Genomic DNA, 115,343 nt, shown 5'->3' with positions numbered 1-115,343 from the left:
CATATCCGGCGCCAGGATCTTTAAGAAGCTCTCCGCATCACTATTCTCATCCGCCAGAACACAGAACTTGTCAAAATCGACTTCTTCCGTGTTCCAGTCTGCGCTCGCAAGTCCCTGGTTTTTATATACAACGTTCTTCACATGTTCGATCTCTTCCATGTGGGAGACGCCGACCTGGACCGTACAAACCTTCGGTCCCTCAAGGATCCCGTCGAGTCTGCACGCGAGGATCGCTCTCTGGAGCTCCATCCGGCGCTTCGCGGAGATCTTTCTGTGAAGCAGGGCTTTTCCTTCCGCTTCTATGTAGGTTCCGCATCCGCAGAGGTAACCGTCGACCGGTACTTTCCCCTCAACGTCCTTCATCAGGCATCTCGTCCGCCCGGAATTGATGAATATCAGATGTCCGGCGCGGCGCGCCTCGGTGATCGCAGCCGCCGCGCTCTTCGGAAGCTCTTTCGACGCATCCACTAAGAGCGTTCCGTCAATGTCAAAAAATAATGCTTTTCTTTTCATATTGTTCTCTTATCGCATTTCTGCTGTCAGTATCTCTGCTCAGCACTTTGCAGAATAGCCGGACCATTTCCTGTCCATATTATTTTGCTTCCGTACTGCTTTCGCTTTCCTCTGCAACAGTCTCTGCTTCTTCTAAGATATTCTCTGCTTCCGTTGTCTCTGCAGTAGTCTCCGGCGCTTCAACGTAAGTAGAATTGCCGATCAGGTAGTAGTAGACAGCACCCATATCAAAGATCTGGTTTGCGGAGTCCTCACCGTATGTTGCCGTCATCTGCGCTGCATTCTTGAAGTAATTCATAACAGCGAGCTTATCTTTCTGATCTTCAGTCGCAGAGAGATTTTCCTGTGCCTGAATCGCGTCTAAAACGAGCTGCTGTTTTACAAGGTTTTCAGCAGTATCGCGAAGTCCATCCTCATCCGTTCCGAGGAACATGCTGAGGAACTGGTCAAACTCAAGACCATAGCTGCTCGCATAGCTGGAGTATGTGGTCTTTAACTGGTTGAACATGTCATCAACAGCGTCCGGATCTGCTGTGACTTCGGAGTTATTGATCACTTCATTTAAGAGCTCACTTCCGGCTGCGTTGAAGAACTGGCTGTCGGCCTCCGCCTGGAGATCCGCACACACTTCCTCTTTTAACTGATCAAGAGTCGCTGTATCATCGTTGTAGTAACGTTTTGCGAGGTCATCGTCCACCTTGCTCTCGGACTCAGATTTTAACTGGTTTAATTTCACATGGAATACGACTTCCTGTCCTGCAAGATCTGCGCTTCCGTAGTTATCCGGGAACTTTAAGTTTAAGTCTTTCTCATCTCCGACGTTCATGCCGATCACACCGTCCTCAAAGCCGTCAATGAAAGTTCCGCTTCCAAGCTTCAGATCGTAACCTTCTGCAGTTCCGCCGTCAAACGCAACGCCGTCCTTTGTTCCGGAATAATCGATATTCGCGGTATCGCCTTCCGCAGCCGGTCGTCCCTCGATCGTTACCGGATACTCTGCGCAGAGCTCCTTTAATCTTGTCTGGACCTGTTCATCCGTCACTTCCTCTACCTTTGCAGAATAAGTCAGGTTCTTATAATCTCCGAGAGTCACGCTCTCCTCGTCGTGAAGCTCTTCCTCGGATTTTGTCTCCGTCTCAACAGTTGCAGCTGCTGCCTGCTCCTCAGACGCAGAGCTGCTCTCTGTGTTCTGGCTCTTATTTCCGCATCCTGTTACGATCACAGCCGCTGCTGCAACACAGAGACCTGCTTTTATGATTTTTTTCATGTTTTCTTTTTCCTTCCATTCTGTCTCATATTCCCCGCGTGTCTCCCGTTTTCCGGAACATCCGCGCGTAATACTCATTCTAACATACCGTCACGCGAAAAAAAAGAGTGTTCACAGAAATTTAAGACATGTGTTAGAAAACAAGTGAAAAAACGCTTCACGAGTTTCCCCTTGTTATCGCGACAGTCGCCAAGGTCTCGCGCAAGCGCGGACTTTGACTCGTCGTTCGCGTAAATAAAAACACTCTGCAAAGATCTTCCATGTCTTACGTCCATCAGGATCTCTTCCAGAGTGTTTTTCAATAATGTTTCAATTTTTTCAAAACGGGGCGTTAGAAATGTCCTTCCGACTTCTGGACACAGCTCCTGCCGGTCCAGCCGTCATCCGCATTTATTTATAGAACGCACAGAACGCCTTATATGTATTGTATACATCAAGCTTCGAAGCCAGCTCAAACGGTGCGTGCATGGAAAGGATCGGAACGCCGAGGTCCACAACATCCACATCCATCATCGCCACATACTGGGCGATCGTTCCGCCACCGCCCGCATCGACTGCACCGAGCTCACCGGTCTGCCAGTACACACCGTTCTCTTCCATGATGCCGATGACCTTTGCCATCGTCTCCGCGCTTGCATCGCTGCTGCCGGACTTTCCTCTCGCGCCTGTATATTTTGTGAGCACGCAGCCTTTGTTTACATAACTCGAGTTTCTGCTCTCGTATACACTCGCGAACGTCGGATCATAAGCCGCGTTTACATCGGAAGAAAGGCAGATGGAATGGCGCAGCACAGTCTTTGTGTCCGCCCCGAAGCTCTCCGCGAGGTCCTCGACCGCATGATGGACATAGTCCGAGTGAAGTCCCGTATTCCCGACAGAACCGATCTCCTCTTTGTCCGTAAGGATCGTAAATGTCGTGTGTTCCGGATTCTTTGTCCCGATCTCCGCCATCAGAGCTGTGTACGCGCAGACGCGGTCATCCTGGCCGTAAGCTCCCACAAGTCCGCGGTCAAGTCCGATATCGACTGCCTTGTATGCCGGGACCATCTCGATCTCCGCACGGGTGAAATCTTTTTCCGTGATCCCGTAGCGCTCGTTCAGTAACTTCATCGCAAGAAGCTTTGCCGGATTTTTGATTTTCTCGTTCTCCTCGTCATGGTACGGGATCGAACCGATGATAATATTGAGTTCCTCGCCCTTTAAACCTTCCGCGAGCTTTCTCCCGTTCTGTTCGGAAGCGAGATGTGGGAGAAGATCTGTCACGCAGAATTGCGGATCGCCCTCATTTTCGCCGATGGAGATCTCAACGACCTCTCCGTCAGCTTTTACAACGACGCCATGCATGGATAACGGCACGGTCCCCCACTGGTATTTGCGGATCCCGCCGTAATAGTGCGGTTTTAAATATGCGATCTCATCCTTCTCAAACAGCGGATTCGGTTTTAAATCCAGGCGCGGGGAATCGATGTGGGCACCGTTCATCCTCAATCCCTCGTTCAGATCTTTTGTTCCGATTGTGGAAGCAATGATCGCCTTCTTCCGGTTGTTCCAGTAGATCTTATCCCCTGCTTTGTAGGAAGCTTTCGGATCAAATTTCTGATATCCTGCGTTTTCCAAGAGTGTAACTGCTTTTTTCACGCATTCTCTCTCTGTTTTTCCCTCATTTAAGAATGTCTTATATCCCTCACAGAAATCCTGTGCCTCCGGGATCTGCTCCGGCGCTTTTTCGCCGATATGCGGAGCTTCCCAGAGAAGTGCTTTTTCAAGATCTTTGCCGTTCATTCTAAAAATCCTCCGTATGTGTAATAGTATCCTATTTCGGGAACAGCTCTTTGCTGTCCAGCATCAGTGTAAACGGTCCGTCATTCAGCAGATCCACCTTCATATCCGCTCCAAACTCCCCGTGCGCCACTTTTTCCACATGCTTTTTGCACTGTTCCATAAAATATTCATAGAGACGGTTCGCATGGTCCGGCGCTCCTGCACCGGTAAAGCTCGGACGGTTGCCCTTCCGGCAGTCTGCATACAGTGTAAACTGGCTCACCACAAGGATCTCGCCGCCCACATCCTGAAGAGAGCGGTTCGTCTTTCCGTTCTCATCCTCAAAAATGCGGAGTCTGCAGATCTTGTCCGCCATTTTATCTGCGATCGTCTCATCATCCTCATCAGATACACCGAGAAGGATCAGGAATCCCTGTCCGATGGAACCGGTCTCCCGCCCGTCCACATGTACCGACGCATGTTTTACTCTCTGTAGTACGACTCTCATCTATCTTTCCTCCAGACTGGCCGCTCTGCATCCGCTTTTCCGGAGTGCAGATCTTTCGTCTTGGAACTTTCTGTCACCAAAACAGCCGAAAACGGTCTATGTCGGACCGTTTCCTGCAAGTTCCTCCTGTTTTCTTTCTGCTTTCTCACGCTCGCGGCGCTTTTCTTCCTCACGCCTGCGCTCTTCCTCCTCGACGGCCATGATCGCCTGGTTTAAGGAGAACATCTTCATATCCAGCATATCCACCATATCTGCACAGGACTTTAACTCCCGTTCCAGATAATCCGGTGCCTTTCCCTCAAACTTATAAGCGATCTTGTGTTCCAGGGACGCCCAGAAGTCCATCGCGATGGTGCGGATCTGGATCTCGACCTTCGTATCTCTCTTTCCCTCCGACAGATAGACCGGGATCGTCACCACCATATGGTAGCTCTTATATCCGTTCGCCTTCGGATATTTAATGTAGTCCTTGACATGCAGGACTGTAATATCCGCCTGTCTGGCGATCATATCCGCGATGGGATAAATATCGGACATAAAGGAACAGATGATCCGGATCCCCGCGATGTCGTTTAAATGCTCCACCATGTTATCGATCGTGACCTCACATCCATCGTGCTTCAGCTTTTTCACGATGCTCTCCGGCGTCTTTAACCGGGAAGTGATGTGTTCGATCGGGTTGTAATTGTATAACTGGATAAATTCATTATTTAAGATCTCGATCTTCGTGTTGATGGATTTTAACGCGGAGCTGTATAAAAACATCGTTGATTTCCACTGATCGATCTGATCAAACTCTCCAGACTCTTTCGTCATGCTGACGCCCCCTTTCTTTGCAGCCGGGAACGTTCCGTCCATGCGACCATGTCTTCACGCTTTCCTGCTACAGCTTCAGACCCTTTAAGAGATCCGCAAGACCTGTGCTTGCCTGACCTTCTTCCTTATATCCGTAGGTGTCCTCAGCTTCTCTCTCCGCTTCCTCCTCGATCAGCTCTTTCATGGACAGACTGATCTTGTTGTTCGCGGTGGAGATGATCTTTACTTTTACGTTCTGTCCCTCTTTCAGCACCGCACCCGGATGTTTGATCCGCTTTGTGCTGATCTGGGAGATGTGAAGGAGACCGGTAAGTCCGTTTTCCAGCTCAACAAATGCGCCGTAATCCTTTAAGGTCTCGACCGTGCCGTTCATGACAGCGCCGACTTCACATTTTGCGATCTTTTTATTTGTCTCTTCCTGTTTTTTCTCTCTCGCTGCCTCGCGTCCAGATAATACGAGACGGTGTGTCTCCTCATCTGCCGTGATCACAGTCACTTCGATCGTCTTTCCGTCGAATTCCTTTAAATCTTCCACATACTCGTCGCTGAGGCGGGAAGCCGGGATAAAGCCGCGGATCCCTTCCAGATATGCGACAGCACCTGCGTTTACGATCTCGGAGATCTTTACCGGAACGACCGTGCGCTCTTCCATCATAGTCTTCAGTTTATCCCACGCAAGGACCTGGTTTGCCTCCTTTTTGGAGAGGACCATGTTTCCTTCCCCGTCATTTGTCGCCATCACGGTCGCCGTGATCTCATCACCCGGATGGATCATCTCCGCCATGTTGAAATCAGGATCTTCGCTCAGATCTTCTTTGCGGATCACGCCGTCCGCGTAGGTCTTTAAGTCCACGATCACCGCGTCATCTGTCACATCAAGCACGGTACCAGTCACAACATCGCCAACTCTAATTTTTTTAAGGGAAGCTTCTAACTCCTCTTTGTAATCGTCCATGGATTCCATATTTCATCTCTCCTTTTCTCATCCTCCATTTTTATTCCGCTTATTTCTATAAAAAGGCCATAAGAATGGATGATAATTTCTTCCTCTATTTAACCATATTCTGTGAATATTTGCCATAGTTTTCATAAAAATTTTATGATAAAATGTGCATAGTGATTACTGTACACAGGTAGGAATTTTCTGATATTTTTGGAGGCATTTACCATGAAAGATTATGCTGATCTGCATACCCATACCATCGCGAGCGGACATGCCTACGGAACCATCACGGAGATGGTCCATGCCGCTGCATTAAAGAACCTGCCGATCCTCGGCATCACCGAGCACGCCCCGTCCATGCCGGGAAGCTGCGGGGAAATGCAATTCTGCAACTTCAATGTGATCCCGCCGGTCTTAGAGGGTGTCCGTCTTTTATTCGGATGTGAATTAAACATCGTGGACTACAGCGGAACCATCGACCTGTCAGAGCGGATGTTAAAGCGCTTATCCTACACAGTCGTCAGTCTCCATGACCTCTGCCTGAAACCGGGAACAATGGAAGACAACACCTTCGCGGTGCTCACAGCGTTAAAAAATCCGTATGTCACGATCCTCGGACATCCGGATGATGGAAAATTTCCACTGGACTATGAGGCGGTCGTAAAAGCCGCAAAGGACAACCACCGCATGATCGAGCTCAACAACACCTCCCTGACACCAGGCGGTTCCCGCATCCACGCATATGAAAATGACAGGATCATTCTCCCGCTCTGCGCCAGCTACAAGGTTCCGGTCATCATGAACAGCGATGCACACTTTACGACATCGGTCGGCGACCACGCGCGCGCGGAGGCCCTCTTAAAAGAGTTAAACTTCCCGGAAACACTCATCGCGAACTATCACCCGGAGATCCTGAAGGAATATATCCCGGACCTGGCGGATTTTCAGGGCTGAATATCTCGTATCGAAATGGCAGAAATTCTCCTGCCCCGCCAGCGAGATCCATAAACCGATGTTTTTTACAGAAAAATGAGCACAAAAACGGCTGTGAAGTGATTCTTTTCTTCACAGCCGTTTTTCTTTCGTAAGAAACCATGTTTCAGGTTATTTTTCTGGACCTGCTCACCGGAACCCGTCCCTGTCAGATCTTTGTTCCATCGGGCAGGCGGTTTTCAGAGCTGAACCTGCGCTCTACTTTAACAGTTTATCAACCTTCGCCCACAGCACCTGCAGTTCCTTCTGATCGCTCAGACGGTCCTTCTGGATCCGGATAATGTTCTCGAGCGCCGCATTCGCGCCGTCCGCGTTTAATTTCGCGTCACAGGATTTCTTCGCCTTTGTGTAAGGGTCCATACTCTCCTGATCTTCTTCCTGCTCCGCCTGGAGCTTCTGGATCTTATCCACAAGTTTTACCGCCTCATCCGACGGATTCTTCACATCCTGCCATTCCAGCAGATGCGTATTATTCTCCGCATTGATCGTATCCAGAGCGATACTGTTCTTTAACATCGTTTTCCAGTTGTCTGAGATTGCTGTTTCATACGTCTGCTTCGCAGTCTTATTATCCGCAAAGGCCGTAAGCGGCATTCCCGCAAGACATACCAGAAGACCGAATAAAAATAAAATCTTCTTCATCATTGTGTCCTCCTGTGATGTAAGCTGATAACAGATTTCCAAAAATCCGCAGATATTTTCCATGTTTTCGTGTACAGAGAATCCTTCCTCTGAACTGTTACCATCTTATCACACTTCCGTCCATTCTTCTACGGCAAAGCTGCGGCAATCCTGCGGCAGTATGATCGTAAACACGGCACCGTCCGGCGAGCTTTCTGCCGCGATATCGCCTCCCATATATTCCATGGAACGCTTCGCGATGGAAAGCCCCAGCCCGTGATTTCCGTTCTTTCCTTTATAAAAACGGTCGAACAGATGCGGCAGATCATTCTCTGCAATCCCCGGTCCATCGTCGCGGATCGTAAGTTTCAGCTGATCCCCCGACTCTTCCACAGAAATCTGAACCGTCTCCTTTGCATAGCGGATACAGTTTGATGTCACATTTGAGAACGCCCGCCCGAGCAGCATCACATCCGAGATAATCTTATGCTCGTCTCCCGGCAAAAATTCCAGTTTTATTTTTTTCTGGTAAGCAAGACCTTCCAGCCGCTCGATCTGATCCTCGATATATTCCCGGATCCCCAGCTCCACCGAAACAACCTGGTAGCGCATCTGGTCCATTCTCGTGAGCGTCAGGATCCCGTCGACCACCTCCGTCAGACGGCTGCTCTCATCCAGGATCACTCCTGCTGCCTGGGATGTATCTTCAAAGACACCTCGCTGGATCCCCTGGGCATAGCCGCTGATGGACATGAGCGGGGTACGGAGTTCATGGGACGCATTCTGGAAAAAGACGCGCTCCGCCTCGTCCGCCTTCAAAAGATTGTCCTGCATCTGGTTGATCTCATTCTCCAGTTCATAAAGCTCTTTTACGTTTGTCCCGGTCTCCACCTTTTTAAACTTCTTTTCACCGATCCCGCGCGCTGCCTCACAGAGGCGGCTCACCGGATTTGAGATACTTCCAGCTACAAACCAGAACAGCACGATGGAGACTCCCGCCATGACCCCCATGATCATGAGCACCAGTCTCGACACTTCATGTAAGATCACGCTTGTATCATGGATCGGACAGTACAGCAGGATATTCTGGACACGCCCCGACCGTTTCTGCCCCACATCAAGAAAATAGAGCATGTATCTCGTATCTCCGATCATCTCCTCGGAGATCTCCCCGCTTTCAAACGAAGGATCATTTCCTGTCATTCTTATCAGGAATTCCGAGTACATCTGGGTCATCTCCGGCTGATCATCGTAGTTTTTCGGATACAGTACGCGGTAATTCTTTCCGATCACCAGCATCTTCGTCTCACCGGACTCCGTCTGGGCCGAGTTTCTCAGGGCATTCAGGAGACTTCCGCGGTCATCCTGTGCGCTGTTCTCATCCGGCACATCCACGTTGCTGTACTCCTCCGTAAGTTCCTCCACGGTCTTCACCATCTGCCCCAGATCCCGCTTCGCATTGTAGATCATATGTCCGTCCAGCGCATAGCTGAACACGAACCATGCCGCCACCGGAAACGCGATCAAAAGCAGCATCACCGGGAGGAAGATCTTCATCCGGATACTTAATTTCATTCCTCTCCTCCACTCGTCAGGCGGAAGCCATATCCCCATACCGTCTCGATCTTCACAGTACTCTTCTGGTCCTTCAGCTTCTTTCTGAGACGTTTCACCATATCATCCACAGCTCTCGTGTCTACTTCCTTGCTGTCCACCTTCCACAGGGATTTTAAGAGGTCATCGCGGCTCGCCGCATGTTCCTTCCGCTCCAGCATGTGGCACAGAAAATCAAATTCCAGCGGAGTCAGGGCAAAATCCTCATCCTTTAACTTCGCAGCGCGGCGCTTCGGGTAAAGTCTGATATCCCCGATCTCATAGGAATCCTTCGACTCTTCCTCCTGTCCGGAGAACGCATCCACGCGGCGGAACAACGCTTTGACTCTCGTCACGAGTTCCAGCGGCAGGAACGGTTTCACCATATAGTCATCACTTCCGAGAGTGATCCCCGTGATGCGGTCCAGCGGGGAATCCTTTGCGGAAACGATGATGATCGGAACATGGCTCGTCTTCCGGATCTGCGTGCAGACCGTCAGTCCGTCCATTCCCGGCATCATAATGTCCAGGATACAGAGATCCGGAGCTTTTTTCTCAAACGCCTCCAGAAGAGACTCTCCATCCCCGAAACACTCCACCTCATATCCCTCTTTTTCCAGGAAATTCTCTATCAGAAAACAGATGTTTTTCTCATCATCCGCGACATAGATCAGTTTTGACATATATATTTCCTCCTGATTTTTATCTATCCAGATAGTTTTCTCGCATTACTGTCACGATTATATCACGTTCTTCCTCGCATGGTAAATATCTGCCGCAGAATTGCCGCAAGACACAGGAGTATTGCCCTCTGTGCTTTTTCCATTTTCCCAATAACTACCAGCGGTGAGCTTCCGAACAGGAGCACCTTGATCCGGGGATCTGGCTCCTCTTAGGTTCCGGGTGACTGCGTTGGAAAAAAGATGACACTTGTTTGAGCGCAGCGAGTTGTGTCATCGTTTTTCCGTCTTTAGCAGTCTCCTGGGAGCTTAGAGGAACCATCCCCGCATCCCTGAGTGCTACTGCTCGGAAGCTCACCGCGTACTTTCGCCAATACAATCATATCATATTTCCCATTGTACTTTTCCAGAAACTGTAGTAAACTATCCCTATAATGCGGTGCAGTGTAAAAGACTCCGGCATCGCCCACACCCTAAAAGAAAGGACGGACCCCACATGAACAAAGACCTGGAACTTCTCACCCGTGTGATCGACGAGAAATCTGCAAAAATCCTGGATGCCAACGATAAGATCTGGGAATACGCGGAACTCGCTTTCCACGAGACAAGATCAGCAGCCCTGTTAAAATCCATCTTAAAAGAAGAAGGCTTTACCCTGACCGAGGGCGACGCCGGAATCCCGACCTGCTTTACCGGAACCTTTTCCTACGGAACCGGAAAACCGGTCATGGGAATTCTCGGAGAGTACGATGCACTCTCATCCTTAAGCCAGAAAGCAGCAGATCCGCACAAAGAACCTCTGACGGAAGGCGCTCCCGGCCATGGATGCGGTCACTGCGCACTCGGAACCGGTGCGCTCGCAGCAGCGATCGCTGTGAAAGAATACCTGATCGCAAATAAGAAAGACGGAACGATCATCTACTTCGGCTGCCCTGCTGAGGAAGGTGCCGGTGCCAAACAGTTCATGGCCCGCGCCGGAATGTTCGACAACGTTGATTTCGTATACTCCTGGCATCCGGCAACAAAAAACGCCGTCGAATGCAACCACAGCAATGCGATCATGGGTGCAAACTTCTATTTTAAAGGCGTTGCCTCTCATGCCGGCGCGACCCCGTATCTCGGAAGAAGCGCTCTGGATGCCGTAGAACTCATGAACGTCGGCTGCAACTACTTAAGAGAACACATGATCCCGGAGGCAAGAATCCATTATGCCTACATTGATGCAGGCGGAACTGCCCCGAACGTTGTCCAGGATCACGCAACGATCCGCTACGAGGTCCGTTCCCCGTGGGTATACCAGGTAAAAGAGCTCTTCGAGCGCGTGAAAAACGTTGCCCGCGGCGCCTCCATCATGACCGATACCTCCGTGGAGTGTGAACTTTCCATGGCATTCACGGAATACCTTCCGAACAATGCCCTCGCAAAAGTTGCCGATGAGTGTTTACAGGAAGTCGGTGCTCCGAAATGGGATGATGCAGATTACGCGATGGCGAAAGAATTCTTAAATACCTATCCGGAAACCACAATGGAAAATATCCGCACACAGATCATCGAGACTTACGGGGAAGACCGTCTCGAAGAGATCCTCGAAAAACCGCTGGATTCCGAGATCCATCCGTTCAACCCGGATAAGATCAAACTGACCGCCGGTTCCACCGATGTCGGCGATGTCGGCTATGCAGCACCGACCTTAAACATCAACATTGCTACCGCGTGCGTCGGAAATGTAGGACATTCCTGGCAGATGGTTGCCCAGTCCTGCAGCCCGCTGGCCCACAAAGGTCTCTTGACTGCCGCAAAAGTCCTGGCTCTCTCCTGCATCCGAACGATGGACCGCCCGGACGTGATCGAAGCGGCAAAGAAGGAAGTCACAAAGCGAAACGGCGGACACTACACCTGCCCGCTGCCGGATTCCGTGCAGCCGCCGCTTGATACATACTAAAATTCATATAAAGAGGATCTGCCCTAGCATCTTTGCTTCAATTTCAGGAGGAATTAACCATGAATATACTGATCGCCGCGGATTCCTTTAAGGGAAGCTGCTCTGCCCGTGAAGTCACTGACACCATCGAATCTGCCGCAAAAGCCGTGATCCCCGATGTGGCTGTCACGAAAATTCCCGTCGCTGACGGCGGTGAGGGAACTGTAGATGCCCTCGTTGCAGCCATGAATGGAACAAAGGTCCGCGTTCCCGCGCATGATCCGTTGGGACGGGCTATCACAGCCGAATATGGACTTTTGCCGGATGGGAGCGCTGTGATCGAGACTGCGGCAGCCTCCGGACTTACCTTGTTAAAGCCTAAGGAGCGGGATGCTCTTTGCGCTTCCACGTTCGGAACCGGAGAGCTGATCCGACATGCGTTGGAACATGGCGTAAAAAAGATCATTTTAGGTCTCGGAGGAAGCGCCACGACCGATGGCGGTGCCGGACTGGCTCAGGCGCTTGGAATTTCCTTTCTCGACAAGACCGGAAAAGAACTCGCCCCTGGCGGTGTTCATCTAAGCGAACTTGCTCAGATCTCCACAGCTGGTCTGCTGACTGAGGCAAGCGAATGTGAATTTGTCATTGCATGCGATGTGAAAAACCGACTCTGTGGATCTTCCGGAGCCGCTGCCATTTTCGGTCCGCAAAAGGGAGCCACTCCTGATCAGGTCAGGATCCTGGATTCATCTCTGGATCACTATGCATCTGTATTAAAAGATCAACTGAAATGCAGCACAGCGGAAACCGATGGCAGCGGTGCTGCCGGCGGCCTTCTCTGCGGAATTATCCCGTATTTTCCGGTTACGATCTGTTCCGGGATTGATCTCGTCCTGGATCTCACAAATTTCGATGAGCACGTGAAACTCGCAGACCTTGTCATCACCGGAGAAGGCCGGATCGACTCCCAGTCCGCACTCGGAAAAGTCCCGGTTGGCGTTGCCTCCCGCGCAAAAAAGATCAGGAACGTCCCTGTCGTTGCGATCGCCGGTGCAAAAGGCGAGGGCTGTGAAGCTCTCTATAAATTTGGGATTGACGCGATCTTCGATACTGTCCCCGGCATCATAACACTTGAAGAGGCCATGGAGCATGCAAAGGAGAATCTGGAGCGGACTGCTGAAAATGTTCTTCGGATTTTCCTCGCGGGCAGTCAGGAGCAACTCCGGTAATTTTTGTTCTCACATTTACGGAATCTGTATGGACCTGCATGTGAAATCCAAAAACGCTGCCGCAACCGTAACCGTTCCCGGTATTGTCTCCACCAAACACCGGTCAGCGCAGACAATCCACTTTGATCCACACTGAACTGCATCGTTACTCCACATATTTTCCGGATCTATCCGGACAGTTGCCAAGGTCTCGCGCAAGCGCGGACATTGGCTCGTTGTTCGCGTAAATAAAGGCTCTATATCAATAATCAGGTGGGATTCCAGGAATCCACCACCGATCGATATAGAGCCTTTTGACTTCATTTTTCTACCCGTGTCTCACAAGTTCCGCACTTCTCACCGTATTGACCAGATACCGGATCACCTCCACCGGATAATCTCCGGCCGCAGTCTCCCCAGTCACCATAACGGACGAAGCACCGTCCAGCACCGCGTGGAAGATATCATTCACCTCCGCGCGGGTCGGAACAGGGTTCCGCTCCATGGACGCAAGCATCTGCGTCACCACCATAAACGGTTTTCCGGTCGCCTGGCATTTCTGCGAGATTTCTCTCTGCACACTGGGAAGGTCCCAAAGATGGACCGCATTTCCAAGATCTCCTCTGGCAATTACGATCTCATCGGCTCCCGGAAGCAGCTCTTCCAATTTCCGTACTCCGTCCAGATTCTCGATCTTTGCAAAAAGCTTCACATCCTCAGCTCCGGCTTCCTGCAGAGCATTTTTTACACATTCCAGATCTTCCCGTCCCCGCACAAACGGCTGCATGACTCCTGTTACGCCCATCTCTTTCGCGAGCCGGATATTTTCAAGATCAGCTTTTGTCAGTGTCGGAGAATTGATCTTCGCTCCCGGAAATGCTGCACTCTTTCTGCTCTTCAACAGTCCACCCCAGAGTACCTTTGCGAAATATCTCCGTTTTTCTCCACTTCCCGGCTTTATATTCTCCGAATTTTCCACAACCTTCAGGTGAATTTTCCCATCATCGAGGAGAATCTCCTGCCCTGGAATCAGGTATGGGATCGTAATATCCGGCAGCTCGATCCGGGCAGACACCCTCTGAGCAGATGTCCGGTTTTGCACCGGCGAACTTTCACTGTTTTTCTTTTTATCGGCCGTTTCCGTTAATTCTTCTCTGCTGTTTTTTTCTAAAAATTCAACAACCTTCTGATCTTTCTGATCCGTTGCTGAACGAATCAGATCCATATCCCCACATCTGTCATTTCTTTCATTTTCAGTCTTCCAATCAGCCGCCGCACAGATCTCCACGATTTCTTCATTCTTCAGCAGGATTGGCTCCGCAACCGCCCCTGTGCGAAGCTCCGGTCCCTGAAGATCGATCAGGAGCTGCGGCTTCACCCCGCATGATTCTGCCGCCCACTTCATCTTCCCGATCAGCTCCCCGGACTCTGCCAGTGTCACATGGGATAAATTCAACCTCATTCCGGTCATTCCAAGCGCAAACATTTCCGTCAGGATCTTTTCATCCTGACATGCAGGCCCCAGTGTTCCATAGATTTTTACCATTGTAATTCTTCCCCCACTCTCCTGATAACCATTCTGTTCCAAGAATAACATAAGGCATCGCACTTGTCACTCACATCTGGTAAACAGGTAACTCTGCGCAGTTGCATCAACGATCCTTCGCGATCCCGGATTTTCCGAGCAGGAACCATCTGTTATTCGAATTTCGTAAAAACAGTTTTCAAACGTGGCAAATCATCCGTTTCGAATTTTGTACATGATTGCTTCCGGCACCTTGGATCCACATAAATATGGTTTTCTTCTCATTCCGTTACACATAGAGAAACGGCAGCCGGATCTATCCGATCTCATGATCGAAATTCCAACCGCCGTTCTCACTCTTTTACTTTCTTTTACACCTGGATCCGGTCTGCAACCTCGCATCCGATTGCAAGTCTGCATCCATCATTTCCGATGATCATCCAGTCATTGTTCTGCTGGATCACGTCAACCGCATTCCCCTCGCAGAAATCGTGGCGGTGAAGAAAATCCATCACCTGCTGATTTCCAAGCATCCATTTAATCGTGTACCGTTCCCCGGATTTCGCTGTTGATAAAGCCTGCATGATTACGCCCCCTGATTCTATACTCTACAATAAGTTTCCTTTTATGTTCGCTATATATTATCTGACATCTTTCTCTGCATTATTCTTTTTGTATCTTCTTTTACAGGATACTCTTCAAACTATCGGTTAGTCAAGCATAAAACCAGTTAGTGGCAGATAATCTTTTCACGCTCTATGAAACAACACTTCTTCTTTATCTATGTGCATTTTGGACAGATACACTCTTATCTTCTATATCAGCTGTGACATAACATGCTCCATCGCATTATAAACTTCCAATGCCGTTTTTCGGTCCGATAATAGCATTCGAAAATCCGATCTTTGTAGGTTCTGGTTGGTTTTCCAAGGATGCGGATCAAGCGTTCTGTTGATGTTTTTTCAAAATACAGAAAAACCCGCAGAACTTTGTTCTGCGGGTCTCTTACGCTTGGACACAAATATCTCACGGAGATACTATATATTAAATTTCGAATTAATTACTCGATGATTGTAGCAACTCTACCGGAACCAACAGTTCTGCCGCCCTCACGGATAGCGAAACGAAGACCCTGCTCCATAGCTACCGGATGGATAAGCTCGATTGTCATCTCAACGTTGTCGCCCGGCATGCACATCTCTGTACCTTCCGGAAGCTCGCAAACACCTGTAACGTCTGTTGTTCTGAAGTAGAACTGCGGACGATAGTTGTTGAAGAACGGTGTATGACGGCCACCCTCGTCTTTAGTAAGAACGTAAACCTGAGCTGTGAATTTCTTGTGGCAGGTTACGGAACCCGGTTTAACAAGACACTGACCTCTCTGGATCTCTGTTCTCTGAACGCCACGAAGAAGAGCACCGATGTTATCACCAGCCTGAGCCTGGTCAAGGAGCTTACGGAACATCTCGATACCAGTTACAACTGTCTTACGAGTCTCCTCGTGAATACCAACGATCTCAACCTCATCGTTGAGTTTAAGAGTACCACGCTCTACACGGCCTGTAGCAACTGTACCACGACCTGTGATTGTGAATACATCCTCGATCGGCATAAGGAACGGCTTATCTGTGTCACGAACCGGATCCGGAATGTAGCTATCTACAGCGTCCATAAGTTCCATGATCTTGTCGCCCCACGGACCGTTCGGATCCTCAAGAGCCTTAAGAGCGGAACCCTGGATGATCGGAGTGTCATCGCCCGGGAACTCGTACTCGTTAAGAAGGTCTCTGATCTCCATCTCTACGAGCTCAAGAAGCTCCGGATCGTCAACCATATCGCACTTGTTCATGAATACTACGATGTACGGTACGCCTACCTGACGGGAAAGCAGGATGTGCTCTCTTGTCTGAGCCATAACACCATCAGTAGCAGCTACAACGAGGATAGCACCATCCATCTGAGCAGCACCAGTGATCATGTTCTTTACATAGTCAGCATGGCCTGGGCAGTCAACGTGTGCATAGTGTCTCTTCTCTGTCTGATACTCAACGTGAGCTGTGGAGATTGTGATTCCACGCTCTCTCTCTTCCGGAGCTTTATCGATATCTTCAAAGTTCTCAGCTGTGTTACCTGCAACTCTTGCTGCAAGAACTTTTGTGATTGCTGCTGTTAATGTTGTTTTACCATGGTCAACGTGTCCAATGGTACCAATGTTACAATGCGGTTTGGTTCTTTCAAACTTAGCTTTTGCCATTTTAAAACGTCCTCCTTAATTTGCGCCCATTGGGCTATTATATTTAACTTAGGCTGAATACTATTATATTCTATTCGAAAAAGTTTTTCAAGCCTATTCTTGCCTAATACAAAGGGAAACTGCGATTATTTCGCAGCGCCCTTTCTCTCAGCGATGATCTTCTCCTGAACGCTCTTCGGTACCTGCTCGTACTTCTCGAAGAACATGGAGTAGTTACCACGACCCTGTGTTCTGGAACGAAGGTCTGTGGAGTAGCCGAACATCTCAGCAAGCGGAACATATGCTTTAACCATCTTGCCGCCGCCGATATCTTCCATACCCTCGATACGTCCACGACGTGCGTTAACGTCACCGATAACGTCGCCCATGTACTCCTCAGGCATTGTAACCTCAACCTTCATGATCGGCTCAAGAAGTACCGGGTTGCCTTTCGCCATAGCATCCTTGAATGCCATGGATCCGGCAATGTGGAATGCCATCTCGGAAGAGTCGACCTCATGGTAAGATCCGTCGTATACATCTGCAGCTACGCCGAGTACCGGGAATCCGCCAAGGATACCAGCCTTTGTAGCCTCCTCGATACCTTCGCCGACAGCCGGGATGTATTCCTTCGGAATAGCACCGCCGACAACGGAAGAGGTGAACTTGAATGTCTCTTCGCCGTTCGGATCCATCGGTGTGAAGTGTACTTTACAGTGACCGTACTGACCACGACCACCGGACTGCTTCGCGTACTTGCTGTCTACATCAACAGCCTTAGTCATTGTCTCCTTGTAAGCTACCTGCGGAGCACCAACGTTTGCCTCTACCTTGAATTCACGAAGGAGACGGTCAACGATAATCTCGAGGTGAAGCTCACCCATACCGGAGATGATTGTCTGGCCTGTTTCTGTATCTGTATGAACACGGAATGTCGGATCCTCTTCAGCAAGCTTTGCAAGAGCCTCGCCCATCTTATCCTGTCCGGCTTTTGTCTTCGGCTCGATTGCGATATCGATAACCGGCTCTGGGAATACCATGGACTCAAGGATTACCGGATGCTGCTCGTCACAGATTGTATCACCAGTCGTTGTGGACTTGAAGCCAACAGCTGCTGCGATATCACCGGAGTAAACCTTGTCAAGCTCGTGTCTCTTGTTTGCATGCATCTGAAGAATACGGCCAACACGCTCTTTTTTGTCTTTTGTTGCATTTAATACGTAGGAACCAGAATTCATTGTACCGGAGTAAACACGGAAGAATGCAAGTTTACCTACGAACGGGTCTGTCATGATCTTGAATGCAAGTGCGGAGAACGGCTCATCATCGGAAGAATGACGAACAACCTCGTTGCCCTCAAGGTCAACACCTTTGATCGGCGGGATGTCAAGCGGAGACGGCATGTACTCGATGATCGCATCAAGGAGTTTCTGTACGCCCTTGTTTCTGTATGCTGTACCGCAGCATACCGGAACTGCATCACACTCACATGTAGCTTTACGAAGAACCTTCTTCATCTCGTCAACGGTCGGCTCTTCACCCTCAAGATACTGCATCATGAGGTCATCATCAAGCTCGCAGATCTTCTCAACGAGCTCGCTGTGGTAAAGCTCTGCATCATCCTTCATATCTTCCGGAATGTCTGTTACGGAGATATCATCACCCTTTTCATCGTTGTAGATGTAAGCCTGCATTTCGAAGAGGTCGATGATTCCCTTGAACTCGTCTTCCTTACCGATCGGGAGCTGAATGCAGATTGCATTCTTGCCAAGTCTGTTGCGGATCTGATCTACACAAGCGTAGAAGTTTGCACCAAGGATATCCATCTTGTTGACGAATGCCATTCTCGGTACATTGTAGGTATCAGCCTGACGCCATACATTCTCAGACTGCGGCTCTACACCACCCTTTGCACAGAAAACGCCGACAGCGCCATCAAGTACACGGAGGGAACGCTCAACCTCAACAGTGAAGTCTACGTGGCCTGGTGTATCGATGATGTTGATACGGTGCTCAAGTGCGCCAGCCTTCGGCTTTGTCTTTTCCTGGAGTGTCCAGTGACAAGTCGTAGCTGCGGATGTGATTGTGATACCTCTCTCCTGCTCCTGCTCCATCCAGTCCATGGTAGCTGTACCTTCGTGAGTATCACCGATCTTATAGTTAATACCAGTATAATAAAGGATACGCTCTGTCGTTGTTGTTTTACCAGCATCGATATGAGCCATGATTCCGATATTTCTGGTTCTCTCTAACGGATATTCTCTTCCAGCCAAGGATTTTTCCTCCTATTAGAATCTGTAGTGAGCAAATGCCTTGTTAGCCTCAGCCATCTTATGCATTTCCTCTTTCTTCTTTACAGATGCGCCAGTGTTGTTAGCTGCATCCATAATCTCGTTTGCAAGTCTCTCTACCTGGGTCTTCTCGCTTCTCTTACGGGAATAGAGAGTGATCCAGCGAAGGCCTAATGCCTGTCTTCTCTCCGGCTTAACCTCGATCGGTACCTGGTATGTTGCACCACCGATACGTTTTGCCTTAACTTCGAGAACCGGCATGATGTTGTTCATAGCCTCTTCGAATACTTCTACAGCGTCCTTACCGGTCTTCTCAGCGACCTCTTCGAAAGCGCCGTAAACAATCTTCTGAGCAACGCCCCTCTTACCATCAAGCATGATGTTGTTGATCAGCTTGGTTACAACTTTGTTGCTGTAAAGCGGGTCTGCTAATACGTCTCTTTTCTGAGTATGTCCTTTACGTGGCACGTTACTTCCCTCCTTAATTATAAAAATTATATCATCGGTACTCACATGTTTCCATAAAATGTGTTCGCGCGCGGTTTTCTATCTATTTCCTGCAACCACAGGTCAAATACCACCGGCACTAATATGCGTTATCTGCATTCACTTTATTCCTGTTAGTGATCCCTCTTGCGGTTGTTCAAGCTATTGACCGTTCTGCTTGAGACGGAATACCTGAACTCCGCTGCGCTACATTTGAGTAGCAGTTATTACTTTGTAATAACCTTATTTTTTATCTTTCGGTCTCTTTGCGCCGTACTTGGAGCGAGCCTGTCTTCTGTTGGCAACGCCTGCAGTATCAAGAGTACCTCTGATGATGTGGTATCTGGTACCCGGAAGGTCCTTAACACGACCACCACGGATCAGAACAACGGAGTGCTCCTGAAGGTTATGTCCCTCACCCGGGATATAGCTTGTTACTTCAATACCGTTGGAAAGACGTACTCTGGCAATCTTTCTAAGAGCGGAGTTCGGCTTCTTAGGAGTTGCAGTCTTAACAGCTGTGCATACACCTCTCTTCTGCGGAGCAGATGTATCTGTGGCTTTCTTATGAAGGGAATTGTATCCTTTCTGGAGTGCCGGAGCTGTAGATTTCTTTACAGCAGTCTCTCTACCTTTTCTTACTAACTGGTTAAATGTTGGCATTCTTTTCACCTCCTGTGATATTGACTGTTGGTTGCTGCTTTCAGCCTTTATGCGCACAAAAAAACGGGACGTACCCGATGCACGCCCCATTATTATATACAGAGATTTTCCGCATGTCAAGGTGAAACCTTAAATTTTCTTTGAAAATACGGCATTTTCCGACCATGACACGCCTGGATGAGTTGTCTCATTTTTAAACTTTGTGATTTTTGCTGTTTTTGTCTGTTTTCCAAGCGGATTTTCCATCATTTTTATCTCTCGGGATCATCCGTTTCCTGCCCCATTCCACAGCCGCACATCCCGGGCATGCGCCTGTGTTGTCAGGTACCGCATCCATGGTCCAGTACCATGCTGCCGTTCACAGTATTTTCTTACTATTATTTTTCTCCCAGGCAGAACATGTCCACCGTCACATCTGCAAGGAGATTTCCTTTCTCATCTGTCACCTCACTCCGCACGATCGTGATCGTACGGCCACGGCGGACCAGGATCCCCTTCGCATGGACAGTCCCCTCCGATACGTTCCGGATAAAATTCACATGTGCGCTCTGAGTCACATACTTCTTTCCATCTGCTCTCGCCGTCAGTCCCGTGACCACATCTGCGAGTGCGTAGAGCATTCCGCCATGTACCATTCCCATCAGGTTTGTGACGCCATGTGTGATCTTCATGCTGATCTCACTGCACTCCGGTGAGATCTTTTCGATCTTCATATTCGTATATTCCATAAAGGGATTATTTTTTACATATTCGTCCGGATCGATCCCGTACTGTATCTTTTCACTCATTTCTGCCTCCTGAAATTCTGTCATAACGTGCTGCGCAGTTTTCTGCTGTCATGAAACACGCATGTTCACCTGCTGTCTCCGACTACATTTTATCATATGTAGTTCTTCCATGCAAGAACCGGAGAGGAGATCCGGCTGTAGATCTCCTCTCCGGGCATTCTCAATCATCGACTGCCAGAAGACCTGCAGTCCGAAGGCTTGCCATCAGGGCATTCAGCTGAGCTACCACATCTTCCGTGCTCGTCGCGTCCGCGACCGGAGCTGCCGCTGTCACGGTTCCTGCCGGGCCTGTTGGACCAGTTGCTCCCGTTGGGCCTGTCGCCCCTGTTGGGCCTGCCGGGCCGGTTGCTCCAGTCGGTCCTGTCGGGCCTACCGCTCCGGTTGCTCCTGTCGGTCCCATCGCTCCCACCGGACCCTGCGCTCCTGTCGCTCCAGCCGGACCTGCCGGACCTGCTGCTCCGGTTGCTCCGGTTGGACCCTGCGCTCCTGCCTCTCCAGCCGGGCCTGCCGGACCTGCTGCTCCGGTTGCTCCGGTTGGACCCTGCGCTCCTGCCTCTCCAGCCGGGCCTGCTGCTCCGGTTGCCCCTGTCGGTCCCGTCGGACCCTGCGCTCCTGTCGCTCCTACCGGACCTTGCGCTCCTGTCGCTCCCACCGGGCCCTGCGCCCCTGTCGGACCAATCGGCCCCTGCGCACCGTCATATCCAGGAAATCCCTGCGGACCGGTCGGTCCCTGTGGCCCTATCGGCCCTGCTGGTCCCATTGGCCCCGGGCATCCCTGCGGACCTCTCGGCCCCATCGGACCTCTGCAGCAGCAGTTTCCACCCGGCCGTCCGCAGTTTCCGCCGCATCCCGCGCCCTGGCATCCATTTTCACAGCGATTTCGCTCCCCTATACAGCCGGCATCACGATAAGGATCATAATCCATATTTCTCATATCTGAATCTCCTTCTCCTTATTTTTCACGAATATTCCGTAACCGGATATCCGTTTACTATACTTTATGCTGCCCGTCCATATTCGTTCCTGCTCTCTTTATCGCTCCATCCGCGGCCTTGATCCTGCCGCAGCATTTTTATTTTCTCATTCCGATCCGTGCAAAATATTCCCGGTTCTTTCTGCACGCTTCCGTTCCCGGATGGCATCGTTCCGCCAGCTCGTTATACCAGCACGCTTTTTTTCTCTCTCCCATCCGGTCAAGGCATACGCAAAGCTGGAGATACGGAATATACCCGCGGTATTCCGGCATGATAAATCCTTCCTCCCCGGCCAATCTTCCCGTTTTCAGTGCCTGGCGGTACCAGAATTCCGCATCCGCATACTGCTTTCCGGAAAAGAACCACCATCCAAGATCACAGCAGAGTTCCGGTCCCGGAATTCCTTCCCGCAGACCCATGAGCAGAAAAGAAAGTGCCTCATCCCGCTTTCCCAGCTGATACATGCAAAATGCCCCGTGCCTGCACGCATCTATCCGGTCGATGTGCCAGCCGTCAGACCTTTCCAGATAAGTCAAAAACACACCGGCCGCCTCTTTATATCGTTTATGGTAATACAGTTCCTTTCCATAGTAATAGTGTTCACGCGCAGTCAGGCCCGCGATTTTTCCCTTCTCCCGTATCATCTTTTCAAAGATCCTGAGATTGCGGTCTGGATCTCCCGTCCCGATCTTCCGATGTTCGATCAGAATATCTTCCCGCACTGTCTTTCCAAACGGTTCGATCACCTCATGGATCCGCCCTTTCCATACCGCTCTTTCGCATCTTCTCAGAAGACGTTCCCGATAAAAGAAAAATGACGGACTTCCGCTTCCGTCATATCCAACCGCATATTTCATCATCACCACGTCCGGTTTCTCCTGATCCAGACGCATTTTTAGTTTCATCAGTTTCTTTTGCTCTTCTTCCGTGATCACATCATCCGCATCCAGCCAGAAAAGATAGTCTCCCGTTCCTTTCTGAAACGCAAAATTCCTCGCCGCCGCAAAATCATCGATCCAGGGAAAATCATAGATCTGATCCTTAAACAATGACGCGATTTCCTTTGTTTTGTCGTTTGAACCGGTATCGACAATGATGATCTCATCCGCAAAATCTTTCACACAGGAAAGGCATCTTCCAAGGACCTGTTCTTCATTGCGGACGATCATGCATAAACTGACAGAAGCCATACATTCCCTCTGTTGTCCCTTTTTATCAATATATGAGATCCTGTAAAATCTGTCCGAATATTTCATATTTTATACCGGCAGCTCTCTTAAAGTTCTCTCATGTTGTGTGAATCCATTGTGTGAATCCATCTGCCCCCGGCGCACCGTATATAAACAGGCGCTGCCTGGATCCATAAGGATTCAAAGGCAGCGCCCGTTTTCTCCGGCATTATTTCCGGCATTCACTCTTCATTTGTATTTATTGCAGGTTTGTCCCGTCTGCCATCTATCCGCAGAGCCCAGACTGATGTACCGTTTTTACTCCTGCTCCTCACCTGTCAGATCCAGAAGATTCAGCTCCTCAAATCCGTCTGTGGACGGGAGTTCAAAGAGAACTTCCTTACCCGGATTCTTGCAGTCCATGTTCATGTCGATCTTGTAGTTCATCACATCGACCTCAGATGTCTCCATATCTGTAATGTTCATTGTAACATCCATGAAGATCTTCATGTTCTCGTAGTAGCCATCTTTGTTGATCGTCATCTCGCCGTTTGCCTCGTTGACCTTCATGTCCATGCCAACACCGAGAGTCGCATATGTCTCTGCTGTCGCACCGGTGATCGCCTGGATCACTTCATTGATCTTATCTTCGTTGATGTTGTAGGCAAGTTTCTTTGTATCGCCGTTCTGATACATTCTTAGACCTTTGATCACATCTGTACCCAGGTTCATATCGAGCTGGGTCGCCTGCTTTGCAGCATCTTCCAAAGACATCGGCTGCTTATATTTAATTCCCATCATGTCCACATACATGTTGCCGCCCGTATAGAACATCTCGATCGGCACCTCTGTTCCCAGTGTATTGGATGTTCCGTCGCAGAGGAATTCGATGTTTCCGTCTTCCGTCTCCCTCATCTTGATGTTCATGTCCATAGTCATATCCAGAGTTTCATCAAGATAAGATGTTGTAATCCGGTAGTTCACATCGATATTTTCGCTCTTGAGCGTTTCATTTAACTGCTGCGCTTCCTCGTAAACTTCCATGGCCTCCGGATCATTCTCTTCCACATCAGTCGGAACCGACTTCACCTGGGTTACACTGTTTACGCTCCACGCGCCATTCTTGTCGATCTCATAACCGTCCGCACGACCGTAATCAGTCATCGCATATCCGGTATTTCCGAAATAATAGCACTGTGCCCAGCCGTCATGATCACCATCCAGCCAGTACCAGCCGTTTCTACAGTAGGAACCGTCATCATTCTGGTATTTCCAGCCGTTCATGTCTTCCTGCCACTCACCCGCAAATGCAGGGAACGAGAGTGCCATTGCAAGCGGCATCGCAGCTGTCAGGACCATTTTCCACTTTTTCATAAGAGAGACCTCCTTGTTTTTACCGTCCGGACGCCTTTCCGGCGCAGGACCTTTTTCGCCTGTATCTTCAGGCAGCATCTATTGACAATATAACAGGTTCCGCTCTCTTCCGCAATTCATTTGTATGTCGGATTTATATTTTTTCCGTAATTCTTCAGGATTCTGTTATCATTTCTTTCCTATTCCGTATACGACTGCTCCGCCTGGATCACCGCATAATAGTTGCTCCACTTCTCTGTGATCAGCTTCGCGATCCCTTTCTTTACTTCCTCATTTGTCTTTCCATATTGGAACGGAACGGCTGCGTCGAAGATCAGGTTCGTGTGGGTTGGTCCCTGCACCATCCGGAAATCGTGGATCGTGACACCCGGGAAATTTTCCCGGATCATCTCCACGACCTCTTTTTTCGTCTCGTTAATCTTCTCGTCATTGACAACGATCGGGTCCATATGGATCACAGCTTCACAGCCGAGTTTTCTCTTTAATTCTTTCTCGATCCTGTCGATCACATCGTGGATCTCAAAAATATCGCTGTCACCGGATACTTCCCCGTGCAGGGAGATCATGCGTCTTCCCGGGCCGTAGTCATGTACCACAAGATCGTGGATCCCAAGGATCTCCGGATGCGCGAGTACGATGGACTTGATCTCATCGACAAATTCTTTTGACGGTGCCTCTCCGAGGAGTGGATTTAAAGTATCCTTCGCAGCGCCATATCCCGCGTAGAGAACAAAGCATGCAACCAGACATCCGCACCATCCGTCCACGTTGACTCCCGTCGCATACGCGATCCCCATCGAGACCAGGACTGCCGTTGTCGCGATGGAGTCACTCATACTGTCCATCGCTGTCGCCTTCATCGTCTCCGACTGGATCTTCGTTCCCACGGAACGGTTATAGAAGAACATATATGCCTTCACGCAGATAGAGACAATGAGGATTCCGACCGCCAGAGTGCTTGTCTCGACCGGTTCCGGATGAAAGATCTTCCCGACCGATGTCTTTAAGAGCTCAAATCCCATCAGGATGATGATCATGGAAACGCCGAAGCCGGACACATACTCGATCCTACCGTGTCCGAACGGATGGTCCGCATCTGCCTTCATGCCGGAAAATTTGAACCCCACCAGGGAGATAAATGATGATCCTGCATCTGACAGGTTGTTAAACGCATCCGCCGTGATGGCGATCGATCCGCTGATCACTCCCGCCAGGTACTTGCCGGCAAACAGGCAGACGTTGAGTGCGATCCCGACGATGCTGCAGAGCATTCCGTAGGCGCGGCGCACATTGCCGTCTCCGACCTGATCTCTGTTTTTTATAAATAAGCTCGATAATATTGTAATCATATAAAACACTCCAATCAGTCTGCACTTTGCATACAGACTATAAAACATAAGCCTGAAATTCAGGTCGAACCATCATAAGATCCGCAAATGAAAGAAATCCTTCCAGATATCCCCTGGTAAAAGTTGCCTGTCTCTAACCTTCCGTATACTCAAACAGCGAGGAAAAACATGATCTCGCATGTTCTCCTCGCTGTTCTTATATGCATCAGCCTATGGGAAAGTTCCTGTTTCCAGGAGCTTCCCCACAATATAAACTTGTCTGTTCTGAAAACCTGCACGATCGCCTGTTTTCATAAAGCTTTACACATTATAATCGATTATTCATCAACTTCCTGTGTGTCATCCTCGTTGAGAATGATCTTCTCAGCCTCTTCAATCGGAGCTTCTGTCTCCTCCTGCGGCTCAGCAGCAGTCTGAACTTCCGGCTCCGGCTTCTTCTCCTCGATCTCGCCGGTGCTGAGCTTGATGTTGCGGTAACGCTTCATACCGGTACCAGCCGGGATGAGCTTACCGATGATAACATTCTCTTTCAGACCGATCAGGTGATCTACTTTGCCGTTGATCGCAGCCTCAGTAAGAACCTTTGTGGTCTCCTGGAAGGATGCAGCGGATAAGAAGGAATCGGTTGCAAGGGATGCCTTTGTGATACCGAGCATGACCTGTTTGCCCTCTGCCGGCTGTTTGCCTGCAGCGATGAGCTCCTCGTTCATCTCGTTGAAATCAAGAACATCCATGGATACGCCCGGAAGAACGTCGGAATCGCCGCTCTCCTCGATACGGATCTTCTTTAACATCTGACGCACGATCATCTCGATATGCTTATCGTTGATCTCTACACCCTGTAAACGGTAAACACGCTGTACCTCACGGATCATGTAATCCTGTACGGCACGAACGCCCTTAACCTTTAACAGGTCGTGCGGGTTGATGCTACCTTCTGTGAGAACGTCACCGGCCTCGAGAACCTGTCCGTCCGTAACTTTGATTCTGGAACCATACGGGATCAGATAAGTCTTGGAGTTTCCGGTCTCCGGATCAGTAACGATGATCTCACGTTTCTTCTTGGTATCTTTAATTGTGACAACACCACCAAATTCAGCAATGATCGCAAGTCCCTTCGGGCGTCTTGCCTCGAAAAGCTCCTCGACACGCGGAAGACCCTGTGTGATATCGCCGCCGGCAACACCGCCGGAGTGGAATGTACGCATGGTTAACTGTGTACCCGGCTCACCGATGGACTGTGCGGCAATGATACCAACAGCCTCGCCGACCTGTACCGGCTGACCTGTCGCCATGTTCGCGCCGTAGCACTTGGAGCAAACACCGATATGGCATTTACATGTCAGGACTGTACGGATCTTAACGGTATTTCTGCCGAGCTTCTCAAGAACCTTGATAACGGCTGCGGCACGTTTCGGTGTACACATATGGTTTGCCTTGACAACAACTTCTCCGGTATCCGGATCTGTGATCGTCTCAGCGATATATCTGCCTGTTAATCTCTCCTGGAGAGTCTCGATCGTCTCTTTACCGTCTGTAAAGCCTTCGATCTCCATGTACGGGATCGTTCCTTTTCCTTCGCAGCAGTCTGTCTCACGGATGATGAGATCCTGGGATACATCGACAAGACGTCTTGTCAGGTAACCAGAGTCGGCTGTACGAAGAGCGGTATCGGACATACCTTTTCTCGCACCATGTGCGGAGATGAAGTACTCAAGTACGTCAAGACCTTCACGGAAGTTGGACTTGATCGGGAGTTCGATCGTGTGACCGGTTGTATCCGCCATAAGTCCTCGCATACCAGCAAGCTGCTTGATCTGCTTATCAGAACCACGGGCTCCGGAGTCCGCCATCATGAAGATGTTGTTGTATTTATCAAGACCTGTCAGAAGGTCATGTGTTAACTGGTCATCGGTTGCTTTCCATACATCGATAACTTCTTTGTAACGTTCTTCCTCTGTGATAAGACCACGGCGGAAGTTCTTTGCGATACGGTCAACCGTTGCCTCAGCGTCCGCAAGGAGCTGTTTCTTGGTTGCCGGGACAGTCATATCGGAAATGGAGACGGTCATAGCGGCTCTTGTGGAGTACTTGTAACCGATCGCCTTGATATCGTCCAGAGTGATCGCTGTCTGAATCGCTCCGTGTGTATTGATGACTTTCTCGAGGATCTGCTTTAACTGTTTCTTCTTTACGAGGAAATCGATCTCCGGCTTTAACTCGTTGCCCGGGATCGTTCTGTCGACAAATCCAAGGTCCTGCGGGATGATCTCGTTGAAGAGGATACGTCCTACAGTTGTATCAACGATGCCTGTCATCGTTCTTCCGTCCGGAAGTGTCTTTGTCACACGGACTTTTATTCTCGCATGAAGAGTAACGGCTCCGTTCTCATATGCAAGAAGTGCTTCGTTCGGGCTCTTGAAGAACATGCCTTCGCCCTTTGCGCCCGGTCTCTCCTGTGTCAGATAGTAGATACCGAGGACCATATCCTGGGAAGGAACTGCTACCGGACCACCATCGGACGGTTTTAACAGGTTGTTCGGGGAGAGAAGAAGGAAGCGGCACTCTGCCTGTGCTTCCATCGTCAGCGGAAGGTGAACCGCCATCTGGTCTCCATCGAAGTCCGCGTTGAATGCGGTACAAACGAGCGGGTGAAGCTTGATTGCCTTACCTTCTACAAGGATCGGCTCGAACGCCTGAATACCAAGACGGTGAAGAGTAGGGGCACGGTTTAACATAACCGGATGCTCTTTGATTACATCCTCGAGAACATCCCAGACCTCTGTCTGAAGACGCTCGACCATCTTTTTCGCGTTCTTGATGTTGTGTGCAGTTCCGTTTGCAACGAGTTCCTTCATAACGAACGGTTTGAAGAGCTCGATCGCCATCTCTTTCGGAAGGCCGCACTGGTAGATCTTAAGTTCCGGTCCAACGACGATAACGGAACGTCCGGAATAGTCAACTCGTTTACCGAGAAGGTTCTGACGGAAACGTCCCTGCTTACCTTTTAACATGTCAGAAAGGGACTTTAACGCACGGTTGCCCGGTCCTGTAACCGGTCTTCCGCGTCTGCCGTTATCGATCAGGGCATCAACAGCCTCCTGGAGCATTCTCTTCTCGTTGCGGACGATGATGTCCGGAGCGCCGAGTTCGAGAAGTCTTGCGAGACGGTTGTTACGGTTGATGATTCTTCTGTATAAGTCGTTTAAGTCGGATGTCGCGAAACGTCCGCCGTCGAGCTGTACCATCGGGCGGATATCCGGCGGGATGACCGGGATCACGTTCATGATCATCCACTCCGGTCTGTTTCCGGAGCTGCGGAATGCATCAACAACCTCAAGGCGCTTGATGATTCTCGCTCTCTTCTGGCCGGAAGCCTCCTGAAGAGCTTTTCTCAGCTCTTCGGAGTCTTTATCCAGATCGATATTCTTTAAAAGTTCCTGGACTGCCTCAGCACCCATTCCTACGCGGAATGTGCCGTAGCCGTACTTTTCAACAGCATCGCGGTACTCTTTCTCGGAAAGGACCTGCTTTAACTGAAGTCCGGTATTTCCTGCATCCAGAACGATATAGGAAGCAAAGTACAGAACTTTCTCGAGGACTCTCGGGGAGATGTCCAGGATCAGACCCATACGGCTCGGGATACCTTTAAAATACCAGATATGGGATACCGGAGCGGCAAGCGCGATATGTCCGATACGCTCACGGCGCACGCTGGACTTCGTTACCTCAACGCCGCAGCGGTCACAGATAACACCTTTGTATCTGATTTTCTTGTATTTACCACAATGGCACTCCCAGTCCTTGGTCGGTCCAAAGATTCTTTCGCAGTACAGACCGTCCTTCTCCGGTTTTAAGGTTCTGTAGTTGATGGTCTCCGGTTTTTTAACCTCACCATGGGACCATTCCAGAATCTTTTCCGAAGAGGCAAGTCCGATACGGATCGCGTCGAATGTCATCGGCTGATAAGTTTCATTTGTCTCAGGCATGAACGGTACTCCCTTCTAATTATTTGTCGTCATCCTCGGTATAATCGTCATCGACATAGTCGTCTTTGGCACCGTCGTTTGTATAGTCATCGTCTTCCACATTGACAAGCTCGTCGCCCTTGAATTCCTGCTTCTGGAATCCGTAGTCGGATAAGTCTTCCTTATCGTTGTAGCGGCGGTCTCCCTCGATGATGGAACGAAGATCGTAGTTTGTATCAGAGTAGTCGATGTTCTCAGACATATCGACTTCCTCACCATTGTCACGCAGCACTCTTACATCCAGTCCGAGAGACTGTAACTCTTTTAAGAGTACCTTGAAGGACTCCGGAATACCCGGCTCCGGAATGTTCTCGCCCTTGATGATCGCCTCGTAGGTCTTTACACGTCCAACAACGTCATCGGACTTCACTGTCAGGATCTCCTGAAGTGTGTAAGCCGCGCCGTAAGCCTCAAGAGCCCAAACCTCCATCTCACCGAAACGCTGTCCGCCGAACTGTGCTTTACCACCGAGCGGCTGCTGTGTAACGAGTGCGTATGGGCCTGTGGAACGTGCATGGATCTTATCGTCAACCAGGTGATGCAGTTTCAGGTAGTGCATGTGTCCGATCGTAGTCGGGCCATCGAAGTATTCGCCTGTACGTCCGTCGCGGAGCTGTACCTTACCGGTACGGCTGATCGGAACGCCCTTCCAGAGAGCACGGTGATCAAGGTGCTCACCGAGATATTCCATAACCTCCGGACGAAGGATCTCTTTATACTTCTCCTGGAATGCATCCCATTCCATGTTTACATAATCGTTTGCAAGCTCCAGTGTATCCTGGATATCATTCTCGTCTGCGCCATCGAATACCGGTGTGGAAACATTGAATCCAAGTGCCTTTGCTGCAAGGCTTAAGTGGATCTCAAGGACCTGTCCGATGTTCATTCGGGACGGCACGCCTAACGGGTTTAATACGATATCGAGCGGACGTCCGTTCGGAAGGAACGGCATATCCTCTACCGGAAGTACACGGGAGACAACACCCTTGTTACCATGACGGCCGGCCATCTTATCACCAACAGAAATCTTACGTTTCTGAGCGATGTAGATGCGGACTGTCTCATTTACGCCAGGAGCAAGCTCGTCGCCGTTCTCTCTTGTGAAGAGTTTTGCGTCGATGATGGTTCCGTATGCGCCATGCGGTACTTTTAAGGATGTGTCGCGGACTTCTCTTGCCTTCTCACCGAAGATCGCACGAAGAAGTCTCTCTTCAGCTGTCAGCTCGGTCTCTCCCTTAGGAGTTACCTTTCCGACTAAGATATCACCGGCACGGACCTCAGCGCCGATGCGGATGATTCCGCGCTCATCCAGGTCTTTCAATGCGTCATCGCCGACACCCGGAACATCTCTTGTGATCTCTTCCGGTCCTAACTTGGTATCACGGGATTCGCATTCATATTCTTCAATATGAACAGATGTGTAGACATCGTTCATAACAAGTTTTTCACTTAACAGGACCGCATCCTCGTAGTTGTAACCTTCCCAGGTCATGAATCCGATCAGCGGGTTCTTACCAAGTGCGATCTCGCCATCCTTTGTGGACGGTCCGTCTGCGATAACCTCGCCTTTCTCTACATGGTCGCCCTTGTAAACGATCGGCTTCTGATTGTAGCTGTTGGACTGGTTGCTTCGTGAGAATTTGATCAGGCGGTAAACGTCGCGGTTTCCGTCGGAATCTCTCTTGATGATGATCTCGTTGGAAGCGGAGCGTTCAACAACGCCGGCATTCTTAGCGACTACGCAGACACCGGAGTCAACGGCAGCCTTGCCTTCGATACCGGTACCAACAACCGGAGCTTCTGTGGAAAGCAGCGGTACAGCCTGACGCTGCATGTTGGATCCCATCAGGGCACGGTTCGCGTCATCGTTCTGTAAGAACGGGATCATGGAAGTAGCAACGGAGAATACCATTCTCGGGGATACGTCCATGAGGTCGATCTGTTTCTTCTGGAAGGAGGAAGTCTCCTCACGGAAACGACCGGATACGTTGTTGTGGATGAAGTGGCCTTCCTCATCGAGCGGCTCGTTCGCCTGTGCTACGATGTAGTTATCCTCTTCGTCAGCTGTCATGTAGACAACATCGTCGGTAACTCGCGGGTTAGCCGGATCGCTCTTGTCTACGACACGGTACGGAGCCTCAACGAAGCCGTACTGGTTTACCTTCGCATAGCTTGCGAGGGAGTTGATAAGACCGATGTTCGGTCCCTCAGGAGTCTCGACCGGACACATACGACCGTAGTGGGTGTAGTGTACATCTCGAACCTCGAATCCTGCACGCTCTCTGGACAGACCGCCCGGTCCTAACGCTGAGAGACGTCTCTTATGCGTAAGCTCGGATAACGGGTTGTTCTGGTCCATGAACTGGGACAGCTGGGAGCTTCCGAAGAACTCCTTCACTGCTGCAGTGACCGGTTTGATATTGATCAGGGACTGCGGAGTGATTCCGTCGATGTCCTGTGTTGTCATTCTCTCACGTACAACGCGCTCCATTCTGGAGAGACCGATACGGTACTGGTTCTGAAGGAGCTCTCCGACTGCACGGATACGACGGTTTCCAAGGTGGTCGATATCATCCTTTACGCCGATGCCGTACTCAAGGTGCATGTTGTAGTTGATGGAAGCAAGGATATCTTCCTTTGTGATGCATTTTGGAACAAGCACGTGGACGTTGCGGCGGAGTTCAGCTTTTAACTCTTCCTCGTCATCCCCTGCTTTTTCCAGAATGTCTTTTAATACCGGGTAATATACTAACTCTGTGATACCTACTTCTTCCGGATCGAAGGACACATATGCGGAAAGGTCAACCATAAGGTTGGAAAGGACTTTCTCCACGCGCTCTTCTGTCTGGATCCATACATACGGAATCGCAGCGTTCTGGATCGCGATCGCCTGATCTTTTGTGATCGCTTTTCCTGCTTCCGCAAGGATCTCGCCTGTTTCTGTATCAACGATATCCTCGGACGGAATCTGTCCGACGATACGGTTCTTCATATGAAGCTTCTTGTTGAATTTATATCTGCCGACCTTTGCGAGATCATATCTTCTCGGGTCGAAGAACATGCCGTTTAACAGGCTCTCAGCACTGTCGACAGACAGCGGCTCGCCCGGACGGATCTTCTTATATAACTCAAGGAGACCATCCTGATAGTTGTCGGATGTATCCTTTGTGAAGCTTGCGAGAAGCTTCGGCTCCTCACCGAAGAGATCGATGATCTCAGCGTTTGTACCATATCCGAGCGCACGGATCAGGACAGTTACCGGGACCTTTCTGGTACGGTCTACACGTACATAGAACACGTCGTTGGAATCTGTCTCATACTCTAACCATGCTCCACGATTCGGGATTACGGTACAGGAATATAATTCTTTACCGATCTTATCGTGATCGATACCATAATAGATACCAGGGGAACGTACCAACTGGCTGACGATAACACGCTCTGCACCGTTAATAACGAAGGAGCCGGTATCTGTCATTAATGGCAGATCGCCCATGAAAATCTCGTGTTCATTGATCTCATCTTTATCTTTGTTGCAGAGTCTCACCTTGACTTTCAAAGGTGCGGCGTAAGTTGCATCACGCTCTTTGCACTCTTCGATCGTGTATTTGATGTCATCTTTGCAAAGCGTGAAGTCTACAAACTCCAGGCTAAGATGTCCAGCAAAGTCAGCGATCGGAGAGATATCGTCAAAGACCTCTTTCAGGCCCTCGTCGAGGAACCACTGATAAGAATCCTTCTGGATCTCGATCAGGTTCGGCATCTCAAGAACTTCTTTCTGTCTTGAGAAGCTCATTCTTACGCTCTTGCCGGACGGCACCGGACGCATTCTGCTTTTCTCCATTTGACGTTTCACCCCTGTTTTCTTTCTCTATAATCAATAACTAATTTTGGGCATACTGGTACCATATGCACATGATACCACAATAGTGCACATTTCATACTACCATGGGGTTGTCAATCTGTCAAGCACTTTTTTACAAAGTTTTCCTACTCTACGCTTGTGTAATACCCCGGCGCATACATCTGGATCGAGTAGAAATCATCCCCTGACGGGCTTTCTTTACTTGCAAAAATCTCCGGTCCATAAGCTGTGGTAAATCCGTTGACACTGTCATCTGTCTTACTAACGATCATATCCTCGGTATTGATCAGTTCCTGATATATCTCCTGTCCATTTAGATCCGTATCCAGATAGCCGAATTCCTGGAATGTGGCTTCCAGCACGTCCACGATCTGGTAGAAGGCCTCCTCGTCGCTGCTGTAGGCACCGATTCCATGGAGATCGTCCGTTGCCGTGTCGGCGTAGATGGTAATGCTTCCCACATACTCCCCATCACGGCTCAGATAATAGGCCTGATCTGTGTTGTACCAGCTCATATCGTCCGAAGCATAGTTGTAGCTGTATGTGTCCTCCATCGACCACTCAGAAAATCCGTACTGCGGCAGGAGTCGGTCCAGGGCGGCCGTCACATCCGCAAGCTGGGCGTCATAGTGACCGTAGTTTGTACAGTTTGTTCCGATGGCCCGCACCTCCTCGTCGGAGAGCTCGCCCTCTCCAAGGACCTCCACGGCGTTGGAATCGGCAGAGGACCAGAGATCGCCACTGGACGAGTCGAAGATGTTCTCGATCCCGTAGATCGATTCCCGGATCGCATGGGTGATAAGAAACAGCAGGTTTCCGCCGACGGAAAATACCAGCCAGATGATCACGACGATCAGAATGCCGGTAAACGGCTTCTTCCGTCCCCGCTCGGAGTTTACACGGTCCATGATGTTCTTCGCGGACTGGCTGCTGTAAGTTCCACTCTGGCAGGTATCTGCCTGGCTGCGGTACTGTTCAAGCTGGCTCTTCATATGTTCGAACGCATTCCGCTGTCCCGTCATCCGGTTTCCCATATTCTGGAATGGATCCGCTGTCTTCTTCTCCCGATTTGTCTTTTTCTTTCCGCCCTGTATTCTGGTTGATGTCCCATTCCCTTTAAATATGCCCGCGTACGAATCTGTACCGGACGTGCTGCTTCCAGGGTATTCGCTTCCGCCATCGTGGTACAAGCAGTCTGACTCATGCTGTGGATGTCTCTCATTTAAATAGTAATCCACATCCTGTACATATGGATGCCACACGATCCTTTTGCATCCGCTGCAGTATAGACCCGATGTCATTTTCTGGTCGCAGTATGGACAATATTTCTGTTTCATCCGTTGTTCCTCCTGTCGGTATTCCTCTTTTCAGGTCATTTTAATTTTGTATTTTAAGCCCAACATCTAAATTTCTACTCTCATTTTAACATAGGTTTCCAGTGCACACAATCGAGATTTCACATCGTCAGCCCAATGCCTGATTCTTGTTACAGTACACGGGCACTCCTTGCCCGCGCACTGTAACAGGATTTTGCCGATGCTTCGCATTCCGAATCGGCAAAATCCACTACCACCACTGTATTGTACGGAATTTTCAGTTCAGAAAATTCCTACCCATGAAAAGTAACTGATTCTTTTCCCAAAACGAAAAAAGACTCAGAGCAGCCACTTTGCATGGTCTCTGAGTCTTCTCACACTGATATACTGCTTTTACCGGTTCAGGATCTCCATAAATTCTTCTCCTGTGATCGTCTCCTTCTCGAGAAGATATCCGGCAAGTTCGTTTAATTTTGCTGCATGGTCTCTTAAGATTCCCATTGCCTTCTCGTACTGTGCCTTCACGGTAGCGATCACCTCGTCATCGATGGCTTTCGCTGTCTCCGGTGAGCATGCGAGGGAGGTGTCTCCGCCAAGGTACTGGTTCGTCACGGTCTCAAGGGCAACCATACCGAACTGGTCGCTCATACCGTAACGGGTCACCATAGCGCGGGCAAGCTTTGTGGCCTGCTCGATATCGTTGGATGCACCGGTCGTGATGGAGTGGAACATAAATTCCTCCGCCGCACGGCCGCCGGTCAGGGTTGCGATCTTGTTGAGTGCCTCCTCCTTACTCATAAGAAGGCGCTCGCCATCCTCCACCTGCATCGTATAGCCGAGAGCACCCGATGTTCTCGGAATAATTGTGATCTTGTGGACTGGAGCAGAGTTGCTCTGACACGCTGCAACGAGGGCGTGACCGATCTCGTGGTAAGCGACGATCCGGCGTTCATTTTCAGAAACGGACGCATTTTTCTTCTGATAACCGGCGATAACAGTCTCAACGCTCTCCTCCAGGTCAGCCTGGGATACAACGCGGCGTCCCATGCGGACGGCACGGAGCGCGCCCTCATTGATAATGTTCGCAAGCTCGGCACCGCTGGCTCCGACAGTCGCTCTCGCGATCGCGTTAAAGTCAACGGACTCATCCATCTTGACATCTTTTCCATGTACCCGCAAGATCGCCTCACGGCCTTTGAGATCCGGAAGTTCTACCGGAATTCTTCTGTCGAAACGGCCCGGTCTCAAGAGGGCCTTATCAAGGGTCTCCGGACGGTTTGTGGCCGCCAGGATCACAACGCCCTTTCGTCCGTCGAATCCGTCCATCTCTGTAAGAAGCTGGTTTAAGGTCTGCTCACGCTCATCGTTTCCACCCATGCCGCTTCCGTCACGCTTTTTACCGATTGTATCGATCTCGTCGATAAAGACGATACACGGAGCCTTCTCATTTGCCTGCTTGAAGAGGTCCCTGACCTTCGCGGCACCCATGCCGACGAACATCTCAACAAACTCGGAGCCGGAGATCGAGAAGAACGGAACGTGCGCCTCACCGGCAACGGCCTTTGCTAACAACGTTTTACCTGTTCCTGGAGGGCCTACGAGAAGCGCGCCCTTCGGAAGCGTGGCACCGATATCGGAATATTTCTTCGGGTCATGAAGGAAATCAACGATCTCCTTTAAGGCATCCTTCGCCTCCTCCTCACCTGCGACATCCGCAAATGTCACGCCGGTCTCACTCTCCGCGTAGATCTTTGCATTGGACTTTCCAAATGTCATCGCGTTTCCGCCCATGCGCTTCGCCATGCTGCGGCTTAAGATCTGCCCGAGCCCAATCATGATCACGAACGGAAGGATCCAGTTCACGAAAATATTCATGATCGCTGACTCTTTTCTCGGAATCACTTTATCGAATGTGACGCCCTTGCTGTACAGGCGATCTGTCAGATCCGGGTCATCCCAGAGTCCTGTCTTGTAGACCTGCTCTTTTCCATTGCTGTCTTTCGCGATAAACACGTACTCGCCGTTCGTGTCATCTTTCTCTACCTGTGTGACCTGGTTATTGTCTACCATAGCCAGAAATTCGTTGTAGCCGACTTCCTTTACCTGACTTTTCAGTGCGGACGGGAATACGAGTCCGTTTAACAGGACCGTCATGACCAGAATTATGATCATATAATAGAAAAATCCCTTAAATGAATTGAGATCATTCGGGTTCGGCTTTTTTCCGCCGTCTTTTGTACCCATACGTCTGCCTCCTTGATTTTCTTTTTTCTGTAACGCTTTTCATCGCATCTTAGCTTCTGCCGTTACTTTTTCTGCCTTTTACATGCTTTGTTTTCTGAGCATCTCCGCGAAGTGACACCCTGTCATTTCGTGTGATATTTATCCTATATCAGGAAACATTGAAAGTCAATGGAATTTATGGAAGTTTCTGAAATGTTATATTTTTTTTAGAAATTACCATTTTTCTTTCTGGCTGGCGGAGTTTGCAGGTTTCCAAACTTTTTTTATTGTTCTTCTTGACAAACAATCCTTTCCGTACTATGATACCCATAACCAAACAAGAAAAACCGTTGAGAAAGAGGAGTACATTTTCGATCGTGTTTTCACAGAGAGCTGCAGGCGGTGGGATTGCAGTATTGCACTGGAAATGGAATGGACTTTCGAGGGCAGTCCTGAATTTTAGTATGGACTGACGGCTACCGCAGTCGTTAAGAGAGCGGCGTATATGTTGGTATACGAAAAAAGCGGACCGAAAGGTCAAATTGAGTGGCACCGCGGATATGAAATTCGTCTCAAGGATCAGATTTAAATCGATATCTGATCCTTGGGATTTTTTTTATACCTAAAGGACCTGCCCACGGCAGCTCCCTACAGATGTATGGCAGCAAAAATACATGCTCTGTACAAGATATCCCACACCACGGCACCTTCGCTCCACACCTCCAACAACTACTGGACCGCATGACCGGATTGGAAAGACCCGGAATGCAGTTACGAATCATCTCAATTAAAAAGTAGAAGAGGAGAACAAAATTATGAAAAAATCGATCAAAGCAATCATCGCAGCAACATTCACCGCAGCACTTCTCGCAGGCTGCTCTTCAAACACAGCTTCCACAACGACTGCCGCTGAGACGACAGCTGCCGAGACAACAACTGCTGAAGCAACAACTGCAGGATCCGCAGACGCAGCGGATACCGCTCTCGCAGACGGTTCCTACACGATCGGCATCAACCAGTTCGCTGTTCACGGCTCTCTCGACAACTGCCGGGAAGGTTTCATCGAAGGTCTCGCCGAGAACGGATTCGTGGAAGGCAAAAATCTTACCGTATTAGAAGAAAACGCACAGGCTGACCCAGGGTTAGCAGCACAGATCAGTACAAACTTCGCCGGACAGAAGGTGGATCTCATCTGCGCGATCGCAACACCGAGCGCCCAGAGCGCATACAGCGTCGGCAGAAAGAACGACATCCCGGTCATCTATACAGCCGTTACGGATCCGGTTGCAGCTGAGCTCGCAAACGCTGACGGAACTCCGGTTGGCGAAGTGACAGGTACCAGTGACAAGCTTCCGGTCGAGCAGCAGCTCGAAATGATCCGCGCGATCCTTCCGGATGCGAAGAAGATCGGTATCATGTATACAACAAGCGAAGTAAACTCCGCTTCCACACTCGCAGAGTATAAGGAAAAAGCTGCTGATTACGGTTTCGAGATCGTTGAGTCCGGCGTTTCCTCCACAGCAGACATCCCACTGGCAGCTGACAGCCTCTTAGAACAGGTTGACTGCTTAAACAACTTAACGGACAACACCGTCGTTGCTTCTCTTCCGCTGATCCTTTCCAAAGCAAACGCAAAGAACATCCCGGTATTCGGAAGTGAGATCGAACAGGTCAAGATCGGCTGCCTCGCTGCAATGGGTCTCGATTATGTTGATCTTGGAAAGCAGACAGGACGCATGGCTGCCAAAGTCTTAAAGGGCGAGAAAAAAGCAAGCGAACTGAACTTTGAAGTCATCGAGGAAGCAGCTTTCTACGGAAACTCCAAAGTCGCTGAGGATCTCGGGATCACATTCCCGGAGGACCTCTCCAAGAATGCAAAAGAATTATTCACTGAGATCACCCAGTAATAATTCAAACAGACACAATGTCAGGAAGTCCGGCAAAGCATTTCATCCGCTTTGCCGGACTTTGCACCAGAATGTAACTGTAAAAGTAACTGTTCAGCAGAGCTGAACACCCACTGTAATAACCGCGATAAAATATAGGTTATTGATTTTCGGAGGATAACATGGCAATCTTATTAGGAATCTTTGAGGAAGGGCTGATCTACGCGATCATGGCCCTGGGCGTATACATCACCTACAAGATCCTGGACTTTCCGGATCTTTCGGTCGATGGAACATTCCCCCTGGGCGCAGCGCTGACCGCAGGGCTGATCGTGAAAGGCATTTCCCCGGTGTGGGCATTACCGCTCTCTTTCTTCGCAGGCGTGCTCGCCGGATGCGTGACCGGCTTTATTCATGTAAAATGCAAGGTCCGCGATCTGTTTTCCGGTATCATTGTCATGACCGCTCTCTACTCCGTAAATCTTCGGATCGCCGGAATGAAAGCCAATCTCCCGTTCCTGTCCCAGGATACGATCTTCGACAATGAATGGACGAGAAACAGCCTGCCGGCATCCGTGAGACCGTACATCGTTGTGATCATTCTTGCAGTGATCGCCCTGATCTGCAAATTCGTCCTCGACTGGTACTTAAACACGAGATCCGGATATCTGCTCCGGGCAGCCGGAGACAATGACGCTCTCGTAACCTCTCTCGCGGAGGACAAAGGCCGCGTGAAGATCATCGGTCTTGCGATCGCGAACGGCTTCGCAGCTCTCGCCGGAGGAGTTCTTGCTCAGAAGCAGGCCTTCTTCGATATCTCCATCGGAACCGGAACCATGGTCTTCGGTCTCGCAAGCGTCATCCTCGGAACCCAGCTGTTCCATCGCTTCGGAAAATTAAAAGCGACCACCGCGGTCATCGCAGGCGCGATCCTCTACAAGGCATGCGTCGCTTTCGTCATTTCCATGCGCATCGTAAAAGCAACTGACCTGAAACTGATCACTGCGGCGATCCTTCTTCTGATCCTGATCATCAGTGATTCCATGAAGAGAAAGGGGGCACATCATGCTTGAATTAAAGAACATCAATAAATATTACAATGCAGGCACCGTGAACGAAATGTGCCTCTTTAAGGATTTCAACCTGAGCATCGCCGACGGCGAGTTCGTCTCCGTAATCGGCAGCAATGGATCCGGAAAGACTTCCATGTTAAACCTGATCTGCGGCAGCATTCCGGTCGACTCCGGAACGATCACGATGGGCGGAGTCGATATCACAAAGATGCCGGAGTACAAGCGCCAGCGCCGCATCGGTCGCGTTTACCAGCACCCGGCAATGGGAACCTGCCCGAACATGACAATCCTGGAGAATATGGCACTCGCCGATAATAAAGGAAAACCGTTTAACCTGCTCCCCGGAACAAACAAGTCCCGCATCGATTTCTACCGCGACCAGTTAAAGATCTTAGGACTCGGTCTTGAGGATAAGATGGGCGTGAAGGTCGGCGTTCTCTCCGGCGGCCAGCGCCAGGCGATGGCACTTTTGATGTCCACGATGACTCCGATCGAATTTCTGATCCTCGATGAGCACACTGCAGCCCTCGACCCGAAGACCGCCGACATCATCATGGAACTCACAGGAAAGATCGTTGCGGAGAAACACCTGACAACGATCATGGTCACCCACAATCTCCGCTTTGCCGTCGAGTACGGCGACCGTCTCCTGATGATGCACCAGGGACATGCGGTCATGGACAAAAAGGGCGAGGAAAAGGCGAACACGAAAGTAGATGATATCCTCGACATGTTCAACGCGATCAGTATCGAGTGCGGAAACTGATCGGGAAATATCAAAAATCCATTCCAAATCGGCTTCACCGATGGGATTTTTGCCTTCAGGCCTGTGTTTTATTACGGTCAGCGCAGCAAGTGCGCAGACCTACTGACCAGTTACAAAGTATCAGTAAAATCCAGTTACAATACACACACTGAAAATCCCCACACACGGTAACGAAAAAGAGCGATGAACTCCGGGATCCGACATCAGATTCCAGAACTCATCGCTCTTTTTACTTTATAACTGTTCCTGTGCTTTCCTCAGCTTCTCGAGAATCCCAGCGTCTTCTCCAGCTCTTTCTTAAACGCCAGCACATCCACGGCAAGTTCCGCGATCCGGGCATCCGTCATCCGGCTCACCGGTGCGGAGATGCTCAGGGCGTAGACCGGTTCTTTATGGTAATCCGGAATGCTGACCGCGATGCAGCGGACGCCTTCCTCATTCTCCTCATCATCCATCGCATATCCGACCTTCCGCACTGTCCCGATCCGTTCCATGAGATCCTGAAACTTTGTTACAGTGTACGGTGTCAGGGACACGATCTCTGAGCTGTTCCAGATCTCTCTGATCTCCGGATCCGGCAGCTCCGCGAGCAGCGCCTTGCCGACGCCGGAGCAGTACAGGGGGATCCGGCTTCCGACTCTCGATACCATCCGGATCGAGCTGACGTTGGATTCCACTTTATCGATATACACGGCCTCCGTTCCCTCTCTGCGGACGAGATGGACCGTCTCTCCGGTCTGCTCCGACAGTTTCTTCAGTGACGGATGAACCAGAGAAGCCATGTTCGTCTGTTCCAGGATCTTGCCTCCGATCTCCAGGAACTTCAGAGACAGCGCGTATTTCAGGGATTCCTCGTCCTGCCGGATATAGCCCATATACTGGAGGGAAGTCACGAGCCGGTGCGTCGTGCTCTTATGGAATCCGAGCTGCGCGCTCAGATCCATGATCCCCATCGGACCATTCTCCGCCAGACACTCGATCACCTGGAACAGGCGCTCTGCGACCTGGATCGGATTTTTTCCTGTTTCTTCCATTCTTTCTGTTCTCCTATCTACCCCGACAGTTCAGTTTTCTGTCAGGTATTTACACGCTTCCCCGTAACTGTTCAGTAGTTACAGTACACGGGCACTCCATGCCCACGCACTGTAACGGGATTTTGCCGATACTTCGCATTCCGAATCAGCAAAATCCGTGACCACAACGGTATCATACGGAATTTTCAGTTCAGAAAATTCCTATCCGTGAAAAATAACGTTCAGTACCCTCACAGTTACGATTTTTCTTAATAAGACTCTGTGTCCGGAACCCGGTCTGAAAAATGACCGACGGATCCCGATCATCGGTCCGTCATTTATATGAATCGTGTTTTCTTTGTCATTTCCACGAACTCTCTGTTCGTTCTTGTTCGTGCGAACATGTCCAGGATCTTCTCCACGGACTCCTCCGCTTTCATTGAGTTTGTCGCCTTGCGGACGATATCCACAGCTTCCGCCTCCTCGCTTGTGAGCAGGAGATCGTCGCGGCGTGTACCGGACTTTAAGATATCGATTGCCGGGAAGATCCGCTTCTCGGAGAGCTTGCGGTCGAGTACAAGCTCCATATTGCCGGTACCTTTAAATTCCTCGTAGATAACGTCATCCATACGGCTTCCGGTATCGACAAGTGCGGTTGCAAGGATCGTCAGGCTTCCGCCCTCTCTCATATTTCTCGCTGCTCCGAAGAAACGCTTCGGCATGTGGAGTGCCGCCGGATCAAGACCACCCGAAAGAGTACGTCCGCTCGGCGGAACAACCAGGTTATAGGCTCTTGCAAGTCTTGTGATACTGTCTAAGAGGATCATGACATCACGCCCATGCTCTACCAGACGTCTCGCGCGCTCGATGACCATCTCAGAGACACGTTTGTGGCGCTCCGGGAGCTCGTCAAACGTAGAGTAGATGACTTCCACGTTCGGTCCTACAACGGATTCCTTAATGTCTGTAACCTCCTCCGGGCGCTCATCGATCAGAAGAATGATCATATGCATATCCGGATAGTTGGTCGTAACTGCTTTTGCAACCTGTTTTAATAAGGTTGTCTTACCTGCTTTCGGCGGGGATACGATCAGACCTCGCTGGCCTTTACCGATCGGAGCAAGGAGGTCCATGACTCTCATCGCTGTCGTATTTTTTCCACCTCTGACTTCCAGATTCAGTCTCTGGTTCGGGAAGATCGGGGTCAGATCCTCAAAGTTCGAGCGGTGCTCCACAACACTCGTCGGATAGCCGTTGATCGTCTTTACATAGAGAAGTGCCGCAAATTTCTCTGTCGCGGATTTCACTCTCCGGCTTCCGCGGATGATATCGCCGGTCTTCATGTTAAAGCGGCGGATCTGGGAAGGTGCCACATAGACATCGTTATCTCCCGGAAGAAAGTTCTCACAGCGGATAAATCCGAAGCCATCCGGCATGACCTCTAAAATTCCGTTTGCCTCGATCCCGCTGTCGAGATCCTGAAGATCTGCCTTCGGTTCCGCGGTATAACTCTGAGCACCCTGGTTTCTTGTCTGGTAACCAGTCTGATAGGTTCTTGAGCTCTCCTGAATTTCCTGGGCATCCGGCATGCCGCCCTGAGTCTGGCGGTCCTGATAGTTTCCCTGAGTCTGGGAATCCTGCGCAGATGACTGCCCCTGGTAAGCATTCTGACGGTCCTGGTAGCTGCTCTGGCGGTCCTGATAGCTGCTCTGACGATCCTGGTAATTACTCTGGCGATCTCTGTAATTGTTCTGACGGCTCTGGTAGCTGCCCTGCCGGTCATTTCTCATCTGGCGCTCCCCACGCTCCTGACGGTCATTTCTCTCATATCGTTCCGCACGCTCGGTTTTCTCCGGACGCCCCGTGCGGTCCTGGAAGACCGCCGGTCTCTCCGATGCCATTTTCTCCTGTCCCGCACCTCCGGAAACATTTCCAGCAGCCGGCGCTTTCTCTTTCTGCGCTGCCGCCTGCATCGGTGCTGCCGTATTCTCTCTATTTTCATTATTTTCTGCCGGTACTTTTGCGCCGCCGGCACTTTCCGCCGCCTCACAAAGGCGATCGATCAATTCTGCTTTTCTCAAGCCGCTGATATTCCTGATTCCCTGGCTCTTTGCCAGCTCTTTTAACTGGGTCAGCGGTAATGTTGCTAATTTTTCACGCATAATAATACTCCTTCATCCTTATTCCGGTTTTATCATCTCGTTGGGAATCAAAAAAAGATCATAACAGCCTCCCCGTCTCCGGATCCGCTGCCTTGGAACCATTAGATTTGAAACTTTTCTCCGATCGGATCACCGCATTTCAGCGATATCGGAGGACTTTTTCGAAACTGCCCGGGAGCAAAGAAGCAAGTATCGTTTCCAATACTTTCCTCCCAGGCTGTTCTGATGAGTATATCTCATTATAACGCACACATAAAAAAATGGAAAGAGGAAATTTCACAATTTCCTCTTTCCCTGATCCTGCTTATTCCATCTCTCCGGCTTCCCTCTGTTACAGTACACGGGTCCTCCAGTGCCCGCGCACTGTAACAGGATTTTGCCGATGCTTCGCATTCCAAATCGGCAAAATCCGCGACCACAACGGTATCATACGGAATTTTCAGTTCAGAAAATTCCTACCCGTGAAAAGTAGCTTCCCGCTTTATAAACTCCATATGCTCCCTGATCTTCTTTTCATACCCATTCTCCGACGGTTCATAGAATTTCATTCCTTCCATCCCGTCCGGCAGATACTGCTGGGTGACATAATGATTCGGATAGTCATGTGCATATTTATAGCCGAGTCCATGTCCCAGCTTCTCCGCGCCTTTGTAGTGCTTATCCTGAAGATGCGCCGGAACCGGCATCGTCCGCATATTCGCTACAGCCTTCATCGCATTCTGGATCCCCACATAGGCCGCATTGCTCTTCGGAGCCGTCGCGACATAGGCGGCCGCCTGGGAGAGAATGATCTGGCTCTCCGGCATTCCGATCCGCTCCACCGCCTGCGCCGCGCTCACCGCGACCACAAGCGCATTCGGATCCGCATTTCCGACATCCTCGGAAGCGCAGATCATGATCCTGCGGGCAATAAACTTCACATCCTCACCTGCATACAGCATTCTGGCCAGGTAATAGACCGCCGCATCCGGGTCCGATCCACGCATGCTCTTGATGAATGCAGAGATCGTATCGTAGTGGTTATCCCCGTCATGATCGTAGCGAACCACCCGTTTCTGGATACATTCCGCCGCGACATCGATCGTGATATGGATCTTTCCGTCCTCCGACTTGTCCGTCGTGAGAATTCCGAGCTCGACCGCATTTAACGCCGCTCTCGCGTCCCCGTTTGCCACATCCGCAAGGAAATCCGCCGCCTCATCCGTGATATCGGCTCCATAAGTTCCCATCCCTTTTTCCGTATCATAGACAGCCCGGATTACCAGTTCCCGGATATCCTGCTTTTCCAGCGGTTTTAACTCGAAGATCCTGGATCTGGAAAGAAGCGCGTTGTTCACCTCAAAATATGGATTCTCCGTCGTCGCTCCGATCAGCGTGATCGTCCCGTCCTCCACGAATGGCAGGAGATAATCCTGCTGCGACTTATTAAAGCGATGGATCTCATCCACGAAAAGGATCGTCTTCTGTCCGTACATGCCGATCGCATCCTTCGCATTTTTCACGATCTCTTCCATATCTTTTTTTCCGGCAACAGTGGCGTTGATCTGCTCAAAGCGCGCACTTGTCGTATGCGCGATCACCTTTGCGAGCGTCGTCTTTCCTGTTCCGGGCGGTCCGTAAAAGATCACCGATCCCAGCTTGTCCGCCTTGATCGCACGGTAAAGGAGTTTATCCTTTCCGATAATATGTTTCTGACCGACCACCTCGTCCAGAGTCGTCGGGCGCATTCTGGACGCGAGGGGCGATTCCTTCTCCATCGTATTTTGTCTCATATAATCAAATAAATCCATGAAAACTGCCTTTCCCGAATGTTTTAATCGACCATCAGTTCGTCTACTGTAACAAAAGTATACCCTTTCGCCGTAAGGTTGTCAATGATCCGGAGCGCAGCTTCCACGGATGTCCGGAACTCATCATGCATCAGGATGATGTCCCCGTCCTCCGTATCTTTTAAGACTTTTGCGGTCACTTTTTCCGTGTTCTTCAGACGCCAGTCGATGGAATCGACATCCCAGAATACCGGGATCATGTCCACCGCCTCCTCCAGCTTCGCATTCCAGCTTCCGTATGGCGGGCGGACGTACTCCGGCATGACTCCGGTCACTGCCCGGATCTTCTCCCCGGTTTCACAGATTTCTTTTTTGGCATCCGAAAGCGGTTCTTTCGTGAGATCCTTATGTGTCATACAATGGACACCGATCAGATGTCCATCCTCCGCCATCTGCTTTACGAGATCTTCCTTTCCGTCAATGCACTCGCCTACAAGAAAAAAGGATGCACGGATCTCGCGTTCCCTGAGACCGTCCAGGAGCGGCTTTGTGTATCTGGAATTCGGACCATCATCGAATGTGAGCGCCACGTATTTTCTCATATCGGTCTCCTTCTCCCGTACCATGTCCGATTCCCTCGACATGACGTTCCTGTCTTTTCGATCTTCCTGCTCCTCTGACTCATTTTCCTCTTTATTTCTTTCATGATACACGTCTCCCTTAAAATCCTTTTCCCCACCTTCTCCTTTCCACATCCGCAAGGTCACGCCGCACAGGATCAGATCCACAGCTACGATCACCAGAAACAGAACGATTTTCTGTCTGAATTTCATTGATACCTCCTGCCTACCTGTTTTCCCATCTCATTTTATAAATATATGCGCGTGATCGTTTTCCTTTCCTCTCCCAAAGAGAAATACACATGACACTCCCAAACAGACAGAACCCCTGAAACAGCGATATTGGGGATCGTCTGCCTCAGGGGTTCTGCGCTCAATATGTATCATCTTTTCCCTTATGGGGATCACGGCCGGAAATGCGGATTTTTTCGCTGTGGCGAGGCAGCGGGCCCTTCGGCCTTCCATTTCTCCTGCGGGCATCCATTCCGCAGAAAAACCGGTCTTTATCACATCCACCACGATGTGAATCTATCAAAGTGGGGGAATCTGCAAATTCAACCAGACAACTTTACAGCTTCCAAAAGCCGGACGTCGTTGTCCAAGTGGGTGGGCTCGGGATCCCTGTGAGTGGATCCCGGGTCCGGAAAAGGATGGGTACAATAACTAAAAATTAGTTTGTTTATCTTTCTTTTTGTTTTTGTGTTTTTATTATAGGCCATACTTCATAGAATGTCAATCATTATTTCAAACTTTTTGTGTGAAAAAATGTTATATAATTGACAAACAGTTTGTTATATGGTATTCTGAGATCAGTTAAGAGTTTCAGAGGTTTGTTCGCCTCTGCTTTGTTAATATTTTCACGTAATATTCCGGCAGTGTATTTCGGGGGGAATGCCTGATCCGGTATCTGTCTCCATGGAGGTACACATTTATGGAAATTTCCCAGTATCTTGATTTCGACTTTCTGATCCGTTTTCTCGAAGGGCTCCAGAAATTTCTCGGTGAAAACAGCGAGATCCTGATCCACGACTACCGGAAAGGTTACGATCACACGATCGTCTATGCCCTGAATGCCACGCTCAGCGGACGCGATGTCGGCGGTTCTCCGAAAGGGGGAATGATCACGCAGTTCGGAAAAGATATCGAACCTCTGAAGGACAGTCTCCAGACTTTCTCAAACGGTCAGAAAGATCAGTTTTACAAATCCTTCACGACCCTGATCCCGGATGAGAACGGCAAGATCATCGGAGCTGTCTGCGTAAATCTCGATGTCTCCGACTTTTTAAATGCCCAGCGTGCGCTCCATGCGTTCGTCCAGTATCCGATGACCCACCATGCACCGATGAGCGACAAAGACGCGCTTGCGACCAAGAATGTGGACGATATCCTTCAGTATTATATGAATCAGGCAGAACTCCTCGTCGGAAAGCCGATGGGACTCATGAACAAAGAAGAAAAGATCCGCGCCCTGGATTATCTCGACCAGAAAGGTGTCTTCAAGATCTCCAAGACGAGCGTACTCCTCTGTGAGACGCTGAAGGTTTCAAAATACACGCTTTATAATTATCTTGAGGAGGCGAGAAGCAGCCGAAATACTGCTGATGATTCACAGTAATTATTTCATATTCTATCTGCATTTTAAGATAGCAGGGTCAAAAGTCGGAAATCCGATGCAAGCTTGCCTGCAAGAGCTTATTTTCCGTAATCTCGCCCATGGCCTTTGCGATGTCGCGGAAGCGGTTCGCATTGCCGATCAGGTTGAACTCTTCCACATGCGGGAGAAGGATCGCGTTGCAGACACCGTGCGGGAGATTGTACATACCGCCGAGCTGATGTGCCATCGCATGGACATATCCGAGGGATGCGTTATTGAATGCGATACCTGCGAGATACTGTCCGTAAGCCATCTTGTCGCGGGCCTTCATGTAAACTCCGTTTGCAACTGCCTTCGGGAGATACTGGGTGATCATCGTGATCGACATCAGTGCTGCCGCATCGGTCAGCGGGTTTGCATTTGTGGAGACATACGCCTCGATCGCATGGGTCAGGGCATCCATTCCGGTTGCTGCTGTCAGGGCCGGCGGCATTCCCACCATAAGGTTCGGGTCGTTGATCGCGATCTGCGGAGTCACGCGCCAGTCAACGATCGCCATCTTTACATGCCGGCTTGTATCAGTGATGATACAGAAACGGGTGATCTCAGAAGCAGTTCCGGCTGTTGTGTTGACTGCGATCATCGGGCATAACGGATTGCTGGAGCGGTCGACACCTTCGTAGTCTCTGATGTTTCCTCCGTTTGAGGCAACCAGGCCGATCGCCTTCGCACAGTCGTGGGAGGAACCGCCGCCGAGGGAGATGATGGAATCACATCCGTTCTCCCGGAAGACATATCACAGTCACATCTTTCTCTTGCTTCTGTCTTACTCTCCCATACAATAAAACGTAAACTCTCCCTCTGCCAGCACCTTCCCGGTTTCCGACTCCATCACCTGGGATTTTGTGAAGCAGACGGTTTTTCCTCGCTTCGTGATCTTTGCGACTCCGCGGAGCTTCTTCGCGCTGCTGCCGCGGAGGAACCGGAACGAACTGTCCAGTGTCACGTATTTTCTTCCGTCATTCCTCGTCACAAGTCCTGCTGCGATCTCCGCCATCACAAACATCAGTCCGCCGTGGACTGTCTGCATGGCATTTAAGGAATCCTCCGTAACCTCCGCACACACTTCGGCTGCGTCCTCGGACAAAGCGACTGCGCGGATGTTGTTGTGGATCATGAATGGATTGGTGCGGTTTACGCGCTCCATCTGTTCTACGAATGTTTCTTTTGGCTGTTTTTCTGTATCCATCTTATTCCTCCTGCTGCTCTCTTCGTATTTTTGTGCTGAATGACATGATCTCATCTATTTCGTACAGTTCGCCGCATCGATCGCGATCGCCAGCATGAGCGCCATGACCTCATCCTTAGGATCCACGATGTCGATCACATAGGTATCGCCCCATTGAAACGGCTTTTTTGAAATATGGACCGCCACACAGCACGCCTCATAGACATCATATTCCCACGCCAGAAAGTCTCCCTCACACCGCCATCCGTTGTAATCCAGCTCATAGCGCGGCTTGAAAAAGGAAAATTCTTTCTGAACACTTCCGGCCTCTTTTCCTCCGATTTCGATATCAAAACACGGCAAAACCGCAAACAGCCGCTGTTTCACCATGCCAACTTCCTTTCCACTCTTATCATACACGTGGATCTGATGCCCCAGCGCAAAAAATTCCGCTTTTACGAAATACTTTGGGTTCTCATGTTCATCATAGACGTCATAGGTATCGGTCCATGAGAAGACTCTTTGTTTGATCAGTAACTGCATAGTGGCCTCCTTTCCGACTATCTGTTTGCATCCCATCTTGCAAATACTTCCTCCACCGCCGCCAGATATTCCGGCACATGCTGCGATTTACGGATCTTTTTGGCGAGTTTTTCGCTGTCCGGCACTTCTGCCAGCATGTAGCTCCAGAGATCTTTCATCCGGAACAGAAGATTCCGGTCGCCGGACATGGTCTCGCGGTAGTGTTCAAAGAGGGCGTCATGGAACTCGCGGATCCTCGGCAGGATGTCCCCTTTGTTTCTATTCCCTTGAGTCTGTAACTGCCCATCTGCTTCAAAAATCCTAACTCCGTTTTCAAGACGATCCGTACAAGCTTCCGTCTCTTCCTGCAAGATCATCTCCGCCAACGCCGGATTCCGGATCAGTCCACGCCCGATCATGACCGTCCCGACTGTTGGAAACTTTTCCCGAAATTCTTTTACCTTCTCCACGGTAAACAGATCCCCGTTATACACGACCGGATTCCTGCTCTCCTTCAAAATGTCCGCAAACACATCGAGATGCGGGGTTCCTTTATAAAATTCCTTCTGGATCCGGGGATGGACCGTCAGTTCATGGATCGGGTAGCGGTTATAAACCTGCATGAGTTCCGGCCACTCTTCCACCTCATTCTTCCCGATCCGTGTCTTTACCGAAACGAGGAATTCACCATTCCGCACTGCAGCATCCGAAAACACCTCATCAAAAAAGCGGTCCAGATCATCCGGGTAGAGAAGAAATCCGGAACCTTTCTTCTTTGCCGTGACCGTTCCGGACGGACATCCGAGATTCAGGTTGATCTCCCGGTATCCCATCTCTGAGAGTTTCTTCGATGCAAGAAGAAAATCCCCAGCCCTGTTTGTCAGGATCTGCGGAACGACCGGTATCCCGGCATTGTTTTCCGGCAATACATCCCTCATCTCCTTCACGCTCATCCCCTGTTCCGGTCCCGGCGCCAGAAACGGAGTAAAATATTTCTCCACACCGCCAAAATATTTGTGGTGCAGGTTTCTGTATGGATAGGTTGTAATCCCCTCAAGCGGGGCAAAATAGATATGCATGTCTTATGTTCCTCGTATCGTTCGTTTGATTTTTCATTATCGTACCACATTTTATTGCTACAGGCAAATTTCTCTCCTTTTCTCTGGAAAACCTGTCCCATTTCCACTATACTATAGGTACACGGAAAGATCATCTTTCCGCTACCACAGCACTTTCCTTCTGCGGACCTTTCCTGAGCAGCCTCCGCAGAACTGTTATGGCAACATGCGCTTGGCTTGAATATTTTTGGAGGTGTTTTCGTTATGACAGATTTAAGTATTCATGAATTATCCCTTGGATTCGCTCACGATAAACAGATGCTGACCGATTTTCTCGCAAAGCATCATTTAAATTATGAGGATGATATCGAGGCGGCATTCGGCGTGTTCGATGCCGATGAGAATCTGACCGGCTGCGGATGCTGTGCCGGGAATCTTTTGAAATGTTTTGCGGTCGATGAAAGTCTGCGCGGGCAGAATGCGCTCGGAAGTCTCGTCTCCCGTCTTGTGGAAAACCGCTTTGCCGCCGGTCATTACGATCTTTTTGTCATCACCCGGCCGAAAAATAAGGTACTCTTTACCTCCTGCGGATTCTATCCGTTAGCGGAGACAGAGTCCGTTCTGATGCTGGAAAACAAGAAAAATGGACTCGACAATTTCTATAAAAAGTTTCTTGCCGGAACCGAAGATTCCGACAACATCGGCTGCATCGTCATGAACTGCAATCCGTTCACAAAAGGCCATCTTGCACTGATCACCTACGCGGCCAGAGCCTGCGACCTGCTCCACATCTTTGTGGTCGAGGAAAACCGCTCCCAGTTCCCGTTTGCGGACCGCCTGCGCCTTGTCCGCGAAGGAACCGACCACCTTGCGAACGTCATCGTTCATCCGTCCGGCCCATATATGATCTCCAATGCGACCTTCCCGACCTATTTCTTAAAGGAAGGCGAAGACGCCGCAAAGATCCAGAGTGAGCTCGATATCACCCTGTTCGCCTCCCGGATCGCACCGCTTCTTCATATTAAAAAGCGCTTTGCAGGGGAAGAACCGTTCGATCCGGTGACGAGAAATTATAACGAAGCCATGATCCGGATCCTGCCCCGCTATGGGATCTCCTTCATAAAGATCGACCGGATCACCACCGAAGGCCCGGACGGAAAACCGGAAGTTATCAGCGCTTCCCGCGTCCGCAAGCTCCTCGCCGAGCATGGCGTAACGGATGAAGTACTTTCCCTGGTGCCGGAATGTACTGCGAAGTATCTGAAAGAAAAGTTTTCTGCTGAAAGTACACACTAAGGCAGGAATCCGTTTCAAATCGGCTGTGCAGACGGGATTTTTGCCTTCAGACCTACTGAACAGTTACTTCTTTTACAACATGGGAGGTATCCATGAACCTGACCGACGTGATCACCGGCACTCCGGTGACTTCCGAAGAACTCCGCGCCGCAAGAGACCGGCGTATACTGAAAAAGTGGGAGCTGCTCTCCGCAGGAGACGGCTCCTGCCTTGTGGAATTTTCCTTAAATATTGCCGGAGCGGTGAAAGTGTTTCCTTTCGCCCGTGCCGCGTTTCGCGAGGAACTCCGGGAATTGCAGGAAAAACTCGGCCGCTTCTCCATAAAAAATACAAAGATCTGTGAAGAGCCAACCGGCGATCACGCCTTTTTTCTCCTGGATTCCCCGGAAATCCCGGTCAAACAGTTTCTCGTCTCCATCGAGGAGAGTCATCCGCTCGGCCGTCTCTTCAATCTCGATGTATGCGGACTGGACGGAGTTTCCGTAAAGCGGCAGGATCTTCATCTCCTTCCCCGCACCTGTCTGGTGTGCGGAAGGGATGCGAATACCTGCCTGGCCCAAAAACGCCATTCCATGGAACTCATCCAGTGGCAGACGGCAAAACTCTTTAACGATCATTTCAGGGACCGCTCGGCAGACCTTGCCGCCTCCGCGGCGGTCCGCGGGCTGCTCTACGAGGTCTCAACAACCCCGAAGCCGGGACTTGTAGACCGGAATAATTCCGGTTCGCATTCGGATATGGACTTTTTTACATTTCTGGACAGCAGCGCTTCCCTGATCCCATGGTTCCGGGAATTTTTCTGTCTCGGGTGGGACCATGCAGACGAGGCGGACGAACAGATCTTTGAGCGGCTCCGCTATGCCGGGCAGCGCGCGGAGACCGCCATGTTCTCCGCCACGCACGGGATCAACACCCACAAAGGTCTTGTCTTCGCCTCTGCGATCCTCTGCGGGGCGCTGGGAAAAGTCCATGCAGGAAAGAGTCTGCCGCTTCCGGCCGAGGAAGTTCTCAGCGAATGCAGGAAGCTTGGAAGCTGTTCCCTCGGTGATCTGGCAAAACTTTTCAATCATCAGAACAAGCTGTCCCACGCTTCTTCCATTGATGTGAACTCGCAGGATAGCCGGGGTTCTATGCCGATGGACACCAAAAATCATCCCCCACAAGCTGAACCATCCGCCTTGTCGAACGGCGAGCGAATCTTCTCCGCCTACGGAATCCAGGGAGCCAGAGGAGAGGCTGCTGCTGGTTTTCCTTCCGCTGTCCGGATCGGACTTCCGGCACTCAAAAAATGGCTTGCCGCCTGTTTTTCCTTAAACGATGCGGCCGCCATGGCACTCCTCACCCTGATCTCGGAGGTCGATGACACCAACATGGTGCACCGCGGCGGTCCGGAGCTCGCAAAAAAAAGCAAAGAGCAGGCAAAACACCTGCTCTCTGCTGTCACGAATGATTCATTCAAAGAAATATTGTCTTCACTGGACGAACAGTACATCGCCATGCACTTAAGTCCCGGCGGATGTGCTGATCTCCTGGCCGTCAGCCTGATATTCCATTTTCTGGAAACATGCGGGATGATCAGCCCTGTTATTTCATCGTCACTTCCACACCGTCGTCCTCCGTCCATGTGATCTCGTAGGTGTCCGCTGTGTAAGTGAATCCCTGGATCTCCACCGATGCAGTGTCGATCTTCTTTAAGGAAACCGTAAAATCCGTACAGTCATCCGTGTCCTCTCCCACATATTCGTAGAGGAGACTGTCCGGATCATTCGGTTTCTTCATCAGATCTCCCGAAATCGCTGACAGGCGATCCAGGCTGATTGTTCCGGAAAGACCGTACTCCGCCTCGCAGATCTTCAGTGCCTCCGCGATCCGGTGTCCCTTTTCATAAGCTACCGCGTTCTTCGCGCGCTCCACATATCCATTGTAGACTCCGATGCTCACAGATGCAAGGATCACCATGATGACGATGACTACCATCAGTTCCACCAGGGAATATCCGCCCTGATCTTTTTTCTTTCGTTCTCTGAAGTTTCTGAAATCCCATATTTTCTTCGTCATACTCTGCCCCTGCTTTCTCTCTGCCCGGAGCAATCCGATGACGCGCCTATTCTGTTGTCACGAAACCTGCTCTTTCATGTTCTCGCCCCGGTTGATCTTCATCGTTACAGTTTGTTTATAACATATGGTCATATCGCATTCTATTGTCCGAATTCCGTCAATCATTTCGATTCCAGCACTGCCATCGCGATCTTCTCCGGCGTGATCGGCAGCTCATAAAATCTTGTCCCTGTTGCATTGTAGATCGCGTCCGCCACTGCCGGGAGCGGGGTGTTGATCACGACTTCACCGATCGATTTTGCGCCGAACGGTCCCTCATTCTCATAGCTCGACTCAAAATCGACCTGGATCTTTCCGATATCCACGCGGGTCGGGATCTTATACTGCATCAGGGAATTTTCCGCGAGCTTTCCAAGTTTATTGTAGGTAATATTTTCCGTGAGCGCCATTCCGATCCCCTGCAGGATCCCGCCTTCCGCCTGGACTCTCGCAAGATTCGGGTTCACCGGCGTTCCGCAGTCGACGGCGGCGGCATAATCGATGATCTTCGTCTCACCTGTCTCAAGGTCCACCTCGACCTCCGCGGCTCCGACCATAAACGGCGGCGGAGAGATCGGGGAGCTGTTCGTCACGGTCGCCTCGAGAGCGATCCCGTTTCCGCACATGGAGGCGGTGGCGATATCTGCAAGGGAAACCTGCGAAGTTTCTGAGGATTCCGCGGATCCGCTATTTTCCGGACTACCAGCACCGTCTTTTGCAGCCAGCTCAGCACCAGTTTTTATGTCTGTTTCTTCACTCCTGCCCGGAACATTGCTGCCTGCTTCTCTCTTTTTCTCTCTCCGTACAACCTTCCCGTCAAACACGACCTCATTCTCCGGGCAGTTCATCATCTGTGCACCGAGTTTGCAGATCTGTTCCCGAACCTGCAGTGCACACTTTTCGACCGCCTTTCCCGTGACATACGTCGTACTGGACGCGTAGGAACCGGAATCATACGGCGAAGTATCCGTGTCCGCGCCGAACACCGTGATCTCATCGACAGAGCACTCGAGAACCTCCGCCGCGATCTGCGCCAGGATCGTATCACAGCCGGTTCCCATATCGGCTGCACCGATCGACAGCGTGTAGAATCCGTCGTCGTTCACCTTGATCGTGGCACTTCCCACATCGACGGACGAAATACCGGATCCCTGCATCGCCATTCCCATGCCGACCGCGCGGACCTTTCCGTTGCCCATATCGCGGACCGGATATTTTTCGTCCCAGTGGATCATCTCTTTCACACGCGCAAGACAGCGATCAAGCGCACAGCTCGTATTGACCTGACCGTAATAGGCCGGCATCACGTCGCCCTCTTTGATGATGTTCTTCTCGCGGATCTCAAACGGATCCATGTGAAGCTTCGCGGCAAGTTCGTTCACCGCGGACTCCACCGCGAACAGTCCCTGTGTCGCCCCATATCCACGGTACGCCCCGGCAGACATCACGTTCGTGTATACAACATCACTCACAAACCGGAATGCCTTCGCCTTCCCGTAGAGCGGGATGGATTTATGCCCGGAAAGTCCGACCGTTGTGGGACCATGTTCCCCGTAAGCGCCCGTGTTGGACAGCGTGTACATGTCGATGCCGTTGACGATCCCGTCCTTACTTGCACCGAGACGCACATGGACTTCCATCTCATGGCGCGGTGTAGAGGCGGTCATGCTCTCCTCGCGGGTAAAGATGATCTTTGACGGTTTCTTTGTCATCCAGGTCACATAAGCCGGATAAACCTCGCTGATCGATGTCTGCTTCGCACCGAATCCGCCTCCGATCCTCGGCTTGCTGACGCGGATCATGGACTTCGGGATATGGAGCGCATTGGCGATGATCCGGCGGCAGTGGAATACGATCTGGGTGGAGCTGACCACGTTGAGGCGTCCGTAAGCGTCGATCGTACAGAACGTCCGGAATGTCTCCATCATCGTCTGCTGACATGCCTTCGTGTGATAGACATGGTCGATCACAACATCGCTCTCCCTCAATACTTTCTCGATATCTCCCTCTCCCGATTCGTCATGGGCGCACAGATTTCTCTTATTGTCCGCCCCGACCGGAACAAGACTCTCCCAGTTGTCCTCCGGATGCACCAGGATCCTGTTGTCCTTCGCCTTCCTGAAATCAAGGAGCGGTTCCAGGACCTCGTACTGGACTTTAATGAGCTTTAATGCCCGGTCCACACATTTTTCATCGCGACCGGCAACGATCGCGACCACATCCCCGACGTAGCGGACATGCCGGTCAAGCAAGAGTCTGTCATACGGACTCATCTCCGGATATGTCTGTCCTGCCTGCGTGTACCGCTTCGCGTCCTGCGGGATATCTTCCCAGGTATAGATCGCCTCGATCCCGTCCACTTTCATCGCAGCCGTCTTATTCAAGGAAGTCACGATCGCGTTCGCATGCGGGGAGCGCAGGAGTTTTACGATCAGGCAGTCCTTCGGAGCGATATCGTCCATGTATACAGGCTGTCCGGTCACAAGCTGCATCGCGTCCTTTTTCCGGACAGGTTTATTTACATATTTCATAACTTTCGTCCTCTTTCTGTATTTGTAACAGTCTCACATCATTTGTTCTGCGTGTTGTCACGGTCCGACCGTCACACGCGCGCCTCACCGGACCGTCACCCGTTCTTTTCTTTCTTCCATGCGAGAAATGCCTGGATACCGCGAAGCTGTCCCTCGTAGCCGGAGCAGCGGCATAAGTTGCCCGCCAGATATTCCTTGATTTCCTCCGTATCCGGATATTCGTTTTCCCGGAACAGTGCCAGCGCGTTCATAATGAAGCCAGGATTGCAGAATCCGCACTGCTCGGCGCCCTGATCCGCGATAAAAGCGCCGAATTCCTTCGCTTCGTCCTGAAGTCCTTCCAGCGTCGTCACACTTCTTCCGTCTGCCCGCGCCGCAAGAACGGAGCAGGAAAGCACCGGCTTTTCATCTAAAAATACCGTGCAGAGCCCGCAGTTCGACGTCTCACATCCGCGCTTTACACTGTAACAGCCGTGATTCCGCACAAAATCGATCAGAAGAAGGTCTGCGTCGATCTCCTCCGAGATCTTTTTTTCATTTAATGTTATCGTGATGTTCATGTATGATTCCTCGTTTTTATCTGTTTCCAGTTTCTTTATGCTCCATAACGGACTGAGTTTCTTTCAGTCAGACAAAGCTTTCTTCTTTCAAACCGTTCTTCATCCGTCTGTTCTTATTCCCCAAACTTACATACCGCCCGTCTCACCAGCACCCCGGCCAGATGGTTCCGGTACTCCGCGCTTCCTCTCGTGTTGGAGCCGGTCACGATCTGTTCTTTTACACACTTGGCAGCATACTCCGCGATGTTTTCCACATTTTTGTCCTTCATATCCTCATTGGACAGCGCAAAGAGAACCGCTTTTCCCGGTCTTGCCCCGATCGCGAACCGGTATCCGGCTTCTGTCTTTGCCGCGGCACAGGTGAGGACCGGAAAATCGGTCTGCGTGTTGCGGACGGACTGGTAATCAAACGATGCCGCTTCTTTTTTTACGATCAGCCGGACCAGGATGTCCCGGTCATACGGCATTTTTGCGTACTCTCTCAACGGAATGATCCCGCCTTTGTAAAGCTCCACATAGCTGTCCATCGCCAGAAACATCGTCAGCACGTCGGAAAATCCGTATCTTCCGTAAATACTTCCTCCGACCGTCGCGAGATTCCGGAACTGGACGCCGACGATGTGACGCACCGACTCCCGCACAGCGCCGTCCGTATACCCGTTAAGTCCCGAATCAAGTTCCAGATCTCTCAATGTGACCATGCAGCCGATCCGGAACTCGTCCTCCGTCTCCTCGATCGTGTCAAGTCCGAGTCCGGACAGGTCGATCGCCGTACCAATCTGCATCTTTCCCATCTTCAGCCAGACCATGCCGCCCAGGACCCGGTTGCTCTTTTTCTGGTTTAACTGCCACGCCTCTTCCAGGCTTTCCGCTTTTTTATATTCCCTGATGACTCTCATACCATTGCTCCTCATGATCCTTCAGAATATGCAGTTGTTCCCGCCTTTTCCTGCTCTCAAAAAAGTCCGGATCCCTGTATTCTGAAGCGTTCTTCAAAAATTACTTTTATTTTAACATACTTTCTGCTATAATTCCGTTATAGTCGGAAAAATACAACGATATTCCAGCAAAAAAAGATCGAAAGAGGACAAAAGATTATGAAAAAAAATTTCAAACAGCTCTCCGCTCTGCTCTTAGCTCTCGCATTATCTGTGAGCGTAACTGCATGTGGAAGCAACACCGCATCAACAACAACTGCTGCCGCTGAGACGACCACAGAATCCACCGAAGCAGCTTCTGAATCCGCTTCTGAGACTTCCGAGGCCGCTGTCTCCGACATGGAAGTCACCTATCCGGTTACCATCACCGACCATCTCGGCCGTGAGGTTACGATCGAGAAGCAGCCAGAATCCTTTGTCAGCGGCTACTATATCTCCACAAGCCTGATGATCGCGCTTGGTCTTGACGACAAGTTAGTCGGCGTCGAGGCAAAAGCGGACAAAAGAAATATCTATAAACTCAGCGCTCCGGAGCTCACAAGTCTTCCGTCCGTCGGAACCGCAAAAGAGTTCGATCTGGAAGGCTGCGCAGCATTAAAGCCGGATCTTGTAATTGTTCCTGTGAAATTAAAGGATTCCATCCCGGCAATGGAAGAGCTCGGTCTCACCGTGATCGCTGTCAATCCGGAGGATGACGCAAAGCTGATGGAGACGATCGACATGATCTCCACCGCAGCAAACGTAGTAGAAAAAGGACAGACACTCGAATACTGGATCTCTGATACCACTGCAGAGCTTGTCCAGTCTCTCGAGGGAAAAGAAACTCCGTCCGTATATCTTGCAGGAAACAGCGCTCTGTTACAGACTGCTGGTCCGGAAATGTACCAGTCCACTCTGATCGAGCATGCAGGCGGCGTCAATGCAGCTTCTGAGATCACAGATACCTACTGGGCTGATACTTCCTACGAGCAGATCCTTTCCTGGAACCCGGATTACATCATTCTCGCAGCTGATGCAGACTACGATGTGGACTCCGTTCTGAACGATTCCGCTCTTGCTGACTGCACAGCCATAAAAGAAGGACATGTTTACCAGATCCCGAGCGACATCGAGGCACTCGATTCCCCGGTTCCGGCAAGCTTTTTAGGAAGCTACTACGTCGCTTCCATTCTTCACCCGGACGTTGTAACTGAAGACGATTTCAAGACAGCAGAGAAGAATTTCTATGAAACATTCTATGGATTCACTCCGGAAAGTGCAAACTAACTCAAACCGAACCATGGCAATCTTAACACTGGCGATGACTTTTGTGGTCATCGCCTTTGTTTCTGCCCTGAGTACCGGAAAATATCCGATCACATTATCTGACCTGGCCGCCGGGGATCCGATGGCGCTCCGTACCTTCACGGTTCTCCGCCTGCCGCGCGCTGTCATGGGACTCGTCGGCGGTTTTGGACTCGGGATCGCAGGATTCGTCTACCAGACGGTCTTCCGGAATCCGCTGGCATCCCCCGACATCATCGGTGTCTCCTCCGGAGCCAGTGCCGGTGCGGCTTTCGCGATCCTGTTCGTCTCCGCCGCCGCGCCGTCCACAACGCTCTTCGCATTTTTCGGTGCTCTTCTCGCCGTCTGCCTTTCCCTCGGGCTCACCGCTCTCTCCCCGGTCCGGGACCATTCTTCCATCGTTCTCGCGGGGATCGCGGTCCATGCTCTCGCGCAGACCGTTCTCATGCTCTTAAAGCTCATGGCAGATCCGGAAAAACAGCTCGCCTCGATCGAATACTGGATCATGGGAAGTCTCTCCGGCGTCACCGCATCGAAAATCCCGTTTCCGGTCGTGATCATCCTGATCTCCTCCGCGCTGGTCTTCCTGCTCCACCGCCATCTTCTGGCACTCTCGGTCCGTGAGGATGAGGCCCGCATGCTCGGCGTATCTGTCCGGAAAACACGTTTTTTCGTTCTTTTTCTCGCCACACTCACCGTCGCAGCCGCTGTCAGTGTGACCGGACTCATCAGCTTCGTCGGTCTTCTCGCTCCGCACACGGCAAGACTCCTGACCGGGCATAACCGGAAGTCCGCATGCTTTCTCAGCGGTCTCATCGGGAGTTTCCTGCTCCTGACCGCGGATATTCTTGCAAAATCACTCGCCGCAGTGGAGCTTCCTGTCAGTATCTTTACTTCGCTCCTCGGAGCGCCGTTTTTGATCTATCTGATCCTCTCGGAAAGGAGGCGCTGATCATTATGTCTGAACATGTTTCCATTCAGGACCTCTCCGTCTCTCTGGGCGGTCATCAGATCCTAAACCATCTTTCCCTTTCGGTTGAAAATCCCGGGCATATGATCGCGCTTCTCGGACCGAACGGGAGCGGAAAGACTACCCTTTTGCGGGCCATATGCGGAGAGCTTTCCCACAGCGGCCATGTTCTCCTGAACGGGCAGGACCTCACAGCTCTCTCTCCAAAAGCTCTCGCAGGACTCGTAAGTTATATTCCGCAGCAGAGCGGGATCTCCATTTCCATGAGTGCGCTGGATGTCGTGCTCATGGGATTTTACTCCCGGTTGAAACTCTTCGAACAGCCGTCTGCCAAGATGCGGGAGGCAGCCCTCCAGGCGCTCGCTTCCGTCGGAATGGACGATTTTGCGAATCGGGATTACTTAACACTCAGCGGTGGGGAACAGCAGCTCGTGATCCTGGCGAGAACACTCATTGAAGATACTTCGCTCCTGCTCTTTGATGAGCCGGACAGTTCGCTGGACCTTGGGAATAAGTACTGGATGATGGGGCTGATCGCAGATATCGTACAGGCGGCACAGGGCGGTAGATCTGCTTCCCCTGCCTTTTTTCCCTATAAAAAAGAACCTGTCTCGACACATTCTCACACTGGGCCCGATTGTTTGCAACAATCTCACTCTTTGCGTGAATGCACATCATTGGCATGTAGCGCCGATGAACCAGATGGGCTATCTTACTCAACCGGAAAAATTCTCACAGAAAAAACTGCAATTCTCTGTCTCCACGATCCGACACTCGCACTCGCATACTGTGATATCCTGCTGCTCCTAAAGGACGGCACGCTGATCCACACGCTGCATCCGAAGACGGATCCTGTCTCCGTCATGGAGCAGGCTTTTTCTGAGATCTACGGGGAGGTGCGTCTGGTTCCGCTTCCTGATCCATCAAAATGCGCAGGGAATCGACTCGTTCTCCTGCCGGTTTTATAGCTATAGCCCCGTGATCCTGGTTGTATTTTCCATAAAACCGGCTCATGATCCTGTTCATAGGAAACCTCTGGATTTTCCTCATGATCCCTGCGCACCATACCACTGATGTACCCGAAAGAAGGTGATCTTTTCATGAAATCTGACATCCGCGTCTTTCTATGTGACAACGACAATCTCCGCTTCTTCGGTGAAGGTCCCTGCCGCCTGCTCCACCTGATCGAGGAGACCGGTTCGCTGCGGGCGGCAGCCCTCTCGATGGGGATGGCATACACAAAAGCGCTCCATCTCATGAAGCGTGCGGAAAAGAATCTTGGTTTTTCACTGACCGCCAGAACGATCGGCGGAAAAGGCGGCGGCGGGAGTGTCCTGACACCGGAAGCAAAGGAGTTTTTACATGATTATGAAACCTGGCGGAACGCCTGCATTCAGAGCAGCCGCGAGCTCTATACTCAGATCTTTTCTAAATATAGCCGAAACAACAGCGGCGCAGACGGCGCAAGAGAATTCCCTGGGAACTGATAGCGATCCGGTTCCGGTCAAAAAGCGGCATCTGATCATCACCGGAAGCCGCAGAAGTGGGAAGAGCACACTGCTGGGGGAAATTCTGACATTGCCGGATTTTCCGGCTGATACGATTTCCAGTGAAATATCTGAAAGTCTCCGGAATCCTGTCTCCGCCGACTCCTCTCTGCCCGGATCCTGCCTGCCGGTGTTTCACGGATTGCGAAGACATATCTCAGACATTCCGTTTTTGCCTGGTCAAGCCGAATCCCGCCTGCAGATGTTTCCCGGCTTTACAACACATGCTTTCAAACAGGATCGCGTTGAGCTGACTGACAATCTGACCGGAGAAACCTCGCGGATCGGAATTTACCGTCCAAAGTTCTCTTTCCATGCCTTTCCAGCAGATTCTGATTCCGGGAAATCGGCGGCTTCATCCGCTTCTTCCGGCAATCAGATGGTTCCGGATCTCAACGGTTTTCTCGGCGGCGGTCTTGCTTCCATAAAACGGGCGATCGACTCTCCCGCCGCTTTCGCCGTCATCGACGAACTCGGCTACCTTGAAAGCTCCTGCCCGGAATTCTGTGATGCCATTTTCCACCTGTTCGATACAAAGCGGGTGATCGCTGTTCTCCGCAGCCAGTCCACGCCGTTCCTCGACGCCCTGCGTGCCAGAGACGATGTCTATGTCTATGACCTTGACCATCCGGTTCTCCCCGTCGGCTGTGTGATCATGGCATCGGGGCTTGGAAAACGATTCGGGTCCAACAAACTGATGGCTGATTTTAACGGAAAACCGCTGATTACCCGGATCCTGTCCGCCACAGACGGACCGCTCTTCGCGGCACGGATCGTCGTGACGAGATCTCCGGAGGTCGAGTCTCTCTGCCGGGAGCGCGAGATTCCGGTCCTGCTCCACACGATGCCGTACCGGAACCACACGGTAAAACTCGGTCTCTCCGCGCTGTTGGGAAAAAATCCAGATCTCGCCGGATGCATATTTGCACTCGGGGACCAGCCGCTTCTTTCGCGCGAAACGATCGAAGCGATGGTATTGACATTTGCTACTCAAGCTTATCGTTCGTGCGGCGAAATTCTCCGGCTCGCATCAATGGAGCATGGAGAGGTCAAATCCCCCGGGAACCCGATCCTCTTTGGTCGCCGGTATTTCAATGAGCTTCTCACACTCCCGGACAACTCCGGAGGAAATGTACTCCTGAAAAAATATCCGCAACATGTCCGTTATTTCCCGGCTGCCTCTCCGCTGGAGCTTGCAGATGCCGATACACCGGAGGAATTGGAATATCTGAAAAATTTTTAGAAGTCTCTAATGTTTTTTCTTCATGTACCACAACAAGTGAAAACACGCTTCACGAGTTTTCCCCGTGTTATCGCGACAGTCGCCAGGGTCTCGCGCAAGCGCAGACTTTGGCTCGTTGTTCGCGTAAATAAAACCGGAGATCATCCTGGACATACATTCATCCTGGATCACCTCCGGTTTCTTTTTATCATTCTATTATCTTTTTATCTCTGACCTCTACAGGTTCTTATCATCCTTCGGAAGCAGCAGGTTTAACAGGATCGCAACCAGCGCCGCCGGAACGATTCCGGAACCGCCGAAGATCAGCTGGACAGCCTGCGGTGTCTGCGCAAGAATTGCCGTGTTCGCTCCCATTCCATATCCGACACCGAGTGCGACTGACACGATCGTCAGATTTCTCGGAGTCATATGTTCCTTTGTGATCAGCTGGATTCCGCTGACAACGATCGAGGAGAACATCATGACTGCAGCGCCTCCTAAAACAGCCTGCGGCATGATGGAGATGATCGCACCAAGCTTCGGGATCAGTCCGCAGAGGATCAGAAAAACTGCTCCTGATGCCAGAGCTGTTCGGTTTACGATCTTCGTCATCGTCACAAGTCCCACATTCTGGCTGAAGGAAGTATTCGGCAGAATTCCAAATAATGCTGCAAAAGAAGAACCGATTCCGTCACAGATCACGCCGCCGGAAAGTTCTTTGTCGGTTGCCTCCCGGTCCATTCCGCCTTCAATAACGCCGGAAATATCACCGACTGTCTCAACAGCGGTCACGATAAACATGATGATGATCGGTGCGATCGCACGGACATCAAAGACCGGCCTTACCGGAAGAAATTCCGGGATACTGATCCAGCTGGCTTCCGCCACTTTATTCCAGTTTAATACCCATGCTTTTGTATATTCTGCTCCATCCGCGGTAATCCCTGAATTCGGAAGGAGCAGTCCCATAATAACCGCTGCCGCATATCCGGCAATGATCCCGATGAGGATTGCAGAGTTGCTCGCAAGACCTTTCGTCCAGTGTTTCACCATGAGGATTACGATCAGTACGAACAGCGCCAGCAGCAGATTTTCCGCCGATCCAAAGTCTTTTGCACTGCTCCCGCCGCCAAAAGAATTCACTCCGACAGAAATCAGGGACAGACCGATCGATAAAACAACGGTTCCGGTTACGACCGATGGAAAAAATTTCCGCAGCGGCTTGATAAAAGCACCGAGAACTCCCTCAAAGAGACCTCCGATGATCGACGCTCCCATGATCGCGCCGTATGTTGCAACTCCGCCGCCCATTGTATCTGCGACACTCTTAAATACGCCGATGAATCCGGAGCTTGTTCCCATGATGATCGGGACTTTTCCTCCGATCGGTCCGATCGCATAGAGCTGTACCAGAGTCACAACTCCTGCGACAAACATCGCATTCTGCAGAAGGCTGACCTGCAGATGTGCAAATTCTTCACTTCCGCTGATCCCACACGCACCGCAGATGATCAGAAGCGGTGTCAGGTTGCCGACGAACATCGCAAGGACGTGCTGGAGTCCTAACGGGATTGCCTGCTTCAACGGCATTTTTCCATAAAATTCATAGGGTGCCCGGTTGGATGTGTTTTCTTCACTCATACATTTTCTCCTTTACGTAAAGTTCCGGTTCTTCTGTTATCATTCTGCCAGACAGTGAGACCGGATTCTTTTTGTTTTTTCTGCCACGATCTGCGGTCGGGTTCCCATTTCCGCAGTCTTATTAGCAGTATTTATGTAGTGCATCGTTATTATAAGCACAAGTTTGAAAGATGTAAATACGTAAATGAAAAAAATTTCATTTAAACCTTACAACAGTTGTAGAGTCAATGTTTTTATTGCTGGTATAAGCACTGGTAAATCATGGCCAAATATGCTATCCTAAATTGATCAGATACCAGGGTCAAAAGGTCGGAAATCTGATGCAAGCTTGCTTGCGAGAGGATTTTCGAACTCTTGACCCGCCAAAAACATGAATAAGTAGCCATTTTTCGTAGAAAAATGAGCGGATTATGAATGTTTTTGAGGATTGCGGGAGTGCAAAGCACGGAGCAATCCGGTATCATAGGGGGCAAAAGACCTTTTGACCCCAACATCTAGATCATTTATCACGATAACCAAGAAAGGTCTATACATACAATGGAACCATACTACTATAACCACATGGACCGGGAACGCCAGTCCGTCTACCGCGCCATGCACCAGGGACTTTTGAGTCTCGCTGACTCATTTCAGGTCCCGAAGATCGGCGGTCATGCGCTGAGCGACATCTTCTTTGAACTCCGCCTGGACCACCCGGAACTCTTCTGGGCCGCAAGCTTCAAATATAAATATTACGCAGACTCTCCCAATCTGATCTTTATTCCGGAATATCTCTTCGAAAAGAGCAAGATCAAAGATCATCAGAAAGCGATGAATGCTCGGGTAGAAAAACTTGCCCGTCCGGCTGCAAAGCTTTCCGAAATCGAGAAAGAAAAATATATCCACGATTTCATCTGTGAAAACATTCATTACGATAAGCTGAAAAAGCCGTACTCCCACGAGATCATCGGTCCCCTCGGACACGGCGTCGGCGTCTGTGAGGGAATTGCCAAATCCGTCAAGATCCTCTGTGATGCTCTGGGAATCTGGTGCATGATCGCCCTGTGCGGGAATAATCCGGAAAAAGGCATCAAATACCGCCATACCTGGAATATCGTAAAGATTGGAAAAACTTATTATCACCTCGATGCAACCTTCGACAACAGCCTCGGAAAATGCTTCGAGACCGGTGCGGAGATCCGATATGACTACTTTAATCTCGATGATAAAGCCATCTTCCGTGACCATGAACCGCTGATTGCCCCGGCTCCGGCCTGCACCGACGGCGATCATTTTTACTACAAGGAGAAAAAACTCTCCTTCACAAAGCAGGAGGAAGTCTACAAACGTGCCCTGCAGACTGCGAAGAAAAACAGGACCTTCACCTTCCACTGGCGAGGCGGCTATCTGACCCGCGAAGTCTTAAAAGAGCTGATCGAACTCATCGAAAAAGCCGGAACCGAGCAGAATAAGACCGCCCACATCCAGCTAAACTGGCCCCAGGCTGTACTCAGGTTCCACTACGCTGATGATGTTTCACAGGCTGTCGTCACGATGGACGAGGCGAATGAAGGGGAAGATGGTACCATGTTATCTGACATATAAGTTATCACATAATCTCTACTTTCTTGCTAATATCCCGCGCAATATTAGCAAGAAAGTACACTACAAAAAACCGCCCGCTGCCAGCAACTTTACTGGCAACAGGCGGTTTTCGCATACCTACATATGAAATTTTTATTTTCCCGTGCTCTCCAACAGCTGTCCGATCTTCGAGACGAAGAGATCGAACGCCACATCGTTCTTTCCGCTGTTGATCACGATATCCGCGAGAGCTCTCGTCGGCTCAACGTACATGTAGTGCATCGGTTTTACGGTTGTCAGGTACTGGCTGATAATGCCTCTCAAGTCTCTGCCGCGCTCTTCCACGTCACGGACGATCCGTCTTAAAATTCGTTCATCCGCATCGGCCTCCACATATACCTTGATGTCCAGAAGATCCCGGATGCGCTCATCCGCAAGGAGCAGGATCCCTTCCACCAGGATGATCGGCCGCGGCTCGATCTTTATGATCTCGTTTGAGCGGTTGTGCTGGCTGTAATCATAGACCGGACATTCGATCGCTCTGCCGTCCTTCAATTCCTTCAAATGCTCCACCAGAAGATCCGTCTCCAACGAATCCGGATGGTCATAGTTGACCTTCACACGCTCTTCAAACGGAATTTCGTCCTGTCTGCGGTAGTAATTATCATGATAAATAACTGCCACATCGTCCCCGAAATACTGTTTGATCCTGTTCGTAAAGGTCGACTTTCCGGAGCCGGAACCTCCGGCAATTCCGATAATAACACTTTTCATTTCTGATCACCTCATAAAACGAATGTACCCGGTTCATCCCGGGTACGCTGCTATCCTACTGCACAAGACCAAATTCTTCCGGCATAAATCTCGGGCAGATATTCTCCGAAGTACAGATCACGGTCGCTGCAAGTCTTGTTCCGATCCTGCAGGAATCCTGCAGGCTCTTTCCGTAAGTCAGACCGATGCAGACACCTGAGAAAAACGCGTCTCCGGCTCCGGTCGTATCGACAACATCCACTTTTCTTGCCGGATAGATCCCGGTACTTCCGTCTTTATCCACATAGAGAGCGCCGTCCCCGCCCATGGTCACAACCATGCGGGCAATCTGCGCTGAGCGGACGCGCTCCGGAAGGACCTTCGCGAGCTCCGCCGCTGTCATGTGTTCATAATCCTCGGAAAAAAGGATCCCGGCTTCCTGCTGGTTGCAGACAAAACATGCTGTTCTGCGCAGGAAGTCCCGTCTCTCGACTGCGATCGTCATGTTGGACACGAGTGCGTAGACCTCTTTCCCATACTTTTCCGCATACGCAAATGTCTTTTTCACGATCTCCTTATCCGTGTCGATCTCGATCGCGATGCTGTCCGCGTCCTTGAAGATCTCGTCCCCATACTCATCGAGGATCTGCTCGATCGGCTTATGATCCGGTCTCTTGGAAATGGAGGCGACAACATCTCCTTCATGGTCGAAAACGGCAAGCCATGTTCCCATTCCGTTCTCAACCTTTTTCATATACTTTGTCTCAACTTTATGGCGTTTCAGCTTCTCGATCACATCATCACCCATCGCGTTGTTGTCCACAGCGCTGATGAACGTCGGCTTTAACTCGATGTTTGCGATATTCTCCGCCACATTTCTTGCTACTCCGCCATGGATCTGAATGACCGTTCCGGCATTTCTTCCCTGCGGGATATACGGGGATAAGGAATATCCCTTAATATCAATAAAAACATCTCCGATTACAACGATTCCCATCTTATATATTCTTCTCCTTTATCTCTAGCATAACACTTTCACAACATCTGGGGCAGTTTCCCATTCCGTACTGCCCCAGACAAAAATTTTTCCCTAATCTTATCTCTGTCCCTTATCATACGGGATTCCTTCCGCCTTCGGTGCTCTCGACTTCTTCGAAGAAACCGCCAGGACCAGAAGAGAAATGATATACGGAAGCCCGCGATCAGGTCTGTAGTCCGAGCTGCCTGTATTCTCCGTCGTCACCTGGTTCGATCCGCATCCGGCAAGCAGAAATGTCATCATGGACGCCGCAAGAAGCAGCGCTGCCCCTTTTTACATTTTTGCATCCTTCTTCTCCTCCGTTACTCATACTCTTTTTCCAGTCCGTGCAGGAACTGCACAGCCCCGCTGAACAGCCGCTAATATATGCGCTTTACCCAGTATAAAAGGGATTTCGGGAAAAGTAAACAGGTTTCTTCTTTCTGACGAAAAAAGGGACAGATGGATTTTTTGTCCATCTATCCCCTGCCTGTTCCGCTTTTGCTCCCGCCAGACACTCTCTGCTCTTCCAGCTCTGCCACGCCTGTGTCTGTTTTGATTTCTTCGCCATTGTATAACTTCGATCACTTCATTGTCTGATAAGGAAATTCACACGGATATAGATACTTCTCCCAAGTCATCTGACACCCAGGAGCGGCGTACGCAAAAGACTGTACTTTTCATCAACGAAGTGGTCAAGCAAATTCGTTCTCTGAAAAAGCATTACCCAAATATGGATATTCATGTAGACACTCACGGTGGTATCCGAACTGATCAAGAAGCTCTGAACAGTATCCTCTCCCTGCTTCAGATGGAAGGCATCACAATCCCGGAAAAAAATATTCACAGCATTGAATACTCCAGACCTCGCGCTGTTTTTACCTCTGCTTCTGAAATTTTTAAGATCATGAATTTCGTATCCGGCATTCATGAATGTATCTATTACGGACAAACTGCATCGCTGAAGCAGGCGATCGCACCGGAAAAATCCCATTCGGATACTGCTCTTAAAAGCAGCAATAGCGATGAACAGGAAGTTTTAGCAAATATGCAGACGATTGCGGAAGGTATTCAGCTTTGCGATGTTACAAAATTCGAAACTGGGTTAAAGAATCTTTCTGATTCTCTTCCGAAACTGGGAAAACAGAATAATTCTCTCCAGAATGTCGGTTATCTCACAATGTTCCAGGATCTGATCCGTGACAGCTATGGTCATAGTCTTCTGAATAACAAAGACCGCCGTGTTATTGATGAGATCAGATGGTGTACCGAAAAGGGCTTCATTCAGCAGGCTCTTACTCTGGTGGAGAGCAAAATGCCGGCTGTATTTCTGAAAAATGGATTTTTAATTTCTGAGAAGCAGAAAGAAGAAAAAAATGGTCAAAAAGCAGTAACTGCTTTTTCTATCTTTAATTCAAAATCAAAGGATCCCGTTCTGAGTGACGATTTTCTGAGCTATATCACCCAGAAGAATTCACCTAAAAAAGGGTGGGAATCTGCAGAAAACTATATTGTGCAGGCGGTCGGATATACGAAACGTCCTTCCAAGAAGGTCCCATTTGTACCGCTGAAAGAGCGGACCAATTATCTCGCGCTGGAGGCATATAACTCTAATCCGGTTATATCCGTCCTCAATACAAAAGATAATACGTTTCCGGTTCGCAAATATTATATCGCAGAAAATCCGAAATCCTACCGGAAGATCAATATCCTTCTCCGTCTGCATATGCAGTTAAAGGATGAACGAAATAAGACAAATCATGCCGGCAACGACAGCAACCGTCACTCTATTGCGGTCATTTGTCACGCATTGGAATCTTATGTGCAGATTTACGAGGCGATTGAAAAAGATTTAAAGGCTTGATTACTCCTTATATAAAGTCTGCGGTCCGCATCCCGCGCGGCGTACCTAGTCATCTGTAATGATCTTTGTCTTTTCGCAAGCGTATAAAAACATCCCGGTCACATTTCCCACGTGACCGGGATATTTTTATACGCCTATTTCCCCTCCCTAATCTCCACCTCGCCGCCCTCCTCGCTCAGCAGCCGGTTCATCCTCGCCCGTCTGACACTCTGGCACCGATTTTCTATTCTCCCGATCACCTCTTCACTTTTCCGTACCTCCTCCTGGTACTCTCTCGTGATCCGCCGGTAGTCCTCGTCCTGAAAGACATCGTACCGTTCCGTCACGACCGGCTGCTGACCTCTGCGGAAAACAATCTCCCGCCCGACCGGCATGTGCAGCACTTCATTTACCGGGACATTCAGCCGAATACTGATGCTCTTTGCGGTATCGATATTGTTTCCGCCGAGATATACATAGCTGTCGCAGTTATCCAGGATCGTGATCGCGTCGCTCCCATACATCTGGTGAAGCTGCGCCTCCGACTGGAGAAGGATCGTCGAGGACATTCCCTTTTCCCGGAAAATCGAGATATACTCCGGAAAGTTTGCACACCGCCCGCCGGTGGCAAAATCGTCGAAGGAAATATGGACCGGCCTCTTCAACGTACCGGATGGCTTTTTCTCCGCGATCTCAAACAGCTCTTTCACCGCCTGGGAGATGAACATCTGGGCAAGAGCGTGAAGTGATTTTTTTACCGGACTTGTCGTCACGAAGATCACGCTCTTTTCGTTCTCCACATTCTGGAAATCGATAACCGGTCTTGTCTTCATCACTTTGCAGATCCTGGATGTGAACATTTTATCCATCGCAGTGTTTAATGATGTATAAATGCAGCGGGCAGTCCGATCCGGATTCTCCCGGAATGTATTCCAGTATTTTTCGATACAATACTCCGGCCGGCTGGCAGCCGCTTCTTCCATCACCTTATCGAAGCTGGTCGTGATTCCTGCATTTCCTGCTGAATAGATACCCATGCTGCTCTGAAACCGGACAACATCGGCAAAGCAGTCCTTACCAAGTGCCAGAAATGCTGCACACTCCGCAGTGAGAAGCGAGATCGCGCTGTCATCCCAGAACGGGTCCATTTTCGAGTTGCTTTTTTTCGCATTTGCGAGCACGATCGCAGATGCCAGATCTGTGATGTCCTCCTCGGTTTTTGTATATTTTAATGGGTCATAGCAGCAATTCGATTTTTCCGGCTCCGCGAAATTCAAGTCATACACAGTGTATCCGGCATTTTTTAATGGATTTCTATACTTGTCGACCAGACGCCGCTTCGTCGCAACAACGATCATGTTGGAGGATCCGGCTCTCAGAAGCTCCAAAAGCTCCGGCTCCAGGATGGAAACCGTTTTTCCGCATCCGGAACCGCCGACGATCACGCGGTTATTGTTGACTCCTGTGATTCTGCTGTCCGCGCTGTAGGAACAGTTCTTTCCTAAAATAACTCGTTCTTTTTTCATATACGCATACCTCCAAACTATGTAACAGAATTTTAAACTGCATCTTTACTGCACCGGCCTGTACACTCCCCCTGCACGTGCCTTTTTGCGCCGCAGCAGTTCACAGTCTCATGTTTTCTCAGACGTGGATCAAAACCATCCCGCATCTGCTGCACCGATGGCTTTGCCTTCTATCTCCGGGCAAATCTTATTTCCTTGTACTATGGAATCCCAGATAACTCCGGCAAGGAGCATTTACAGAATCGGTTCCAGGATCTTCTCAAATCCCACGATCTCATCGCACAGTCCGAATTCGACGCTTTCCTCCGGGCTGAAAAAATGGTCGTAGGCAGTTGCTTTTTCAATCTCCTCCTCACTCCTTTTTGTGTGCTTTGCAAGAAGACGGTTGATCCGCCCCTTCATCTCCAAAAGTCCCTCCGAGATGGAACGGATCGAGGACGAATTCCCGGCAACCTGCTGCCCAAGCATCGGTTCATGGATCATCATCTCCCCATGCGGCAGGATATATCTTCCATGCGATCCGCACGCAACGATCACGGCCGCCATGCTGTACGCATGTCCGATGCAGTAGAGCTCGACCGGTGCCCGGCTTCCCTGGATCGCATCGTAGATCATGAGACCGGAGCTGATCTCCCCACCAGCACTGTTGACCAGGACACGGATCGCCTTCTCCGTGCTCTCCTGATTCAGGATCAGGATCTGACGGACAAACTCCCCCGCACTGCCCGCATCGATCTTTCCCTCCAGAAAGATCAGCCGATTTGACAGCAGTCTGGAATCTGCCGAAACCTGTGTGATACCGCCTGCGCTTTTCAGTAATGTGTTCATATGCGTCCTCCTTCATATCGTAAAGTGTGTTTTCTGTTATGCTCTGTGATTCTTATTCTATGCTCAGGCTCTCACAATTTTTGGACACAAAAAGGCAGGGGCAGATGAAACACGATTGCTTCATCTGCCCCTGCCTGTGATATTTTTATTATGATGTCTTACATATCAGTTTGCTCTTCCCTATTTCGTCTGCACCACTCCATTGACCGTCCATACACCGTCTGCGTTCACAGTGCTGCCATCAATGACAGTATTTCTCAGCAGTTTTCCGCGGTAGCCATCGGAAACCGGATTGAAATAGTAACATCTCTTAACACCATTTGCATCCGGGATCCATAACCATCCGGTCTGCATTTTACCTTTGGTGTTGTCAGAGATCGGATTCAGGTAGTAAATGTTGCCATCCGGATCAGTCTGTGATGTTTTATTCTTTATGACTCTTGATTCCACTATTTTATCTATTGGTTCGCATTTCTTGTTTTGCTCAATTTATCATGAAATTTTATATCATTCGCACCTTAAGACTGCAAGACTATTGATCTCCCATTTCCCGGAAAATTGATCAGACCACACCGCATGGGCGATTCTTCTGTTAGTGGGAGTTTTTACAGCACATAGCAATCATACCGAATTGCCTTCCCCTTCAATGTATAAGAAGGCTCTCTGCCTGCAAGACATTCACTTTTCAATGGCCGCTTAACGATAATTCTGGACGGACCGACTTTTAGTGCCGCATCAAAAAGATCTGTTTCCTCCGAGCATGGCGGCTCCAGCTTCTGGATCAGCTGAAGTTTTTTATTGATCAGACTGGATTTTTGTCTCGCAGGAAACATCGGATCCAGATAAATCACATCTACCGGATCCAAAAGCTTTGACATGCATTCCACACTATCTGCCTCCACTACTTTCATGCGGCCGGCGATATCCTTTAAAATCTGATTCTTTTTTGCACGACGGATGGCATCCTTCAGAAGTGCAGCGACCACCGGATTCTGCTCATATAATGTCACCTCGTACCCCTGTGCAGCCAGTAAAAAAGCATCTTCTCCCATACCGGCAGTGGCATCGATTGCTTTCCGCCCTTCTTTCTCGGAGCTTGCCGCCTTTACCAGCATCTCATGCTGCAGTCTTCCATTGGTGACTCTATGCATCATTGTCTCCGCAAAGTCTCCCTGATAAGTCAACCCGAATCCTGACAGTGACACTCCCTTGGAATCAAAATGAATCGTCAGATATTCTCCTGGCTTATCCACGATCGGCGCTCCTGTTTTTCTGGCAAAAGACTCTGCCATATCTCTCTGCCCACCTTTTCCGAGGCAGACTACGATCTTGTTGTTCATTTTATTGTTCTCTCTTTCGCTTTCTAGTGAACCTCATTTGCAACTGGAATACTGCTGATTTTTTTCATCTGCCATCATAATCTTTTCCATGTCAAAAAATGTGCGTAATTATAAACTTCCTCCAAAGGATCTGGAAAAGCTCCAAATTCAATAATGGAGCGGGATTCTAAGAAATCCCACCCCAACTATCGACATAGAACCACCGCAACACAGTGCCAAAGTTCCGCCATCTGTGTCAATATCAGCGGTCCTTCCGATTTCAGCCTATATGTAATCCCACACGCTTCTAGTTCTTTGCAGAACATCTCAAAATAGTCCGGCTCTTCCCATTACCGTAATATCCAGGGAAATATATTGTCATCCAACCGGATTTCTCTCAGGCCTTCTTTATAACTTGCTTCCATAGTTCTCTAATTCATGAAAGATTCCCATGACATAGACCGTTCTTATATCTTCATTTACCCGATAAATCATAAGCTATGCCATGCCCGGTATTTTTGCCTTCCGGTATTCCTTTTTTCGAAGCACATAATCGATACATGCTGGAAATTTCCATGGATCTTCTTCCAGACGATCATAAATTTCTTCGATTCCCGAAAGAAGATGTTTGGCTGTCTGATCGCTTTTTAACGGATTCAACAGATAAGCCAGCAACTGATCCAAATGTTCAGATGCCTTCTGCGTAATTTCCAGTTTATAACCCATATTTCTCCCTCATGGATGCAAGCTGCTTTCTCGCATTCATCGTCTGCCCAGCTTCTATCTGGCTCTCCGACTCCTCCAGCTCCTTATAAACTTTTGACAACTTCATCATCCGTTCATAGTTTTCCATACTCATGAGCACCATGTCACCATACCCATTTTTCGTAATAAAGATTGGTTCTTTTGTAGAATGACACATTTCTGAAATTTCTGAAGTGTTTTTTAAATGACTGATTGGAACAATTTGCGGCATAAAAGCATCTCCTTTATGTAGTTTAATTGTACCATAATTATACCATGTATGCAATTTTATATTATTTCATTGGGTATGTGATAAACTTCCATTGTTCATTTGGAACGTCTCCTCTGGTTTTGAGTTTGGCTTGCGACATCATATTGCAGGAGGCTTTATTTAGTTGTCCTCACCGGCTGCACTTATTCCATTCTCCCAAGAACAGCTGAAAGCTTAAGTTTTTCATTTAGATGTAGAGAAAAATTGTTTCAACTCACAATCCACAAGAAGGCTGACTTTGAGGGCGGCAGAAAAGTCGATTACCTGATTTTTGTTTCAACTCACAGCCCCGCAAGGGGGCTGACAATTAACAAAGGGTGCAGAAATATATTCCCGCATCCTCTGTTAACAATAGTATTTTATTCAAACTCTTCCCGAGTTTATTATCGGCAACTCATAAATGCTGATATTTCCCGCATTTTGGACACATCTATTTCGCCAAATATCGCTCTTTTCGCATCGTTTTCAAAACTTTTAGTAGCAAATTAGTTGCAGTATCTGCACCTAAACTTTTTTCCATAGGAATGATATAATCTACTTTTTTATTACTCACAATGAATAAATTCCTGTGGCTGTCAGGTTATCTATTACGCCTGCTGCCACAGCCAAAACGAAAGGAGCATTACCATGAGCAATCAACATAAAAACCCAACCATCAGCTTCAGAATCACTGACGCTGAAAGGAAACAAATTGAAGCCCGTATCCTTGCCAGTGGACTGATGAAGAAAGATTACTTCGTCCGTTCATGCATCTACAATCGTATCTGCGTTGTTGGCAAGAAAGAAAACATCTATCCTCTGGTGCAAACTGTGAATGCATTTTATCTGCAATTACTTGAAATGCAAAAGGCATTTACCTCACCAGACCGCACTCCCGATACTCTTCCTTCTTCGGAAGCCATCAAGGAATTACAAATCGAATACACTAATATGCTAACAGCTATTATCGACCTGCTGGATGATGCAAAATATCTGTGGGAAGGAGACTGTCATGAACAACAATCTTAATTTTCAGTTCGGAATGTACGAACCTTCCACAGACTCCATTATCGTCAATACCGGCGAGAACGCAATTCTTGTTATACGTTGTAAGGAATGTAATTTCTCTGTTATCTTTGATAATCCTACTGATATTGTATATCTATACCGGCTGGCAGAGGAAACCCCTCTGCTATATGCCAAACTGGCATTGAAAGAAAACGGATTGCAGGATTATGTGGATGCTATGAATGAATTTAATTAATTATTCCCCCAGTTGAGGAAATACTCTATTGAGTTAGTCTCATCTTAGTCTCACCAGTCTCATAGTAATTTGAGACTGGTGAGACTAAGATTTACCATTTCTCTAATATATATTTCACTGCCTTTTTTAATCATCACTAATTTCTTCCAAATCATCCAACGATATAACTCCGTCCAATTCCTTTTAACATCCCAATTCTATCTTCCAATCTTCACATTCAAATCAATGAATTCGAAATTCATCTAATAGTACAGCAGCCTTCTCATTTCTTATTTCTGTCAATGCTAATAGTATGTCCTCATATGCATTAATCAGCTTCTCATCCTTTTTTATTTCATCGCTATAGAATATAAAGGATTTTAAGATAATCATATCAACTATCACTTGTGAATCTATTATTTCTTTTGCAAACTGTTCTTTGCTATTTCTAATAGCTTTTGTAAAGCATGAACTAATAGATATCAAAATTTCTGGTAAGAGTTCACTAATATTGAGCAAATATACTGTGTATAGAACATCGTTCAAATGATTGGAGCCATACTTCTCAATCTGTACATTCAGAAAGCACTTATCTTTATAACTATATTCTGCCTTTACTTTGTTTACATCCCATCTGCTATATCTTCCTTTACAAAGGAACAATCTCTTTTCAAGAATATTTCTTACATAGTCCTCTGGAATACTATTTACATAAGTTTCAAGAATTCGAATCTTCTTCTCAATGTCATCTCTCTTACCCTTCTCCCTAAATCCATCAACATATGACACCAAAAAGCCACTAAGAACATCTTCATAAAAGTCCAATGTATCTCTGGTAAATTTCGAAAAGTCAGTTCCTTTAAACAGAATATCATAAACAGCTTCTGGATTTCGTCCTGTAATATTCAATTCTCTTTGAAAATAAGAGGATACTTTATGTTCTTGAAATGTGTCAATTATTTCATGAGCCCGCATTTCTTTACAGTTTTTATGCCATATTTCAATCATACATTGCACAATCGAACTAATAACTATGGCAAATTTCTCATCTTCTGTATTCAATCCACAACATGCAATATTACTGAGAATGTCTATATCATAATCACTGATATCAAACTCAGAAAGATCTACCCCCTTACCATCATACAAATATTCTTGAATTATCTCGGACCTCTTATTTTGATATTCATTTCCATTATTTTCCCGAATCCAATGATCCACACCACATAATTTAGGAACCATATTAGGAATGAATTCATAGTCATCATCATTACGATTATCTTTTATATATGCAGCATTAAACTTCTGGTGATTCATCTCATCTTCTGCAAGCATAATAATTGTATTAAAAATCCTACTTGCATAATTCCTATTTTTTTCCAAAAAATACTTTGTTAATTCTGCTATCTGGCTAATTAATCCTGAATTATCGTCATTAATTATACTCTCTAATATCATTAACAAAATCTGTTGCTTAAGGTCGTTATTTATATCTTTATTCAATTGTTCCCACAATGCAATTACCATATTAACTTCAGCAACATAAGATTGATTTAAAAATATTTTCTTTACACGCCTAATCCACTCCTCGACTAGTTTATTTCGCTGTTCATCCGTAATATCTGGCATTATCAATGCAGACGCAATAAATGTAACAAGTACTTTCTCGAACTGCATTTCAATACGATAATCACCTTTCATCTTTTCACAAAGAGTATCAATCACTGTAATAATTCGGTCAGCATTCGCTTTTTTCTCATTTATATCCTCTATCAGATAATTTATAGTTTCATTCAAATGTAATATTGGTTCGTTTGTAACTTCATTATTCTTAATAATCTTTTGCGCTTCCCCCTTGATCTGCGGTTCGATCATTATTGTCTTTTCATCTATTTTTGTCACAGCAGCATCGCGAAAGTCCATTTTTTGAATCTGTAAATTCTCATTGGAATACGTTTTTTCATCGTATATAGAATATAAGTAATCTAAAATAACATGACATCTGTTTTTTATTCCATCATCTCCATAAAGATACGAATTAGCAAAGTATTGTTGCAAATTACATGCACACTTTTCATCTTTCTCATATCGCCTGGTTATTTCTGGAACTCCCATTGATAGCATTATGTGTTTTTCCAACAATTCTTTTGTCGGATTAGAAATAAATTCGCCACTACGATGAATATCAAAATATATTAATTCCATACTGGATGCTAATTCTAATGCATATCCCGGCATTTCTTTTTGAAAATTCATCCCTATAGCCTCAATAATAGACAAAAGCAATACGTTGTTTGCCTTTTCATATATAGTATTCTTAACGTATTCTGCTAAGCCTTTAATATATGTACTGTCAGAAGAATTTCTCATAGAATTAATAACAGTCTTCTTTATTACAAAAACAATGTCCGTCAATACCACCGGAAGGTTATGTTCCATGATATCTGCCATCCACAACCATCCGTTACCCAAATACACTCTTTTCTTGTTTTCCTTTGGGAAAAAAATTTCTATATTTGTTATCTCATCTGGCTTATTCTCTGCAAATGTCTGTACTGCATTATTAACAAATGATATTGCCCACTCAAGGCCTTTTACGAAGTCACATCTCATAACATACCAAAAAAAAGTGTTATTATACACGCCGTTTTCATTATTGTCGAAGTGATCTGCATTGTCAGATAGACCATACGCTCTCACATTATTATGGTCATATCCATCATACCTAAAATGCTTTCTTGACACTCTTTGTCCCCATAATGTTTCCGCTGATTTACATGCCAATTCGGGTAATTCCATAACAAATAAAAGTGGACATTTTTTCACAACCGCCTTTAGAATCTCTTCAGCAACACTGTCCCTTCTACTAGTCCCAGAGCAATATTCTACTATCATATTTTCAACAAATTCTTTCAGCCATGACTTAGATGACTTGGCCATTTTGGCAACAATAAGAAAAAGCTGCACAATCTCTTCATCATGTTGATAATATGATTTTTCCTCTTTACTCTTTTCTATTAGCTCGTCAATATATCTAATTATTATTTTGTATGCTTTTTCTTCAGTATCCGCAGTTTTATAAAAACAATTTGCATAATCATCACACAGCTTAATAATAGAAGTTCTATTTTTATCTAGACTTATGCGTTCTTCAAAAACCATACCAATTAAATTTTTACGTGCCGCTCCTATCGGTGTTACATTCATTATTAATGCTGGTGAATGATTAATTTTCGCCTCAAATGCATATAAGTTTGTTATATCTAACAATTCTTCAACCACTGTTTCATCGAGCAACTCCTGAAATTCCTTGAAAAACAATCCACAGTATTTTGATTTTACTATTCCAATTTCTGTTTGCTTTTTCCATTTTGCCTCAATACTATTATCCGTTAACAGTGTATATACAAATTTCTCGCGAGCCTCCTGTACAAACAGTTTGTTAGATATCCAAATTTGGTATCGCCTATATATGCAACGCCCGATTTTCTCTATTTCATCAAAAAAAACATTATACGATCCATGACATACATCAAACGCCTTATCTATATATCGTTCAAAACAAATATCTTCGAAAATATCATATTTCAAACGTATCTTATTCCTGCTTTCGACAATAATTTCTTCTGATTTCAATGCTTCTAGAATATCGCTATCTACAATATCACTATCAACACCAACAACAAAACGACTAGCACGTTCAAAAACAATACGCTCAACAGTGTTTCTAACATCACTTTGTAAGACACCATATTTTTTGCACTTGTCTTTTAAGCAGATGATTCTTTCCCATATGAGATTTCTAAAATTATTCTCGTCGTTAATATTTTCTTCTACAAATCCTCCCGATACAATTAAATTGAGATAAAATGGCACACATAATAAATCCGAATATTTTTTATTTTGCTGTAAGGATAAAATAATGGGATAACTTTTAGCAACCTTATCAATCTCCTCTTTCGCCAAATCCGGAATCTCGTATGTTTTGATTCTATATTTTGTATTAATCTTCATAAACGCAGAACTATCAGTAGTTCTACACGAAGTAATAATATATACATTGCTGTATTTATCTGCAAGCCTATATATCTCCTGCAACAACGTAAATGCATTGTCACCACAATCTGCAATAAATTCGATAGCATCAATAAATATATACAGCGGTTTATTTTCTAACCACAGGATTGCATCCTCTACATCACAATCCCACAATTCGTTTACTTTCTTTCCTGTGGACAAATTCTCTGCTCGCGTGACTAATACGTATTCTTTTCCCTTTAACAGTTTTTTGCATACAACTGATTTACCAGAACCAGCATTTCCCTGTATCGATACTAATTTTTCTCGTCCTGCCTGTATCGTTTCAATAATTTCTGACCTGTCAATTTCATATTTACCGTTAATAAGCTCTTCAATATTTTCAAGTTCAATTTCTTTACTTATTTCAATCGCACGCAAAAACTTTTTAATGTTTTCCTTATGAGGTTGTTCTTCTATCACCCCCAGCTTATCCATTATCTTGGAAAAATCCGATGATAGCGTGTTATGTAGTGTTCTTTCACCGCTTGACATAAGGGACTTCGTATACTCATTATATGCGTATAAAATATCCTCAATAATCTGAGTCATTTGCTTCTTTTCCTCATTCCCTATACGCAGCTCTCTATTCTGCTCAAAAAAGCCCCGAATGATTTCTTGTATTTCTTCCTCTGAAAAAATATGATTCTTATATTTATCCCCCATATCAGTTTTAAATCTATCAAGGCAAGTCTGAACTAAAGGATCATCTGAATCCCAATTATTGATATCAATCTCTTTTCTTTTTAACTTGTCTTTTACAATTAATACCCAGCTTCTTCCTGCCTCTTCTAAAGTAACAATAGAGCTAAGCAATCCAATTGCCGCCATTAGATCCATTCGTCAATTACCTTCTCTCTTAATTCTTGTATTCTTATCCTAACCACATTGGTTAAGATGTGGTTAGCTTATTTTCTTACGAAAAGTATTTCTGATTTTTACTTGATGGCTTTTCCGGTATAGTCATCTTTAACACACTATTTTTCAGCATAGGAGTTAAATACTTTCTTCTAAAGCTTGTCCTGCTATCAAAATCAAATTCATCCATTATTTCTTGGACCGACTTCGGGTCTTTACAAAAATCGATAATCAGCTTATTCACATCCTGACCATTTTGGTTAGGATGATGGTCAGGATGCTGACCATCATCTCTCAATAACCTCAAATACCTATCACAAGCCTTGCAAAGAACCATAATTCCAGCCTCATTAATCTCGTATTCCGGCAATGGTCCATCATACAACGCACAGGCTTCCCTAATCTTCTCAAATCCTCTTCCCCAAGCTTCAATCATACCGCTTTTGAAAAAGATATTAGCCAATTTCGGATTATAAGGCTTTGATGAATGCTTCATAAACAACTTGTCAGTAGAATCCAGATTTGGAGGCATCTCTCCATCATTCCAAATATATATCTTGTCCTCGTAAACGCTAATCTGAATTGGATTGCAACCGCTGTAATCCTTATGAACAATGGCATTCAACAAAATCTCACGGAATGCGTCCTTGTGGAACATAAATTGCTCAATTCTCTGGACACCCTCATAATCAATCAATGCCTTCATATATTTCGTGTATACCAAATCTACAGTCTTATCTACCTGCTCTATCAAAGGCCCGTGCACCTCATCCTGATACACCAAATCCGAATCCGATTTTCCAAAATAACCGATTTTGATATAAGAACCTGTTACCCACTTCTCTGGATCCTTATAAAACGCAAGCATTGCTGCTCTTATCAAATATCCATCTTCATCAATTAGGTGCAGGTTATCCATCAAGATAGTATCTTCCACACTGACTTCTTCCTTCGTAAGCCTTCCTCTTTTCACCGCCTTATCTTTGAATAGCTGTATTGCATCCTGCTTTAAATCAGATACTGTCAGTTTTGGTAGAGGCACACCATCCCATGTTCTTCCCTGCGTTTTTAACAAAGCTCTTTCCAATTCCTTTCCAGTAATCTCACGCATGGTACTTCCGGAACGATAATAATATTTTCCACGAAAACTTATTAAAGATGGATATTTATCAACAATTATCTGCAAATACTCAAGTTCGCCTTTATATAACAAATTCACATCTGCAATGATTCCCATTGTGTCCGTAATTTTATTAGGAATTCGCTCTAATAAATCTCTTGCATTATCAATACCTACAACATTACCATTGTCATCCGTACCTATGTATATTGTTCCACCGTAGGCATTGGCATATCCACAAATCCATTTTAAATACTCATCCTGCCATGATTCCTTCCACTCTATGGATTGATGTTCTTTTTCCTTCATATATCCACCAACTTTCCAAATCACTGCTTGTCCACTTCCGTAAAGAAGTATTCCAATGTATCCACAAACATATTATGCTCAAACAATTCCTTAATTTGCTCCCGATTCATCCATGCAACCTGCGCCACTTCATCTGTTGTGGCATTTCCTAAATCAACCTCTCCATCGTAATCAAACAGCCAAACATCAACAATTTTATTAGCCACTTTTCCAAACTCGATTTTCTTAATGTCTGACAAAACAACTTGACCTTTTTCTGGCAATAAATCTATTCCAATCTCTTCTTTGGCTTCTCTAAGCGCTCCTTGCAGACTGTCCTCTCCTTTTACTACAGAACCATCCACACATTCCCACATCAAAGGATGTGTTGGTCTGTTTGCAGAACGCTGCGAGATAAGGTACTCGCCCTTGGAATTACGAATCCAGACATGCACCACCAAATGGTAGCCGTCTATCGGTAACTGTTCTCCTCTGATATGGTCTTTTCCCAGAAGCTCTCGGTTCTCATTATACAAATCCCATATTTCTGCATCCGGCACATACTCCACAATATCCCCAAAGTCTGCATGTAAAGTTTTACAAATTTTACTAAGAATTGTAAGGCTTACCTCTTCATCACGTCGAAGCTTTGTCATCGTGTTAGGGGCAATTTCTGCCTTTTTACGCAAATCCGATTTACTCATTTTTTTATCTATTAATAATTTCCATAATTTATTGTATGATACTGCCATAACAATGTCTCCATTCACCTTCAATAATTATCAATTTCCTATCTGCAATCCATTATCTGTTTCATTAACTCTGAATAGTCTATTAAATTCATTCTACTTTTTATCGTCTGTTGAAATCTACGAGCATCCTTTGAGAAATATGAGTTAGTTACCATTATTCCTGCTGTAACCCTGTCCGCTTCAACAGTTCCATATAGTTGTCTAACAAGTCCAACATTCACAGGATGCCTAGGCGCTTTCTTTTTACATTCAGCATAAATCACCAAATCGCCTAACACTGAATTATTAAGAACAATCAAATCCTTACCACCATCTCTTGTCTGTTTCGTAAGTTGCACATTATATCCTTTTCTTTCAAACAATTCACAAACCAGTTCCTCAAACTGTCTAGGAGTAATTTCTTGAAGTATTTCTGGTCTTAATGCAACTTTATCCACAAGCGAATGCGTTACTACCTTTATATCATTTTTTATTTCGTCTGGTACTCTAATAATTTTTCGTTCTGGAACAACTATCTCTGGATGTTGTAGAGATACACCACCTTTATATGTATATATTTGATGTATATCCTTTTCAAAATCAAGAAAATATTCGTTAAGCCCCTCGCCCTTTAGTTTTGTATGAAGCTTTTCAGCTATCGTTCTAGGCGTTAAATTTTGCTTATCAAGTTCTTTAAAAATACCTTCTACAATACTGTCACTCGAGATACGGGCACCAAGATAATCACTAATAAACAATAATATCTGTTTATCTGTTAATGGCTTTAACCTTATTTCATAATCAAAATTTATATCAAACTTATTTTCTCTAGCAGTGCATATATAACACCCTCTAGCATTTTTAATGTTCTCTACCATTTGTTGTTTATATCTATATATTTCGTCCAAACCATCCACTAAACAAACAACATCTGTAAAATCAGATGAATGTTTCCATATTTTATTTCCCATCTGTGAAAAAACCATCGTTTCATACCAGATTTTTCTTCCTTGTTCCTCTAATATCTTTCCAATTATATTTAACAAAAAAGTTTTACCACTTCCTGCCGCACCTGTTATCAAGATTTTGCCATATGGTTTCATCCTGACAACATCTAAAAGTTCCTGTAACTCGTCCCTTCTTATAATCTCCATACGCAGCTTTCCTTTCGTTACCCAACCGACTTATCCAGCATCTCTATAATCTTTTCTTTCTCGCCACTACCATTAGTCATAAATCTCAGTAATGGAATTTCATACAACTCCATAATATGATTTTTCAACAAATCTCTTGAAGCCTGAACAGTATCCTCTTTATGGTATTCATATCCGTCAACCTCGATCGCCAACACAGGCTTTTTACCAATTCTGTTATAAACCAGAAAATCTAAATGTGTTGCTGGATTCATTGCATACTGACATTCCTGCTCATTTAATAGTTCTGGATTCTTAATCAACATATTCAACGGAAAATGACAAACAACATCCAAGCTTGAATACTTGTTAGCGGAGATAATGTCCTCTATCAATGAATACATCAGATTTTCCGAATCATATTCTGATACTTTTTTGTGCTTCTGCAAGTATGCCCTTCTTTCCTCAGTATACTGCTTGTAAAGGTAATCAAAAATCGAATAAATCTTGCTTTCAGTAACTTCAAAATTATTATATTGAATATAATCAATCAAATCTGTTATATTGCGCTCTTTTGATTGCTCATTTCCAGTTACAACCAACATCAATTTCTTTTTGGCTCTTGATACAGCAACATTGATTAAATATGGATCATCTGCAAAATCAGATATTTCATCATCCACGGTAGATATAATAATATTCTCTTTCTCCTTGCCCTGGAACTTATGCACTGTAGCAGCATCAATATCTGTAATCTCCTTGCTTAAAGCTTCTACCTGATTTTTGTACGGTGCAATAATTCCGGTTTCTTCCGGATTTGAAACATATTTTGGTATAATCTCATTTTTAATAACATCTATCTGGCGCTGGCTATAATGGTTACGCTCATGATTTCCCACTACCGTTTTTACTACCGATAAAACATCCTCTTCACCCTTATCCGTTGTCATAATAATCAATTCACCACGATAGAATTTCTGGTTACAGAAATTGATTATTTTGGGGTGACACCTATAATGTTCCCGCAACAATGTTTGTGTTACATTTGGCATAACATCCAAAATGGATTGCAGAAAACTGTTTGTATACTGATATCCTTCACTCACATTAAAGCTGTCAAATATAACTTTTGCTTTGGCTTTTATATCACCTGTAACAACATTGGGAAGTTGCTTGGTATCCCCTACAATAACAACATTCCTTGCACAGGACAATGCCAACGCACCAGTTGCAATATCTACCTGTGATGCCTCATCCATGATAAGGTAATCATACACCACATCTGAATTCAGGCTGTTTCTTGATGAAAATGTTGTACTTAATATAACCGGATACTCAGCCAATACATCGTATGGTTCCTTCCACAAATTATCTTCACTAAAAGTTTTCCTACTACTATTACCTTCATATTTCCTTGCCAGTTTGTCTTTTAGGACAACCATTGACTGATCGCATAAATCCTCAAGCAAATTCTTATTAACACTATTTAAATACTTTTCAATATCTGCAATTTTCCCAGACAACTCCGCCTGCTTCGCACGATAATACATTGCTTGAAAGGTTGTAATTATCTTTGAAATATCCTGCTTATAAATGCTCCAATCGGTTACTCTATATTTAAATAAGGCTTTTATCTTAAACCAAAATCCTATTGCCGTTTTCTCTTCTGAAATCAACTGGCACTCCTGCCACAATACCATCCATTGCTTTGAAGATAGTTTTTTCTTGAACTTAATACTATCTGTATGAACATCTGATTCTTTAACATATTGATTGAAATATTCCTGTTCAGTAACCAACTGTGAAAGTTCCTGCCTTAAACACGCCAGTTTTTCCTGCTTATCAAAAACACTTTTTAACTGACTGGATTGCTCTGCTATTTCCTTCTGCAAAACACTTTGATCTTCTCCCGTTTTCCACGACGAAAAATCGGGATAAGCGGCATCCTGATGCTCAACAAATAATTTCTTATTTTTAGAACTTCCTAATGTCGCAGCAATAAAACCCAAATTGTATTTTGGAGAAGATAATTTTTCATATACGTTTTCCGTTGCCGAATTATTATTGGATACTATCTGTACCGTTTTCCCTTGCATTAATATATTGGCAATAATATTCAATATCGTTTGTGTCTTCCCCGTTCCTGGAGGTCCCTGTATAACACTAATCTGATTCTCCATGGCATTTTTTACAGCCTTATACTGACTGTTATTGCATCCAAATGGGAAAATTGGAATGTATTCGCGTCCTGTTCTTTTTCCTTGCAATGACGATGGATTCAAATACTTTGCTAAAGCTACATCACTACCCACAAAAGAAATCTTGGCAAACTTCTTAGACAATAATTTTTCACCAGTCTCTTCATTCTTAAGATTACTCAAACCTGCAATTTGCTTTATATATTCAAATACATTTGATGACTGACTCTGGGCAAGACATGACTCTATAATATGCAAGTCGTTCCGACGATAATCTCTTTCACTACCATCGCCAAAACAAATGTGCCAATAAGACTCACTTCCGCTTCTAAATACATATATTGCATTAACATCAAAGAACTCTCGTCCTTCTCTGCTAATCCGATACATGTTAGGATTCAAAACCTCCGGATCAGTCAACTTTTCCACATTCAAATATGCATACGAGTATGTTTTTCCATTATTGAATTTTACATCCCATTTTTGGGTATTTCTATTATAACCACATGACATTATTTCGGATGTCTTTATTTCACCCTTGATAATGACCATATAATATCGTGTATTCATCTATTCCTCACTACTTCTTATCCGCACGCTGATTGCCCTTGAATTCCTTCTCCACATAGCAATGTTCATGTTTGCCAACCAACTTATCGCCTTCAAAATCCAGTTCGATAATATATGGCATCCAATCTATAATTCGCAGAAATTCTTCGCACCCGAAACTATTGTCATAAGAATTCAATATCGTACTAAGGGCAGTACCATGGGTTCCTATAACACTCTCTTTATCTGTATTATCTGCTAAAATCTCGTTCAACGCCTCTATATTACGATTTTAAACCATAGCAATGGATTCTCCACCATCTTCATGATAATCATGGTCAGCCCAGCGTTTCTGAAACATTCCGTAGTTGTTTCCATCAGGACCTTTTTCTCGCTCCCTCAATCTCTCATCTGTTATAATCTCTTTTGTAAAAAAATCTGCTGCCTCTGCAATAGTATCCATACTACGTTTATATGGACTACAATAAAACGCATCTTTTTTCTTGTTACTCAAAAATTCTAACACAACTACTGAATCTTTCTTCCCTTCTTCCGTCAAAGGTCTTGTTCTGTCTTCTTCCCAATCATGCTCCGGTTGTGCGTGACGTACGAAATAAACTCTTGTCATTTGATCAGCTCCATTTCATCTTCCATTTTCACAAATCCATGTCTTTCATACAAAGGTCGTCCCATATCCGTCGCTTCCAACGCAATCTGTAATACGCCCTGTTCCTTCGCTTGCTCCATTTCTTACAGGACTACAATTCGTTACCAATACTTTCATTTTGACCTCCGTTTTCATGTACCATATTTTTATATGATATCACAGAATCACTACATCATCAATAACAATCGCAACTTCTTGCGATTGTTTCCTAGTTTGCAATATATATTTCGGGCGCGTAAAGTGAATCGTGGATATGCAGAGGAATCATCTTCCTCTGTCCCTATTCCTCATCTTATCTTCCATCTTTCCTTTATCAACATCTCTACCAACACTTTCATCATAAATCCTCTGAAATTCCTCATAAAGTTCATCTCCATCCAGTTTTATCCCCAACCTTTTCATCACATCTGAAAACATCCTTATGCTTCCACTCACATCAGCAATATCAAATCCGAATACATCTGCCTTAACAGAATCACTGACATTCTCAAAACCACCAAGCTCTGATATTCTCCTGACAATCCAGCCAACTTCGTCCACAGGCTCTTTTTCTTCATGTTCACCAATTCACTTTTACTTGTCACATTAATTATACTTTCGTCCATTCTTGTCATATTCACATCAGACAAATTAAGAATCTCTGATATTCCTATTCCCTCTAAATCAGTCTGTTGTTTTCTCGCACTATCAGCTTGCTCTTTCTGTCTGCCTATTTCATTCTGATTATTGTCTGGATTTATTACCACAACATTCGTCTCCGGCTCAACAGCCACATCTTTCTCTGACACTGCCTCATCTTCCATCCCCGGTATCTCAACATCCCTGTCTGCAACGATTTCTTCTTTCTCCGACACTGCATAATAAGCCGTATACAAATCTTCTTTCACAATTCCATCAGCAAGCTGTATTTGCTTCTTAATATTCCTTTTCTCCTGCTTCAATTCGTCCAGTTCTTCCTGCACTCCCACATGCCATATCTGATACTCATGATACTGCTCCTCGTTCTCAATATTCCGTTTCCGGCTCGAGCTTTCTCTGTATACTTTGCTCCACCAACCACAAAACGCTTCTGCTCTACAATCCTTAATCTGTATAGCTTTGCATAAAACTTTTTCTGGAATGGTGACAACTACTTTATCTGACATGTCAGATAACTTGGTGTTCAACAGCCCATACAGGATCACAAAATGGAGGTAGCTACACTATGACAATAGGTGAAAGAATAAAGAAAATACAGGTATTCCGTAAAATGACAATGGATGATCTAGGCGGTGCACTTGGCTTTGAAGGAAAAAATATGTCAGTCCGTATATCACAATACGAAACTGGTGCACGTATTCCCGGCGAAGATATGATTTTGAAGCTCACCGATGCACTGCAATTACAAAGCTATTTCTGATTACAGCCTTGGTGCTGCAGAGGATATCATTGAAACTCTTTTCTGGCTTGAAGAAAGTGCAGCTTCACTTCCAGCAAGAGGAAAAGGTACAAGATTTCCTGAGTACACTGCTCCTGGCAATTTGATTCACTTAACTGCAATGACTCCGGCAAAACCATCTGAAACAGTCAGACCAACTTATAACGAAGATGATTATGACTGTACAGGTGCACCTGTTGCATTAACTTTTGAATATTGATTGGTAAATGATTTCCTTTCGGAATGGTGTGAAATGAAAACGAAATTAAATAACGGAGAGATTTCTCCAAATGAATATTTTGAGTAGAAAATAACATGGCCTCATGCGTGAAACATAATGCCATCCGATGTGCACCATCTCGATTCCGCTTCGATTCATCTCGATGTAGGGCGTTCGCCCTATAGGAATAGAAATCTGCTGTCTGTGGAATGCAAGCATTCCAAGCCATCAATTTTCTATTCCTGCACAGCTCACTTTAGTACCAAAATAGTACCACAAGGCAAAAAACAAGCTCGCAAATGCCCATTTTACTAGGCTTTGCGAGCTTTTGAAAATTATTCAAACTCGGCAAATCCAAAGATATTCTTAAATATATTTGTTTAAGTTTTACTTCTTTTTTGCCGTTATTTTATTTCTGTTGCATATATTATTTTGGCTCACTGATTTTCTGTTGCCAATTTGTTGCCAGCTTATTGTAAATGGTGTAGATAAGTTTGACAACATTTATTTTGAGAACACTGCATCATTTCTGGAAAGTAGATACACACAATATTGATTCATGCTGATTCCTTCCCGCTGAGAATGTTCTGCCAGTGATCTGTGCAGACTTCGTGGAATTCTCAATTTAAACTGCCCAGAATAATCTTCCAAACTATCTGGTTCATGAATCTCTACGCCTTCTTCTAATGCAGCTTCAATCCATGCTTTTTTTGCATCCAGTGCATTTGCTACCGCACTCTCCACTGTCTCACCACAAGTAATGCAACCAGGCAAATCCGGATAAGAAACTACAAATCCGCCTTCATCTTTATCTTCCACAATTTCCATACGATAGGACATTGCCATATAATCATTCAGCGTCTTCATCATTCTTCGCCTCGCTTTCTACAATCTGCCTTACCATTTCTACATATACTTTCTTGATTGGTTCGTGCTTTGGTATTGTAATTGGCATACACCCTTGCTTTCTGAAAGTATAATGACTACTTCCATTTCTTGGTGCATTCATTTCGTAACCATAGCTTTCCAATACCTTCCGTAACTCATCAAACCGGAGGTCTTTCGATAAATTGCATATACGTGTTATCAGTTTATCCCACTTTGACATTTATTATACCTCCTATTCATATTATACGTGGTGTCGCATATGGTGTCAATCAATTTATTTATGTACATTCTTTTTTAAATAAAATTTGCATTGCTCCGCACCAATACATCCCGGCAAACCTGAAATCGAACATTCTACCCTACCATTTGGCTTGTTCCGCTTCACATATTGAATTAAATTTCTGCAACTATCTTCCTTTAACAGTTCTCTAGATTTTTTTGGAATATAATGTTTACATGGAGCGTTAATAACTGTACATGGTTTTTTTTGACAGAGACAGATATTTTTGGCATAATAGAAACAATTTTTTTCACTAACATTAATATTTAAGCTATCATTTTTCTCTTTTTTCTCTACCTCTGTCTTTGGCTCATTCTCTATCTTCTCGTGCTCAATTTCAAAATTATTCAAACTCATTTCTTTTTTAGAAGAATCTATATTCTCACATTCCTCCTCAAGTATATCAACAACTTTGAATAATTTTTCTATTTGCTCTTTAAGAATTTGCGTTCCCACATCTCCATCGACAATTGTCAAAGAAAAGTATTGCGGAAGTGAATGCTTCAGTGAATTAATTGCATTTTTCTTAAAATAATATATTTTGTCTTCCTTACTAGGATATATCGCTCCAATTCCTATTACATCTGAAAAAAACTTGTCCTTAGATGCTATTTGTGTTCCGTATTTCAAAACTAACGCTGGAATATATCGCCTTTTCACATTATAGAAATTTGAATATTTAGCATCCAGTATATAATAGTAATCTTTATAATTACCAGATATTTTCAATACAAAATCCGGGGTCCATCTATCATTCCACTTACTTTTTATAAAATTGTAACCTGTTGAATACAAATTAGTACATGCATTACTTCTATCTATCCAAATAGATGGTTCATATAATAATGTTATTTCATATCCATTACCTTCAAATATATATTGGTTATTGATATTTTCAGAATCATCTTCTACATCATATATAATTCGGTCTGAATCTTGCAAAATAAATCCGCACAAAGCAATTGCGTTTTGAATTTTTATCAAACAATAATATTCAAAAATTCGGCTTAGTGTTTTTAGTTTGAATAAATAATTTAAATGATCAAAAGTATAATCCCCTGCTTCAAACCATTTTGCCATACATTCATAACAGATTCGATAATGATATATTTGTTTAAATGTATTCGTAAGCTTAGGCAATCCATATATATCCTCTGGTATACACTTTAAAATTTTTTCATACCTATAATATATTTCTTCCAAAATATCTTTTTTTTCAGAAAATCTATCCACCACGCCTTTATAATAAACATAAACGCATTTTCCTGTAAGCGCATGCGTATTTGGCAATTGTGCAACTATTGATTCAGGTATGTTTTCTACCTCTACAATTTCTTTAGCAAATCCTATAATTTGATTTTCTAAATAATCAATGACATTTTTTAAAAATCCTAATATAACTCTATTTTCATACACATTATAAGAATACTTAGAAATATATGTTTTTATTTTCGATGGCATATAATTGTAACCATTAAAATTTATTCCTGTTTTTTTATCAGTTTTCACAAGATTATCTGGATTGCACGCAATCCACCTTAAACTTTCTTGATTTACTACTCTCATTGATCTTACATCTTCTACACTGGCTACAGGTTCTACAAAGGACTTCTTATGATTAAAAAAAGAATCATAATTCTCTTCGTAAGTCTTTATAATTTCATCTACCAATTTAAGTGTATTCCAAATAGATCTTGTACTGTCATTCTTAAGTCCTGAATTTTTTTTGTTACGACTAAAACATACCTCCAAAAAATTAGGAATATTTTTTTCTATTTCATCTAGCATCTGTTCAACTTGTCTTGTTGTTTGTTTAGTAGTAGCAATTCGAAGAAAATCCGTGTAAAAACGTTCTTCTTTTCCCTCTTTTTCGCTTACCCACACACTTATATATGCCAAATCAAAACAACCACCAAAAACTAAATCTTGATCCGTTTCATACCAATCCGTAGATGCCTTATAATGTATAGGTACTGAATAGTCTCCCACAAATATCTCTACATTCTCATACTCTTCTATTTCACGCAAAATAAATTTGTATTGATAATTTTCAAAAAATAATTGTTCATTATTAAATGCTTCGAAAGATGGTTGACGATCACGCAACAAGATTTCTGCAACAGTACCATCTGGCTTAACTATGCATAACTTCATGTTGACATCCCCTTTATTTTATAAACTAAAGAAACTATAAAATTCATGCTCTGATTTTTCGAGGATTTTAGAAACAATACTTGCACTTTTATTTAATTGATTTTCTTTGCAAATAGTCATTAACCCATTCAAAAACTCTTTATACTGTTTTCCATTTCCGTTAATACAAGGAAGTATTTTCTGGGATATAGCATAATCAAGCGCAACTTCTTTTGATGACATAAACATTTCAGCAACCAGATAATAATGGCTTATTAAGTGAATACTTCTTGCACTTATTGTATGTCCACCTTCTTTCATCTTATCAATTATTCTATCTAATCTAGTCTTTGTAATCTGATTCATTTTTTTATCCTTGACGTTATGCCAATCAAAGATATTGTTTAATGTTTCTAACGAAATTACTTCACTATTATTCTCAACAACCGAATCATCCATCAACCCTGAGACAATAACATCTACAGAAACTGGATTCATAGATATAACCCATGCTCGATCAAGAAATCTTGGTGAAAGATCCGCAGTTGTTTGATCATAATTAATAGTTGCAAGAAATTTTAACTCTGAACCAAATTCATATTTTTCCCCATTTGAATATGAAACAACTTGATGTGTAGGATCATCACAATAATAATTAAAATTAGACCAATAAAATTCTATTGGGCTTAAATTAGCTTCATCAAGCAACACAAGATAAGGTGCTTCAACTATGTTATTCGCATTTTCCTCATTCAATTTTTTCATACACTCTGAAAATCTCGGTTGAGTACTTTCTATCTCTTTAGTTAATGGATTATAATACCCCACTAAATCTTTTGAAGAAGTCCAGCCTCTTTCAACAAGGATTTCTGCAAATCTAGAATCATATAATCCAAGTGCTTTAGCTAACAATTTACACAATGAAGTTTTTCCAGTTCCCGGTTCACCTGCAAAAACAGTTATATAATTTTGTACTATGCTTATCAAATAATTGTAAGCATCATCTTTACTAATTACACGCCCCGCTTCTTCAAATTTTTTACAAAGAATGGCTACTATTTCATCGGCATCCACATCCTTTTTTAAATTAACCATTCTACTTAAAACATTTTCTTCTACTGTTTCTTCTGGCATTTCCAATTGCGAAACTAATAATTTAGTTATTTCTGAAGTTCGATTATTTGCAGCCCATTCAATAATTTTAGTATTTAAATCATTGGATACCGTTCTATATTCATCTTTTATAGAATCACAAGCCCTTTTCCATGTATCTCTATCTGCTTCAAACTGTTTCGCTTCTTTTTTTGCCTTTTCAATTGCAATTTGTACATCTTCTAATTCTTTTCTATTTTCTGATACTAAACTTTCTATTTCTTGTTTTTTCTGCTCAATCGCTTGTTCTCCAAGTTTTTCCAATTCAGCCTGTTTATCACTTAATTTTTGATTTCCTTCCTCTATTTCTGTTACGAGCTCTTCTCTTTTCTTTTCTAAAATATTTAACTCGCTTAAAATTTCTTTTTTCTTTTCTTCGTAATGAACATCTTCACGAACAACATTGGTTAATAATTCTTCATGTGTTCTTAAATACTCTTCTTTATCTGATTTTGCATTAGGGTTGTTTTTAAAATATTCTTCCGTTAAACGTACCTTATAATCACTTAAATCTACTGACGTCTGTAATAACTCACATATTCTTTTTATTCTGTTATCCGTTAATTGACCTTCTTCAGAAAAAGAATCTGCCAATTCCAAAAATTGTTCTCGTATTCCAGCCAAATTATCGATTTCTGATGATTTATTTAAAAGAGTTTTAAAAAAGTCAGCAAGTTCTTCATTGTCAATATACTCTATTTTTTCTTCAGGCTCAATAGCTTTTAAATCACTAATATTATAGATAAATTCTATGCGATCATTTCGTCTGATTGAAAAGTATCCATCCATAATAATTTTTTCTATATCTGAATTTCTATATCTATTTATAGTTCCACTATTTACAAATACTTTAATAGTATAATATGATTCATCGCCATATGAATCTTCGATATCAGAAATCATAAATTCGAATGGTCCATAACAATCCTGTGCATATCTCAAAAGAATCTGTTTATTAGGTCGATGCTTAATCCTGATAGTTCTTTTTGTTTTGTCGTTTATAAAATCCTCAATTGCATAATCAATATCTATAATTTCAACAACTTCATCCTTATCAAAATCATCTATTGCATTGAAAGGAATCTGATATTTATTACTATTATCAGTATAAGGTGCATACCCCGGATGTAAATCTCTATTAAAATCAATCTTAAATTGTAATAATCTATTTTTTATACTTTCTGTATCACTATCAGATATACCAGTAAGTGAAACTGTTCCACCATTTGGAAATTCTCCCCACCTATCTTCAATTCCTCTTAATTTGCCATCTTCCATAATCTCGTATTGAGGACGGATAAAACTCTTATTACCAAATGCTCCCAGAAAATATCTATACATCTTTTGTCCCTCCAAATTAATTATCTTATTTACATTCCAACACTCACTCAATGAATTTTCGTAATTATACACCCCTATTAAATAGGCTTTTCAATGATATAATTTTATCTAAATTTTACCACATTTAGCTTAATTACTCCATTGAATTTTTACAAATACCCAAGAAAAAGAGTGGTAAATATTACCACCCAAATTCTTTATTCACACACAATTTCTTTCAATATCATCTCCTCCGCACAAGCCCGGATATTATTCATTCTCCCAACCCATGCCATCTGATTCTGCATCTTCAGTTCTTCCGTCACTCCCTGCTTTTCTTTCATCTGCTCCACCAGTCTGTCCATCATCTGATTACACTCCTCGTCAATCTGATGCAAATGCTCATTCAACTTCCCGGCAAGCACCAGTTCCAGATATAATCCTTTCCGATGATCTTTCAAATAAGTTTTTCTCAACATTCCATACTTCCCAATCGGATACTCTGTCTCTTCCGGGAGGTATAGGTCTGGATAATACAGACCGTCCTCTCCTAAAGTATAACCGATTCCATTTTCTCCCATAATGTGTTTCTCCATGATTGTCCTCCTATCTTGCTCCCCGGTCTTTATTCTGACTATGGGTATGCTGTTTATTTTTCTGTTCATTCTGTATTTCTTGTTTCTTTTCTGCCAGCTTCGCCCTAATACCATGCGCTACTGGCTCTTTGCCCGTTTCCTTCTTCCATTTTTCTATTGCAGTCCGATACTGGCTATACTCAGTTTGAGAATCCTTAAAATCTTTTAAAAATTCCTGTACACTTCTATAACCGATCTTCTGCACAAGCCTTGGAAGGTAATCTTTCATATCTCTGATCTGGCTTTTCAGTTCATCAATTTCTTTCTGCAATTCTTTTTTCTTTCTTCCTTTAAACCATCCCTTAACCTCTGACAGTTCTTTCTTCTTTACAGAAAGCTGTTTTTGTTTCTGTTGAATTGCACCGTTTTGATCTTCCAGCTCTTTATTCACTTTAAATAGTTTCGGATACTTTGATGCAAGCCTCGTCATTTTAAGTTGTTCCGGTTCTGCCTTTTCTTCTTTTGTTGTCTTGACTGCTGCCGTGCTATTTTCAGCAACATGCTTTGGGTGTTCTGTTTCCGTTTGCTCTGTCTGTTTTGGCACTTCCCTGGGTTTCTTAAACAGCACACTTGCTATTAAAAACTCCAATGCCTCAACAGCCACTGTTACAACTCTGGAAAATAATCGTGGTCTGTTTCCACGCCTGGCAATTGATTCCCTGATTGGCTCCGTGATTTCTTTCCGTTTCACTTCCATTATCTTCGGTTCCGGCACTCCACTAATCAACGCCATATCAACAGCTCTGTTCCATTCCCGGCGTTTTTGGTTATCTGCTTCTATTTCCTGTGCCTTCGGATTATTTTTTCCGATTTTCTTTGTTGCAAGATAAACACTGCCACGCTCAAATACCTGTAGTTTCTGTTTCTCTTCCTGCACATAAATATTGATTAAATCTGTATAAGAATGCTTTACCTCATCCAGAAATGAATTGCTCTTGAAGCGTTCATCTTTCGCAGTAAACAGCTTCTTCTCATAGACTTCTCCTTTCTTCACAATACTGCAGCCTTCCCGAATCTCGCCATCTTCTCCTAATATCTCTTTCTTGGTTCGGACATGTTTTCCATTTTCATCATAAAACATATTTCTGCTGGCAATCTTAATGATTGGTTCATCCAGTAGTTTCCGTTCTGCAAATATCAAATGAATGTGATAATTGGTCTTTCTTTTATTGTGGTGCAAAGCAGCAATACACTCTGTTCCATAATTCTGTTTAAAATGATTTGTAAAAAGTTGCAACAATCTGTCTGGCTGATACTCTGTAAAACTCTCTGGTAAAGCAATGATCAATTCCCTTGCTTCAATGCATTTACCATCCGTCCCACTTTTTACAAATTCTTCCTGATTACATTTTGCAAGTTCCCGCCAAAATTTCCGTTCTGTGGTTTCATAAACTGCATAAAGATTTTCCTGTTTTGCGTGACTGGATATATAAGTGATTCTGCCTTTTACATTGCTTAGTTTTGTCATTTGAATAAATGAATTTCTTCCGATAGGCACTCCCTCCTTGTCCTCGGAAAAATAAATTCCGCCATATCATTTGTGAGTGGATGCATCGGCATCCGTTTACGAACTAACTGCCGTTTCCAGCTACAATAGCTCCCGGCAGGGCGAAATACACAGAGCATAAACGAAGTTTGTGCGATGGGTGTATTTCGCTCTCAAACGCCGAGGGCTTTGTGAGATGCTTCCTACATCTACCATAACTTAGCTTTAGCTTTTCATTTTTGGCGTATCCGCCCTCTTTTTTCTGCCCGTATCCGGGCTTATTTTTTTCACTAACAACAAACCGACTATTACTCTTCCTTTCTGCTTTATTCCGGTATCCTTGCCCGTACATACTCCAGATCTCCACAATATGGTGTTCCAACCAAATACCATTCTCTCGCCAGATTCATTTCCATTCGTGTCTTTACCCACTGATCATCAACTAGAACTTCCAGACATTCTCCGCAGTGAAATCCTGGATCAATCCATAAGTCTGATGACAATAATCCATATCTTTTGTTATAACTGTTGTAACCTAATCTTCCTTCTCTCATGGTGTCATTCTCCCTTCATTTATCATTTCCGCAGGGACGCCCTGAATCAGGGCCCCCTTTTGAAAAGTTTTTTCTTCGCCAATCAACTACCGGCTACACCTTACAAACCTTCTCTTTGTCTGCTATTTACAGGTGCGTGGCACGCTCCTGTCATAAGGTCATCAAACAGAATCTTTACCAACGAAAGTCCTCATGCATTCCGCACTTATCCAAATATTCCTGTCTCGCCTTTTCTCGTTCTTCCTCGGTTGGTGCTGTTTTGAATGTTGTATATAACTGACGCTTTACCATACTGTCTAATTTTTCCATCAATGCTTTTTCTATCTCCGGCAAATATTCCTCGTTCCTGGCAAGATGATACTGGAACAATGCCAGTAATAAATCTTTTGATATCTGTACCTGTGATTTTCTTTCCATGTTTCTCCTTTCCGTGACGGTCGTGACGATAGTGACGATATTTTCACTACCGTCACGCTATATAAAATACCGTCACAACCGTCACATATCGTCACGCTTGTTTTCCAACAAAGGTTAATCTGATCTTTCTTCCATCATGTCCTCGTTCCGCTTTATATTGGATTCCATATTCCAGAATCAATCGTTCCAGGCTGACATTTAATTTTCGTGATAATGCGTTCGGCTGCATTTCCACCTGCAATACTTCCACAAGCTCTGTTGCTGTTCCTGCCCACTCTGGCGTAGTTTCTGTTACAAGTTCTTTGATTTTTTCCAACACTGGATCTTCTGGTTCTTTCCAAAGTTCTGTTTCTGTCTTGGTAAGTTCCCAGACACATCTCTCCCGATTAAAATTCAACCACAGTTTCTGATCCTGCTGGTCACGCCCTGCCACTTCCAGAACTGCTTTATTATCTGTACGCTTTTCTTTCTGCATAACAAATGCTCCATCCGCAGCTCCCAGTAGACCATTCGTACCGGAAATCATATCGAAACTATCTGAAGATTCCATTTTCCTTGTATGATGCACAACCAGAAAACAGATGCCATATTTATCACTGAATGCTTTCATCTTTGTTACAATCTCATAATCGCTGGCATAACTGAATTTATCTCCACCAACTTCACGCACTTTTTGAAGAGTATCAATGATAATCAGTCTTGCGTCTTTATGCTCCGTCACAAATGTTACAAGCTGCCTTTCCAGTCCGTCATTGAGCGATTTTGATTTTGTAGCAAAATAAAAATTCTCACTGCCTTCCATTCCAAACATCTGTGATAATCGCTTCTGCAATCTTGCATAATCATCTTCCAATGCCAGATAGAGAACCGTTCCCTGCCTAACTGTAAATCCCCACAATGGAAGTCCTTTACTGATGTGATACCCGATCTGTGCCATAAAGAATGATTTTCCAATTTTCGGCGAACCAACAAACAGGTAAGTTCCGTTATATAGAAGTCCATCTACAATCGGCAGTTTTGGTGGATATGCAGTATCGTATAATTCCATCATAGAAACGGTTTCCAGATCATCTAAATTCTTTTTATTTGCTGATTTTGCTGTATTTTCCGCATTATTTGTGGCTTGCAGATTGCCCTTACCGGGCAAATCTGCTATACTTTGGTTGGTTAATTTATTACTTGATGGCTGTTCCACATCTGCGCCAACAGATGCAATCGGAGCAGTCATTTTTTCTTTTGCTGTCATTCATTTTCCCCTTTCAATCCATACAATGTCTCAGCGACCAATCTCAGGGTACTCAGCAACTCTTCATTTTCCTCACTGCATTTTTCCAGACGTTTCAATTCTTCATAAATCTCTGCCATCTGATTTCGCAATGCTTTATACACTCTTGGATTTCCCTGTACCACAATTTCCCGATCAGTTAATCGTTTTGTGATATAGTCCTGCTTGCTAAGTCCTGATAATCGGACACATGCATCAATTTGCTCTGCTTCTGCCGGGGATACCCGGAATGCTACGATTTTGTTTCTCCATCTTCCTTTACTGTCCAGATTTTTCTCCATTTAATTTTTCCATCCTTTCAATATCCAGCTGTTCTGCCATCTGTGTCTGCTCACTTGGAAACAAATGTGCATATCGGTAAGTGATATCAATGCTCTCATGTCCCATTCGGTCTGCGATTGCCAATACCGTAAATCCCATATTGATCAATAACGATACATGGGAATGTCTCAAATCATGCACACGAATTCGCTTTACCCCTGACACTTTTGATCCTCTGTTCATTTCATGATGCAGATAAGATTTGGAAATTGTGAAAATCCGTTCGTTCTCTTTCGGCTCATACAGCATTTTCAGATAATCCTGCATCTCATCACACAAAAACTGTGGCATCTTAATGGTTCGATTACTTTTTAACGTCTTTGGTGGTGTAATCACATCTTCTCGATGCAGTCTCTGATAGGACTTGTTAATCCGTAGTGTATGCGTTTCAAAATTAAAATCTGCCGGTGTAAGTGCTAATAATTCGCCCATGCGAAGCCCACACCAGTAAAGTATTTCAAATGCATAATAGGAAACAGGCTTGTCCATCATGACATCTGCAAATTTCAGATATTCTTCTTTTGTCCAGAACAACATTTCCCGATGCTCCTCTTTTCCCATATTTCCTGCTTTCTGCGCTGGATTAGATGGAAGATGGTAAAAATTAACTGCATGGTTGAAAATAGCACTTAACTGACTGTGAATTTTCTGCAGATAAGAGGCGGAATACGGTTTTCCATTTGGTTGCCGGATCGCAAGCAGTTCATTCTGCCATGCAATAATGTCCCTTGGCTCAATTTCTCCTATCTTACGCTTTCCGAAATAAGGAAGAATTTTAGTTCTAGCAATATTCGTTTTCGTTCCCCAGGTATTATCACGAATTCGATTTTGCATATCCTCCACATAAATCTCATAAAAGCTTTCGAAAGTCATGTCCAGTTTGGCTTCTTTCTTCAGCAATAGCTCTCGTTCCCACATCTGTGCTTCTCGTTTTGTAGAAAATCCTCTTTTAGATGACTGGTGCGTTTCTCCTGTCCAATCGGTATAACGATAGACTACTCGCCACTTTCCAGTGGCATTATCTTTATGAATACTCATACAAATTCTCCTCTCTTTCTCTTACATTTCGCTGTAACATACTTTTTTGCGGAAATAATTGGTGTTTACTCTGCCAGCTACCGTAAGATAACCTAGCTTCTTTAATTCTTCATTTAGCTGTTTGACAATCTTATAAGCATAAGACTTAGAAACACCCAGTTCCGCTGCAACTTCTTCTACTGTCATAAAAGTTCTGTTCGTCACATCGCATCTCTCCTCTCTACCTTAACGTCATTTGTTTAAGCCGTTGCATTTGCATAATACTAAACATTTTAATTTAAGTCAAGCATTTTTATGTGAATATTAAATTCTTTTGTTTAAGTTCTTCTTGCTATCCGAAATTGCTCATGCTATACTGAACCTAAACAGAATTGTTTTATTTTCTATCACAATTAATTATGGCAACACGAATGACCACTATAAGGAGGCAAACAAAAATGGCAATTGGACAACGTATCAAATTTTTTCGCAACCGCAAGGGCATGACACAAAAGCAACTCGGAGAGCAACTGGGATTCATGGGAAAAACCTCAGATGTCCGCATGGCTCAGTATGAATCTGAAGCAAGAGTTCCTAAGATTGATCTTGTAAAACAAATGTCTCAGATCTTTGGTGTCAATACTCATGCTTTAACAGTGCCGGATATTGATACTCATATAGGTCTGATGCATACACTATTTGCACTGGAAGATATGTATGGTCTGAAGGTGAAAAATGTAGATGGGCAGCCTCATCTCTGCCTTGACCGTTCCATATCTGCTCCCAGCTCCTCTGTCGATGAAATGCTTCGTGCATGGATGGAACAAGCTGACAAACTGGAAAACGGTGAAATCAGCAAGGAAGAATATGATGAATGGAGATATAAGTACCCTGAACTGGATACTTACCAGAAACGTGCCAAGGTACCATCTCAGGAACTGAGTGATTACCTCGTAAAAGAATTGACTAAAAAAGAAAAATAAAAGAAGAAAATAGAAAAACCTTACCGATATTCAGTTTTTTACTTCTGAAAATCAGTAAGGTTTTCTTTATATACGTTATGAAATAAATTTTCTATCTCTTGAATAATCACAAAATGTTGCCATTTTGTTGCCAATCACTAAGCAAATTTGCTTGCAACCCTCATAAATACTGGATTCTTATGATTGTGTGGATTATTCGAACTCAATCGTAGCCGGTGGTTTCCCTGTGCAGTCATAGAGTACGCGGTTAACATGCGGTACTTCGTTTACGATACGGCTGGCAACGGTTCCGAGAACTTCCCACGGAATCTCAGCGGCCTCAGCAGTCATAAAGTCGATGGTGTTTACGGCTCTCAGGGCAATCGCGTAGTCGTAGGTTCTCTCATCGCCCATAACGCCTACGGAGCGCATATTGGTCAGTGCTGCGAAATACTGGCCGATATTGCGGTCGATTCCTGCCTTTGCGATCTCTTCGCGATAGATTGCGTCAGCTTCCTGTACCATCTTTACTTTCTCCGGTGTTACGGCGCCGATAATACGGATACCAAGTCCCGGACCCGGGAACGGCTGACGGTATACGAGCTTCTCCGGAATTCCGAGCTCAAGACCGGCCTTACGGACCTCGTCTTTGAAGAGGTCGCGGAGCGGCTCAATGATCTCTTTGAAATCAACATAATCCGGAAGGCCTCCGACATTGTGGTGGGATTTGATCACTGCAGATTCTCCGCCGAGACCACTCTCTACAACGTCCGGATAAATCGTTCCCTGTACAAGGAAATCAACAGCACCAATCTTCTTTGCTTCTTCCTCGAACACACGGATGAACTCCTCACCGATGATCTTTCTCTTTCTCTCCGGCTCCTCAACGCCTGCTAATTTATCGTAGAAGCGCTGCTGTGCGTTTACGCGGATAAAGTGCAGATCGTACGGGCCATTCGGTCCAAATACTTCCTCGACCTCGTCGCCTTCATTCTTACGGAGAAGACCGTGATCAACGAATACACAGGTGAGCTGGTCGCCGACTGCCTTTGCGAGCATAACGGCTGCAACAGAAGAGTCAACTCCACCGGATAACGCGCAGAGAACTTTTCCATTTCCAACTTTCTCGCGGATCGCTTTGATGCTGTTTTCAACAAATGCGTCCATCTTCCATGTTCCGGCACATCCACAGACTTCATAGATGAAGTTATGGAGCATCTTTGTACCTTCCTGAGTATGAAGGACTTCCGGATGGAACTGGATCGCATATAATTTCTTCTCCTCGCACTCAGCGGCTGCAACCGGGCAGTCCGGAGTATGTGCGACGATTCTGAATCCAGGTGCTTCTTTCTCGATGTAGTCATTGTGGCTCATCCAGCAGATCGTCTTCTCGGATACATCTCCGAAAAGCTTGCTTGTCTTATCCACAGTCACTTCGATCTTGCCGTACTCACGGACCGGTGCCTTGCATACATGTCCGCCGAGAACGTGGGACATCAGCTGCGCGCCGTAGCAGAGTCCGAGTACCGGAACGCCCATCTCAAACAGTTCCTTGCTGCATGTAGCAGCACCTTCCTCATAAACGCTGTTCGGACCTCCGGTTAAGATGATTCCTTTCGGATTCATTGCCTTGATCTGTTCGATCGGAGTCCGGTAGGAGTAGATCTCACAGTATACATGGCATTCACGGACACGACGGGCAACCAGCTGATTGTACTGGCCGCCGAAGTCGATAACAATAATTTTTTCCTGATTCATCGGGTGCCTCCTGAAATATGTGCATGTACTTCTTGATAACTGCCCGGCAATCCGCATCGATTTGTGCCGGAATGCCGGACAGATATAAATTTTCCTATTTGGAACTAATTATAAGGGATTCATAGAAACTTGGCAAGTGCTTTCCCTCAAAACCTGTACTTTAATAAGTATGAAGGTTACTGTACACGGGTAGGAATTTTCTGAACTGAAAATTCCGTACAATACAGTGGTGGTAGTGGATTTTGCCGATTCGGAATGCGAAGCATCGGCAAAATCCTGTTACAGTGCGCGGGCATGGAGTGCCCGTGTACTGTAACGTATGAAGGTTCCTGTACATAGTCAGGCACATTTGCACCTCGTGCAGGCAGCAACATTATTTCTCATACGTTCCCTTTTTAAGAATTTTCCCGTCTCTCATCATAGGCACGCCCATAGCGATCACCGTATCAAGAGAGAGATCTTCATTCATGATCAGGATATCCGCATCACTTTCTTCCTTCACAGCACCCTTTTTCGGATATAATTCCAGAGCCATCGCCGGATTCTTAGTTCCGAGAGCCAGAAGTTCCTCCAAATCCATATTTTCTTCTTTTACCATGTAGACGATCTGACGGTAGATCGTATCCACATCGGAAACGCCTATCTCCACAAGTTTTCCTTCTGTATCATAGTTAGACCAGCTTCCCTGTCCATCGGAGCTCATGGTCACCTTCTCCATTGGAACTCCTTCTTTTTTCGCTTTCTTGACAGCATCTGCAACAGAGTGGAACTTGCTTTCAGATTCCCCACAGGTGAGGTCGATCGTTCCGCCCATCTTCGCGAACTTAAACGCATCCTCTAAGAGGTTCGCGTTGCGTCCCACGTGAGTCGGCTGAAATGTTTTCGGCGGGATCGAGGTGCGCTCTAATGCCTCAAATACCGGTTTCAATGCTCTCTTGTCTCCGCCCATATGAAGGCAGATAAATCCAGGTTTTCCACTCAGCATTCCTGCGGTGCGGACATCACTGGCCAGACGGATCAGTTCCTCTGTCGTGATATTCGGCGCACGGTGATCGGAGATCGCAAGCTTCACTCCAAGGATCTCATCGATAAACATGATGTCCTTGCTGACACTTCCGGTCACGGTCGTACTCGGATAACCATAGGCTCCGCAGATCGCATAGGCGGAAATTCCCTCTTCTTTTAACGCTTTTACCTTTGCTAAAAGATTCTCCACACTTCTGCTGATTCCGTCAGTTCCCAAAAGTCCAAGTACAGTTGTCACACCACCCTTGATCAGGCTGGATAGCTGGACCTGCGGTGCCTGAGTGTGGAAGCTTCCCTCTCCACCGCCTCCGGTCACATGGACGTGGCGGTCGATAATACCCGGAGTCACGATCTTTCCGGTTCCGTCGATTACTTCACATCCCTCATACTCCGGCAGATGATCCGCAATTCTTTCGATCCTTCCTCCGGCGATCAGGATATCCTTCACTCCGAGATATTCCGGTGCGTAAACTTTTGCGTTTTTTACTAACAGCATGGGCTTATTCCTCCTGTGTGATCCCTGTTTTACATAACTGCCCGACAGCTGGAAATTAGTTACAGGTCAGCCAAACCAGAGCATGGATGAACTGTAATGGAAATTACTGTCGGGCATTTATGTTTTTCTTATTACTTCAGTATAGCATACCGCCGGAAGTATTCCAAGTGATGATTCGAAACTTTCATTTTTTTACTCATCTGAACCGGTATCTCCGTTCTCAAGATACCTCTTGACATACTGCCCTGTATAGGACTCCGGAACCTTCACGATCTCCTCCGGCGTTCCCTTCGCGATCACGGTACCGCCCAGATCTCCGCCTTCCGGTCCCATATCGATAATATAATCCGCGGTCTTGATCACATCCAGATTGTGCTCGATCACAACCACCGTATTTCCACCTTCGGAAAGCTTTCTTAAGATCTCCACCAGCTTATGGACATCCGCGAAATGGAGTCCTGTCGTCGGCTCATCGAGGATATAGATCGTTTTTCCGGTTCCGCGTCTGGAAAGCTCTGTGGCGAGCTTGATCCGTTGCGCCTCTCCGCCGGAAAGCTCCGTTGAGGGCTGTCCAAGACGGATATAGGAAAGTCCCACATCGTTCAATGTCGCGATCTTTCTCGCGATAGACGGCACATTCTCAAAGAACTTTAACGCCTCCTCCACAGTCATATTCAGCACATCGTAAATGCTCTTTCCCTTATACTTCACTTCCAGGGTCTCACGGTTGTACCGCTTTCCGCCGCAGACCTCACAGGGCACATAGACGTCCGGCAGGAAATGCATTTCGATCTTGATGATTCCGTCACCGCTGCAGGCCTCGCATCGGCCGCCCTTTACATTGAAGCTGAACCGTCCCTTTGAGTATCCCTTCGCCTTTGCGTCGGTAGTCGCTGCGAAAAGATCACGGATCAGGTCAAACACACCGGTGTAGGTCGCCGGATTCGATCGCGGAGTTCTTCCGATCGGAGACTGGTCGATAGCGATGATCTTATCCAGCTGTTCCACGCCGTCGATTCCGTCGTGGTCTCCGGGGATCGTCCGGGCGCGGTTCAGTTTTTTCGCCAGCGCCTTATAGAGGATCTCATTGATCAGGGAGCTCTTTCCCGATCCTGACACACCGGTCACGCAGGTCATAATGCCAAGCGGCACATCCACATCGATATTTTTCAGGTTATTCTCCTTCGCACCGCGGATTTTGATCCAACCCGTGGGGCTTCTTCTCTCCTTCGGCACCGGAATTTTGATCCGGCCGCTCAAATACGCACCGGTGATCGATTCCTTACACTTCATGATCTGGGCTGCCGTTCCCACAGCGACCACATTTCCGCCGTGTTCCCCGGCTCCAGGACCGATATCCACGATACAGTCCGCCGCCCGCATTGTATCCTCATCGTGTTCCACGACGATCACACTGTTTCCGAGATCCCGGAGATGTTCCAGCGTTTTCAGCAGCTTATCGTTATCTCTCTGGTGCAGTCCGATACTCGGCTCATCCAGGATATAGGCAACTCCGACAAGTCCGGAACCGATCTGGGTCGCCAGACGGATTCGCTGTGCCTCGCCGCCGGAAAGGGTACCCGTCGCCCGGGATAAGGACAGATAATCCAGTCCCACGTCGATCAGGAAGCTGATCCTCGCCCGGATTTCCTTTAAAATCTGTTCACCGATCATCTTCTGCATCTCAGATAGCTTCAGATCATCGATAAACTCCCTGAATTTTACGATGGACATATTCGTAGCCTCGTAAATATTCAGCCCACCTACCGTCACTGCCAGAGAAGACTGCTTTAAGCGCTGTCCATGACAGGTGGTACACGGTGTGATCCGCATAAAGCTCTCGTACTCTGCCTTGCTGGCCTGGGAGAATGTCTCCCGGTAACGGCGGTTCACGTTCTCGATCAGGCCCTCAAAGACCACGTCGTAAACGCCGGTTCCGCGCTGTCCTGTATAGTGGACCTTTACTTCCTTTCCGCCGGTTCCGTAGATCAGGATATCATGGACTTCCTTCGGATAATCTTTGAACGGAGTATCAAGATCAAAGTGATACTCTGCCGCCAGGGCATCCAGAATCGCCCTCGAAAAGCTTCCCGGCTTCGCGCAGGACTGCCAGCCGAGGACGACGATCGCTCCCTCGTTAATACTCAGGGACTTATCAGGGATCATCAGATCCTCATCAAATTCCATCTTATATCCCAGACCGAAACAGTCCGGGCAGGCGCCGAACGGGTTATTGAAGGAGAAGCTTCGCGGCTCCACCTCCTCGATGCTGATCCCACAGTCCGGGCAGGAAAAGCTCTGGCTGAAGTTGATCGGCTCGCCGCCCGTCACGTCCACGATCATCAGACCATCTGACAGCTTCATCACAGTCTCGATGGAGTCCGTCAGACGTTTCTCGATCCCCGGCTTCACAACGAGACGGTCCACAACGATCTCGATATTGTGCTTGATGTTCTTCTCCAGCGTGATCTCTTCTGACAGCTCATGTAGATTTCCGTCGATCATCACACGGACATAACCGCTGCGTTTCGCCTGTTCCAGAACCTTCTCATGACGTCCTTTTCTTCCACGGACCATTGGCGCTAAAAGCTGGATTTTCGTCCGCTCCGGCAGTGTCATGATCTGGTCCACCATCTGGTCCACGGTCTGCTTGCGGATCTCCCTGCCGCACTTCGGGCAGTGGGGGATACCGATCCTCGCATACAGAAGACGCATATAATCGTAGATCTCCGTCACGGTTCCCACGGTGGAACGCGGGTTGCGGTTCGTGGATTTCTGGTCGATGGAGATCGCCGGGGAAAGTCCCTCGATGCTCTCCACATCCGGTTTTTCCATCTGGCCTAAGAACTGACGCGCGTAGGAAGATAAGGACTCCATATAGCGTCTCTGTCCCTCCGCGTAGATCGTATCAAATGCCAGAGAAGATTTTCCCGATCCCGAAAGTCCGGTCAGTACCACCAGCTCATTTCTCGGGATATCCAGAGATATATTTTTTAAATTGTGCTCATTGGCACCTCGTATTTTTATATATTGCTTCGGCATTGTGTTTCTCCTCTTTGCCATGTCTGCTACTTATCATTCTCGTAAAGTTCCGGTACTATGCGTTTCCAAGTGTTCCGGACACTGTCCCATGTTACGGTCAGTATACCACAAATTCGCCTCATGTGCAAACATTTGTTCGTTTTGTGTTTTACCACTTTTCATCTGCGCAGACGGTCTTTCATAAAGTGAAAAAAACGCACAAGAGACCCTGGCGATAAACTACCGGGATCTCTCTTTTATGGGGTTCTATGAAGTTTTACATGATCTGCGAGTGCTACTTTTCTGCATTTCTCTGCTATGAAGTCTTCCATAGATGAATCACATCCGGTTTTACCTCTGCCGCAATCTTCTTCACCTCAAAGAACGCGGCAATGTCCTTTGTTGGATTGATTGCCCTGCCAAAATTCTTTACTTCAATCAAATGAATTCTTTTATCAAAATAGTCTTTGTAATTTTTCGGCGTTTGTTTCCGCACCGCATATGCAATGTACATATCGTATTTATTTACCAGTTCATTCGCCAAATCTACAATGTAAGTAAATACGCCTCCGCCCATAGCTTCGACTATATATAGTATTTTTTCTATCCATAGGTGTTCTTTCTATCAACTGCTTGATTTTTCTAAAAAAACCTGCATCAAGATTTCCTCATCTCAATGCAGGTCACTCATCCATTCAAAAATCATCATTTTCGGACATCTCAACCTCAAATAATTGTTATTATTTGGACTAAAAAGTAACATCCTACTGCACGTCTTATATTACCATCTTTTCCGGAGAACTGCAAACCCTAAAATAAAATTTAAGGGGTTCTCACTGGAAAACCATGAAAATAATGAGGCTTATCACACATGCAGACAAAATTTCACCGATATAGTCCAATCTTTCTTCCGGGGTTGGATTTCATGAATGGCTGCAAATCACTTGTCTGCATTGATTTTACCATTTAACTGCCTGAATAGCAAGTCTGAGCTCCGATTACCGCTATTTTCCAACTATTTTTATCCAAACATTCCATTTCGTCTCTCCACAACTCCGAAAAGCCATGATGCGAAAACCAGAGCAAGCATCAAAAGCATCAGACAATTCGCAAGAATTATCAGCGTAGCCGAAATTTTCTTGTTATTATAGATCAAATGATTCACATAATAGAATAGACCATACAGCATATTAGAAAGAACCATTCCGATCAATAAAACAATCGCAGCCAAGCGATACACACTGACAGCACCAATGTTTTGCAATACAGAGGTTGAAAATACGATTCCACCAATAAAGGTAAGCACAATCGAGGCAAAGATTCCAAGAATAGCGATATATTCCCGCTGCTGTTTTCCAAGTTCTTCAGATAAAGTATTTTGAACATTCATTGCCTCTTCTATTTTAGGTTCAATCACATTAATTCGAGACTGCACGTCCAGAATTGCCGCTTCACCCGAGGTTTTTCTGTCACCTTCTTCCGAATATGTAATTCTGGCAATGTCCAGACTGACATGGTCGTATAATTTACGTATACTGTCGCTAATATCTATTTTTTTGCCAGTTGAATCTAGGTTTATACCTGGCGTATATTTCTCGCGAATCATCGACAGGTTCTGTCCTAGTACATTGATGTCGCCAAGATCTGTATTTTTTCTTATTGCCGTCAACACAGAGAAAATATCGGAATAAAAATGTCTGAACGGTTTTTCAGATTTCTCTGGCCAGTAGAGAGCCTCCAACCTGGAATACATTTTCGCACGAACACTTTTATCTTTTAACAATTCCTGATTGGAAGCCAGCTCAAATAATATATCCCGGAATTTATTCCGCTGTACTTCTTCTTTTGATGTATCCATTTAACCAACTTTCCTGATCAAATCGACTGGTATTTCCTGATGGTTTCCTCTTCCGTTGGCATATATCCGATCCCAGGCTCCACCCGGCTTATGTGTTTCGTTTACCAGATCCCACGGGAAAAGAGTTCTTTTGTCCTCTACTATTTCGTTGATTTCCATAGTATCTTTTTCTGGCAGATCAGGTGCTTTTTCCAAAATGGAAATTGGCATAGCCCCAAACCCACAATAATAATAATAGACATTCGGCACCACTGGACCAAACTGCCAGGCTTCAATAGTATCTGAAAATGCAGGCTCTCCTTGTTTTAAAAAATCTCGTTGGATATAATACAGAATTTTTTGCAACTGAAGGTTACTAATAGGTTTTCCGTCATTGATACACTTTGTCACAATATATTTTGATAATTCAAGTGCAGAATACATCCATCCACCTCCCCCGCGCCATCTATATTTTGTACCCTCATAGTAACATCATGTCGGCAAAAAGTCAAGTTTTTTCAGAACGTATGTTCTTATTTTGATTTAACACATCTCTATGCTCCTCATGGGTTTTCTCTTAAGTTTTTATTCCATTTTTTCATTCCACCTCCATCCCATTCCTCCCATTATACCTCAAAAGCACCTCCCGCTTCCGATTGATCGACACCTCCGTATAGATCTGCGTTGTGACAATGCTGCTGTGCCCTAAGAGTTCCTGCACATCGCGGATCCCGGCTCCGTTGTTCAGTAACTGGGTCGCGAAGCTGTGGCGCACGGAATGAGCGGTCGCGTTATCGTTGATCTTCGCCGCTTTCTGGTATTTATAAAAGATGTTTTCAATCCCATAGATCGACATGCGTCTCCCGAGACGGCTCGGAAACAGGGAAGAATCACGTATTTCCTGCTCCTCTCCCCACCGCAAAAGATCATGGAGATCGCTTCAATGTGTGTTCTGAAAGGTTCCGCTCGACCTTGAGTTCCCGTCTGAAGTTCTGAATTTCCTGCGCCATTCGTTCCGTATCAATCTGCATGATTTGTCCTCCCGTGAAATGTGTTTGATAGAAACATCTTAGCGTAAATGTGGGGAGGTATGTTTATTTGTTGATATAATGTCCGTTTTTTATCAATATTTTAATATTTCTGTGAATTATCCAAGCCATATTCTTCTTAACGTTTCGAACCTTGGACTTACCGCCTCACTCAGTCCCCCCAAGGTTCACTCCCCCCCCCCGAATATCTTTCCGGTTGCTTCTCTCCCCTCACCGGTGTTATAATTGACTCAGCAAGAAGAAAGAGGAGAAAAGGGATATGGAAAATTATGGGAAAGTATCCGGTGTTTCCAGAGTCTCTTTAGCTGAGCAGGTATATCAAAATCTTGTCGCGTCCATTGCAAATGGGGATCTTCCCGCAGGGACTGAATTAAAGGAACAGCATCTGGCAAAGCAAATGGGGGTAAGTGCTACGCCAGTTCGTGAAGCGCTCCGGCGGCTTGCCAGCGATGGAATGGTTGAAACCGTTCCTTACCACGGCGCTGTTGTCCGTACCCTGAACCACAAAGAAATTGAAGAAGCTTATGCGTGTCGCGAAGTTTTAGAGCATCTTGCGATATCTGAAGCGATCACACACCTGACTGACAAAGATATTGATTACCTATATTCATTGATAGCAGTTTTTGAAAATGCAAGCGGAGTATCGGAGATTTCAGAGGCAAGTCAGCAATTTGATGACTATATCTATGCGCTCTCTGAAAATGAGACTCTCTGTAAACTGCTCGGAATGCTAAAGGGCGTAATTGGAAGAGACCGTAAATTTTCTTCCAGCAGTATTGACCGGAGAGCAGAAATTGCTGAAGAACACAAGAAAATTGTAGACGCCATGCGCGAGAAAGATGTCGCAAAGGCACAGGCTGCAATTTCCGAACATATTCATCATGGTCAGCAATATATCGAAGGTCACTAAATCTATATGTTTTTATCTGTGGGAGCTGTCGCTGGCAATTCCCTGCGGAAAGATAACACCCCGCAGAGCTTGCCGGAAGCGGCTCTTTGCTGATACGGGATAACAAGCGAAAACATGTTTCGCGAGTTTCCCCTTGTTATCGCGACAGTCGCTAAGGTCTCGCGCAAGTGTGGACTTTGGCTCAATGTTCGTGTAAATGAAAAGGAAAAGAGCAATGTTGAAAATTTTCACTCGACATTGCTCTTTTTGCTTGACAATTCTTATGTGATAATATATTCTATAGAATATAAAATATATATTCAGGAGGGTATTATATGGAGAACTTTTACATGTCTCGCGGAGCATCAAAGGTTGTAAATACCTGTGCCGGTATCAAGGCCGGGGAACACGTTTTGATCGTTACCGAACAGTCCCGTTTCAGTATCGCTCAGGCACTCGCAACTGAAGTTTACCGCATCGGCGCAGAGCCAACCGTCTGCATTATGGAACCAAGATCCCAGGATAGTTCCGAACCGCCGAAAGAGATTGCTGCGGCAATGAAGGCCAGTGATGCCTTTCTTTCCGTTGTCGGAAAATCCATCACACACACTCACGCCGTAAAAGAAGCGATCGCAGCTGGGTCCCGTGGTCTCGTATTAACCCAGTTTACGGAAGATATGATGATCCACGGTGGAATCGAAGGTGATTTTGAGAGATTAAAACCAATCTGTGTCGGTATGGCGCAGGCAATGGCCGGAGCAGAAAAGATCGTTCTGACCTCTCCTGGCGGAACCCATCTGGAATACTCCGCTAAGGGAAGACGTGGAAATCATCTTTACTGTATGGTAGAAAAAGGACAGTTTTCCACACTTCCAACAGTCGAAGCAAATGTTTCTCCACTGGAAGGCACTGCAAACGGTGTGATCGTTGCGGATGGAAGTATTCCTTATATCGGAATCGGAGTTCTTGAAGAACCAGTTACTCTCAAAGTGGAAGATGGAAGAATTGTTGATATTTCTGGCGGACGGCAGGCAAAAATGCTTGCGGATGATCTGAAAGCCAAGAATGATCCGAATGTATACAATGTTGCGGAACATGGTGTAGGGCTGAACCCTAATTGTCATTTTTGCGGATTCATGCTCGAAGATGAGGGCGTATTCGGAAGCTGCCATATTGGTATCGGTACGAGCATTACGCTTGGCGGAACGGTAAAAGCAAGCTGCCACTATGACGTCATTATGAAAAACGGAACCATCGTCGCGGATGGAAAAACACTTATGGAGAATGGAGTGGTGAAATTATAATCTTATATTAACTGCTGATGATCATCTGCTCTTTACGAAAGGGGAATTTGTATGGAATTATCGCTCAATGTTTATTACACAATTGCTCTGGCAGTCATTATTCTACTCGTTGGTGATTTCATTAAAAAGCGCTGTTATATCCTACGTAAATTCTGTATCCCTGTTCCCGTTGTCGGCGGTCTCCTTTTTACGATTCTTTTAACGATCACGACGATGACCGGAGTGTTGAAAGTTTCTCTGGATTCTTCCTTTAATGAATTTTTCAGTCTGCTTTTCTATGCAGGCATCGGTTATACGGCCAGCTGGAAAATGCTGAAAAAAGGCGGACCGCAGGTTATCATTTTCCTGATCCTGTCCAGTATTCTTGTAGTTTTACAGAACGGCCTCGGCGTTGTTCTCTGTAAGGTCATGGGATTAAATTCCCTGATCGGACTCGCCACCGGTTCAATCCCTATGGTCGGCGGAAACGGAACTGCTGCTGCATGGGCTCCTATCCTTGAAAGCGCGGGTCTCGAGGACGCGAGCACGATCGCGATCGCAGCTGCAACCTTCGGCCTTGTATCTGGCGCGCTTTTAGGCGGTCCTGTCGGTCGTTTCCTGATCGAAAAGAATAACCTGAAACCATCCGCTGATTCTGAGACAATGCGTCTTGGAAAAGACAGTGAAGCAGTTTCCACAATTACTGAAAAATCTCTGACTGCAGCATCTTATCAGGTTTTATTAACAATTGCGATCGGAACTCTGATCTCCTATCTTCTCAAAAAGACCGGTATCGAGTTCCCAGCCTCTGTAGGCGCTATGACCGCAGCTGCAATCTTCAGAAATATCGCAGACAACAATGAGAAGTTGGAATTAAAGCTCCCGGAACTTGCCATTATCAGTAATATCTCCCTCCTGATCTTCCTGGCACTGTCCATGATGACCATGAAACTCTGGAGACTTGTTGATCTTGCTCTTCCTCTCCTGCTCCTCCTTGTCGCTCAGATTATTTTAATGGCTGTATTTGCGATCTTCGTTACCTTTCCAGTCATGGGCAAAAACTTTGACGCCGCTATCATGACCGCCGGTCAGTGTGGATTCGGCCTTGGTGCAGTTCCTACCGCTATGGCAAACATGCAGACCCTGGATGAGAAATATGGTCCATCCCCGAGCGCATTCTTTATCGTTCCGCTGGTTGGAAGCTTATTTATCAATCTGGTCAACTCTGTAATCATTACAACTTTCCTGAATTTCTTATAGAATACGACAGCGCCTGCTTCCGAAAATGGAAGCAGGCGCTGGTTTTAGTATTTACCTCAGGGCAGATAAACATGGAGCTCTGATACAAACAACTTCAATACATCTTGTATTTTCCCACTCCCATGATATAATCGTTAAAGCAAATAACTGATAGAAGTTTATAATATTATGTCAAACAGCGCAATCAATGGTAACCATCGTGAAGCTTGGATTGACTGTGCCCGTGGCATTGCGATTCTTCTTGTTATCGTTGGACATACCATATCCGGAGTTTTAAGTGGTGCAATCTATTCTTTTCACATGCCGCTCTTTTTTATCTTTAGTGGGATCACTTCAAAATTCTCATCCACGAATGAAGAATTTGCCACAAAAACCAAGCGAAGCTTCAAACGACTTATGGGGCCATTTTTCCTGATCTATATCATTCAGACGGTCATTTACCTGTTGCGCCATCTTTCCAATATCTTTCAGGATGGTTCTTTTCTTACGAACTATCTGGAACAAAGGATTCTTTCCGGTATCTTTTCAAGCGGCGTGTCCATTTCTGTGTTAAATGCCACGGTTTTATATGTCGGAGTTATCTGGTTCTTTCCAGCGATTTTTCTGGGTAAGAGTTTGTTTGACTACCTTCACCTTAAGCTGACAAACCGACAGATTCAGCCCCTTCCATTTTCTTTTGACATTGTATTAGCGATCCTTCCTTTATTTTATGTCGGATCACATTTTGATCGCTTTCAGGTCAAAGAGTCACCCTTTAAGAAATTTTTCCTGCATTCTTTTTTGTGGGGATTATTTTTGATTATTACTTATGCCGCAGCTCCAGAACTAAGCACCGGCAGAGTTAAATGTATTTTTATCCCGACACCGGTAGTTCTTTATGGATGCACGACATACGAGATAAAAATCGGGGCTGTCGCACTAACGTGCGGCAGCTCATTTCATATTCCCAACACAAAACGCCGAGCTTCGAAAAGCCCGGCGTTCGTGGTATAATCAGTTTATGCGACTAAACAAAATAATACAGAGAGATTATACCTCTTTTTC

At 46.3% G+C, this 115,343-nt stretch carries 99 protein-coding genes, 2 pseudogenes and 1 other annotated feature (1 of these 102 running past the window's edge); of the genes and pseudogenes, 25 read left to right on the top strand and 76 right to left on the bottom strand.

All coding sequences use genetic code 11. The features are described 5' to 3' along the window. The 6 genes from V2546_RS05910 to V2546_RS05885 form a co-directional block, all read right to left on the bottom strand. A protein-coding gene (locus V2546_RS05910; protein WP_329751808.1) for an HAD-IIB family hydrolase crosses the window boundary here: on the bottom strand, positions 1-513 show its 5' portion. Its footprint begins 279 nt before the window's first position; only the first 513 of its 792 coding nucleotides appear in the window; it begins with the start codon at positions 511-513; the stop codon falls past the left edge of the window. 79 nt (positions 514-592) lie between these two features. Continuing rightward, the gene (gene tig, locus V2546_RS05905; protein ID WP_182426757.1) at positions 593-1,780 is read right to left on the bottom strand and encodes a trigger factor; all 1,188 of its coding nucleotides are present in this window, start codon (positions 1,778-1,780) and stop codon (positions 593-595) included. 390 nt (positions 1,781-2,170) lie between these two features. Further along, positions 2,171-3,562, bottom strand: a complete 1,392-nt coding sequence (locus V2546_RS05900) for an aminopeptidase (protein ID WP_215702091.1) — start codon at positions 3,560-3,562, stop codon at positions 2,171-2,173. A gap of 31 nt (positions 3,563-3,593) precedes the next feature. After that, complete coding sequence (dtd, locus tag V2546_RS05895; RefSeq protein WP_118321724.1) at positions 3,594-4,049, bottom strand: D-aminoacyl-tRNA deacylase; 456 nt, start codon at positions 4,047-4,049, stop codon at positions 3,594-3,596. Between the two features lie 96 nt (positions 4,050-4,145). Next, positions 4,146-4,865 carry a GTP pyrophosphokinase gene (locus V2546_RS05890; protein ID WP_118530362.1) on the bottom strand — a complete coding sequence of 240 codons (720 nt, stop codon included), beginning with the start codon at positions 4,863-4,865 and terminating at the stop codon, positions 4,146-4,148. A 67-nt stretch (positions 4,866-4,932) separates the two neighbouring features. Then, positions 4,933-5,829 (bottom strand): S1 RNA-binding domain-containing protein, encoded by an 897-nt coding sequence (locus tag V2546_RS05885; RefSeq protein ID WP_118321723.1) that lies wholly within the window; start codon positions 5,827-5,829, stop codon positions 4,933-4,935. Between the two features lie 204 nt (positions 5,830-6,033). On the opposite strand from V2546_RS05885, the gene V2546_RS05880 reads away from it, so the two are divergent. Next, positions 6,034-6,762, top strand: a complete 729-nt coding sequence (locus tag V2546_RS05880; protein WP_118297442.1) for a phosphatase — start codon at positions 6,034-6,036, stop codon at positions 6,760-6,762. A 237-nt stretch (positions 6,763-6,999) separates the two neighbouring features. On the opposite strand, the gene V2546_RS05875 is transcribed toward V2546_RS05880, so the two are convergent. From V2546_RS05875 to V2546_RS05865, 3 genes are all read right to left on the bottom strand, one after another. Beyond that, positions 7,000-7,446 carry a hypothetical protein gene (locus V2546_RS05875; RefSeq protein WP_329751807.1) on the bottom strand — a complete coding sequence of 149 codons (447 nt, stop codon included), beginning with the start codon at positions 7,444-7,446 and terminating at the stop codon, positions 7,000-7,002. A 105-nt stretch (positions 7,447-7,551) separates the two neighbouring features. After that, positions 7,552-8,997 carry a HAMP domain-containing sensor histidine kinase gene (locus V2546_RS05870; RefSeq protein ID WP_329751806.1) on the bottom strand — a complete coding sequence of 482 codons (1,446 nt, stop codon included), beginning with the start codon at positions 8,995-8,997 and terminating at the stop codon, positions 7,552-7,554. Further along, positions 8,994-9,698: a response regulator transcription factor gene (locus tag V2546_RS05865; protein WP_142411845.1), complete on the bottom strand. Its 705-nt coding sequence runs from the start codon at positions 9,696-9,698 to the stop codon at positions 8,994-8,996. Before V2546_RS05865 ends, V2546_RS05870 begins: the two co-directional genes overlap by 4 nt. Positions 9,699-10,191: 493 nt before the next feature. Here V2546_RS05865 and V2546_RS05860 point away from each other — a divergent pair, with 493 nt between their 5' ends. Both V2546_RS05860 and V2546_RS05855 read left to right on the top strand, forming a co-directional pair. Then, positions 10,192-11,637, top strand: a complete 1,446-nt coding sequence (locus tag V2546_RS05860) for an amidohydrolase (RefSeq protein WP_329751805.1) — start codon at positions 10,192-10,194, stop codon at positions 11,635-11,637. A 59-nt stretch (positions 11,638-11,696) separates the two neighbouring features. Next, a complete protein-coding gene (locus tag V2546_RS05855; protein ID WP_329751804.1) occupies positions 11,697-12,845 on the top strand; it encodes a glycerate kinase in 1,149 nt (382 codons plus the stop codon). Between the two features lie 307 nt (positions 12,846-13,152). Here the strand turns inward: V2546_RS05855 and V2546_RS05850 are convergent, their stop codons facing one another. From V2546_RS05850 to ftsH, 15 genes are all read right to left on the bottom strand, one after another. Continuing rightward, positions 13,153-14,370: a pyruvate kinase gene (locus V2546_RS05850; protein WP_329751803.1), complete on the bottom strand. Its 1,218-nt coding sequence runs from the start codon at positions 14,368-14,370 to the stop codon at positions 13,153-13,155. 350 nt (positions 14,371-14,720) lie between these two features. Beyond that, positions 14,721-14,933: a FeoA family protein gene (locus V2546_RS05845; protein ID WP_215702097.1), complete on the bottom strand. Its 213-nt coding sequence runs from the start codon at positions 14,931-14,933 to the stop codon at positions 14,721-14,723. 476 nt (positions 14,934-15,409) lie between these two features. Next, positions 15,410-16,603, bottom strand: a complete 1,194-nt coding sequence (tuf, locus tag V2546_RS05840) for an elongation factor Tu (protein ID WP_118530051.1) — start codon at positions 16,601-16,603, stop codon at positions 15,410-15,412. A 125-nt stretch (positions 16,604-16,728) separates the two neighbouring features. After that, entirely contained in the window at positions 16,729-18,855 is a 2,127-nt protein-coding gene (gene fusA / locus V2546_RS05835) for an elongation factor G (protein WP_021905591.1), read from the bottom strand. A 15-nt stretch (positions 18,856-18,870) separates the two neighbouring features. After that, entirely contained in the window at positions 18,871-19,341 is a 471-nt protein-coding gene (rpsG, locus tag V2546_RS05830) for a 30S ribosomal protein S7 (RefSeq protein WP_021905592.1), read from the bottom strand. A gap of 261 nt (positions 19,342-19,602) precedes the next feature. Beyond that, the gene (rpsL, locus tag V2546_RS05825) at positions 19,603-20,022 is read right to left on the bottom strand and encodes a 30S ribosomal protein S12 (protein WP_118297453.1); all 420 of its coding nucleotides are present in this window, start codon (positions 20,020-20,022) and stop codon (positions 19,603-19,605) included. Positions 20,023-20,399: 377 nt separating this feature from the next. Continuing rightward, a complete protein-coding gene (locus V2546_RS05820) occupies positions 20,400-20,810 on the bottom strand; it encodes a PaaI family thioesterase (protein WP_118297454.1) in 411 nt (136 codons plus the stop codon). A 160-nt stretch (positions 20,811-20,970) separates the two neighbouring features. Continuing rightward, positions 20,971-21,744, bottom strand: coding sequence for a hypothetical protein (locus V2546_RS05815; protein WP_329751802.1), 774 nt, complete (start codon positions 21,742-21,744; stop codon positions 20,971-20,973). Between the two features lie 138 nt (positions 21,745-21,882). Then, a complete protein-coding gene (locus V2546_RS05810) occupies positions 21,883-22,974 on the bottom strand; it encodes a glycosyltransferase family 2 protein (RefSeq protein ID WP_329751801.1) in 1,092 nt (363 codons plus the stop codon). Positions 22,975-23,271: 297 nt separating this feature from the next. Further along, positions 23,272-24,327, bottom strand: a complete 1,056-nt coding sequence (locus V2546_RS05805) for a DUF6612 family protein (protein ID WP_147352714.1) — start codon at positions 24,325-24,327, stop codon at positions 23,272-23,274. A gap of 179 nt (positions 24,328-24,506) precedes the next feature. Then, positions 24,507-25,676 (bottom strand): cation diffusion facilitator family transporter, encoded by a 1,170-nt coding sequence (locus tag V2546_RS05800; protein WP_118530055.1) that lies wholly within the window; start codon positions 25,674-25,676, stop codon positions 24,507-24,509. A gap of 317 nt (positions 25,677-25,993) precedes the next feature. Further along, positions 25,994-29,665, bottom strand: coding sequence for a DNA-directed RNA polymerase subunit beta' (rpoC, locus tag V2546_RS05795; RefSeq protein WP_118530057.1), 3,672 nt, complete (start codon positions 29,663-29,665; stop codon positions 25,994-25,996). A 19-nt stretch (positions 29,666-29,684) separates the two neighbouring features. Further along, on the bottom strand, positions 29,685-33,548 hold the full coding sequence (gene rpoB / locus V2546_RS05790) for a DNA-directed RNA polymerase subunit beta (protein WP_329751800.1): 3,864 nt from the start codon (positions 33,546-33,548) through the stop codon (positions 29,685-29,687). Positions 33,549-33,694: 146 nt separating this feature from the next. Continuing rightward, positions 33,695-34,906, bottom strand: a complete 1,212-nt coding sequence (locus V2546_RS05785; RefSeq protein ID WP_329751799.1) for a hypothetical protein — start codon at positions 34,904-34,906, stop codon at positions 33,695-33,697. Between the two features lie 372 nt (positions 34,907-35,278). Next, complete coding sequence (ftsH, locus tag V2546_RS05780) at positions 35,279-37,129, bottom strand: ATP-dependent zinc metalloprotease FtsH (RefSeq protein ID WP_118530061.1); 1,851 nt, start codon at positions 37,127-37,129, stop codon at positions 35,279-35,281. A gap of 320 nt (positions 37,130-37,449) precedes the next feature. Next, positions 37,450-37,686: a binding site (T-box leader), on the top strand. Positions 37,687-37,923: 237 nt separating this feature from the next. Between ftsH and V2546_RS05775 the strand changes: the two genes are divergently transcribed. The 3 genes from V2546_RS05775 (at position 37,924) to V2546_RS05765 (ending at position 40,833) form a co-directional block, all read left to right on the top strand. Next, positions 37,924-39,015, top strand: a complete 1,092-nt coding sequence (locus tag V2546_RS05775) for an ABC transporter substrate-binding protein (protein ID WP_215702102.1) — start codon at positions 37,924-37,926, stop codon at positions 39,013-39,015. A gap of 161 nt (positions 39,016-39,176) precedes the next feature. Then, a complete protein-coding gene (locus V2546_RS05770) occupies positions 39,177-40,067 on the top strand; it encodes an ABC transporter permease (protein WP_118321707.1) in 891 nt (296 codons plus the stop codon). Then, positions 40,060-40,833, top strand: coding sequence for an ABC transporter ATP-binding protein (locus V2546_RS05765; RefSeq protein ID WP_118321706.1), 774 nt, complete (start codon positions 40,060-40,062; stop codon positions 40,831-40,833). Before V2546_RS05770 ends, V2546_RS05765 begins: the two co-directional genes overlap by 8 nt. A gap of 257 nt (positions 40,834-41,090) precedes the next feature. On the opposite strand, the gene V2546_RS05760 is transcribed toward V2546_RS05765, so the two are convergent. From V2546_RS05760 to V2546_RS05745, 4 genes are all read right to left on the bottom strand, one after another. Beyond that, positions 41,091-41,867 carry an IclR family transcriptional regulator gene (locus V2546_RS05760; protein ID WP_118297464.1) on the bottom strand — a complete coding sequence of 259 codons (777 nt, stop codon included), beginning with the start codon at positions 41,865-41,867 and terminating at the stop codon, positions 41,091-41,093. A 317-nt stretch (positions 41,868-42,184) separates the two neighbouring features. Beyond that, complete coding sequence (gene rho / locus V2546_RS05755; protein WP_329751798.1) at positions 42,185-44,008, bottom strand: transcription termination factor Rho; 1,824 nt, start codon at positions 44,006-44,008, stop codon at positions 42,185-42,187. A 455-nt stretch (positions 44,009-44,463) separates the two neighbouring features. Beyond that, positions 44,464-45,798, bottom strand: coding sequence for a replication-associated recombination protein A (locus V2546_RS05750; RefSeq protein WP_118530067.1), 1,335 nt, complete (start codon positions 45,796-45,798; stop codon positions 44,464-44,466). Positions 45,799-45,821: 23 nt separating this feature from the next. Continuing rightward, positions 45,822-46,610 carry a polysaccharide deacetylase family protein gene (locus V2546_RS05745; RefSeq protein WP_329751796.1) on the bottom strand — a complete coding sequence of 263 codons (789 nt, stop codon included), beginning with the start codon at positions 46,608-46,610 and terminating at the stop codon, positions 45,822-45,824. Between the two features lie 718 nt (positions 46,611-47,328). Here V2546_RS05745 and V2546_RS05740 point away from each other — a divergent pair. Continuing rightward, on the top strand, positions 47,329-48,012 hold the full coding sequence (locus V2546_RS05740; RefSeq protein WP_118530074.1) for a helix-turn-helix transcriptional regulator: 684 nt from the start codon (positions 47,329-47,331) through the stop codon (positions 48,010-48,012). A gap of 61 nt (positions 48,013-48,073) precedes the next feature. Here V2546_RS05740 and V2546_RS05735 read toward each other — a convergent pair. The 4 genes and pseudogenes from V2546_RS05735 to V2546_RS05720 all read right to left on the bottom strand — a co-directional run. Then, a pseudogene (locus V2546_RS05735) lies at positions 48,074-48,784 on the bottom strand (iron-containing alcohol dehydrogenase); the annotation flags it as partial. 33 nt (positions 48,785-48,817) lie between these two features. Further along, complete coding sequence (locus V2546_RS05730; RefSeq protein ID WP_118530076.1) at positions 48,818-49,240, bottom strand: PaaI family thioesterase; 423 nt, start codon at positions 49,238-49,240, stop codon at positions 48,818-48,820. Between the two features lie 54 nt (positions 49,241-49,294). Beyond that, positions 49,295-49,762: an LURP-one-related/scramblase family protein gene (locus V2546_RS05725; RefSeq protein WP_118530374.1), complete on the bottom strand. Its 468-nt coding sequence runs from the start codon at positions 49,760-49,762 to the stop codon at positions 49,295-49,297. A 17-nt stretch (positions 49,763-49,779) separates the two neighbouring features. Further along, on the bottom strand, positions 49,780-50,820 hold the full coding sequence (locus V2546_RS05720; protein ID WP_329751794.1) for a tRNA dihydrouridine synthase: 1,041 nt from the start codon (positions 50,818-50,820) through the stop codon (positions 49,780-49,782). A gap of 243 nt (positions 50,821-51,063) precedes the next feature. Here V2546_RS05720 and citC point away from each other — a divergent pair, with 243 nt between their 5' ends. Beyond that, entirely contained in the window at positions 51,064-52,095 is a 1,032-nt protein-coding gene (gene citC / locus V2546_RS05715) for a [citrate (pro-3S)-lyase] ligase (protein ID WP_118530080.1), read from the top strand. Between the two features lie 92 nt (positions 52,096-52,187). Beyond that, on the top strand, positions 52,188-53,723 hold the full coding sequence (gene citX / locus V2546_RS05710; RefSeq protein ID WP_329751793.1) for a citrate lyase holo-[acyl-carrier protein] synthase: 1,536 nt from the start codon (positions 52,188-52,190) through the stop codon (positions 53,721-53,723). On the opposite strand, the gene V2546_RS05705 is transcribed toward citX, so the two are convergent. The 4 genes from V2546_RS05705 to V2546_RS05690 form a co-directional block, all read right to left on the bottom strand. Beyond that, the gene (locus V2546_RS05705) at positions 53,680-54,153 is read right to left on the bottom strand and encodes a type IV pilin protein (RefSeq protein ID WP_118530084.1); all 474 of its coding nucleotides are present in this window, start codon (positions 54,151-54,153) and stop codon (positions 53,680-53,682) included. The two genes, citX and V2546_RS05705, sit on opposite strands and share 44 nt — an antisense overlap. Positions 54,154-54,314: 161 nt before the next feature. Beyond that, positions 54,315-56,723 carry a molybdopterin cofactor-binding domain-containing protein gene (locus tag V2546_RS05700; protein WP_329751792.1) on the bottom strand — a complete coding sequence of 803 codons (2,409 nt, stop codon included), beginning with the start codon at positions 56,721-56,723 and terminating at the stop codon, positions 54,315-54,317. Between the two features lie 95 nt (positions 56,724-56,818). Next, entirely contained in the window at positions 56,819-57,283 is a 465-nt protein-coding gene (locus V2546_RS05695; RefSeq protein WP_329751791.1) for a 2Fe-2S iron-sulfur cluster-binding protein, read from the bottom strand. A gap of 113 nt (positions 57,284-57,396) precedes the next feature. Continuing rightward, positions 57,397-58,182, bottom strand: coding sequence for an FAD binding domain-containing protein (locus V2546_RS05690; RefSeq protein ID WP_329751790.1), 786 nt, complete (start codon positions 58,180-58,182; stop codon positions 57,397-57,399). A gap of 198 nt (positions 58,183-58,380) precedes the next feature. Here V2546_RS05690 and V2546_RS05685 point away from each other — a divergent pair, with 198 nt between their 5' ends. The 5 genes from V2546_RS05685 to V2546_RS05665 all read left to right on the top strand — a co-directional run bounded on the left by V2546_RS05685 (position 58,381) and on the right by V2546_RS05665 (position 63,265). Next, entirely contained in the window at positions 58,381-59,487 is a 1,107-nt protein-coding gene (locus V2546_RS05685; RefSeq protein WP_329751789.1) for an ABC transporter substrate-binding protein, read from the top strand. A 13-nt stretch (positions 59,488-59,500) separates the two neighbouring features. After that, a complete protein-coding gene (locus V2546_RS05680) occupies positions 59,501-60,457 on the top strand; it encodes an iron ABC transporter permease (RefSeq protein ID WP_329751788.1) in 957 nt (318 codons plus the stop codon). A gap of 5 nt (positions 60,458-60,462) precedes the next feature. Next, positions 60,463-61,443: an ABC transporter ATP-binding protein gene (locus tag V2546_RS05675; RefSeq protein ID WP_329751787.1), complete on the top strand. Its 981-nt coding sequence runs from the start codon at positions 60,463-60,465 to the stop codon at positions 61,441-61,443. Positions 61,444-61,575: 132 nt separating this feature from the next. After that, positions 61,576-61,962: a winged helix-turn-helix domain-containing protein gene (locus V2546_RS05670; protein ID WP_118530094.1), complete on the top strand. Its 387-nt coding sequence runs from the start codon at positions 61,576-61,578 to the stop codon at positions 61,960-61,962. 439 nt (positions 61,963-62,401) lie between these two features. Beyond that, positions 62,402-63,265, top strand: coding sequence for an NTP transferase domain-containing protein (locus V2546_RS05665; protein ID WP_329751786.1), 864 nt, complete (start codon positions 62,402-62,404; stop codon positions 63,263-63,265). A gap of 216 nt (positions 63,266-63,481) precedes the next feature. Here V2546_RS05665 and V2546_RS05660 read toward each other — a convergent pair whose 3' ends face one another. Beyond that, the gene (locus V2546_RS05660) at positions 63,482-64,885 is read right to left on the bottom strand and encodes a uracil-xanthine permease family protein (RefSeq protein WP_118530098.1); all 1,404 of its coding nucleotides are present in this window, start codon (positions 64,883-64,885) and stop codon (positions 63,482-63,484) included. Between the two features lie 537 nt (positions 64,886-65,422). Between V2546_RS05660 and V2546_RS05655 the strand changes: the two genes are divergently transcribed. After that, a complete protein-coding gene (locus tag V2546_RS05655) occupies positions 65,423-66,469 on the top strand; it encodes a transglutaminase domain-containing protein (protein ID WP_329751785.1) in 1,047 nt (348 codons plus the stop codon). Between the two features lie 132 nt (positions 66,470-66,601). Here the strand turns inward: V2546_RS05655 and udk are convergent, their stop codons facing one another. The 3 genes from udk to V2546_RS15670 form a co-directional block, all read right to left on the bottom strand. Beyond that, positions 66,602-67,222 (bottom strand): uridine kinase, encoded by a 621-nt coding sequence (udk, locus tag V2546_RS05650; protein ID WP_329751784.1) that lies wholly within the window; start codon positions 67,220-67,222, stop codon positions 66,602-66,604. Positions 67,223-67,277: 55 nt separating this feature from the next. Beyond that, positions 67,278-68,198, bottom strand: coding sequence for a carbohydrate kinase family protein (locus V2546_RS05645; RefSeq protein WP_118297490.1), 921 nt, complete (start codon positions 68,196-68,198; stop codon positions 67,278-67,280). A 99-nt stretch (positions 68,199-68,297) separates the two neighbouring features. After that, positions 68,298-68,483: a YgdI/YgdR family lipoprotein gene (locus tag V2546_RS15670; protein WP_405579226.1), complete on the bottom strand. Its 186-nt coding sequence runs from the start codon at positions 68,481-68,483 to the stop codon at positions 68,298-68,300. A gap of 469 nt (positions 68,484-68,952) precedes the next feature. On the opposite strand from V2546_RS15670, the gene V2546_RS05635 reads away from it, so the two are divergent. Further along, positions 68,953-70,083 (top strand): TM1812 family CRISPR-associated protein, encoded by a 1,131-nt coding sequence (locus V2546_RS05635; protein WP_118530102.1) that lies wholly within the window; start codon positions 68,953-68,955, stop codon positions 70,081-70,083. A 134-nt stretch (positions 70,084-70,217) separates the two neighbouring features. Here V2546_RS05635 and V2546_RS05630 read toward each other — a convergent pair whose 3' ends face one another. The 6 genes from V2546_RS05630 to V2546_RS05605 all read right to left on the bottom strand — a co-directional run bounded on the left by V2546_RS05630 (position 70,218) and on the right by V2546_RS05605 (position 74,711). After that, positions 70,218-71,588: a type IV secretory system conjugative DNA transfer family protein gene (locus V2546_RS05630; RefSeq protein ID WP_329751783.1), complete on the bottom strand. Its 1,371-nt coding sequence runs from the start codon at positions 71,586-71,588 to the stop codon at positions 70,218-70,220. 234 nt (positions 71,589-71,822) lie between these two features. Then, complete coding sequence (locus V2546_RS05625) at positions 71,823-72,416, bottom strand: ClpP family protease (protein ID WP_118530106.1); 594 nt, start codon at positions 72,414-72,416, stop codon at positions 71,823-71,825. A gap of 180 nt (positions 72,417-72,596) precedes the next feature. Further along, positions 72,597-72,866 (bottom strand): hypothetical protein, encoded by a 270-nt coding sequence (locus V2546_RS05620; protein ID WP_118530108.1) that lies wholly within the window; start codon positions 72,864-72,866, stop codon positions 72,597-72,599. Positions 72,867-73,021: 155 nt separating this feature from the next. After that, positions 73,022-73,756 carry a class I SAM-dependent methyltransferase gene (locus tag V2546_RS05615; protein WP_118605188.1) on the bottom strand — a complete coding sequence of 245 codons (735 nt, stop codon included), beginning with the start codon at positions 73,754-73,756 and terminating at the stop codon, positions 73,022-73,024. A 477-nt stretch (positions 73,757-74,233) separates the two neighbouring features. Then, positions 74,234-74,461 (bottom strand): type II toxin-antitoxin system RelE/ParE family toxin, encoded by a 228-nt coding sequence (locus V2546_RS05610; protein WP_142411914.1) that lies wholly within the window; start codon positions 74,459-74,461, stop codon positions 74,234-74,236. Then, positions 74,451-74,711 carry a type II toxin-antitoxin system Phd/YefM family antitoxin gene (locus V2546_RS05605; protein ID WP_118297493.1) on the bottom strand — a complete coding sequence of 87 codons (261 nt, stop codon included), beginning with the start codon at positions 74,709-74,711 and terminating at the stop codon, positions 74,451-74,453. Before V2546_RS05605 ends, V2546_RS05610 begins: the two co-directional genes overlap by 11 nt. Positions 74,712-75,377: 666 nt before the next feature. Here V2546_RS05605 and V2546_RS05600 point away from each other — a divergent pair. Together V2546_RS05600 and V2546_RS05595 are read left to right on the top strand one after the other, a co-directional pair. After that, the gene (locus V2546_RS05600) at positions 75,378-75,758 is read left to right on the top strand and encodes a plasmid mobilization protein (RefSeq protein ID WP_329751781.1); all 381 of its coding nucleotides are present in this window, start codon (positions 75,378-75,380) and stop codon (positions 75,756-75,758) included. Further along, positions 75,742-75,993, top strand: a complete 252-nt coding sequence (locus V2546_RS05595) for a hypothetical protein (RefSeq protein WP_329751780.1) — start codon at positions 75,742-75,744, stop codon at positions 75,991-75,993. The genes V2546_RS05600 and V2546_RS05595 overlap by 17 nt, the downstream gene beginning before the upstream one ends. A 222-nt stretch (positions 75,994-76,215) precedes the next feature. Here V2546_RS05595 and V2546_RS05590 read toward each other — a convergent pair whose 3' ends face one another. The 10 genes and pseudogenes from V2546_RS05590 to V2546_RS05555 form a co-directional block, all read right to left on the bottom strand. Further along, complete coding sequence (locus V2546_RS05590) at positions 76,216-80,889, bottom strand: hypothetical protein (RefSeq protein ID WP_329751779.1); 4,674 nt, start codon at positions 80,887-80,889, stop codon at positions 76,216-76,218. 76 nt (positions 80,890-80,965) lie between these two features. Further along, positions 80,966-82,336: an ATP-binding protein gene (locus tag V2546_RS05585; protein WP_329751778.1), complete on the bottom strand. Its 1,371-nt coding sequence runs from the start codon at positions 82,334-82,336 to the stop codon at positions 80,966-80,968. A gap of 20 nt (positions 82,337-82,356) precedes the next feature. After that, positions 82,357-82,875, bottom strand: a complete 519-nt coding sequence (locus tag V2546_RS05580) for an NUDIX hydrolase (RefSeq protein WP_486463569.1) — start codon at positions 82,873-82,875, stop codon at positions 82,357-82,359. Then, a pseudogene (locus V2546_RS15665) lies at positions 82,867-83,067 on the bottom strand (helix-turn-helix domain-containing protein); the annotation flags it as partial. The pseudogene V2546_RS15665 and the gene V2546_RS05580, both read right to left, overlap by 9 nt. Positions 83,068-83,105: 38 nt before the next feature. Continuing rightward, positions 83,106-84,200 (bottom strand): restriction endonuclease, encoded by a 1,095-nt coding sequence (locus V2546_RS05575; RefSeq protein WP_015552550.1) that lies wholly within the window; start codon positions 84,198-84,200, stop codon positions 83,106-83,108. 17 nt (positions 84,201-84,217) lie between these two features. Then, positions 84,218-86,947, bottom strand: a complete 2,730-nt coding sequence (locus V2546_RS05570) for an AAA domain-containing protein (RefSeq protein WP_329751776.1) — start codon at positions 86,945-86,947, stop codon at positions 84,218-84,220. 10 nt (positions 86,948-86,957) lie between these two features. Further along, entirely contained in the window at positions 86,958-87,200 is a 243-nt protein-coding gene (locus tag V2546_RS15660) for a hypothetical protein (RefSeq protein WP_243121999.1), read from the bottom strand. Between the two features lie 18 nt (positions 87,201-87,218). Continuing rightward, the gene (locus V2546_RS15655; RefSeq protein WP_337495046.1) at positions 87,219-87,554 is read right to left on the bottom strand and encodes a histidine phosphatase family protein; all 336 of its coding nucleotides are present in this window, start codon (positions 87,552-87,554) and stop codon (positions 87,219-87,221) included. Between the two features lie 303 nt (positions 87,555-87,857). Next, positions 87,858-88,010 carry a hypothetical protein gene (locus tag V2546_RS05560; RefSeq protein WP_015552546.1) on the bottom strand — a complete coding sequence of 51 codons (153 nt, stop codon included), beginning with the start codon at positions 88,008-88,010 and terminating at the stop codon, positions 87,858-87,860. Between the two features lie 14 nt (positions 88,011-88,024). Next, positions 88,025-88,738 carry a hypothetical protein gene (locus V2546_RS05555; RefSeq protein WP_329751774.1) on the bottom strand — a complete coding sequence of 238 codons (714 nt, stop codon included), beginning with the start codon at positions 88,736-88,738 and terminating at the stop codon, positions 88,025-88,027. A gap of 59 nt (positions 88,739-88,797) precedes the next feature. Between V2546_RS05555 and V2546_RS05550 the strand changes: the two genes are divergently transcribed. Both V2546_RS05550 and V2546_RS05545 read left to right on the top strand, forming a co-directional pair. After that, on the top strand, positions 88,798-88,992 hold the full coding sequence (locus tag V2546_RS05550) for a helix-turn-helix domain-containing protein (RefSeq protein ID WP_329751772.1): 195 nt from the start codon (positions 88,798-88,800) through the stop codon (positions 88,990-88,992). Next, on the top strand, positions 88,964-89,230 hold the full coding sequence (locus V2546_RS05545; RefSeq protein WP_329751771.1) for a hypothetical protein: 267 nt from the start codon (positions 88,964-88,966) through the stop codon (positions 89,228-89,230). The genes V2546_RS05550 and V2546_RS05545 overlap by 29 nt, the downstream gene beginning before the upstream one ends. Before the next feature lie 504 nt (positions 89,231-89,734). On the opposite strand, the gene V2546_RS05540 is transcribed toward V2546_RS05545, so the two are convergent. The 13 genes from V2546_RS05540 to V2546_RS05480 all read right to left on the bottom strand — a co-directional run bounded on the left by V2546_RS05540 (position 89,735) and on the right by V2546_RS05480 (position 100,943). Beyond that, positions 89,735-90,097 carry a type II toxin-antitoxin system HicB family antitoxin gene (locus V2546_RS05540; protein ID WP_117567313.1) on the bottom strand — a complete coding sequence of 121 codons (363 nt, stop codon included), beginning with the start codon at positions 90,095-90,097 and terminating at the stop codon, positions 89,735-89,737. Continuing rightward, the gene (locus tag V2546_RS05535) at positions 90,081-90,338 is read right to left on the bottom strand and encodes a type II toxin-antitoxin system HicA family toxin (protein WP_117567315.1); all 258 of its coding nucleotides are present in this window, start codon (positions 90,336-90,338) and stop codon (positions 90,081-90,083) included. The genes V2546_RS05540 and V2546_RS05535 overlap by 17 nt, the downstream gene beginning before the upstream one ends. Before the next feature lie 54 nt (positions 90,339-90,392). Beyond that, positions 90,393-92,552 carry a DUF2357 domain-containing protein gene (locus V2546_RS05530; protein WP_329751770.1) on the bottom strand — a complete coding sequence of 720 codons (2,160 nt, stop codon included), beginning with the start codon at positions 92,550-92,552 and terminating at the stop codon, positions 90,393-90,395. Between the two features lie 18 nt (positions 92,553-92,570). Beyond that, a complete protein-coding gene (locus V2546_RS05525) occupies positions 92,571-95,024 on the bottom strand; it encodes an AAA family ATPase (protein WP_117567319.1) in 2,454 nt (817 codons plus the stop codon). Between the two features lie 197 nt (positions 95,025-95,221). Next, positions 95,222-95,599, bottom strand: a complete 378-nt coding sequence (locus V2546_RS05520) for a TnpV protein (protein ID WP_117567321.1) — start codon at positions 95,597-95,599, stop codon at positions 95,222-95,224. 10 nt (positions 95,600-95,609) lie between these two features. Further along, complete coding sequence (locus V2546_RS05515) at positions 95,610-97,136, bottom strand: MobA/MobL family protein (protein WP_329751768.1); 1,527 nt, start codon at positions 97,134-97,136, stop codon at positions 95,610-95,612. A 73-nt stretch (positions 97,137-97,209) separates the two neighbouring features. Further along, entirely contained in the window at positions 97,210-97,476 is a 267-nt protein-coding gene (locus V2546_RS05510) for a hypothetical protein (protein WP_329751767.1), read from the bottom strand. Further along, positions 97,451-97,678, bottom strand: a complete 228-nt coding sequence (locus V2546_RS05505) for a DUF5348 domain-containing protein (protein ID WP_071144561.1) — start codon at positions 97,676-97,678, stop codon at positions 97,451-97,453. The genes V2546_RS05510 and V2546_RS05505 overlap by 26 nt, the downstream gene beginning before the upstream one ends. Before the next feature lie 174 nt (positions 97,679-97,852). Beyond that, a complete protein-coding gene (locus V2546_RS05500) occupies positions 97,853-98,095 on the bottom strand; it encodes a complexin-2 (protein ID WP_294679819.1) in 243 nt (80 codons plus the stop codon). A gap of 91 nt (positions 98,096-98,186) precedes the next feature. Next, on the bottom strand, positions 98,187-99,341 hold the full coding sequence (locus V2546_RS05495) for an AAA family ATPase (protein WP_329751764.1): 1,155 nt from the start codon (positions 99,339-99,341) through the stop codon (positions 98,187-98,189). Beyond that, positions 99,338-99,661 carry a plasmid mobilization protein gene (locus V2546_RS05490; RefSeq protein WP_117567329.1) on the bottom strand — a complete coding sequence of 108 codons (324 nt, stop codon included), beginning with the start codon at positions 99,659-99,661 and terminating at the stop codon, positions 99,338-99,340. Before V2546_RS05490 ends, V2546_RS05495 begins: the two co-directional genes overlap by 4 nt. Beyond that, positions 99,639-100,739, bottom strand: a complete 1,101-nt coding sequence (locus tag V2546_RS05485; RefSeq protein ID WP_329751762.1) for a site-specific integrase — start codon at positions 100,737-100,739, stop codon at positions 99,639-99,641. Before V2546_RS05485 ends, V2546_RS05490 begins: the two co-directional genes overlap by 23 nt. Before the next feature lie 21 nt (positions 100,740-100,760). Further along, on the bottom strand, positions 100,761-100,943 hold the full coding sequence (locus V2546_RS05480) for a helix-turn-helix domain-containing protein (protein WP_120041435.1): 183 nt from the start codon (positions 100,941-100,943) through the stop codon (positions 100,761-100,763). 233 nt (positions 100,944-101,176) lie between these two features. Here V2546_RS05480 and V2546_RS05475 point away from each other — a divergent pair, with 233 nt between their 5' ends. Then, positions 101,177-101,701 carry a helix-turn-helix domain-containing protein gene (locus V2546_RS05475; protein ID WP_120041437.1) on the top strand — a complete coding sequence of 175 codons (525 nt, stop codon included), beginning with the start codon at positions 101,177-101,179 and terminating at the stop codon, positions 101,699-101,701. A gap of 192 nt (positions 101,702-101,893) precedes the next feature. On the opposite strand, the gene guaA is transcribed toward V2546_RS05475, so the two are convergent. The 7 genes from guaA to V2546_RS05440 form a co-directional block, all read right to left on the bottom strand. Beyond that, positions 101,894-103,438 (bottom strand): glutamine-hydrolyzing GMP synthase, encoded by a 1,545-nt coding sequence (guaA, locus tag V2546_RS05470; protein ID WP_215704884.1) that lies wholly within the window; start codon positions 103,436-103,438, stop codon positions 101,894-101,896. 373 nt (positions 103,439-103,811) lie between these two features. Then, entirely contained in the window at positions 103,812-104,960 is a 1,149-nt protein-coding gene (gene iadA / locus V2546_RS05465; RefSeq protein WP_117552689.1) for a beta-aspartyl-peptidase, read from the bottom strand. Positions 104,961-105,152: 192 nt separating this feature from the next. Continuing rightward, positions 105,153-108,002 (bottom strand): excinuclease ABC subunit UvrA, encoded by a 2,850-nt coding sequence (gene uvrA / locus V2546_RS05460; protein WP_329751761.1) that lies wholly within the window; start codon positions 108,000-108,002, stop codon positions 105,153-105,155. 295 nt (positions 108,003-108,297) lie between these two features. Continuing rightward, positions 108,298-108,570: a glycosyltransferase gene (locus tag V2546_RS05455; protein WP_279217683.1), complete on the bottom strand. Its 273-nt coding sequence runs from the start codon at positions 108,568-108,570 to the stop codon at positions 108,298-108,300. Between the two features lie 432 nt (positions 108,571-109,002). Continuing rightward, complete coding sequence (locus V2546_RS05450; RefSeq protein ID WP_118321931.1) at positions 109,003-109,839, bottom strand: hypothetical protein; 837 nt, start codon at positions 109,837-109,839, stop codon at positions 109,003-109,005. Then, the gene (locus V2546_RS05445) at positions 109,840-110,262 is read right to left on the bottom strand and encodes a Panacea domain-containing protein (RefSeq protein WP_118321932.1); all 423 of its coding nucleotides are present in this window, start codon (positions 110,260-110,262) and stop codon (positions 109,840-109,842) included. Between the two features lie 154 nt (positions 110,263-110,416). After that, on the bottom strand, positions 110,417-110,740 hold the full coding sequence (locus V2546_RS05440; protein ID WP_329751759.1) for a tyrosine-type recombinase/integrase: 324 nt from the start codon (positions 110,738-110,740) through the stop codon (positions 110,417-110,419). Positions 110,741-111,126: 386 nt separating this feature from the next. Here V2546_RS05440 and V2546_RS05435 point away from each other — a divergent pair, with 386 nt between their 5' ends. The 4 genes from V2546_RS05435 to V2546_RS05420 all read left to right on the top strand — a co-directional run bounded on the left by V2546_RS05435 (position 111,127) and on the right by V2546_RS05420 (position 115,292). Continuing rightward, entirely contained in the window at positions 111,127-111,777 is a 651-nt protein-coding gene (locus V2546_RS05435) for a GntR family transcriptional regulator (protein WP_329751758.1), read from the top strand. A gap of 314 nt (positions 111,778-112,091) precedes the next feature. Then, a complete protein-coding gene (locus tag V2546_RS05430; RefSeq protein WP_118321935.1) occupies positions 112,092-113,060 on the top strand; it encodes an aminopeptidase in 969 nt (322 codons plus the stop codon). Between the two features lie 51 nt (positions 113,061-113,111). Continuing rightward, entirely contained in the window at positions 113,112-114,299 is a 1,188-nt protein-coding gene (gene gltS / locus V2546_RS05425) for a sodium/glutamate symporter (RefSeq protein WP_118321936.1), read from the top strand. A 168-nt stretch (positions 114,300-114,467) separates the two neighbouring features. Beyond that, complete coding sequence (locus tag V2546_RS05420; protein WP_329751756.1) at positions 114,468-115,292, top strand: acyltransferase family protein; 825 nt, start codon at positions 114,468-114,470, stop codon at positions 115,290-115,292. Positions 115,293-115,343: the final 51 nt, after the last annotated feature.

Source organism: Clostridium sp. CM74B_53 (assembly GCF_036318045.1).
GTDB lineage: Bacteria > Bacillota > Clostridia > Lachnospirales > Lachnospiraceae > Pilosibacter.
This window is presented reverse-complemented; position numbering and strand designations above follow the sequence as displayed.

What these genes read in the sequence shown, in the direction of transcription:
- tig (WP_182426757.1), bottom strand. Translation starts at nt 1,780, where the DNA reads ATGAAAAAAATCATAAAAGCAGGTCTCTGTGTTGCAGCAGCGGCTGTG.
- V2546_RS05900 (WP_215702091.1), bottom strand. Translation starts at nt 3,562, where the DNA reads ATGAACGGCAAAGATCTTGAAAAAGCACTTCTCTGGGAAGCTCCGCAT.
- dtd (WP_118321724.1), bottom strand. Translation starts at nt 4,049, where the DNA reads ATGAGAGTCGTACTACAGAGAGTAAAACATGCGTCGGTACATGTGGAC.
- V2546_RS05890 (WP_118530362.1), bottom strand. Translation starts at nt 4,865, where the DNA reads ATGACGAAAGAGTCTGGAGAGTTTGATCAGATCGATCAGTGGAAATCA.
- V2546_RS05885 (WP_118321723.1), bottom strand. Translation starts at nt 5,829, where the DNA reads ATGGAATCCATGGACGATTACAAAGAGGAGTTAGAAGCTTCCCTTAAA.
- V2546_RS05880 (WP_118297442.1), top strand. Translation starts at nt 6,034, where the DNA reads ATGAAAGATTATGCTGATCTGCATACCCATACCATCGCGAGCGGACAT.
- V2546_RS05875 (WP_329751807.1), bottom strand. Translation starts at nt 7,446, where the DNA reads ATGATGAAGAAGATTTTATTTTTATTCGGTCTTCTGGTATGTCTTGCG.
- V2546_RS05870 (WP_329751806.1), bottom strand. Translation starts at nt 8,997, where the DNA reads ATGAAATTAAGTATCCGGATGAAGATCTTCCTCCCGGTGATGCTGCTT.
- V2546_RS05865 (WP_142411845.1), bottom strand. Translation starts at nt 9,698, where the DNA reads ATGTCAAAACTGATCTATGTCGCGGATGATGAGAAAAACATCTGTTTT.
- V2546_RS05860 (WP_329751805.1), top strand. Translation starts at nt 10,192, where the DNA reads ATGAACAAAGACCTGGAACTTCTCACCCGTGTGATCGACGAGAAATCT.
- V2546_RS05855 (WP_329751804.1), top strand. Translation starts at nt 11,697, where the DNA reads ATGAATATACTGATCGCCGCGGATTCCTTTAAGGGAAGCTGCTCTGCC.
- V2546_RS05850 (WP_329751803.1), bottom strand. Translation starts at nt 14,370, where the DNA reads ATGGTAAAAATCTATGGAACACTGGGGCCTGCATGTCAGGATGAAAAG.
- V2546_RS05845 (WP_215702097.1), bottom strand. Translation starts at nt 14,933, where the DNA reads ATGCAGGCTTTATCAACAGCGAAATCCGGGGAACGGTACACGATTAAA.
- tuf (WP_118530051.1), bottom strand. Translation starts at nt 16,603, where the DNA reads ATGGCAAAAGCTAAGTTTGAAAGAACCAAACCGCATTGTAACATTGGT.
- rpsL (WP_118297453.1), bottom strand. Translation starts at nt 20,022, where the DNA reads ATGCCAACATTTAACCAGTTAGTAAGAAAAGGTAGAGAGACTGCTGTA.
- V2546_RS05820 (WP_118297454.1), bottom strand. Translation starts at nt 20,810, where the DNA reads ATGAGTGAAAAGATACAGTACGGGATCGATCCGGACGAATATGTAAAA.
- V2546_RS05815 (WP_329751802.1), bottom strand. Translation starts at nt 21,744, where the DNA reads ATGAGAAATATGGATTATGATCCTTATCGTGATGCCGGCTGTATAGGG.
- V2546_RS05810 (WP_329751801.1), bottom strand. Translation starts at nt 22,974, where the DNA reads ATGGCTTCTGTCAGTTTATGCATGATCGTCCGCAATGAAGAACAGGTC.
- V2546_RS05805 (WP_147352714.1), bottom strand. Translation starts at nt 24,327, where the DNA reads ATGAAAAAGTGGAAAATGGTCCTGACAGCTGCGATGCCGCTTGCAATG.
- V2546_RS05800 (WP_118530055.1), bottom strand. Translation starts at nt 25,676, where the DNA reads ATGATTACAATATTATCGAGCTTATTTATAAAAAACAGAGATCAGGTC.
- rpoC (WP_118530057.1), bottom strand. Translation starts at nt 29,665, where the DNA reads ATGCCTGAGACAAATGAAACTTATCAGCCGATGACATTCGACGCGATC.
- rpoB (WP_329751800.1), bottom strand. Translation starts at nt 33,548, where the DNA reads ATGGAGAAAAGCAGAATGCGTCCGGTGCCGTCCGGCAAGAGCGTAAGA.
- V2546_RS05785 (WP_329751799.1), bottom strand. Translation starts at nt 34,906, where the DNA reads ATGAAACAGAAATATTGTCCATACTGCGACCAGAAAATGACATCGGGT.
- ftsH (WP_118530061.1), bottom strand. Translation starts at nt 37,129, where the DNA reads ATGGGTACAAAAGACGGCGGAAAAAAGCCGAACCCGAATGATCTCAAT.
- V2546_RS05775 (WP_215702102.1), top strand. Translation starts at nt 37,924, where the DNA reads ATGAAAAAATCGATCAAAGCAATCATCGCAGCAACATTCACCGCAGCA.
- V2546_RS05770 (WP_118321707.1), top strand. Translation starts at nt 39,177, where the DNA reads ATGGCAATCTTATTAGGAATCTTTGAGGAAGGGCTGATCTACGCGATC.
- V2546_RS05765 (WP_118321706.1), top strand. Translation starts at nt 40,060, where the DNA reads ATGCTTGAATTAAAGAACATCAATAAATATTACAATGCAGGCACCGTG.
- V2546_RS05760 (WP_118297464.1), bottom strand. Translation starts at nt 41,867, where the DNA reads ATGGAAGAAACAGGAAAAAATCCGATCCAGGTCGCAGAGCGCCTGTTC.
- rho (WP_329751798.1), bottom strand. Translation starts at nt 44,008, where the DNA reads ATGCGTGAAAAATTAGCAACATTACCGCTGACCCAGTTAAAAGAGCTG.
- V2546_RS05750 (WP_118530067.1), bottom strand. Translation starts at nt 45,798, where the DNA reads ATGGATTTATTTGATTATATGAGACAAAATACGATGGAGAAGGAATCG.
- V2546_RS05745 (WP_329751796.1), bottom strand. Translation starts at nt 46,610, where the DNA reads ATGAAATTCAGACAGAAAATCGTTCTGTTTCTGGTGATCGTAGCTGTG.
- V2546_RS05740 (WP_118530074.1), top strand. Translation starts at nt 47,329, where the DNA reads ATGGAAATTTCCCAGTATCTTGATTTCGACTTTCTGATCCGTTTTCTC.
- V2546_RS05730 (WP_118530076.1), bottom strand. Translation starts at nt 49,240, where the DNA reads ATGGATACAGAAAAACAGCCAAAAGAAACATTCGTAGAACAGATGGAG.
- V2546_RS05725 (WP_118530374.1), bottom strand. Translation starts at nt 49,762, where the DNA reads ATGCAGTTACTGATCAAACAAAGAGTCTTCTCATGGACCGATACCTAT.
- V2546_RS05720 (WP_329751794.1), bottom strand. Translation starts at nt 50,820, where the DNA reads ATGCATATCTATTTTGCCCCGCTTGAGGGGATTACAACCTATCCATAC.
- citC (WP_118530080.1), top strand. Translation starts at nt 51,064, where the DNA reads ATGACAGATTTAAGTATTCATGAATTATCCCTTGGATTCGCTCACGAT.
- citX (WP_329751793.1), top strand. Translation starts at nt 52,188, where the DNA reads ATGAACCTGACCGACGTGATCACCGGCACTCCGGTGACTTCCGAAGAA.
- V2546_RS05705 (WP_118530084.1), bottom strand. Translation starts at nt 54,153, where the DNA reads ATGACGAAGAAAATATGGGATTTCAGAAACTTCAGAGAACGAAAGAAA.
- V2546_RS05700 (WP_329751792.1), bottom strand. Translation starts at nt 56,723, where the DNA reads ATGAAATATGTAAATAAACCTGTCCGGAAAAAGGACGCGATGCAGCTT.
- V2546_RS05695 (WP_329751791.1), bottom strand. Translation starts at nt 57,283, where the DNA reads ATGAACATCACGATAACATTAAATGAAAAAAAGATCTCGGAGGAGATC.
- V2546_RS05690 (WP_329751790.1), bottom strand. Translation starts at nt 58,182, where the DNA reads ATGAGAGTCATCAGGGAATATAAAAAAGCGGAAAGCCTGGAAGAGGCG.
- V2546_RS05685 (WP_329751789.1), top strand. Translation starts at nt 58,381, where the DNA reads ATGAAAAAAAATTTCAAACAGCTCTCCGCTCTGCTCTTAGCTCTCGCA.
- V2546_RS05680 (WP_329751788.1), top strand. Translation starts at nt 59,501, where the DNA reads ATGGCAATCTTAACACTGGCGATGACTTTTGTGGTCATCGCCTTTGTT.
- V2546_RS05675 (WP_329751787.1), top strand. Translation starts at nt 60,463, where the DNA reads ATGTCTGAACATGTTTCCATTCAGGACCTCTCCGTCTCTCTGGGCGGT.
- V2546_RS05670 (WP_118530094.1), top strand. Translation starts at nt 61,576, where the DNA reads ATGAAATCTGACATCCGCGTCTTTCTATGTGACAACGACAATCTCCGC.
- V2546_RS05665 (WP_329751786.1), top strand. Translation starts at nt 62,402, where the DNA reads ATGGTTCCGGATCTCAACGGTTTTCTCGGCGGCGGTCTTGCTTCCATA.
- V2546_RS05660 (WP_118530098.1), bottom strand. Translation starts at nt 64,885, where the DNA reads ATGAGTGAAGAAAACACATCCAACCGGGCACCCTATGAATTTTATGGA.
- V2546_RS05655 (WP_329751785.1), top strand. Translation starts at nt 65,423, where the DNA reads ATGGAACCATACTACTATAACCACATGGACCGGGAACGCCAGTCCGTC.
- udk (WP_329751784.1), bottom strand. Translation starts at nt 67,222, where the DNA reads ATGAAAAGTGTTATTATCGGAATTGCCGGAGGTTCCGGCTCCGGAAAG.
- V2546_RS05645 (WP_118297490.1), bottom strand. Translation starts at nt 68,198, where the DNA reads ATGGGAATCGTTGTAATCGGAGATGTTTTTATTGATATTAAGGGATAT.
- V2546_RS15670 (WP_405579226.1), bottom strand. Translation starts at nt 68,483, where the DNA reads ATGATGACATTTCTGCTTGCCGGATGCGGATCGAACCAGGTGACGACG.
- V2546_RS05635 (WP_118530102.1), top strand. Translation starts at nt 68,953, where the DNA reads ATGGATATTCATGTAGACACTCACGGTGGTATCCGAACTGATCAAGAA.
- V2546_RS05630 (WP_329751783.1), bottom strand. Translation starts at nt 71,588, where the DNA reads ATGAAAAAAGAACGAGTTATTTTAGGAAAGAACTGTTCCTACAGCGCG.
- V2546_RS05625 (WP_118530106.1), bottom strand. Translation starts at nt 72,416, where the DNA reads ATGAACACATTACTGAAAAGCGCAGGCGGTATCACACAGGTTTCGGCA.
- V2546_RS05615 (WP_118605188.1), bottom strand. Translation starts at nt 73,756, where the DNA reads ATGAACAACAAGATCGTAGTCTGCCTCGGAAAAGGTGGGCAGAGAGAT.
- V2546_RS05610 (WP_142411914.1), bottom strand. Translation starts at nt 74,461, where the DNA reads ATGGGTTATAAACTGGAAATTACGCAGAAGGCATCTGAACATTTGGAT.
- V2546_RS05605 (WP_118297493.1), bottom strand. Translation starts at nt 74,711, where the DNA reads ATGCCGCAAATTGTTCCAATCAGTCATTTAAAAAACACTTCAGAAATT.
- V2546_RS05600 (WP_329751781.1), top strand. Translation starts at nt 75,378, where the DNA reads ATGAGCAATCAACATAAAAACCCAACCATCAGCTTCAGAATCACTGAC.
- V2546_RS05595 (WP_329751780.1), top strand. Translation starts at nt 75,742, where the DNA reads ATGAACAACAATCTTAATTTTCAGTTCGGAATGTACGAACCTTCCACA.
- V2546_RS05590 (WP_329751779.1), bottom strand. Translation starts at nt 80,889, where the DNA reads ATGGATCTAATGGCGGCAATTGGATTGCTTAGCTCTATTGTTACTTTA.
- V2546_RS05585 (WP_329751778.1), bottom strand. Translation starts at nt 82,336, where the DNA reads ATGAAGGAAAAAGAACATCAATCCATAGAGTGGAAGGAATCATGGCAG.
- V2546_RS05575 (WP_015552550.1), bottom strand. Translation starts at nt 84,200, where the DNA reads ATGGAGATTATAAGAAGGGACGAGTTACAGGAACTTTTAGATGTTGTC.
- V2546_RS05570 (WP_329751776.1), bottom strand. Translation starts at nt 86,947, where the DNA reads ATGAATACACGATATTATATGGTCATTATCAAGGGTGAAATAAAGACA.
- V2546_RS15655 (WP_337495046.1), bottom strand. Translation starts at nt 87,554, where the DNA reads ATGACAAGAGTTTATTTCGTACGTCACGCACAACCGGAGCATGATTGG.
- V2546_RS05560 (WP_015552546.1), bottom strand. Translation starts at nt 88,010, where the DNA reads ATGTTTTCAGATGTGATGAAAAGGTTGGGGATAAAACTGGATGGAGAT.
- V2546_RS05555 (WP_329751774.1), bottom strand. Translation starts at nt 88,738, where the DNA reads ATGTCAGATAAAGTAGTTGTCACCATTCCAGAAAAAGTTTTATGCAAA.
- V2546_RS05550 (WP_329751772.1), top strand. Translation starts at nt 88,798, where the DNA reads ATGACAATAGGTGAAAGAATAAAGAAAATACAGGTATTCCGTAAAATG.
- V2546_RS05545 (WP_329751771.1), top strand. Translation starts at nt 88,964, where the DNA reads ATGCACTGCAATTACAAAGCTATTTCTGATTACAGCCTTGGTGCTGCA.
- V2546_RS05540 (WP_117567313.1), bottom strand. Translation starts at nt 90,097, where the DNA reads ATGAAGACGCTGAATGATTATATGGCAATGTCCTATCGTATGGAAATT.
- V2546_RS05535 (WP_117567315.1), bottom strand. Translation starts at nt 90,338, where the DNA reads ATGTCAAAGTGGGATAAACTGATAACACGTATATGCAATTTATCGAAA.
- V2546_RS05530 (WP_329751770.1), bottom strand. Translation starts at nt 92,552, where the DNA reads ATGAAGTTATGCATAGTTAAGCCAGATGGTACTGTTGCAGAAATCTTG.
- V2546_RS05525 (WP_117567319.1), bottom strand. Translation starts at nt 95,024, where the DNA reads ATGTATAGATATTTTCTGGGAGCATTTGGTAATAAGAGTTTTATCCGT.
- V2546_RS05520 (WP_117567321.1), bottom strand. Translation starts at nt 95,599, where the DNA reads ATGGAGAAACACATTATGGGAGAAAATGGAATCGGTTATACTTTAGGA.
- V2546_RS05510 (WP_329751767.1), bottom strand. Translation starts at nt 97,476, where the DNA reads ATGTACGGGCAAGGATACCGGAATAAAGCAGAAAGGAAGAGTAATAGT.
- V2546_RS05505 (WP_071144561.1), bottom strand. Translation starts at nt 97,678, where the DNA reads ATGAGAGAAGGAAGATTAGGTTACAACAGTTATAACAAAAGATATGGA.
- V2546_RS05500 (WP_294679819.1), bottom strand. Translation starts at nt 98,095, where the DNA reads ATGGAAAGAAAATCACAGGTACAGATATCAAAAGATTTATTACTGGCA.
- V2546_RS05495 (WP_329751764.1), bottom strand. Translation starts at nt 99,341, where the DNA reads ATGACAGCAAAAGAAAAAATGACTGCTCCGATTGCATCTGTTGGCGCA.
- V2546_RS05490 (WP_117567329.1), bottom strand. Translation starts at nt 99,661, where the DNA reads ATGGAGAAAAATCTGGACAGTAAAGGAAGATGGAGAAACAAAATCGTA.
- V2546_RS05485 (WP_329751762.1), bottom strand. Translation starts at nt 100,739, where the DNA reads ATGAGTATTCATAAAGATAATGCCACTGGAAAGTGGCGAGTAGTCTAT.
- V2546_RS05475 (WP_120041437.1), top strand. Translation starts at nt 101,177, where the DNA reads ATGGCAATTGGACAACGTATCAAATTTTTTCGCAACCGCAAGGGCATG.
- guaA (WP_215704884.1), bottom strand. Translation starts at nt 103,438, where the DNA reads ATGAATCAGGAAAAAATTATTGTTATCGACTTCGGCGGCCAGTACAAT.
- iadA (WP_117552689.1), bottom strand. Translation starts at nt 104,960, where the DNA reads ATGCTGTTAGTAAAAAACGCAAAAGTTTACGCACCGGAATATCTCGGA.
- uvrA (WP_329751761.1), bottom strand. Translation starts at nt 108,002, where the DNA reads ATGCCGAAGCAATATATAAAAATACGAGGTGCCAATGAGCACAATTTA.
- V2546_RS05450 (WP_118321931.1), bottom strand. Translation starts at nt 109,839, where the DNA reads ATGGATACATCAAAAGAAGAAGTACAGCGGAATAAATTCCGGGATATA.
- V2546_RS05445 (WP_118321932.1), bottom strand. Translation starts at nt 110,262, where the DNA reads ATGTATTCTGCACTTGAATTATCAAAATATATTGTGACAAAGTGTATC.
- V2546_RS05435 (WP_329751758.1), top strand. Translation starts at nt 111,127, where the DNA reads ATGGAAAATTATGGGAAAGTATCCGGTGTTTCCAGAGTCTCTTTAGCT.
- V2546_RS05430 (WP_118321935.1), top strand. Translation starts at nt 112,092, where the DNA reads ATGGAGAACTTTTACATGTCTCGCGGAGCATCAAAGGTTGTAAATACC.
- gltS (WP_118321936.1), top strand. Translation starts at nt 113,112, where the DNA reads ATGGAATTATCGCTCAATGTTTATTACACAATTGCTCTGGCAGTCATT.
- V2546_RS05420 (WP_329751756.1), top strand. Translation starts at nt 114,468, where the DNA reads ATGTCAAACAGCGCAATCAATGGTAACCATCGTGAAGCTTGGATTGAC.